General features: G+C 60.4%; 93 protein-coding genes, 2 tRNA genes, 2 pseudogenes and 1 riboswitch (2 of these 98 cut by a window edge). Of the genes and pseudogenes, 35 read left to right on the plus strand and 62 right to left on the minus strand.

Features of this window, described 5'->3' with window-relative positions:
* The 3 genes from QMK52_RS04280 to ureC all read left to right on the plus strand — a co-directional run.
* Positions 1 to 192, plus strand: partial view of a GNAT family N-acetyltransferase gene (locus tag QMK52_RS04280; RefSeq protein WP_005784322.1) — the end only. The gene continues 342 nt to the left of window position 1, outside the view; 192 of the gene's 534 nt are visible here — the last part of the coding sequence; its start codon lies beyond the left edge, outside the window; its stop codon occupies positions 190 to 192.
* Positions 189 to 494: an urease subunit beta gene (locus QMK52_RS04285; protein ID WP_005784320.1), complete on the plus strand. Its 306-nt coding sequence runs from the start codon at positions 189 to 191 to the stop codon at positions 492 to 494. The genes QMK52_RS04280 and QMK52_RS04285 overlap by 4 nt, the downstream gene beginning before the upstream one ends.
* A gap of 118 nt (positions 495 to 612) precedes the next feature.
* A complete protein-coding gene (ureC, locus tag QMK52_RS04290) occupies positions 613 to 2313 on the plus strand; it encodes an urease subunit alpha (protein ID WP_005784318.1) in 1701 nt (566 codons plus the stop codon).
* Here ureC and QMK52_RS04295 read toward each other — a convergent pair.
* Both QMK52_RS04295 and QMK52_RS04300 read right to left on the minus strand, forming a co-directional pair.
* Positions 2310 to 8300, minus strand: a complete 5991-nt coding sequence (locus QMK52_RS04295) for a dermonecrotic toxin domain-containing protein (RefSeq protein WP_320403847.1) — start codon at positions 8298 to 8300, stop codon at positions 2310 to 2312. The genes ureC and QMK52_RS04295 overlap by 4 nt on opposite strands.
* A gap of 83 nt (positions 8301 to 8383) precedes the next feature.
* Positions 8384 to 9322 carry a DnaJ C-terminal domain-containing protein gene (locus QMK52_RS04300; RefSeq protein ID WP_005784315.1) on the minus strand — a complete coding sequence of 313 codons (939 nt, stop codon included), beginning with the start codon at positions 9320 to 9322 and terminating at the stop codon, positions 8384 to 8386.
* Between the two features lie 238 nt (positions 9323 to 9560).
* Between QMK52_RS04300 and QMK52_RS04305 the strand changes: the two genes are divergently transcribed.
* Positions 9561 to 10829: an Hsp70 family protein gene (locus QMK52_RS04305; RefSeq protein WP_005784313.1), complete on the plus strand. Its 1269-nt coding sequence runs from the start codon at positions 9561 to 9563 to the stop codon at positions 10827 to 10829.
* Between the two features lie 83 nt (positions 10830 to 10912).
* Here QMK52_RS04305 and QMK52_RS04310 read toward each other — a convergent pair whose 3' ends face one another.
* From QMK52_RS04310 to QMK52_RS04320, 3 genes are all read right to left on the minus strand, one after another.
* Positions 10913 to 11926 (minus strand): AI-2E family transporter, encoded by a 1014-nt coding sequence (locus tag QMK52_RS04310; protein WP_005784311.1) that lies wholly within the window; start codon positions 11924 to 11926, stop codon positions 10913 to 10915.
* A 209-nt stretch (positions 11927 to 12135) separates the two neighbouring features.
* On the minus strand, positions 12136 to 12435 hold the full coding sequence (locus tag QMK52_RS04315) for a PsiF family protein (protein WP_005784310.1): 300 nt from the start codon (positions 12433 to 12435) through the stop codon (positions 12136 to 12138).
* A 71-nt stretch (positions 12436 to 12506) separates the two neighbouring features.
* Positions 12507 to 13295 carry an AraC family transcriptional regulator gene (locus QMK52_RS04320; RefSeq protein ID WP_005784308.1) on the minus strand — a complete coding sequence of 263 codons (789 nt, stop codon included), beginning with the start codon at positions 13293 to 13295 and terminating at the stop codon, positions 12507 to 12509.
* Between the two features lie 97 nt (positions 13296 to 13392).
* Here QMK52_RS04320 and QMK52_RS04325 point away from each other — a divergent pair, with 97 nt between their 5' ends.
* Together QMK52_RS04325 and QMK52_RS04330 are read left to right on the plus strand one after the other, a co-directional pair.
* Positions 13393 to 14283, plus strand: coding sequence for a DMT family transporter (locus QMK52_RS04325; RefSeq protein ID WP_005784306.1), 891 nt, complete (start codon positions 13393 to 13395; stop codon positions 14281 to 14283).
* Positions 14284 to 14380: 97 nt separating this feature from the next.
* The gene (locus QMK52_RS04330) at positions 14381 to 14911 is read left to right on the plus strand and encodes a ferritin-like domain-containing protein (protein ID WP_005784304.1); all 531 of its coding nucleotides are present in this window, start codon (positions 14381 to 14383) and stop codon (positions 14909 to 14911) included.
* Positions 14912 to 14982: 71 nt separating this feature from the next.
* On the opposite strand, the gene QMK52_RS04335 is transcribed toward QMK52_RS04330, so the two are convergent.
* Positions 14983 to 17049: an AsmA family protein gene (locus QMK52_RS04335; RefSeq protein ID WP_005784303.1), complete on the minus strand. Its 2067-nt coding sequence runs from the start codon at positions 17047 to 17049 to the stop codon at positions 14983 to 14985.
* A gap of 357 nt (positions 17050 to 17406) precedes the next feature.
* Between QMK52_RS04335 and QMK52_RS04340 the strand changes: the two genes are divergently transcribed.
* On the plus strand, positions 17407 to 17727 hold the full coding sequence (locus tag QMK52_RS04340; protein WP_005784302.1) for a hypothetical protein: 321 nt from the start codon (positions 17407 to 17409) through the stop codon (positions 17725 to 17727).
* Between the two features lie 151 nt (positions 17728 to 17878).
* Positions 17879 to 18511, plus strand: coding sequence for a TetR family transcriptional regulator (locus QMK52_RS04345; protein ID WP_005784300.1), 633 nt, complete (start codon positions 17879 to 17881; stop codon positions 18509 to 18511).
* A 4-nt stretch (positions 18512 to 18515) separates the two neighbouring features.
* Here the strand turns inward: QMK52_RS04345 and QMK52_RS04350 are convergent, their stop codons facing one another.
* Positions 18516 to 19013 (minus strand): C40 family peptidase, encoded by a 498-nt coding sequence (locus QMK52_RS04350; RefSeq protein WP_005784298.1) that lies wholly within the window; start codon positions 19011 to 19013, stop codon positions 18516 to 18518.
* A 337-nt stretch (positions 19014 to 19350) separates the two neighbouring features.
* Here QMK52_RS04350 and ureE point away from each other — a divergent pair, with 337 nt between their 5' ends.
* The 5 genes from ureE (at position 19351) to QMK52_RS04375 (ending at position 23039) form a co-directional block, all read left to right on the plus strand.
* Entirely contained in the window at positions 19351 to 19851 is a 501-nt protein-coding gene (ureE, locus tag QMK52_RS04355) for an urease accessory protein UreE (protein ID WP_005784297.1), read from the plus strand.
* Complete coding sequence (locus QMK52_RS04360; RefSeq protein ID WP_320403848.1) at positions 19848 to 20522, plus strand: urease accessory protein UreF; 675 nt, start codon at positions 19848 to 19850, stop codon at positions 20520 to 20522. Before ureE ends, QMK52_RS04360 begins: the two co-directional genes overlap by 4 nt.
* A gap of 24 nt (positions 20523 to 20546) precedes the next feature.
* A complete protein-coding gene (ureG, locus tag QMK52_RS04365; protein WP_005784294.1) occupies positions 20547 to 21161 on the plus strand; it encodes an urease accessory protein UreG in 615 nt (204 codons plus the stop codon).
* 22 nt (positions 21162 to 21183) lie between these two features.
* Positions 21184 to 21756, plus strand: coding sequence for a HupE/UreJ family protein (locus QMK52_RS04370; RefSeq protein ID WP_005784293.1), 573 nt, complete (start codon positions 21184 to 21186; stop codon positions 21754 to 21756).
* Between the two features lie 173 nt (positions 21757 to 21929).
* Positions 21930 to 23039 (plus strand): AGE family epimerase/isomerase, encoded by a 1110-nt coding sequence (locus QMK52_RS04375; protein ID WP_194439960.1) that lies wholly within the window; start codon positions 21930 to 21932, stop codon positions 23037 to 23039.
* Between the two features lie 91 nt (positions 23040 to 23130).
* Here the strand turns inward: QMK52_RS04375 and QMK52_RS04380 are convergent, their stop codons facing one another.
* The 9 genes from QMK52_RS04380 to QMK52_RS04420 form a co-directional block, all read right to left on the minus strand.
* Positions 23131 to 24036 (minus strand): cation diffusion facilitator family transporter, encoded by a 906-nt coding sequence (locus tag QMK52_RS04380; protein ID WP_005784289.1) that lies wholly within the window; start codon positions 24034 to 24036, stop codon positions 23131 to 23133.
* A gap of 156 nt (positions 24037 to 24192) precedes the next feature.
* Complete coding sequence (locus tag QMK52_RS04385; RefSeq protein ID WP_005784288.1) at positions 24193 to 24960, minus strand: SDR family oxidoreductase; 768 nt, start codon at positions 24958 to 24960, stop codon at positions 24193 to 24195.
* Between the two features lie 780 nt (positions 24961 to 25740).
* Positions 25741 to 26457, minus strand: coding sequence for an ABC transporter ATP-binding protein (locus QMK52_RS04390; protein WP_005784287.1), 717 nt, complete (start codon positions 26455 to 26457; stop codon positions 25741 to 25743).
* Positions 26454 to 27329: an ABC transporter ATP-binding protein gene (locus tag QMK52_RS04395; RefSeq protein WP_005784285.1), complete on the minus strand. Its 876-nt coding sequence runs from the start codon at positions 27327 to 27329 to the stop codon at positions 26454 to 26456. The genes QMK52_RS04390 and QMK52_RS04395 overlap by 4 nt, the downstream gene beginning before the upstream one ends.
* Entirely contained in the window at positions 27326 to 28603 is a 1278-nt protein-coding gene (gene livM, locus QMK52_RS04400) for a high-affinity branched-chain amino acid ABC transporter permease LivM (protein WP_005784284.1), read from the minus strand. The genes QMK52_RS04395 and livM overlap by 4 nt, the downstream gene beginning before the upstream one ends.
* A gap of 2 nt (positions 28604 to 28605) precedes the next feature.
* Positions 28606 to 29520 carry an ABC transporter permease subunit gene (locus QMK52_RS04405; RefSeq protein WP_320403849.1) on the minus strand — a complete coding sequence of 305 codons (915 nt, stop codon included), beginning with the start codon at positions 29518 to 29520 and terminating at the stop codon, positions 28606 to 28608.
* Between the two features lie 220 nt (positions 29521 to 29740).
* Positions 29741 to 30877, minus strand: coding sequence for a branched-chain amino acid ABC transporter substrate-binding protein (locus QMK52_RS04410; protein WP_194439959.1), 1137 nt, complete (start codon positions 30875 to 30877; stop codon positions 29741 to 29743).
* 374 nt (positions 30878 to 31251) lie between these two features.
* The gene (locus QMK52_RS04415; protein ID WP_005784280.1) at positions 31252 to 32535 is read right to left on the minus strand and encodes an NAD(P)/FAD-dependent oxidoreductase; all 1284 of its coding nucleotides are present in this window, start codon (positions 32533 to 32535) and stop codon (positions 31252 to 31254) included.
* A gap of 172 nt (positions 32536 to 32707) precedes the next feature.
* Positions 32708 to 34198 carry an aldehyde dehydrogenase family protein gene (locus tag QMK52_RS04420; RefSeq protein ID WP_032878171.1) on the minus strand — a complete coding sequence of 497 codons (1491 nt, stop codon included), beginning with the start codon at positions 34196 to 34198 and terminating at the stop codon, positions 32708 to 32710.
* A 153-nt stretch (positions 34199 to 34351) separates the two neighbouring features.
* Between QMK52_RS04420 and QMK52_RS04425 the strand changes: the two genes are divergently transcribed.
* From QMK52_RS04425 to nadE, 3 genes are all read left to right on the plus strand, one after another.
* A complete protein-coding gene (locus tag QMK52_RS04425; protein ID WP_005784277.1) occupies positions 34352 to 35242 on the plus strand; it encodes a LysR family transcriptional regulator in 891 nt (296 codons plus the stop codon).
* A 207-nt stretch (positions 35243 to 35449) separates the two neighbouring features.
* Complete coding sequence (gene pncB / locus QMK52_RS04430; RefSeq protein WP_005784275.1) at positions 35450 to 36664, plus strand: nicotinate phosphoribosyltransferase; 1215 nt, start codon at positions 35450 to 35452, stop codon at positions 36662 to 36664.
* A gap of 3 nt (positions 36665 to 36667) precedes the next feature.
* On the plus strand, positions 36668 to 37495 hold the full coding sequence (nadE, locus tag QMK52_RS04435; protein ID WP_320403850.1) for an ammonia-dependent NAD(+) synthetase: 828 nt from the start codon (positions 36668 to 36670) through the stop codon (positions 37493 to 37495).
* Between the two features lie 109 nt (positions 37496 to 37604).
* Here nadE and azu read toward each other — a convergent pair whose 3' ends face one another.
* Positions 37605 to 38051 carry an azurin gene (gene azu / locus QMK52_RS04440; RefSeq protein WP_003188091.1) on the minus strand — a complete coding sequence of 149 codons (447 nt, stop codon included), beginning with the start codon at positions 38049 to 38051 and terminating at the stop codon, positions 37605 to 37607.
* Between the two features lie 332 nt (positions 38052 to 38383).
* Here azu and QMK52_RS04445 point away from each other — a divergent pair, with 332 nt between their 5' ends.
* Complete coding sequence (locus QMK52_RS04445; protein WP_005784271.1) at positions 38384 to 38566, plus strand: hypothetical protein; 183 nt, start codon at positions 38384 to 38386, stop codon at positions 38564 to 38566.
* Positions 38567 to 38612: 46 nt separating this feature from the next.
* On the opposite strand, the gene QMK52_RS04450 is transcribed toward QMK52_RS04445, so the two are convergent.
* The 7 genes and pseudogenes from QMK52_RS04450 to QMK52_RS04480 form a co-directional block, all read right to left on the minus strand.
* Positions 38613 to 39503 carry a transglutaminase family protein gene (locus QMK52_RS04450; protein WP_005784269.1) on the minus strand — a complete coding sequence of 297 codons (891 nt, stop codon included), beginning with the start codon at positions 39501 to 39503 and terminating at the stop codon, positions 38613 to 38615.
* Positions 39503 to 41989 (minus strand): circularly permuted type 2 ATP-grasp protein, encoded by a 2487-nt coding sequence (locus tag QMK52_RS04455; RefSeq protein WP_005784267.1) that lies wholly within the window; start codon positions 41987 to 41989, stop codon positions 39503 to 39505. Before QMK52_RS04455 ends, QMK52_RS04450 begins: the two co-directional genes overlap by 1 nt.
* Positions 41990 to 42147: 158 nt before the next feature.
* A complete protein-coding gene (locus tag QMK52_RS04460; RefSeq protein WP_194439957.1) occupies positions 42148 to 45438 on the minus strand; it encodes a DUF2126 domain-containing protein in 3291 nt (1096 codons plus the stop codon).
* 187 nt (positions 45439 to 45625) lie between these two features.
* Positions 45626 to 45884: pseudogene (locus QMK52_RS04465) on the minus strand (hypothetical protein).
* The gene (locus QMK52_RS04470; protein ID WP_005784261.1) at positions 45881 to 46339 is read right to left on the minus strand and encodes a hypothetical protein; all 459 of its coding nucleotides are present in this window, start codon (positions 46337 to 46339) and stop codon (positions 45881 to 45883) included. Before QMK52_RS04470 ends, QMK52_RS04465 begins: the two are co-directional and overlap by 4 nt.
* Positions 46336 to 47256 carry a hypothetical protein gene (locus QMK52_RS04475; RefSeq protein WP_005784259.1) on the minus strand — a complete coding sequence of 307 codons (921 nt, stop codon included), beginning with the start codon at positions 47254 to 47256 and terminating at the stop codon, positions 46336 to 46338. Before QMK52_RS04475 ends, QMK52_RS04470 begins: the two co-directional genes overlap by 4 nt.
* 199 nt (positions 47257 to 47455) lie before the next feature.
* A complete protein-coding gene (locus QMK52_RS04480) occupies positions 47456 to 49759 on the minus strand; it encodes a YgiQ family radical SAM protein (RefSeq protein ID WP_005784258.1) in 2304 nt (767 codons plus the stop codon).
* Between the two features lie 54 nt (positions 49760 to 49813).
* Between QMK52_RS04480 and QMK52_RS04485 the strand changes: the two genes are divergently transcribed.
* Positions 49814 to 56362, plus strand: a complete 6549-nt coding sequence (locus QMK52_RS04485) for a DUF6543 domain-containing protein (protein ID WP_320403851.1) — start codon at positions 49814 to 49816, stop codon at positions 56360 to 56362.
* Between the two features lie 4 nt (positions 56363 to 56366).
* Here the strand turns inward: QMK52_RS04485 and dnaB are convergent, their stop codons facing one another.
* The 7 genes from dnaB to rnr form a co-directional block, all read right to left on the minus strand.
* A complete protein-coding gene (dnaB, locus tag QMK52_RS04490) occupies positions 56367 to 57764 on the minus strand; it encodes a replicative DNA helicase (protein ID WP_003188079.1) in 1398 nt (465 codons plus the stop codon).
* Positions 57765 to 57875: 111 nt separating this feature from the next.
* Positions 57876 to 58322, minus strand: coding sequence for a 50S ribosomal protein L9 (rplI, locus tag QMK52_RS04495; RefSeq protein ID WP_003171376.1), 447 nt, complete (start codon positions 58320 to 58322; stop codon positions 57876 to 57878).
* A gap of 18 nt (positions 58323 to 58340) precedes the next feature.
* Positions 58341 to 59234 carry a hypothetical protein gene (locus QMK52_RS04500; RefSeq protein WP_005784252.1) on the minus strand — a complete coding sequence of 298 codons (894 nt, stop codon included), beginning with the start codon at positions 59232 to 59234 and terminating at the stop codon, positions 58341 to 58343.
* A gap of 36 nt (positions 59235 to 59270) precedes the next feature.
* Complete coding sequence (rpsR, locus tag QMK52_RS04505; protein WP_002551829.1) at positions 59271 to 59501, minus strand: 30S ribosomal protein S18; 231 nt, start codon at positions 59499 to 59501, stop codon at positions 59271 to 59273.
* A 29-nt stretch (positions 59502 to 59530) separates the two neighbouring features.
* Positions 59531 to 59947: a 30S ribosomal protein S6 gene (gene rpsF / locus QMK52_RS04510; RefSeq protein ID WP_005784250.1), complete on the minus strand. Its 417-nt coding sequence runs from the start codon at positions 59945 to 59947 to the stop codon at positions 59531 to 59533.
* 310 nt (positions 59948 to 60257) lie between these two features.
* On the minus strand, positions 60258 to 61013 hold the full coding sequence (gene rlmB, locus QMK52_RS04515) for a 23S rRNA (guanosine(2251)-2'-O)-methyltransferase RlmB (protein WP_153838740.1): 756 nt from the start codon (positions 61011 to 61013) through the stop codon (positions 60258 to 60260).
* Complete coding sequence (gene rnr, locus QMK52_RS04520; RefSeq protein WP_194439955.1) at positions 61010 to 63640, minus strand: ribonuclease R; 2631 nt, start codon at positions 63638 to 63640, stop codon at positions 61010 to 61012. The genes rlmB and rnr overlap by 4 nt, the downstream gene beginning before the upstream one ends.
* A gap of 225 nt (positions 63641 to 63865) precedes the next feature.
* On the opposite strand from rnr, the gene QMK52_RS04525 reads away from it, so the two are divergent.
* From QMK52_RS04525 to QMK52_RS04540, 4 genes are all read left to right on the plus strand, one after another.
* Positions 63866 to 63952 (plus strand) — tRNA-Leu (locus tag QMK52_RS04525).
* A 154-nt stretch (positions 63953 to 64106) separates the two neighbouring features.
* Positions 64107 to 64193, plus strand: a tRNA-Leu gene (locus QMK52_RS04530).
* A gap of 143 nt (positions 64194 to 64336) precedes the next feature.
* Positions 64337 to 65362 (plus strand): iron ABC transporter substrate-binding protein, encoded by a 1026-nt coding sequence (locus QMK52_RS04535; RefSeq protein ID WP_194439954.1) that lies wholly within the window; start codon positions 64337 to 64339, stop codon positions 65360 to 65362.
* The gene (locus tag QMK52_RS04540; protein ID WP_005784242.1) at positions 65362 to 66915 is read left to right on the plus strand and encodes an ABC transporter permease; all 1554 of its coding nucleotides are present in this window, start codon (positions 65362 to 65364) and stop codon (positions 66913 to 66915) included. Before QMK52_RS04535 ends, QMK52_RS04540 begins: the two co-directional genes overlap by 1 nt.
* A 90-nt stretch (positions 66916 to 67005) precedes the next feature.
* Here the strand turns inward: QMK52_RS04540 and QMK52_RS04545 are convergent, their stop codons facing one another.
* The 12 genes from QMK52_RS04545 to QMK52_RS04600 form a co-directional block, all read right to left on the minus strand.
* Positions 67006 to 68940, minus strand: a complete 1935-nt coding sequence (locus QMK52_RS04545) for a methyl-accepting chemotaxis protein (RefSeq protein ID WP_005784240.1) — start codon at positions 68938 to 68940, stop codon at positions 67006 to 67008.
* Between the two features lie 139 nt (positions 68941 to 69079).
* Complete coding sequence (locus tag QMK52_RS04550) at positions 69080 to 70369, minus strand: adenylosuccinate synthase (RefSeq protein ID WP_005784238.1); 1290 nt, start codon at positions 70367 to 70369, stop codon at positions 69080 to 69082.
* Between the two features lie 54 nt (positions 70370 to 70423).
* Positions 70424 to 71611, minus strand: a complete 1188-nt coding sequence (locus QMK52_RS04555; protein ID WP_005784236.1) for an ATP phosphoribosyltransferase regulatory subunit — start codon at positions 71609 to 71611, stop codon at positions 70424 to 70426.
* Between the two features lie 293 nt (positions 71612 to 71904).
* Entirely contained in the window at positions 71905 to 72771 is an 867-nt protein-coding gene (hflC, locus tag QMK52_RS04560; RefSeq protein ID WP_003188064.1) for a protease modulator HflC, read from the minus strand.
* Positions 72771 to 73946: an FtsH protease activity modulator HflK gene (gene hflK / locus QMK52_RS04565; RefSeq protein ID WP_005784234.1), complete on the minus strand. Its 1176-nt coding sequence runs from the start codon at positions 73944 to 73946 to the stop codon at positions 72771 to 72773. The genes hflC and hflK overlap by 1 nt, the downstream gene beginning before the upstream one ends.
* A gap of 96 nt (positions 73947 to 74042) precedes the next feature.
* On the minus strand, positions 74043 to 75344 hold the full coding sequence (gene hflX, locus QMK52_RS04570; RefSeq protein WP_003188061.1) for a ribosome rescue GTPase HflX: 1302 nt from the start codon (positions 75342 to 75344) through the stop codon (positions 74043 to 74045).
* Positions 75345 to 75356: 12 nt separating this feature from the next.
* Positions 75357 to 75617: an RNA chaperone Hfq gene (gene hfq, locus QMK52_RS04575; protein ID WP_003188059.1), complete on the minus strand. Its 261-nt coding sequence runs from the start codon at positions 75615 to 75617 to the stop codon at positions 75357 to 75359.
* Between the two features lie 94 nt (positions 75618 to 75711).
* Positions 75712 to 76683 (minus strand): tRNA (adenosine(37)-N6)-dimethylallyltransferase MiaA, encoded by a 972-nt coding sequence (gene miaA, locus QMK52_RS04580; protein WP_005784231.1) that lies wholly within the window; start codon positions 76681 to 76683, stop codon positions 75712 to 75714.
* Positions 76683 to 78599 (minus strand): DNA mismatch repair endonuclease MutL, encoded by a 1917-nt coding sequence (gene mutL / locus QMK52_RS04585; protein WP_005784229.1) that lies wholly within the window; start codon positions 78597 to 78599, stop codon positions 76683 to 76685. The genes miaA and mutL overlap by 1 nt, the downstream gene beginning before the upstream one ends.
* A complete protein-coding gene (locus QMK52_RS04590) occupies positions 78599 to 80020 on the minus strand; it encodes an N-acetylmuramoyl-L-alanine amidase (RefSeq protein WP_005784227.1) in 1422 nt (473 codons plus the stop codon). Before QMK52_RS04590 ends, mutL begins: the two co-directional genes overlap by 1 nt.
* 17 nt (positions 80021 to 80037) lie before the next feature.
* The gene (gene tsaE, locus QMK52_RS04595; protein WP_032878210.1) at positions 80038 to 80508 is read right to left on the minus strand and encodes a tRNA (adenosine(37)-N6)-threonylcarbamoyltransferase complex ATPase subunit type 1 TsaE; all 471 of its coding nucleotides are present in this window, start codon (positions 80506 to 80508) and stop codon (positions 80038 to 80040) included.
* On the minus strand, positions 80496 to 81356 hold the full coding sequence (locus QMK52_RS04600; protein WP_194439952.1) for an NAD(P)H-hydrate dehydratase: 861 nt from the start codon (positions 81354 to 81356) through the stop codon (positions 80496 to 80498). The genes tsaE and QMK52_RS04600 overlap by 13 nt, the downstream gene beginning before the upstream one ends.
* Positions 81357 to 81419: 63 nt before the next feature.
* On the opposite strand from QMK52_RS04600, the gene queG reads away from it, so the two are divergent.
* Entirely contained in the window at positions 81420 to 82484 is a 1065-nt protein-coding gene (queG, locus tag QMK52_RS04605; RefSeq protein WP_005784221.1) for a tRNA epoxyqueuosine(34) reductase QueG, read from the plus strand.
* Here queG and QMK52_RS04610 read toward each other — a convergent pair.
* A complete protein-coding gene (locus QMK52_RS04610) occupies positions 82481 to 83098 on the minus strand; it encodes a trimeric intracellular cation channel family protein (protein ID WP_172833454.1) in 618 nt (205 codons plus the stop codon). The two genes, queG and QMK52_RS04610, sit on opposite strands and share 4 nt — an antisense overlap.
* Positions 83099 to 83280: 182 nt before the next feature.
* Entirely contained in the window at positions 83281 to 83823 is a 543-nt protein-coding gene (orn, locus tag QMK52_RS04615) for an oligoribonuclease (RefSeq protein WP_005784217.1), read from the minus strand.
* A gap of 108 nt (positions 83824 to 83931) precedes the next feature.
* Between orn and rsgA the strand changes: the two genes are divergently transcribed.
* The gene (gene rsgA, locus QMK52_RS04620) at positions 83932 to 84963 is read left to right on the plus strand and encodes a small ribosomal subunit biogenesis GTPase RsgA (protein WP_005784215.1); all 1032 of its coding nucleotides are present in this window, start codon (positions 83932 to 83934) and stop codon (positions 84961 to 84963) included.
* Between the two features lie 286 nt (positions 84964 to 85249).
* Positions 85250 to 85645 carry a type II toxin-antitoxin system PemK/MazF family toxin gene (locus QMK52_RS04625; RefSeq protein ID WP_320403852.1) on the plus strand — a complete coding sequence of 132 codons (396 nt, stop codon included), beginning with the start codon at positions 85250 to 85252 and terminating at the stop codon, positions 85643 to 85645.
* Between the two features lie 61 nt (positions 85646 to 85706).
* On the opposite strand, the gene motB is transcribed toward QMK52_RS04625, so the two are convergent.
* Positions 85707 to 86726, minus strand: coding sequence for a flagellar motor protein MotB (gene motB / locus QMK52_RS04630; RefSeq protein ID WP_005784211.1), 1020 nt, complete (start codon positions 86724 to 86726; stop codon positions 85707 to 85709).
* A 3-nt stretch (positions 86727 to 86729) separates the two neighbouring features.
* Positions 86730 to 87581 carry a flagellar motor stator protein MotA gene (motA, locus tag QMK52_RS04635; RefSeq protein ID WP_005784209.1) on the minus strand — a complete coding sequence of 284 codons (852 nt, stop codon included), beginning with the start codon at positions 87579 to 87581 and terminating at the stop codon, positions 86730 to 86732.
* 166 nt (positions 87582 to 87747) lie between these two features.
* Here motA and QMK52_RS04640 point away from each other — a divergent pair, with 166 nt between their 5' ends.
* From QMK52_RS04640 to asd, 3 genes are read left to right on the plus strand one after another with little or no spacing between them, the layout of a single operon-like run.
* Complete coding sequence (locus QMK52_RS04640) at positions 87748 to 89283, plus strand: HDOD domain-containing protein (protein ID WP_320403853.1); 1536 nt, start codon at positions 87748 to 87750, stop codon at positions 89281 to 89283.
* Positions 89284 to 89340: 57 nt separating this feature from the next.
* On the plus strand, positions 89341 to 90156 hold the full coding sequence (gene rhdA, locus QMK52_RS04645; protein WP_005784204.1) for a thiosulfate sulfurtransferase: 816 nt from the start codon (positions 89341 to 89343) through the stop codon (positions 90154 to 90156).
* 15 nt (positions 90157 to 90171) lie between these two features.
* A complete protein-coding gene (asd, locus tag QMK52_RS04650) occupies positions 90172 to 91032 on the plus strand; it encodes an archaetidylserine decarboxylase (RefSeq protein ID WP_320403854.1) in 861 nt (286 codons plus the stop codon).
* A gap of 80 nt (positions 91033 to 91112) precedes the next feature.
* On the opposite strand, the gene serB is transcribed toward asd, so the two are convergent.
* Entirely contained in the window at positions 91113 to 92327 is a 1215-nt protein-coding gene (gene serB, locus QMK52_RS04655; RefSeq protein ID WP_057702577.1) for a phosphoserine phosphatase SerB, read from the minus strand.
* 133 nt (positions 92328 to 92460) lie between these two features.
* Between serB and QMK52_RS04660 the strand changes: the two genes are divergently transcribed.
* Complete coding sequence (locus QMK52_RS04660) at positions 92461 to 93996, plus strand: HAMP domain-containing protein (protein ID WP_005784198.1); 1536 nt, start codon at positions 92461 to 92463, stop codon at positions 93994 to 93996.
* 194 nt (positions 93997 to 94190) lie between these two features.
* On the opposite strand, the gene QMK52_RS04665 is transcribed toward QMK52_RS04660, so the two are convergent.
* The 8 genes from QMK52_RS04665 to QMK52_RS04700 form a co-directional block, all read right to left on the minus strand.
* Entirely contained in the window at positions 94191 to 94904 is a 714-nt protein-coding gene (locus tag QMK52_RS04665; protein WP_005784196.1) for a membrane integrity-associated transporter subunit PqiC, read from the minus strand.
* Positions 94905 to 95077: 173 nt separating this feature from the next.
* Entirely contained in the window at positions 95078 to 97342 is a 2265-nt protein-coding gene (parC, locus tag QMK52_RS04670) for a DNA topoisomerase IV subunit A (RefSeq protein WP_320403855.1), read from the minus strand.
* 73 nt (positions 97343 to 97415) lie between these two features.
* Positions 97416 to 98411, minus strand: a complete 996-nt coding sequence (locus QMK52_RS04675; RefSeq protein ID WP_046070630.1) for an esterase-like activity of phytase family protein — start codon at positions 98409 to 98411, stop codon at positions 97416 to 97418.
* Entirely contained in the window at positions 98411 to 100315 is a 1905-nt protein-coding gene (gene parE, locus QMK52_RS04680) for a DNA topoisomerase IV subunit B (protein WP_046070629.1), read from the minus strand. Before parE ends, QMK52_RS04675 begins: the two co-directional genes overlap by 1 nt.
* A 46-nt stretch (positions 100316 to 100361) precedes the next feature.
* Positions 100362 to 100970, minus strand: a complete 609-nt coding sequence (locus tag QMK52_RS04685; protein WP_078820136.1) for a YqiA/YcfP family alpha/beta fold hydrolase — start codon at positions 100968 to 100970, stop codon at positions 100362 to 100364.
* A 114-nt stretch (positions 100971 to 101084) separates the two neighbouring features.
* Positions 101085 to 101900, minus strand: a complete 816-nt coding sequence (gene cpdA / locus QMK52_RS04690; protein WP_194439948.1) for a 3',5'-cyclic-AMP phosphodiesterase — start codon at positions 101898 to 101900, stop codon at positions 101085 to 101087.
* Between the two features lie 98 nt (positions 101901 to 101998).
* The gene (locus tag QMK52_RS04695; RefSeq protein ID WP_003209507.1) at positions 101999 to 102448 is read right to left on the minus strand and encodes a DUF1249 domain-containing protein; all 450 of its coding nucleotides are present in this window, start codon (positions 102446 to 102448) and stop codon (positions 101999 to 102001) included.
* Positions 102439 to 103056, minus strand: coding sequence for an NUDIX domain-containing protein (locus tag QMK52_RS04700; RefSeq protein WP_005784181.1), 618 nt, complete (start codon positions 103054 to 103056; stop codon positions 102439 to 102441). Before QMK52_RS04700 ends, QMK52_RS04695 begins: the two co-directional genes overlap by 10 nt.
* A gap of 206 nt (positions 103057 to 103262) precedes the next feature.
* On the opposite strand from QMK52_RS04700, the gene QMK52_RS04705 reads away from it, so the two are divergent.
* Entirely contained in the window at positions 103263 to 104009 is a 747-nt protein-coding gene (locus QMK52_RS04705) for an RsiV family protein (RefSeq protein WP_005784179.1), read from the plus strand.
* On the opposite strand, the pseudogene QMK52_RS04710 reads toward QMK52_RS04705, so the two are convergent.
* Both QMK52_RS04710 and thiC read right to left on the minus strand, forming a co-directional pair.
* Positions 103978 to 104481 (minus strand): annotated as a pseudogene (locus tag QMK52_RS04710) (hypothetical protein); the annotation flags it as partial. The gene QMK52_RS04705 and the pseudogene QMK52_RS04710 overlap by 32 nt on opposite strands.
* A gap of 226 nt (positions 104482 to 104707) precedes the next feature.
* Complete coding sequence (gene thiC / locus QMK52_RS04715) at positions 104708 to 106612, minus strand: phosphomethylpyrimidine synthase ThiC (protein ID WP_005784175.1); 1905 nt, start codon at positions 106610 to 106612, stop codon at positions 104708 to 104710.
* A 149-nt stretch (positions 106613 to 106761) separates the two neighbouring features.
* Positions 106762 to 106867: riboswitch (TPP riboswitch) on the minus strand.
* A 196-nt stretch (positions 106868 to 107063) separates the two neighbouring features.
* Between thiC and QMK52_RS04720 the strand changes: the two genes are divergently transcribed.
* Complete coding sequence (locus tag QMK52_RS04720; RefSeq protein ID WP_005784173.1) at positions 107064 to 108503, plus strand: TolC family outer membrane protein; 1440 nt, start codon at positions 107064 to 107066, stop codon at positions 108501 to 108503.
* Between the two features lie 123 nt (positions 108504 to 108626).
* Here the strand turns inward: QMK52_RS04720 and waaA are convergent, their stop codons facing one another.
* Complete coding sequence (gene waaA, locus QMK52_RS04725; protein ID WP_320403856.1) at positions 108627 to 109904, minus strand: lipid IV(A) 3-deoxy-D-manno-octulosonic acid transferase; 1278 nt, start codon at positions 109902 to 109904, stop codon at positions 108627 to 108629.
* A gap of 23 nt (positions 109905 to 109927) precedes the next feature.
* Positions 109928 to 110818 (minus strand): LysR family transcriptional regulator, encoded by an 891-nt coding sequence (locus QMK52_RS04730; RefSeq protein WP_032878246.1) that lies wholly within the window; start codon positions 110816 to 110818, stop codon positions 109928 to 109930.
* A gap of 103 nt (positions 110819 to 110921) precedes the next feature.
* Between QMK52_RS04730 and QMK52_RS04735 the strand changes: the two genes are divergently transcribed.
* From QMK52_RS04735 to QMK52_RS04750, 4 genes are read left to right on the plus strand one after another with little or no spacing between them, the layout of a single operon-like run.
* Positions 110922 to 111257: a DMT family transporter gene (locus QMK52_RS04735; protein ID WP_005784167.1), complete on the plus strand. Its 336-nt coding sequence runs from the start codon at positions 110922 to 110924 to the stop codon at positions 111255 to 111257.
* A gap of 55 nt (positions 111258 to 111312) precedes the next feature.
* Positions 111313 to 112488, plus strand: coding sequence for an NAD(P)/FAD-dependent oxidoreductase (locus QMK52_RS04740; protein ID WP_320403857.1), 1176 nt, complete (start codon positions 111313 to 111315; stop codon positions 112486 to 112488).
* Positions 112485 to 113297, plus strand: a complete 813-nt coding sequence (locus QMK52_RS04745; protein WP_194439947.1) for an aldo/keto reductase — start codon at positions 112485 to 112487, stop codon at positions 113295 to 113297. The genes QMK52_RS04740 and QMK52_RS04745 overlap by 4 nt, the downstream gene beginning before the upstream one ends.
* Before the next feature lie 41 nt (positions 113298 to 113338).
* Positions 113339 to 114307 (plus strand): hypothetical protein, encoded by a 969-nt coding sequence (locus tag QMK52_RS04750; protein ID WP_005784162.1) that lies wholly within the window; start codon positions 113339 to 113341, stop codon positions 114305 to 114307.
* Between the two features lie 68 nt (positions 114308 to 114375).
* On the opposite strand, the gene QMK52_RS04755 is transcribed toward QMK52_RS04750, so the two are convergent.
* Positions 114376 to 115311: an NAD-dependent epimerase/dehydratase family protein gene (locus QMK52_RS04755; RefSeq protein ID WP_005784161.1), complete on the minus strand. Its 936-nt coding sequence runs from the start codon at positions 115309 to 115311 to the stop codon at positions 114376 to 114378.
* Positions 115304 to 115343 carry the end of a bifunctional D-glycero-beta-D-manno-heptose-7-phosphate kinase/D-glycero-beta-D-manno-heptose 1-phosphate adenylyltransferase HldE gene (hldE, locus tag QMK52_RS04760; RefSeq protein WP_005784159.1) on the minus strand. Its footprint extends 1385 nt past the window's final position, so only the last 40 of its 1425 coding nucleotides appear in the window; its start codon lies beyond the right edge, outside the window; it ends in the stop codon at positions 115304 to 115306. The genes QMK52_RS04755 and hldE overlap by 8 nt, the downstream gene beginning before the upstream one ends.

Consider the following 115343-nt stretch of genomic DNA (forward strand, 5'->3'; position numbering starts at 1 on the left):
CTGGAGCTCGCCGCACGCCAGCACAAGCGCGGCCTGCTGTATCTGGACACCGAGGCTGGCTCCGGCGCCGAAGCCTTCTATCAGTCGCTGCGCTACATCAAGATCGGTGAGCTGCCCGACTACTGCCAAAGCCCGGACGGGCGCTACAGCCCGACCGCCATCTACTACAAGACCCTGGGGCAACCGGCATGATTCCTGGTGAATATCAGATCCAGCCTGGCGAGATCGAACTGAATGTCGGCCGCCGCACCGTCACCTTGAGCGTGGCCAATAGCGGCGACCGGCCGATTCAGGTGGGCTCGCATTACCATTTTTTCGAGACCAATGACGCGCTGGAATTTGACCGTTCAGCGAGCCGCGGTATGCGCCTGAATATTCCGGCAGGTACGGCGGTGCGGTTTGAGCCGGGGCAGCGTCGGGAGGTGGAGTTAGTCGATTTGAGCGGCGAGCGCCGGGTGTTCGGGTTTGCCGGTCGGATTATGGGCGACCTCTAGGGCCTCATCGCAGGCAAGCCAGCTCCCACCTTTTGACAGTGTTCACAAATCAACATGTGGGGGCGGGCTTGCCCGCGATAGCGATCTCACATTCAACACAATTAATCAGGGCAACCCCATGAAAATCAGCCGCCAAGCCTACGCCGACATGTACGGCCCCACTGTCGGTGACAAGATCCGCCTGGCCGACACCGAGCTGTTTGTCGAAGTCGAACAGGACTTCACCGTCTATGGCGAAGAAGTCAAATTCGGCGGCGGCAAGGTGATCCGTGACGGCCAGGGCCAGAGTCAGTTGCTCGCCCATGAGGTAGTGGACACCCTGATCACCAACGCGCTGATCATTGATCACTGGGGCATCGTCAAGGCTGACGTTGGCTTGAAGAACGGACGCATCCACGCCATCGGCAAGGCCGGCAACCCGGATATCCAGCCCGGCGTGACCATGGCCATCGGCGCCAGCACCGAAGTGATCGCCGGTGAAGGCATGATCCTCACTGCCGGCGGCATCGACAGCCACGTGCATTTCATCTGCCCGCAGCAGATTGAAGAGGCGCTGACCAGCGGCGTCACCACCATGATCGGTGGCGGCACCGGCCCTGCCACTGGTACCAATGCCACTACTTGCACATCCGGCCCGTGGCACCTTGCGCGGATGCTGCAGGCCAGCGACTCGTTCCCGATGAACATAGGTTTTACCGGTAAGGGCAACGCCAGTTTGCCGGAGCCGTTGATCGAGCAGGTCAAGGCCGGCGCCATCGGTTTGAAGCTGCATGAAGACTGGGGCACCACACCCGCCAGCATTGATAACTGCCTGAGCGTGGCCGATCAATACGACGTACAGGTGGCGATCCACAGCGACACCCTTAACGAGTCCGGCTTCGTCGAAACCACCCTCGCCGCCCTCAAGGGCCGCACCATCCACACCTACCACACCGAAGGTGCCGGTGGCGGCCATGCGCCGGACATCATCAAGGCCTGCGGTTTCCCCAACGTGCTGCCCAGCTCCACTAACCCGACGCGGCCGTTCACACGCAATACCATCGACGAACACCTGGACATGCTGATGGTCTGCCATCACCTGGACCCGAGCATTGCCGAAGACGTGGCCTTCGCCGAGAGCCGCATCCGCCGCGAGACCATCGCCGCCGAAGACATCCTGCACGACCTCGGCGCATTCTCGATGATCAGTTCCGACAGCCAGGCCATGGGCCGTGTCGGCGAGGTGATCACACGCACCTGGCAGACCGCCGACAAGATGAAAAAGCAGCGCGGCGCCCTGCCCGGCGACGGTCCCGGCAATGACAACTTCCGCGCCAAGCGTTATATCGCCAAGTACACCATCAACCCGGCAATCACTCACGGTGTCAGCCATATCGTCGGTTCGATTGAAGTGGGCAAGTGGGCCGACCTGGTGCTGTGGCGCCCGGCGTTCTTCGGCATCAAGCCGACCCTGATCCTCAAGGGAGGCGCGATTGCCTCAAGCCTGATGGGCGATGCCAACGCCTCGATCCCCACGCCACAACCAGTGCACTATCGCCCGATGTTCGCCAGCTTCGGCAGCTCGCTGCATGCCACCAGCCTGACCTTTATCAGCCAGGCCGCCCAGGACGCCGGCCTGCCCGAGGCCCTGGGATTGAAGAAGCAGATTGCAGTGGTCAAGGGTTGCCGCGATGTGCAGAAAAGCGACCTGATCCACAACGATTACCTGCCGGATATCGAGGTTGATCCGCAGACCTATCAGGTCAGGGCCGACGGCCAGTTGCTGTGGTGCGAGCCGGCCGACGTACTGCCCATGGCCCAGCGCTACTTTTTGTTTTAGGTAACGACCTCAGCCACGTCCAGCGGATGCTCAAGCAACTCCTGACGGGTCAGTGTCTCGATCAGCACCGCCTCGCTGATTTGCAATTGCGCTTGAAGTTCTCTGGCCCGTTGATCGTAAAGAGCCTCGGTGATCGTTTTGGATTCAAACCTGCTGCGCAAGTCCTCCAACTGATCGTGAAACGGATTGCGCAGTTCGTCAAATTGCGAGGGGTATTTGCCTTTCAGGTAATCCTGCCAAAAGTCCCTGGACAGCAGCGCCTGAAGCTCTTGCGCAGAGTTATCCAGGGCTCTGATCGTGTCATAGGCAGTATCGAGCATTGACGAGGTAACGCCGCCCCAGTTGGTATGCACGACCTTCTGCGGCTGCCCCGGTAGCTGGAGCCGATCCTTGAGGCCGTAACGGTACGCCAGTCGGATCTCAACCTCTTCGTCCAGGCGTTCGGTATGGGGCAACTTGTCGTCCGCCGACACGCTGGGGTCATTGACGATGGCTTCGCTGCGCTGGATATCCGCCGACGCGATCTTGTCCACTTCGTGCAGGCGGAACAAGCCCCTGGATAACCTTGCCAATTGCAGGCCCTGGGTCTGATCGGTGGCCTGCAAACGAGCCTTGTAGGCCAGCGTGCGCACTTCCAGGTTACTGAAGGAGAAAGCCGCAAGGTCACAACACCCTGGCTCGCCGGCCAGGTCGAGGAGTTCCGTGCGCAGGGTTTCCGATTCGACGGTGTCCTGGGTGATGCTTTCGATCACTTCCCAGACGCGGCGCTGCATGTCGGCGTGGTCGGTGACAGTCGGTTCCAGACGCTCAAGGATGTCAAAAAACGGGGCGACCCTCGGTATGCGCTCCAATGCCCCCCATAGGAGTCGTTTGCTACTCGCGTCTTGCGGGGACATGCCTTGGGACCAACGCAGAAATGGATCCTGCGGGCCGTCTGCGGATGCCTCACGGTCAGGGGCAATATCAGCCGTCAACCGTAGCGTGTTCGGAAGATCCTCAGACATCAACCCGGCTTCCTCAAGGCGCCGGCTATATTCGTGGACTTGTCGCCGGGTTTGCTCGGTCAACGGGTTCTCGCTGATATCCGTCACACGAGTCACGCGCGCCGTCTGCGCCAACTGCTCATCCGACGGTGCAATGACTGAGTCCGGGATAGTGGTAATACTGTTCTCGCTCAGATCGACCCGTAGCAGGTTCGTCCGTTCAACCAATCCTGCAGGCCAGGTATCAATCCCCGCATTGCTCATCTGCAAGGTACGCAAATCGGTCATCTGGCTGAAATCCGGCGTCAGGCCGAGGAAGTTATCATCGAGTATCAAGTCACGAAGTGTCGATCGCGAGGACAGGAGAGCAACCGACTCGGCAGTCAAGCGGATGCGGTTGTTTTGCAGAGACAAACGGGTCAATTCGTTCATATTCCCCACGGCTGGCGGCAACTCGAACAAATGGTTATCCGACATGTCCAGCGAGCGCACACCGCGGCACTGCGCCAGGAAACGTTCTGGTGACGTGCGCAGGTTCAGATGGTTCAGTTTGAGTACCGTCGGACGGATGAAACTCTCGCCAAGGTCGGGCAGGCTCGGCAGGCGCAACCCACTAAGGTCCAGTTCGATATCGATGAGCGTACCGTCGCTGGCCGGAACGAGGGGGTTATCCGCTCTCCAGCAGTTCGTGATACGGCGCGTGGCGTGATAACGACCGTTGAATTCCAGCAGACGCTCATTTGGCCCGACGCGCTCATTACTCTGACGCTCGATGGAGAGGTTCCAGGCTATTAACTGACGCTTGAGCGCTTTAAATTCCTGCTCACGCTGGGCCAGCACGGCATCAGCGCGCTCGCCCAGCGCCCAGATCATCTTCCGGGATACGAGCACGCCATTGTCGGGATAAAGTTTCTGCATGACCGCAAGCCTTGGGTTACCACTGTCAAAGGCACCCTCAAGGGCTCCTTGCAGCAGTTCGGGCCGTGTTTGCGTCAGCGTCTGCCAGTAGCGATCGAACTGCTGCCAATAGTCGGTGGGAAACCTATTGCCCTCAAGGAGCAGGACGTTGTTTGTGCGAGCGATCGCTTCAACCTGTTCAGGCAGGGGTGTCAAATGTTCTGGTGGAACCGCCTGCAGGCGGTTTTCGGATAAATCGACACGTCTCAATCCAGTCAGTGCGGTTAATCCCGAGGGCCACTGCTCAATCTGCGCATTCCTCAGGTTCAACTCCGCCAGGTCTGGCATACCACTGACATCGGGGGCTACACCCAGCGGGTTACTGCGCAGATCAAGCGTCACAAGGGTGCTGAGGTTGCTCAGCATACGGCTGGTTGGGGGGGTCGACTTAAGATTATTGCCGGTCAGGTTCAACGAAGTCAGGGAGCGCATTTCACCGATAGCGCCGGGTAACTCGGTAAGCCCGCAACCGATCAGGGCCAAATGCTTGACGTGGGTGAACGATGCAAGGAAAGCATCAGACTTGCCGGTCCAACGGGTACCGTAGATCTCAAGTCCCTCAACGTGGCTGAAGTCGGCGCTGAGTAACGGTAGTTCCAGATCGCCCCTCATCATCAGCTTCAGGGGGCCTTGATTCATACGCCGCCAGTGATTCTTGATCTCTCTGGCTAAATCGGACGCGCCGGGAAAGTCGGCATCGCCAGGCGGCCCACTGGCGTAAACCCAGGTATCCAACTCCCTCGTCAACGTTTTGAGCTCAGTCTTCCAGTGTGTCAACCCACCGTCGACATCGTCGCCCAATGTGAGAACAAACGCATCGACGGCCTCCTCGTCCATCAAAGGGAACAGATCGGTGACCTGCTCGTGCACTAAATCGACATCGCTATCGCTGGACGCCTGTCGGCTGGATCCGCCGCCACCGCCAAGTAGTCTCAGTGTCGAATCAAGCGTCGGTTTGCGCACCGGATGCTCCAGCAACACCGTGCGCAGCGGCTCACGAGGCAACGGCGATTGCTGGATCGCGGCCTTCAACTGCTGTGCATCGGTGACCCCAAGGCTCTGGCGTTCGGAGGTGGACAACAAGTCCCAGATCGCTCCAAAAAAATCCCTGGGCATGGGCGCTTCGAACAACCCATTGTCCTTGAGCACCAGGGTCTTGGTGGTGGTTGAATCCGGGGAACCGATGGCATCCAGCAGCGTGCCTTGGGCCGAGTAGTGACGCAACTCCACCCGCGTTCCGCGCTGCCATCCAGGCAAGATTTCCAGGGTACGCAAGGCCAGACGCTGGCTATCAATACCTGCCAGCGTGTCCAGGTACAGGCCTTCATAGGCACGTGATACGCGAACTTCCTGCTCAAGCCACCTCGCCTGTTCAATGCTTTCCTCGGGCAGAAACCCGCTATCCCGAAAGGTCTGCAACTGCTCAGCCCTCAGCCTTCTAAGCAACTCAGTGGCCATCGACGCCGGCAGCCTGGGGTAAGTCGCCATGACCAGGCGTACATCAGGATCGTTCGTGGCATTCAAGGCCTGGTAGCGCTCTTCGACCAGCGAGCCCTTAAAGGTATCGACGACGTTGGCGATGTGTTCACGCAGCTTGCCGGCCCGCACCGCCAGCGACTCTTCGGCACTGCCGGGGATTTCCCTGAGCGCCGGTTCCACGCCTTGCAAGCTGTATAGCACCTGATTGATCAACTCACCGCCCGCCAACTGGCTTTCACTGACCTCCACTACGCGCCTGGAGGCGTCCCCGAAGGTCTCCTCCCACAACACCCTGCTGTTGCTGCCACTGACCCTGACCCGTAACGGCGCATCAGGCAACATCCCTCGTCGACGCATGATTTGCAGTTGCAGCACGGGGTCGGCTTGAGCATAGACAGCCGGGTCGCTACTTTTCATTTGCTCGACAAACGTCGTCAGTTCCTGATGAGCCTTGAAGTGCTGGATCGTGTCATCCAACAGCAAAGGCACCGGGTCATGCTCAACAAACGTCTGGCGCAAGACGTCTTCCTCGACACCGCTGGCCATACGGGCCTGTTCCAGCGTTTGGGCGTCAAGCCCACGCTGTTCCAGCCCCAGGCGCCTCATCAGGGTCGGTTTGTCCCAGGTCAGCGGCTGCTCGAACTCATGGCTCCAGACGCCAGCATGGTTATGTTCCAGCACCGGCTCATACGCACCAGGGCGGTTGGGGTGCTGGATACGATACTGGCCGGTGACGGAGTTCTGCCCAACCCGGTAGTGGTCACCCTCATGGGGCAAAATCAACTGGCCGTCGTGCGAGTAAAGGCCCAAAGCGTCTGGCTTGGCACCTGCGGCCAGTTCGACAGGCACCTTATAGGGCGCAAGATCAGGCTTGCACAGGCGAGTCTTGCCGCCGGGCAACGTGACGGTTTTGAGCCGTTCAATGAACGGTGACACTGTGAAGTGGAACGCCACCGCCTGCGCCGCCAGTGTCGCCAGGTTTTCCAACACATCGGTGATGTGCGCCCAGCCTGCCTCACGGTCGCCTTCGCTGAGTTCGGTCGCGCCTTCAAAGACCTCATAAAGCAGCTGACCAGCCATCACCCCGGCCATCACCAGGCCCAAGGGTGGGACGGCCATCCCCACCAGGTTCAGGCCGAACATGCCGATACTCAGGAAATGGGCTGCGCGCCTGGAACTGGATGCCTTGTCAGCATCCTCAGTGCTCACGGCCTGGTTTTGGGCATCATTAAACAGTCGCGTGCGCAGACTGGCATGGCGATACACCCACAGGTCCGCAGCCCGCCAGAGGCCGGCGATTTCGATGGCCTGAATGTTGAATTCGGGGGCGGTTATCGGAACGCGCACAGACGGTTGCGGCTCCCCCAGCGACGAGCCGGAGGTAAAAGAGGGGGCCGTCAGTAAACGCCCCCATTCCGACCGCAGCCACTGTGAGCCGAACGGTTGGGGGGGCGCATCCACCGCCAGCTCGGTCAGCCTGCGGTAGTAGTAAGCGCGATCCTTATCGGCGACAAACCGGGCAAAAAACTCCTGGTACTGCGTCGTTTGTACACCCTTCGAACGGTCGGCCCCCTGGCTGGTGCTCGCGGTCAGGCGATCAGTCAATTCGTTGCGAAACTCATTAAACGTTTCATAACGCTTGATGGGGTGGTCGGGGTGGTCAGGGATGTAGGCGATAACCCAGCACGAATAACGCTGCTTGGCGCAGGGGTCGATGATCAGACAGTCATGCAGGTGCAGGTTCATCAGGCTCAAGCAACGGTAACCGACCGCCTGGTTATCGACCATGATGTCCTTTTCACCAGCCGCCACACGCATCAGCAACGCGTAATCGGTGGCACCGATATCCCCCTTGAGCAAGGCCAGATACGCCGCCGCCTTGAAGGCATCTTTCTGGTGGCGGGTGGAGCGATCCCGAAACTCGGCGCGGACCCGTACATCATTAGGCCTCAACTGCGCCCTGAGATAAGCCTGGTATTGACGCCCCAAATCAAGGTCACGGCATAGCTGGGCGAACTCATGAATTTTCAAGGTCGTGGCGTGGCGTTCAAAGTGCCCAAGCGTATCCGGCTGGGTGATAAATCCCGAGACACTGTCGAAAAAATCCTTCTTAGTCTCCCGCGCCTCAAAGTTGCCCAGGGCAGCCTTGAGCAAGGAGAACGTCTTGCCCCTGACCCCCCCGGTTTTTCTGCCAAAGGCATCCTCAACCGGCACATACAGGCGCAACCAGGTTTGATTAACGTCCAGCGCATGGCCGGCAGCCTTCAATGCCGCTTCCAATAATGGCTGGGCGAATGCTTCCAGCGCCTGGACTTTGCTCAGGGATTTCTCCAGCTCATTCAGGGAGTGGCAACGGCTCTCCAACAGTGTGTTGAGCTGATCCTTCTGCGCTTGAGATGTGGCGCTGTACCACTCGGGGATAATCGCAGGTGTCTGCTTGAGGGCCGTGCGCCGCTCGGGTGAACTGCTGACCAGGCAGGACGGGATCGCCTGTTTGATTAACGCGTAGTGTTTTCCCTGCTCACCGGGCGGGAGCGTGGAGGGGGCTATAGCCTGAAGATCGGGCATGGGATGACAACCTTGTTATAAGAAAGATTGTCATCCTATGCAGCGCCGTTTTTGCGCTGGTGCCAACTATGTAGCCAGCCTGCTCAGAAGTGTTCGCGAGGATTGAACGCTGCCTTCTGTGCCAGCTCCTGCCACAGCGCCTTGACCTCCTCATCACTGCTCTTGGGCATCACGGCCTTGAGCTGCACAAACAGATAACCGCGCTGCCCGGCCTTGTTCAGCAGGCCATGGCCCTTGGCGCGCATGCGCTGGCCGTTCTGGCTACCGGCGGGCACCTTGAGGTTGATCTTGCCGGTGAGGGTCGGCACTGCCACTTCCGCGCCCAAGGCCAACTCCCACGGGGCCAGCGGCAGGTTGATGATCAGGTTTTCGCCATCCACTTCGAACTTGGGGTGCGGCGCAAACTTGATGATCAGGTACAGGTCGCCATTCGCTCCGCCACCGATGCCCGGTGCGCCCTGCCCTTTGAGGCGGATGCGCTCGCCGTCAGCCACACCGGCGGGGATCTTCACGTTCAGGCTCTTGGTGGTGTTGCTCACGTGCCGGCCCGAGGCGTCGTATTGCGGCACCTGGAAGTTGATCTGCTTGGACTCGGTAGACAGTGTCTCTTCAAGGTGCACCGTCAGCTGCATCTCGACGTCCTGGCCCTTGCGCCCGGCAGGCCGGCGCTGGCCGCCACCGAAGGCATCACCACGGCCACCGAAGATCGAGCTGAAGAAGTCCGAGAAGTCCTCGGTGCCCGCACCGCCACTGTACCCACTACGACTCTGCCAGCCCGGAGGCCCCTGAAACGGCTGGCCATGCTGGCCGTATTTGCGCAATTCGTCGTACTCGGCTCGCTTGTCGGCGCTTTTAAGCGCTTCATAGGCTTCGGACGCGTCCTTGAATTTCGCTTCGGCGTCTTTTTCCTTGCTCACATCGGGGTGATATTTGCGCGCGAGCTTGCGATAGGCAGCCTTGATTTCCTTGTCATCGGCCGTCGGCTCGACACCCAGAATCTTGTAGTAATCTTTGAAATCCATCGACGGTTCACCATCCTTTATCGAGATCGCACTGCCCGGGGCGCAACGTGCGCTGGTTTGCACCTGGTGAGGGTTGCGGCCTGGGGGTACGTCAAAGTGTTATCGGCATCAGCCGTATGTAACAGATGTGGGGGCAAATCCCGTACTTTCAAGCGCGATTTAACGGATGGTTGGCCTACGCAAGCGCTTGCGACTGGCATACACTGCGCGGCCGTTTTTCAACCGGAACCCGATAGACATGAAAAACCCATCCCCAGCCCGTGCCTGCGGCATTGACTTCGGCACGTCCAACTCCACCGTCGGCTGGATCCGCCCCGGCGAGGAGACGCTTATCGCGCTGGAGGACGACAAGATCACCTTGCCGTCGGTGGTGTTCTTCAACTTCGAGGAGCGCCGCCCGGTGTACGGTCGCCTGGCGCTGCACGAGTACCTGGAAAACTACGAAGGCCGGCTGATGCGCTCGCTCAAGAGCCTGCTGGGTTCCAAACTGATCAAGCACGACACCAGCGTATTGGGCACGGCCATGCCGTTTACCGACCTGCTGGCGCTGTTTATCGGCCAACTCAAGAGCCGCGCCGAGGCCACCGCTGGCCGTGAGTTCGAGGAAGTGGTACTGGGCCGCCCGGTATTCTTCGTCGATGACGACCCGATGGCCGACCAGGAAGCCGAGAACACCCTGGTGGACGTGGCGCGCAAGATCGGCTTCAAGGACATCTCGTTCCAGTACGAACCGATTGCGGCGGCGTTCGACTACGAGTCCACCATTGAAAAAGAGGAGCTGGTGCTGATCGTCGACATCGGCGGTGGTACCTCCGACTTCTCCCTGGTGCGCCTGTCGCCGGACCGCCGTCACAACGACAACCGCCAGAGCGACATCCTCGCCACCGGTGGCGTGCACATCGGCGGTACCGATTTCGATAAGCAACTCTCGCTGGCCGGCATGATGCCGCTGTTCGGCTACGGCAGCCGCATGAAGAGCGGCGCCTACATGCCTACCAGCCACCACATGAACCTGGCGACCTGGCACACCATCAACTCGGTGTACTCGCAAAAGTCCCAGCTGGCCCTGGGCAGCATGCGCTACGACATCGAAGACACCGGCGGCATCGACCGCCTGTTCAAGCTGATCGAACAGCGCGCCGGGCACTGGCTGGCGATGGAAGTGGAAGAGACCAAGATCCAGCTGACCCAGGCAGACAGCCGCCATGTGCCACTGGACCGTATCGAAGCCGGCCTGAGCGTGGACCTGAGCCGGGCGCTGTTCGAGTCCTCCATCGACAACCTGCTCGAACGCGTGCGCGGCAGTGTCACGCAACTGCTCAATGACGCCTCGGTGAGCGTGGCCCAGGTAGACACGGTGTTCTTCACTGGTGGTTCCAGCGGTATTCCGGCACTGCGCCACAGCATCTCGGCGATGCTGCCGAATGCGCGGCATGTGGAAGGCAATATCTTCGGCAGTATCGGCAGCGGGTTGGCGATTGAGGCCAGCAAGCGTTATGGGTCTTAAGCGGTAAGTTTTCAGCTGCAAGCGGCAAGTAAAAGCCAAGCTGCTTCCACTTGCAGCTTGCAGCTTGTAACTCGCATCTGCGCCTAAACCATCCCACCCAACTTCAGCTCACTCTTCAGATACGCATAATAAATCGGCCCCGCCACCACCCCCGGCAAACCGAACGCGGCTTCAAACACCAGCATCGCCAGCAGTAACTCCCACGACTTGGCACTGATCTGCCCGCCGACGATGCGCGCGTTGAGGAAGTACTCGACCTTGTGGATCACGATCAAATACCCCAGCGCCGCCACCGCCACCCAGATCGACAGCGACAGCGCGACGATGGTGATCAGGGTGTTGGACATCAGGTTGCCGATCACCGGCAGCAAGCCGAGCAGGAAGGTCAGCACGATCAGGGTTTTGGTCAGCGGCAGGTGAATGCCGCACAGCGGCAGCACCACGGCGAGGAACACGGCGGTGAAAGCCGTGTTGAGCGCGGCGATTTTGATCTGGGCGAAGACGATGTTCCGAAACGCCTGAACCAGCAGATGCAAACGGTCGAACAGCGCGGCGGCCAGGGGTTTGCGTTTGGTCAGGTCGGGCACCCGTTGCAAGGCGATGATGGCGCCGAGCACCATGCCGATCAGCAAAGTGACGAACATATGGGCGGCGTCTTTGCCGACCAGTTGCAGTTCGCTCAAGTGCTTGCTCATCCAGTCGCCGATGGCCACGCGAAACTCGGCGGCGCTGGCGGGCAGGTAGGCGTCGATGAACGGCGGTAACTGGCCGCGTGCGCGGTCGACCACGCCCATGAATTTATCCAGGGAAGCCCCGGGGTTTTCCGCTTCGTGAAGCAAAAAACTGATGGCCCCGGCGAAGATCAGGGCGAGCACGCTGACGATCAGGGTGCCGAGCAAGGCCACCGCCAACCAGCGCGCACGCCGGCCTTCGATCAGCCGTTGCAGTTGGGGAGTGAGCATGTTGACCAGTTCATAGACCAACAGGCCGGCCAGCAGGCTGGGCAGCAATTTGAGCGGCAGCACCAGCAGCAACCCGCCGAAAATGATGATGTAGCTAGCCAGCAACAACACATGACGCTGAGAAAACGTTGGCATACAGCCTCAAAACGAACGGCGTTAAAGGATGGGCAGTCTGCCAGCGTTGCAGGCATCAAGCGAGGGGAGACGACTGTGAATGCGATCAAGTGTGGGAGGGGGCTTGCTCCCGATTACGGAGGATCAGCCAATGAATCGATTGACTGACACGGCGCTATCGGGAGCACGCCCCCTCCCACATTTGATCTGCAGCGCCTGCGAAATCGTGATTAACCTTTGAGGCAGGTGCTCATGAATGTTTTACGCGCATCGCCGGTCAACGCTTTGGTTTTAGCCGACGCATTGCAATCCTTCATCTTCTGCTGCTGCGGCGTCAGGGTCTTGGCATCGTTGGCGGCAGGCGCCGACAGGCAGGTCTTCATGAAGGCCTTGCGGTCATCGCCCTTGAGGGTCTTGGTGGTGGCTTCGGCATTGCAGGTGGTCATTTTGTTCTGCTGGGCAGTGGCGGCAAAACCTTGGGAACACAACAGCAGGCCCATCATCAACAACGGAATACGCAGCATCTTCATGGAGTTTTCTCCCTGTTACCGTGCCGACGGGCACGGCCTACAGCGCAGTGTAGTCAAAAGCTGTTACAACTTCACCGGCCACGAATATTCGTCCGTCGGTAGTGCTCCGGGGTGCAGCCAGCATGGCGTTGGAACATGGCGATAAATGCCGAGGCGGTGCTGTAGCCCAAGTCAAATGCCACGTGCTGCACGCTGCGGTCACTGTCCAGGGCTTCGATGGCCGCCAGGTAGCGCAGGCGCTGGCGCCATTCACCAAAACTCATACCCAGCTCGCGCACAAACTGACGCGCCAGGGTGCGTTCGCTCACATGTACCTGCTCAGCCCATTGCCCGAGCGGGCGATTGTCGGCGGGCTGCGCCTGCATACCTTCCAGCACCCCAAGCAGCCCGGGGTGGCGGGCGTAGGGCAGGAAGCCATCGTGGATCGGCGCCTGCTTGAGTTGGTCCACCAGCACTTGGGCCAGGCGGATATCCGCGTCCGATTGCGGGATATTCACGTCGCGCTGGGCGAAATCGCTGAGGATGGCCTTGAGAATATCGCTGATCGTCAGCGTGCACGGCGCTTGAGGCAGCTGCTCGCAGAGCGTCGGCGCCAAGCCCACCGAACGATAGACAATCGCCTGGGCGTTGTAGGAGCTGTGTTCGGTGTTGGGCGGGATCCACACCGCGTACTGCGGCGGCGACATAAAACGGCTGCCAGCCACCTCCATGCGCATCACGCCGTTGGCTGAATAGTCCAACGACCCCCAGCTGTGCCGATGCGGGGTGCACTCGGTATCGGGTGCGAAATCGGAATAGCGAAAGTACACAGGGCTCGGCAGGCGGGGGAAATCCGCCAGGCGTACGGTATGTCGGGGCATGTTGTCTGGATTCAGAGGTCGGTTGTCTGGATCGCAGTATAGGCTTCGATCCAGACAGGGGATAATCGCGCCTCGTCAATACACTGGGTTTCTTTCGATGCAATACGCGTATCCGCTGCTGGCCATTTTTATCTGGGCTGGCAACACCGTGGTCAACAAATTGGCCGTGGGCTCTATTTTCCCGGCTGAAATCGGCTTTTACCGCTGGCTGTTCGCAGCACTGCTGTTCACCCCGTTCATGCTCAAGCCGGTCGTTGCCAACTGGGCGCTTATCCGTCCCAACCTGGGCAAGATCTTCATCCTCGGCGTGCTGGGCATGGCGGTGTATCAAAGCCTGGCCTATTACGCCGCCACGCTGACCAGCGCCACCAACATGGGCATCATCCTCTCGCTGATGCCGCTGATGGCGTTGACCGCCGCGATTATCAGCCTGGGGCAACGCCTGACCTTCGGCGCGCTGACCGGCGCGGTACTGTCGTTCGCCGGTGTTGTGGTGGTGGTATCGTCCGGCAGCCTGGGGGCGCTGTTGCAACACGGGGTCAACCTGGGTGACGGCATGATGCTGGTGGCGACGCTGGCTTATGCGGTCTACAGCACCCTGCTGAAAAAATGGCAACTGCGCCTGCCGCCGTTGGTGCTGCTGTATTTGCAGGTGCTGGTCGCGGTGGTGGTGCTGCTGCCGCTGTACCTGTTTTCGGCCAAGGCCGGTTTGGGCTGGACGAATATTCCGCTGGTGCTGTACGCCTGCCTGCTGGCTTCAATGCTGGCGCCGTTGGCGTGGATGCACTCGGTGAAGACCCTGGGGCCAAGCCGTACCACGCTGTTTTTCAACCTGCTGCCGTTGATTACCGCACTGATCGCAGCGGTGGTGCTGAAGGAAGAGTTGGCGCTGTATCACCTGGTGGGTGGCTTGCTGACCCTGGGTGGAGTGATCCTGTCGGAGCGCTGGACCACACCGGTCAGACGTGTTCATGACACATCCTGTTAAATCCGATAAAACTTTTCGCCTGGCCCGGGACTCACAACCTATAGCGATCACGCCGGCAGAGCGTGGCGTACAACCGGATTAGCCCCAGGAGATTGAAATGACTGAAGCACACTTGACTGACATTGCGACCCTGCGCAGCCGCGCCCGCCAGAATGTCGAAAACGGTGCCGTGACCGAAGGCTACGACGCCGACCGTCAGGAAATCATCCGCCTGCTCAACGAGTCGCTGGCCACCGAGCTGGTTTGCGTGTTGCGCTACAAGCGTCACTACTTCATGGCCAACGGCCTGAAAGCCAGCGTCGCCGCCGATGAGTTCCTCGAACATGCCACCCAGGAAGCCGAACACGCCGACAAACTGGCCGAGCGCATCGTGCAACTGGGCGGCGAGCCGGAGTTCAACCCCGACCTGCTGTCGAAGAACTCCCACGCTCAATATGTGGCAGGCAACTCGCTCAAAGAGATGGTCTACGAAGACCTGGTAGCCGAGCGCATCGCGGTGGACAGCTACCGTGAAATCATCCAGTACATCGGTGATAAAGACCCGACTACCCGTCGCATCTTCGAAGACATCCTGGCCCAGGAAGAAGAGCACGCCGATGATATGGCGGATATTCTGCAAGACCTGTAATCAGCGACATAGCAATAACCATGTGGGAGGGGGCAAGCCCCCTCCCACATTTCGTTTGAGCTGTAGGTCAGTTACTTCACAGTCTTAGGCGCCTTGCCTTCCTTCATCTGCTGCAGCAACGGCGCGCATTCATTCGGCTCTCCACCGCTTGGAGCGACCAACGCGAGCAAGCCGGCGGCCGGCCCGGCGATGACGCCCAGGGCAACCATGCCTGCGCCACGTAGCGCCAGCGGAATGGCTTTTACGCCAGCATTGGGCTTGATGAACGGTCCATTGACGTACAGCGGCGAACGCAGCGAGAACAGACGAAAGCCCTTGGACTCCGGCGTAATGGTCAGGTCCAGTTGCTCGGTAGCCATATTGGCCGTGCCGTCGATGTAGATGATGGCGTTCTCGGTATCGAACACAAACAACCGCGTGGTCGCCAGGCCCGTCTTGATGCCGAAGTCCGCCGCTGCGCAGTTGATCTTCACTTCCTCGTCGCCGAACAGGCGCCCCACGACGTAGTTGCCCACGTTGAGCCCTGCGATTTCCATCAGGCTGCGGCTGATGGCGCCATCGTTGATCAGCATCTTCAGGTCGCCGTTGGAGGTTCCCAGCAGTGCCGCCACCGAGTTGCCGCGCCCGGAAATATCGGCATCGCCGTTGAGTTCGCCGAAGCTGGTTTTCATCGGCTCAAAGGTCGGGAACAGTTGTTTGAGCTTGAAGTTGCGTGCCGTCAGCTTGGCGCTGCCTTCCATCGGCGTAATGCGGCCATTCAAGCGAATCTGCGCATCGAGCTTGCCGCCGGCCACGCCGAAACGCAGGGGTTCGAGGCTCAGTTGGCCGTCGTTGAGCACCAGGTGCGTATACAGATCGGTGAAGGGCAAGTCGGCACTGTGCACGATGCGCTTGCCGGTGAATTCCACGTCGGCATCCATCTCGCGCCAGCGTTCGGTGCGGAACTCTTCAACTGGCAGCACTTTGGTCGCCGGTTGTTTGCTTTCACCGCCACGGGCTTTTTGCTCGGCGTTGGAATCTGCGCCAATCAGCGGCGCCAGGTCATCCATCAGCAATTGGTTGGACACCAGTGCGCCGCTGAGTTTGGGCCGTGGCTGGCTGGCGACATAGGCCAGGTCGCCATGGATGTCGCTGTTGCCGATCTTGCCGTTGAAGTTCTCGTAGCGGAATGAGGCGCCGCTGGCTTCATGCAGCTTGGCGATCAAATGGCCGTCGGTGGAATAGGCCGGCGAATCCGGCAACGTTACACCGGTCAACGGGTAGAGGTTGCCCAGGCTGCTGCCCGAGAGTTTGAGGCGCAGGTCAAGGGCACCGAGGTTAAGCGGGTCGGTCAAGGTGCCGGCCAGGGCGATGCTGGTGTCGGCGACTTTCACCTGGGCTTGCAGCGGGAACGGCTTGGCCGCGTCCTGCAAGGCCAGCAGACCGCCGATCTTGCCGGTGCCGGCGAGCTTCTGGCCGTGATATTGGCCTTTGACCTTGAGGCCGAACGCGTAGTCCTGAGGCGCCGAGCCTTTTTCCAGCGCCTTCTTGGCATCGGCGTCCCCGACGATTTCACCAAACGGGATGGGTTTGCCCAAGGGGTCGATGATCACATCCAACTGAGTCTTGAGGGTTTGATCGTCGAGGGTCACATGGCCCTTGTCAAAGCCGATGGCGCCGATATCCACCACCCAGTTGGAGGGCTCGGCGTCGGGGTCCTTGGGATCGAACTTGAACGTCCAGTTGGCGCGGCCGTCGGCCAGGCGCTGCAACTGGGCACTGGGCTCGGTGAGGTCAATGCGCGGGATCACCACGCGCTGCACCAGCAAGGCCAGGGGTGAAATACGCAGCTCGACCTTCTTGAGCGTGACCATCTGCGGTTGTTTCGACCAATCCGGGTTGCCCAGGGTCAGGTCTTCGGCGATCACATGGGGCCACGGCACCCAGGCACGCCAGCCGCCCTCATCGGGCTCGCGCTGCCACACCACCGCGAGGTTGCCGTTGATGGCGAACGGGCGATGCAGTTCTTCGGAGACCTTGGCGTTGAGCGGCGGCTTGATGCGGTTCCAATCGAAGAACACCAGCACAAGTACCGCAATGGCGATTAACAGAACGAAGCTGGCGCAGCTCCAAGCGACGATTTTACGAGTGCGCGTCATTGCACAGGGCTCCTGAATACGACTGGCTGGGCAACAGCCTTTGACACAGCTAATAGAACTACGACTGGCAAAGTGCCGGAGGGTTTAACCCAACGGCGGATTTAGCCGAAAAAAACGATTTTCCTGATCAAGCAGACAGATTTCATCATCGACAGCGCACCATTGTTACCCCGGTTCGTGTCGAAAATACCCACCCCGGTGCAAAACCGCGTGCTTGAGAGGCTCGATCTAGAGCCTTTGCAGGGAACAATCAATTCTGTTGATTATTACCATTGTGTTTATGAACTTTTATATCGACTTATCAAGAGTAGCATTAGCCCTGTACCCACTTTATCGCCCTCCCAAGGAGCAACCATCATGAAACGCCAATTACTCGCTACCGTCCTGTTATCTGTCCTGGCTTCCAGTGCTTTCGCCCTGCCAGCCGCTGAACAGGCCACTCCACAGAACAAAGCTCAAGCCATGCAGACTAGCCAAACCGTGGCGCGCAGCGGTTCGCAAGAAGACGAAAACCGTGACTACGCCAAAGGTGCTGTCGCTGAAAATGGCTACAATCGCCTGCAAGAGAAAGGTCTGGTAGAAGGCGGTGCTGAACAAGCCAACAAACGCGCCTACACCGAAGGCGTTGCTGAAGGTGGTGCCGACCGTCTGCAAGAACTGCATCAAGCACAGAGCTAAGCCCGTGGTGGCCCGGAAAAAAGCCCGATCAGCCGATCGGGCTTTTGCTTTTATATAGACCGCGTCACGCCTCGCCCCCGCCAAGTTCGACGCCGGCAAAGCGCTTTTGCTAGAGTGCGTCGCTGTACTCGCCGACAAAGCCCATCCGCTCATGCTGCCCCGCGCCGAACAGAAGCAACAGACACGCCTTGCCTTGATGGACGCAGCCCGCCATCTGATGGAGTGTGGCCGTGGGTTTGGCAGCCTGAGCCTGCGCGAAGTGGCCAAGACAGCGGGTATAGTGCCAACTGGTTTCTATCGCCATTTTGCCGACATGGACCAGCTTGGGCTGGTATTGGTCAGCGAAGTCGGCCAGACCTTCCGCGCCACGATCCGCCTGGTGCGCCACAACGAATTCGTGATGGGGGGCATTATCGATGCCTCTGTGCGGATCTTTCTCGACGTAGTTTCGGCCAACCGTTCGCAATTCCTGTTTTTGGCCCGCGAACAGTACGGCGGCTGCCTGGCCGTGCGCCAAGCCATCGGCGCCCTGCGCGAGGACATCACCCGCGACCTGGCCGCCGACCTGACGTTGATGCCCAAATTGCAGCATCTGGATGCAGAAGGTTTACATGTGATGGCCGACCTGATCGTCAAAAGCGTGTTTGCCACCCTGCCCGATATCATCGACCCACCGGCCCATGCCCTGCCGGCCCACCTCACGCCCCAGGCGAAAATCACCCAGCAACTGCGCTTTATCTTTATCGGCCTCAAGCACTGGCAAGGGCTGGGCAGTACCGAGTAATCCCTCAGCCAGCCTTGTGAAAACGCTTGGCCGTTGTGTAGTTCTTGCTCCAGTACTTATTGCTCAACGAATCGATACGCACATGCTTGCCGGTACGCGGTGAATGGATGAACTTGCCTTCGCCGATATACAGCCCGACGTGACTCACCTGCCCTCGCCCGTTGCCTTTGAAAAATACGGCATCGCCCGGTTTTAACGCTGTGCGCTTGATGGTTGCAGCGGTTGAACGGTGCATCGCCGCAGTGGTACGCGGCAGCTGAATGTTGGCTTCGGTCTTGAACAGATAAACCAGGAAACTGCTGCAATCAAACCCCTGCTCGGCAGACGTACCGCCCCACTTGTAGGGAGTGCCGAGCAGTTGATGGGCGCGGTCGATCACATCGTCGACCGAAGACGCCGCATGGCTTGAAGCGAAAGTCGGCGGCTGTTGAAGATTGGCCGAGGCTGACGAGATAACACACGACAGGCCGACAATGACTGAACAAATAAATGACTTGAACATGATGAACATCGCGGTGAATTAAACACGGCGCGAATCTTAAAGAACCATCACGTAAGCCCACGAAGGCCGATTCTTGGGTCTTTGTAGGATAAATCCTTAAAAACGCAATGGATAATTGGATGAAAGAAGTTTCATGCAGCACCAGGCTACTTTCAGGAAAAACGCCCTTTTCCAGTGCTATAACCGCTCATGCGCACCAAACTTGAACGTTCTGTGCAACCCGTGGATGCCCCATCCACGCGCAATGACCTGCACTGACAGGAAACTCCTACGCCAATAGCGGGTTGGCAAGCCCCTTGCTCTAGCACTGCTATCGCTCATAGCTGGAAGCCTACCGATGCTGGTGATCCACCGCCGAATCGCCCCCCAAGCCCTCTGGGCCGCTGAGTTGCTGCTGAACTTCGAAGCCCGCAGCAAAAGCCGCCTGCGCTGTTTCAGTGCCGACGGTGAAGACGTCGGCCTGTTTTTGGAGCGTGGGCAGCCGCCCTTGCACGATGGCGAGTTCCTACAAGCTGAAGACGGACGTGTCGTACGCGTTTGCGCCCGCCCTGAACAACTGCTGCACGTCACTTGCCGCAACGCCTTTGAACTGACCCGCGCTGCCTATCACCTGGGTAACCGCCATGTGGCCCTGCAAGTCGGCGACGGCTGGCTGCGCCTGCTCGACGACTACGTGCTCAAGGCAATGCTGGAACAGTTGGGCGCCGACACGCAAACCATCGAGGCGCCGTTCCAGCCGGAACATGGCGCCTACGGCGGCGGCCATCATCATTCGCGCCATGGCGACGAAGACTTCAACTACCCGCCCAAGCTGCACCAGTTCGGCGTACGTCTATGAACCCAGCCTGGGCGCTGTTGCGCCTGGCCAGTCCGCAATTGCCGATTGGCGGCTACAGCTATTCCCAGGGCCTGGAAATGGCTGTGGACAACGGCCGCGTACAGGATGCCGCGAGCGCAGGGCGCTGGATCAGCGATCAGTTGCTGCTCAACCTTGCGCGCTTCGAAGCGCCGCTGTTGCTCGCCCATTGCCGCGCTGGCGCTGAACAGGACTGGCCTGGGCTGGCGCAATTGTGCGAAGAACACCGCGCCAGCCGTGAGACCCGCGAGCTGTATCAGGAGAGCCGGCAAATGGGTTATTCCCTGCAGCAACTGCTCAATGGCTTACCGGAACTGGACAGCGCCGCCCGTGAGTTCCTTGCACAACGCGGCGAACCGCACCTGGCTCTTGGCTGGGCCCTGGCCGCCCGCGCCTGGCACATCAGGCCCGACGATGCCCTCGCCGCGTGGCTGTGGAGCTGGCTGGAGAACCAATTGGCCGTGCTGATGAAAACCCTGCCACTGGGCCAGCAAGCCGCGCAACGCCTGACCAGCGAACTGCTGCCCTTGCTACAGCAAGCACAGCAGGACGCCGAGCGCATTGACCCTGCGCGGTTGGGCAGCGCCGCCTTTGGCCTGTCCCTGGCGTGCATGGCCCACGAACGCCAGTACAGCCGCCTGTTTCGTTCCTGAACGTTTTTTATTGTGGAGAAGCACATGAACACACAACCCCTGCGCGTCGGAATCGGCGGCCCGGTGGGCTCCGGCAAGACCGCCCTGACCCTGGCCCTGTGCCTGGCGCTGCGTGATCGCTATAACCTGGCGGTGGTCACCAACGACATCTATACCCGCGAAGACGCCGACTTTCTGGTACGTAACAAGGCGCTGGCGCCGGAGCGCATCATCGGCGTGGAGACCGGCGGCTGCCCGCACACGGCGATTCGCGAAGATGCTTCGATCAACCTTGAGGCCGTGGACCAGCTCAACCGCCGCTTTCCCGGCCTGGACCTGATCCTGGTGGAGTCCGGCGGCGACAACCTGTCGGCCACCTTCAGCCCGGAACTCTCGGACCTGACCATTTACGTGATCGATGTGTCCGCTGGTGACAAGCTGCCACGCAAAGGCGGGCCCGGTATTTGCAAATCCGACTTGCTGGTGATCAACAAGATCGACCTGGCCCCGCTGGTGGGCGCCTCGCTGGAGTTGATGAACAGCGACACCCAGCGGATGCGCAACGGCAAACCCTTTGTGTTCAGCAACCAGAAAACCGGAGTCGGCCTGGACGACATCGTCGCCTTCATCGAACGCCAGGGCTTGCTGACCGCCGCCTGATCAACCCATAAGGAACCTGTCCATGAGCCTCAACAAACTCTTCGCCGCTGCCGCGCTGCTGCTGGCCCCTGCCCTGGCCTTCGCGCACCCTGGCCACGGCGACAATGGCCTGGTGGCCGGCATCAGCCACCCCTTGGGCGGCCTCGATCACTTGCTGGCCATGGTTGCGGTCGGCCTGTGGGCGGCCCAACAGAAAGGCGCCGCGCGCTGGGCACTGCCATGCACCTTCGTCGGCACCATGCTGATCGGCGGGGTGTTGGGTTTTGAAGGGCTGCAATTGCCGGCGCTGGAAAGCGGGATTGCCGCTTCGGTGCTCGCCCTGGGCCTGGCCGTGGCACTGGCGGTGCGGCCGCCACTGTTCATGGCGGTGGGCGCCACGGCATTGTTTGCGTTGTTTCACGGCGTGGCCCATGGCCTTGAACTGCCGGACATGACCAGCCCTTGGGCGTATGCCATTGGGTTTGTGGGTGCGACCGCGGCGTTGCATGCCGCCGGTTATGCAGTGGTGCGCTTTTTGCCAGCTGCCGCAGCGCCGCTGGTGCGAGTGGCCGGGGCGGCTTCGGCAGCGACTGGGGTGTGGTTGTTGGCGGGCTGATCGTCAGCGACTGCAAGGACCTCATCGCAGGCAAGCCAGCTCCCACATTTGAGAGGGTTCACACTTCAAAAATGTGGGAGCGGGCTTGCCCGCGATAGTGCCAGTACAAACACCACCGATCCCAAGCCTGCTACCATGCGCGGCAAACACCCCTGCCGTGACGACGCCAGCCAATGCCCATCGCTTCCTCCTCTTCCCTGACGCCTGTGCTCACGCACTTCCATGACCTGATCGTGCCCCTCTGGCAAGGCCCGGGCTGGAATGCCGACCTGGCATTACCCTTTGAGGCACTGGACGCCGATCACCAGCCGCTGCCCCCACAACGCTACCGCGCCATGGCTTGCGCCCGGCAGATGTACCTGTTCGCCAGCCTGATCGGCGAACCCGGCGCGGCTTTCGCCGAAGAACGGGCGGCGGCGCTGTTCCGCTCCCTGCAACGGCACTTCCATGATGCCGAGCACGGCGGCTGGTTCTACAGCATCGACCCGGCCGGCCAACCCCTGGACAAGCGCAAGGACCTCTACACCCACGCGTTCATCATCTTTGCCTGTGCCCATTACTGGGCCAAGGTGCGTGAACCCTTGGTGGAGTCAGTGCTCAACGCCGCACTGGAAGTTGTGGCTCAACGCTTTGCCACGGGCGATGGCTTGTATGAGGCGGTACTTGAGCGCAACTGGGCCTCGCTGAAATCCGGCCCGCTGCAAAACCCGCTGATGCACTTGGCCGAGGGCTTCCTCGCCACCCTTGCGGTACGCGAGGACGCGCAGGTACAAGCGGCACTGCTGGCACTGGCGACGGCCATGCAGCAACGCTTCATCGACCGCGAGCACGGCGTGATGCTGGAGAAACCGCTGGGCGCTGTGGATAACTGGTTTGAGCCAGGGCACCAGTTCGAATGGTTCTTTTTGCTGGAATCGTCCAACGTACTGCGCGGCACGCCGCTGCATGCGTCGCTGACACGGGCGTTTGCCTATGCCGAGCAAAAGGGTGTGGATAAGTTAAGCGGTGCGGTCAGTGGCATGTTGGCACTGGATGGCACGGTGCGCGACGGCACTCAGCGCATCTGGGCCCAGGCGGAATACCTGCGAGCACTGACCTTGCGTCCCGGCAGCGAGACGGTGCTGCAACGTCAATTGCTGGCGCTGCAACAGCGTTTCCTGCATGCAAAGGGCTGGAATGAATGCCTGGATGCCGACGGTAAGGTGAGCCGGCGGGATATGCCTTCTACCACCCCTTATCATTTGGCGACTTGCTATCAGGGTCTGGTCCAGCATCTGGGCTGACCTGCAAGGCCCCATCGCAGGCAAGCCAGCTCCCACACTTTAATGTGGGAGCTGGCTTGCCTGCGATAGCCTCACCTCGGTCTAACAGACGTTATGCAATCCACTTGCGATCCCCGGTAAAACTGATCGTCAACCAACGCGCCGCATCCGGCGTGCCCAGCCCTGTGGATATCTCTTCGCGCAACCTGTCGAGGGTCGCGACCTTATCCACTGGGTAATCGGCCGGCAGCACGACATGAATCTCGATAAACCGCGCCCGCCCGTGTTTCTGCACATAGGACACGTAGTCATCGAAACCATGCCTGGCCTGCGCCGCATCCATCACTTCGCGCACTTTGTCGTCCAGGTGATCCGGCGCGATCCCCAGCACTTCGCGCAACGCCGGACGCAGGATCTTGAACGCAGGCGCCAGCATACTCAGGGCCAGCAGGATCAAAATCAGCGGGTCGACATACACCGCCCATTCGCCATAACCCTGGGACTTGAGCAACAGTGCGGCCAGAAAGCTGATCAGCAAGCCCACTGAAAGCATCGCATCTACCAGCCAACTGATGTTGTCGAACTGGATCAGCGACGATTTAAGCGTGCGGTTGCGGTAGCGCACGTAAAAGAAGTAGGCGAACTCCACGACGGTAAACACCGCCGCATAAATGATCACCAACCCCAACTCGATCTCGCGCCCGCCATTAATGATGCCGAACACGCCATTGAGGAACGCATAGATGGCGATCAGCAGCAGGAAACTGCCTTCGATCAGCAGCACCATCGGTTCCAGGTGCCAATAGCCGAACTGAAAGCGCTCGTTGCTTTTCTTGGCGATCAGCTTGGCCGTGATCAGCATCAGCACCTTGATGGCGGTGGCGATCAGCGAGAAAAAGCCGTCGAATAAAATGGATTGGGCGCCGGATATGACACCCGTGACAATCCCGGCGATCGCCACGGCGAACATCAGGATGGTCGATTGTTTGAGCAGTGCCTGCTCACCTCGGTTACTCACATTTCCTCCTGTCAAAACCTTTACACCGCACAGTGCGGAGGGTTTTCAGGAGCGGAGTGTACCTTATGCCGCATTTTGGCCGATTTGCCGCACTTAAAAGCTATCGGAAAACATTGTGGCGAGGGAGCTTGCTCCCTCGCCACAGAAGCGATCGCCTTAGCCCTTGGCCCCCCGCTCAATCGCAAACCCAGCCCAAGTCTGGCTCACCGGCATCAGCTCCAACCGGTTGATATTCACGTGCGCCGGCGTATTCATCACCCAGAAAATCGTATCGGCAATATCCTGCGGCTGAATCGGCTCGGCACCTGCGTAGGTGGCGTCATAACGCGCCTGGTCACCGCCAAAGCGCACCAGCGAGAATTCGCTCTCGCAAAGGCCTGGCTCGATGTTGGTCACACGCACGCCAGTGCCTTGCAGGTCGCAACGCAGGTTCAACGAGAACTGCTTCACGAACGCCTTGGAACCGCCATACACATGGCTGCCGGGGTACGGGTAGTTACCGGCGATGGAACCCAGGTTGATGATCCCCGCACCCCGGCCATGAGCAATCAGGCGCGGCAGCAGCAGGTTGGTAGTGGTCAGCAGGCCCTTGATATTGGTGTCGACCATGGTTTCCCAGTCGTCGAGGTCGCACTTGGGGGCCGGATCAGTGCCCACGGCCAGGCCAGCGTTGTTGATCAGGCCACGCAGTTTGGCGAACGACGGCGGCAAGTTGGCGATGGCCTCCTCCATGCCTTTGCGATCGCGCACATCCACCACCAGGCCATGCACTTCGGTCTGCTTGGAAAGCTCTTCAACCAGCGCATTCAAGCGCTCGGCACGACGACCGGTGAGCACCAGTTTCCAGCCGGCTTCGGCAAAACGACGGGCACAGGCTTCGCCGAAACCTGAAGTAGCGCCAGTAATGAATAGCGTGTCGGACATGGTGTTCTCCTTGAGTGCATCGGGGAAAAAAGTTGCCAGCAGAATGCCCTTCCGCCGCCGTTGCGGCAACCGCTACGCACGTAACTTCACACGCAACTGTGCGTTTTTTAACCACCCCAAGCAAAGCCTTGTAGACCGTGGCCTGCAGCCATATGCGCGCAGGTTATCCACAACTGCGCCCACAGTCTTTGGGGGCAAGTGCAAATCGCTCGAAGCCGCTGTGTACAAGGCTTGCAGGCGGTTTTAGAAAGTTTTTTGCTTGACCTTGGCTGGGGCGTATGTAGCCCCTGAAAAATTCGGAAAGACGCAACGATGGCTTCAGGCCAGTCATTCCGGCCCCTGCGGGCGTCTTTCCAGAGTTTAGTCACAGACTTATCCACAGGCTGGATGGACATATTCCGGTCATATACCTGTGTCTTTAAACAGGTTGACAAAGCCGGTAGAGGGTTGAGAAAAAGCCGCCGATCAAAAAACAACCACAACGCTACAGGCCCCGTATTCAAAGGCTTTCAGCCAAGTACACCCACGTTACCCACAGCCGGTTCCACAGTGGATGGGGACAAGTCAAAACTGTGACAAAACAGGGATTTGCGGCGGCTATATGTCGCGCTTTGGAGGTGGGCTGGATTTGTTTTCCACAATTTGGAGAAAGACCTGATGGACCACGCAATCAGATGTGGGAGGGGGCTTGCTCCCGATAGCGATTTGTCAGTCAGCACTTCTTAAACTGACACACCGCTATCGGGAGCAAGCCCCCTCCCACAGGGTACTGAGTACTCGTTAGTGACCACCGAGATAGGCGTTGCGCACTTCCTCGTTCACCAGCAGCTCTTTACCGGTGCCCGTCAGGCGAATCTCGCCATTGACCATCACATACGCCCGATCCGACAAGCGCAGCGCATGGTTGGCGTTCTGCTCCACCAGGAAGATGGTCATCCCGGTAGACGCCAGCTCGCGCAGGGTAGAAAAGATCTGCTTCACCACAATCGGCGCCAGTCCCAGGCTTGGCTCGTCGAGCAGCAACAGTTTGGGCCGGCTCATCAGCGCACGAGCGATGGCGAGCATTTGCTGCTCGCCGCCGGACATGGTCATGGCCCGCTGGTTACGCCGCTCTTTAAGCCTGGGGAACAGCTCGAACATGCGTTGCATATCCTCGCTGGCAAACTTGTCGCCAATGGGGATGGTGCCCATCAGCAGGTTTTCCTCGACGGTCATGTCGGGGAACACCCGCCGCCCTTCCGGCGACTGCGCAATGCCATTGGAGGCGATGTAGTGGGACGACTTGTGGGTAATGTCGACGCCGTTGTACAGAATCTGCCCCGACTCGGCCCGAGGCTGGCCGAAGATCGACATCAACAGCGTGGACTTTCCCGCGCCGTTGGAGCCGATCAGGCTGACGGTTTCGCCTTCGTTGATGTGCAGCGAGACCTTCTTCAGGGCCTGGATCGGGCCGTAGAACACGTCCAGGTCCTTCATTTCGAGGATAGGTGCGCTCATACCAACTCCTCTTCGTCCGCGCCCAGGTAGGCGGCAATCACTTTCGGGTCGTTGCGGATCGCGTCGGGGCCGCCTTCGGCGATCACGTTGCCGTGGTCCAGCACCACAATGTGGTCGGAAATACTCATCACCATGCCCATGTCGTGTTCGATCAGCACCACCGTGAGGTCGTGTTCGTCGCGCAGCAGGCGAATCATCGCGCTGAGGGCTTCGGTTTCCTGAGGGTTGAGGCCCGCTGCCGGTTCGTCCAGGCAGATGATCTGCGGCCGCGTGCACATGGCGCGGGCGATTTCCAGGCGGCGCTGCTGGCCGTAGGAGAGCTCGCCAGCCAGGCGGTTGGCGCAGTCCACCAGGTCCACAACCTCCAGCCAGTAGAACGCACAGTCCAGGGCATCACTTTCAGCCTTGCGGTAGCCCTTGGTATTGAGGATGCCCGCGAGCATGTTGCGGTTGACCCACATGTGCTGGGCCACCAGCAGGTTTTCCAGCACCGACATTTCCTTGAACAGGCGAATGTTCTGGAAGGTCCGTGCCAGGCCGGCGCGGTTTACCAGGTGGGTGCCACCGAACATCTTGTAGTACACGCGGCTGAGGAAGCTTTTGGGCGACACGAAGTCGGTGGCCTCAAAGCGCTCACCCAACAACTGGATGACGTTGGTTTGCTTGCCGCGCACGTTGAGTTCGATCTTGCCGCCGCTGGCTTTGTAAAAGCCGGTGAGGCAGTTGAACACCGTAGTCTTGCCGGCGCCGTTGGGACCGATCAGGGCGAAGATCGAGTTGCGTTCGACCTTGAGGCTGACATCGCTCAGGGCCTTGATGCCACCGAAGTGCATCATCAGGTGTTCGACAGATAGCACGACTTCCTTGCTCATGGCGCTACCCCCTTGCGTGGTGTCACACCGGTACGGCTGATCCGAATCAAGCCACGCGGTCGCCAGATCATCATCACCACCATCAGCACGCCAAACAGCAGCACGCGGTACTCGGAGAAACTGCGCAGCAGTTCAGGCGCCACGGTCAGCACGAACGCCGCAATCACCACGCCGACCGTCGAGCCCATGCCGCCCAACACCACGATGGCGAGGATCAACGCCGACTCGAAGAAGGTAAACGACGATGGGTTGACGAAGCCCTGGTAGCTGGCAAAGAACACCCCGGCCAAACCTGCGGTTGAAGCGCCGATGGTGAACGCCGAGAGCTTGACCAGCACGTGGTTCAGGCCCATGGAACGGCAGGCGATTTCATCTTCACGCAAGGCTTCCCAAGCGCGACCGACTGGCATACGCGTGAGGCGATGCTTGATGTACAGCACGGCCAGCACCACCAGAAACAGCACGATGTAGATGAACATGAACTTGATGTTGGGGTTGTAATCGATGCCGAAGAACTCGTGGAACGGGATGCCGCCATCTTTGGCACGCTTGCCGAACTCAAGGCCCAGGAACGTCGGCGAAGGCACCGGCATACCGTTGGGGCCGCCGGTGAATGACAGCCAGTTGTTGAGTACCAGGCGAATGATTTCACCAAAGCCCAGGGTCACGATGGCCAGGTAGTCACCGTGCATTCGCAGCACCGGGAAGCCGAGTATGCACCCCGCCAGTGCCGCCGCGATTGCCGCCAGCGGCAGCACCGTCCAGAACCCCAGGCCGAGGTATTGGTAACCCAGCGCCAAGCCGTAGGCACCGATGGCATAGAACGCCACGTAACCCAGGTCGAGCAGACCGGCCAGGCCCACCACGATGTTCAGGCCCAGGCCAAGCAACACGTAGATCAGCCCGAGAATCACCACGGTCAGCAGGTATTTGTTGGCGAAGATCGGAAACACGATGGCGATCACGATCAGCGCCGGGATGATCCAGCGCAGCCGCGACTTGTAGTCCGGTGGCAGCACGTGCACACCCGAGCCGCTGCTTTCGAAGCCCTGCAGGATCTTCACACCCTTGGGGGTTTGCAGGAACAGGCTCAAGGCGAAACGCCCAGCCATGACGATGGCGACCAACGTGGCAACGCGCAGCGGCTCCAGGTTGAAGCTGTAGCCGTCGAGCACTACGCCGACAATGGGCCCGAATACGATCAGCGAAATCAGCCCGGCGAGGACCGTATCGACCACACTTTTCTTGATATCGATAGATTTGGCAGCAGACATGTTTACACCTTCGCCACGAGTGGGCGACCAAGCAGGCCCTGGGGACGGAAAATCAGAATCACCACCAGCAGGGAGAAACTGAACACGTCTTTGTAGTCAGAGTTGATCAACCCCGAGAACAGCGACTCGGAGATACCAAGGATGATCCCGCCCAGCATCGCCCCAGGCAGGGAGCCGATGCCGCCGAGTACCGCCGCGGTAAACGCCTTGATGCCGATGATGAAACCGGCATAGAAGTCGAAGGTGCCGTAGTTGAGGGTGATAAGCACGCCGGCCAGGGCAGCCATGGACGCGCCGATGACGAACACGTAGGAGATCACCCGGTCGGTGTTGATGCCCAGGATCGAGGCCATCTTGCGGTCTTGCTGGGTGGCGCGGCACATGCGACCCAGCTTGGTGTACTTGATGATGTAGGTGAGCAACGCCATGCCGGCGAATGCCGCCACGAGGATGAACACTTTGGTGTAGGTCAGTTGCACGAAGCCAGTGCCGATATCGACGCGCCAGGCCCCGGCCAGCAGGGTCGGGATGCCTTGTTGCTTGGCGCCCTGGGCGATCTGTGCGTAGTTCTGCAGGATCAGCGAGATGCCGATGGCGCTGATCAGCGGTGCCAGTCGGGTGGAGTTGCGCAGCGGTTTATAGGCAACCCGTTCAATGACCCAACCGTACACGCCGGTGACGACCACGGTGAAGATCAAGGTGCCGAGAATGAGCAGCGGGAAGGATTCGATGCCGAAGTAAGCCAGCAGTGCCAGACTGATCGCCGCGAGGTAAGCGGAAATCATATAAACCTCGCCGTGGGCGAAGTTGATCATGCCAATGATGCCATAGACCATTGTGTAGCCGATGGCGATCAGGCCATAGACCGACCCGAGGGTCAGGCCGTTGACCAGTTGCTGCAGGAAAATACCATCCATAACGCAATCTCACGCGGTGAGCACCTGCACACCGGTGGGTGTGCGGCGCTTCTGGAGGAAAAAACAGGTTTGTTGCAATAGAGCAGGCAACCAGGCCCTCTGTGGGAGCTGGCTTGCCTGCGATAGCGGTTTCACATTCAACACAGGTGTTGGTATTGAGGCCGTCATCGCGGGCAAGCCCGGCTCCCACAGAGATCGAGGTGTTCAAGCCGTCGCGTTATTACTTCTGCTTTTCCAACTGATGGTATTTGCCGTCTTTGTCCCACTGGTAAACCACGTAGTCAGAGATTTTCAGGTCGCCCTTGGCATCCCAGGCTTTTTCGCCCATGACGGTTTTAACCGGGTTAGCCTTCAACCACTTGGCCGCGTCTTCGCCCTTGTTGGACTTGGCACCGTTGAAGCCGGCGGCCAGGGCCTGGATCGAGGCGTAGGCATACAGGGTGTAGCCTTCAGGCTCGGTGCCGTTTTTGCGGAACTCTTCCACCACGGTCTTGCTGTCCGGCAACAGGCGCGGATCGGCGCCGAAAGTCATGTAGACGCCATCGACGTACTGCGCACCACCGGCGGTCGCCACCAGTTCGTCGGTCACTACGCCGTCATCGGACATGAACTTGACGTCTTTGAGGCCCGCTTCACGGATCTGGCGCACCAATGGGCCGGCTTCTGGATGCAAGCCGCCGAAGTACACGACGTCGGCGCCCAGGGAGCGGATCTTGGTGACCAGGGCGCTGAAGTCTTTCTCGCCACGGGTCAGGCCCTCTTCCAGCACCGGCTTGACGCCACGCTTGGTCAACTGCGCAGCGGTGGCGTCGGCCAGGCCTTTGCCGTAGGTGTCCTTGTCGTTGATCACCGCGACTTTCTTGCCCTTGAGCACATCGACGATGTAGTCGCCGGCGACGATGCCTTGCTGGTCGTCACGCCCGCACATACGGAACATGGCGCCCAGGCCGCGCTCGGTGACCTGTGGATTGGTGGAGCCTGGGGTGATGGCGATAATGCCGGCTTCGTCGTAGACCTCAGACGCCGGGATGGTGTTGGACGAGCAGAAGTGCCCGACCACACCGATCACCTTGTCCTGGTCCGCCAGGCGGTTAGCCACGGCCACGGCTTGCTTGGGTTCGCAGGCGTCATCGCCAGCCACCAGCTTGATCTGCTCGCCGTTGATGCCGCCGGCCTTGTTGATAACGTCGGCTGCCGCCTGGGCACCCTTCATGTACTGCTCACCGAAAGCGGCGTTGGCACCCGTCATCGGGCCCGCCACACCAATTTTCACATCAGCTTGAACAAACGTAGAAACACCCAGCGCCGCTGCAACGGCGAGGGCCAGAAAACCTTTCTTGTAAAACGTCTGGGACATGAGTGGTGCTCCGATATTTTTGATTTTTGGCACGACAACTTGCATTCAAACTTTTCACTGAAAGCTCAGAGCAAGCCGCGTGCCATTACTTTTTTATTCTTCAAAAAGACACGGTGTCATTGTTATTACAGGCGTTTCGACGCCTTTTGCCAGGACGTGCAACCGTCTAGCCCCGATAGGTGCAACCAACCAACCAAAAAAGTACAACCCCGCCAGGTCGCAGCTGCAACCAGAGGGATAAACGACAGTTCCTACACCTGTAACAACGTGCGTAACGGAACTGCACATTTACAGTGCGTGATTGCTACGCCTTGCACCAATACAGATGGGTAGCCTGCTAAGAAAACGCAGGCTTTTGAGCAGTATTTCGCTGATCAGATCACGATCCTCAGACATTGCCCGGCGTGATACAGCGAGAATCCTGCTTCATACAGGCAACTGCGCAGACCTGCACCCGCCAGTGGCTGCATCGGTGCAAAGGGGATCGGCAAGGCCTGGGGATTCTGGTGACACAGATAGTCGGCAAACGCCTTGCCGACCACACTGCCGGTGGTCACACCACGCCCGTTATAGCCGGTGACTGCGACCAGGCCAGGGGCGGGTTCGAACAGGCGCATCAGATGGTCTGGGGTAAACGCGATGCAGCCGGTCCAGGTGTATTCCCACTGCACCGATTTGAGATACGGGAAGTAGTGCTGCTGCACCCGATCGGCCCACGCCTTGAGGAACCAGGCAGGTTTCTGGTTGCCATTGCCCAGGCTGCCAAGCAACAGACGGCCATCGGCATCGCGACGGATGCTGCTCAGTACCTGGCGCGTATCCCACGAGCCCTGGCCACCGGGGAGGATTTGCCGGGCGGCATCATCGGTCAGCGGCGCTGACGCCACCTGATAGTAATAGCCGGGGAAAAAATTGCGCCGCAACTCGGTCCATTCGCCTTCGGTGTAGGCGTTAGAGGCGATCACCACCTGAGCGGCCTGCACCGCGCCCTCGGCGGTCTGCACCGACCAATCGGCACCTTGGCGCTCAAGCTGGGTGACCGGGGAATGGTCAAACAACTGCCCGCCCAGCGCTGCGGCGGCATTCGCCAAGCCCGTGGTGTAGGCCATGGGGTTCAGGGTGCCGGCCCGTCGATCGAGCAAGGCGGCGGAGATTTTTTGGGTGCCGGTGGCTTGCTCACACGCCTGCCCGGTGAGCAATTCGACCGGCGCGCCACGGCGCTTCCATTGCTCTTCACGACTGCGCAAATCCGCCTCGCCACGGGCGTTGTGGGCCATGTGCAAGGTGCCCTCGCGGCGCAATTGGCAATCGATCTTGTATTTGTCGATCAGGCTGAATACCAGGGCCGGCGCTGCGCCCAACATGCGGTTGAGCTGGCTGCCAACCGCCGTGCCAAATCCGGCTTCGATCTCGTCTGGCGGGATCCACATGCCGGCATTGACCAACCCGACGTTACGCCCCGAACCGCCATGGCCGGTGCGATGGGCCTCCAGCACAGCAACGCTTTTACCCTGCTCCAGCAAATGAATGGCCGCCGACAAACCGGTGATACCGGCGCCGATCACGCAGACATCCACCTTGAGCGCGCCCTTGAGCGCGGCACGATCCGGCCGGCCGGGGGTGAGGTGTTCCCATAAACATGTTTCGCGTAGTGCCATTGCCAGACTCCGATGAGACCTAACAAACAACTTTTCAGAATTGAAAATCTGATCAAATGTGGGAGGGGGCTTGCTCCCGATAGCGGTGGGTCAGCTACAGATTTGCTGACTGAAACACTGCTATCGGGAGCAAGCCCCCTCCCACATTTTGATCTCACTTCGACGCGTGGGCTCAGTCGAAGGTAATGCCTTGGGCCAGAGGCAATTCCAGCGAGTAGTTCACGGTATTGGTCTGGCGGCGCATATACCCGCGCCACGCATCCGACCCCGACTCTCGCCCGCCGCCAGTCTCTTTTTCACCGCCAAAGGCCCCCCCGATCTCCGCGCCGCTCGGGCCGATATTGACGTTGGCAATCCCGCAATCACTGCCCACCGCCGACATGAATTGCTCGGCTTCACGCACATCCGTGGTGAAGATGCATGACGACAGCCCCTGTGGCACCGCGTTGTTCAAGCGCAGGGCTTCGGCGAAGTCGGTGTAGCCGACCACGTAGAGAATCGGCGCGAAGGTTTCCGTACACACCACGTCGCTTTGCTCGGGCATTTCCACAATTGCCGGCGAGACGTAGTAAGCGTTGGGGAATGTGTCTTGCAGTTGGCGCTTGCCGCCGAACACCTTGCCGCCTTCGCTCAAGGCTTGCTCCAGGGCGTCCTGCATGTTGTCAAAACCCTGCTTGTCGATCAGCGGGCCGATCAGGTTGCCTTCCAGCGGGTGGCCGATGCGCACCTTGGAGTAGGCAGCCTTGAGGCGGGTGACGATGTCCTCCTTGACCGATTCATGGGCGATCAGCCGGCGCAAGGTGGTGCAGCGTTGGCCGGCAGTGCCGACGGCGCTGAACAGGATGGCGCGCACGGCCATGTCCAGGTCGGCGCTTGGGCCGAGGATCATCGCGTTGTTGCCACCCAGTTCAAGAATGCTACGGGCGAAGCGCGCCGCGACTTTCGGCGCCACTTCGCGGCCCATGCGCGTGCTGCCGGTGGCACTGATCAGGGCCACACGCGGATCGTCCACCAGCGCGGCGCCGGCGTCGCGGCCGCCGATGATCACCTGGCTCAGGTACTCGGGAGCATCATCAAACTTGCTCAATACACGCTCGAACAGCGCCTGGCACGCCAGGGCGGTGAGCGGGGTCTTTTCAGAGGGTTTCCAGATCACTGCGTTGCCGCACACCAATGCCAGCGCGGTGTTCCAGGCCCATACGGCCACCGGGAAGTTGAAGGCGCTGATCACCCCGACCACGCCCAGCGGGTGCCAGGTTTCACGCATATGGTGGCCTGGGCGCTCGGAGGCGATGGTCAAGCCGTACAACTGTCGGGACAGGCCCACGGCGAAGTCGCAGATGTCGATCATTTCCTGGACTTCACCCAAGCCTTCCTGAGTGATCTTGCCGGCTTCCCAGGAGACCAGCTCGCCGAGGTCGGCCTTGTATTGGCGCAGTACGTCGCCAAACTGGCGCACCAGCTCGCCACGCCGCGGCGCCGGCACTTTGCGCCAAGCCTCAAATGCATGCTCGGCACGACTGACCTGTTGCTCCACCTCGGCGGCGCCTTCCCAGTGCACACTGCCGATACGGCTGCCATCAATCGGCGAATGCACGGGCTGTTTGCCCGCCTGGTACAGCGCCGGGTTTACCCCGAGACGATCAAGCAATGCGGCAACCATGGGTCACTCCTTCAATCTGCATACAAAAATTCGCGCCGCAATACGCACGGCGATCCTGGCCCTATTTGTAGCTGGCCCAAGACTTGCCAACAAACGACGATTAGGCGAGATATCATTCCGTTTATTCATGCAAAGAATAAAAAGAGGCAAGCCGTGCTGAACAAAAGACATTTGCCGTCGATCACCGCCCTGCAGTGCTTCGAAGCCGCCACCCGCCACCTGAGCTTCACCCGCGCCGCCGAAGAGCTGAACCTCACACAAAGCGCCGTGAGCAAACAGGTGGCGCAGTTGGAAGAGTTGTTGCAGCACCTGCTGTTTCGCAGAGTGCGCCGCCGCTTGCAGATGACCCCGGCGGGCGACCTGTACCTGGTGGAAGTGCGCAAGATCCTCACACAGGTGGAGATGTCTACCCATTACCTGCGCTCCTACGGCGGCGAGACCGAGGTGCTGCGCGTGTCCACGCCCTATACCTTCGGCGCGCGCTGGCTGGTGCCGCGCCTCAAGGGTTGGCGCCTGCGTCACCCGCAGATCCACCTGGACCTGTGCAACGAACAGCAGCCGGACGAGCTGCTGCAAGGCAAGGCGGACATGGCGTTCTATTTCGGCCAGGGCGCTCGCCCGGGTACTGAGAGCCTGAAGCTGTTCAGTGAAGAGCTGGTGCCGGTATGCGCGCCGGAGAGCCTGCCGGCGCAGCCTTTCACCGACCCCACGCAACTGAGCGACCTGGTGTTGCTGCAAAACGCCTCGCGGCCCCAGGGCTGGCATGACTGGTTCGCCAGCCAGGGCTTCCACACCGAGCACAGCTACCACGGGCCGCGGTTCGACACCTTCTATATGTGCATTCGCGCCGCGCAGGTGGGTTGTGGCGTGGCGCTGTTGCCGCGCTTTCTGGTGGAAGAGGAATTGGCCGAGGGCAAGCTGGTGATTCCCTGGCAACATGCGATGCCGAGCCAGGATGCGTATTACCTGGCTTATCCTGAGCATTCGGCGGAGGTGCCGAAGGTGCGCGAATTTGTGAAGTGGATGATGGAGCAGGTGCTTTAGCGCCTGGAGAATCGCCATCGCAGGCAAGCCAGCTCCCACCGTTTGGAATGCATTTCAAATGTGGGAGCTGGCTTGCCTGCGATGGCGCCTCTGGCCTTACTGAAAAAATCACTGGCAAAACCCCACAGGTCTATGCGCCACTAGCCCCCTTCCTTAATTGTGCGTAAAGGCCGGCGCCCATCGCCGAGCCGTCTGGAGATTCCCGTTATGAGCGAGAGTGTGTTTGCCGATCGCATCGTGCAGAACCTGCTCGACACCGACTTCTACAAGCTGACCATGATGCAGGCGGTGCTGCACAACTACCCCAATGTGGAAGTTGAATGGGAGTTCCGTTGCCGCAACAGCGAAGACCTGCGCCCGTACCTGGCGGAGATCCGTTACCAGATCGAACGCCTCGCCGAATTGAGCCTGAGCCCCGATCAACTGGGCTTTCTGGAACGCATCAGCTTTATGAAGCCGGATTTTTTGCGCTTCCTCGGGCTGTTCCGTTTCAACCTGCGCTATGTGCAGACCGGTATCGAGAACGGCGAGTTGTTTATCCGCCTGCGCGGACCGTGGCTGCATGTGATCCTGTTTGAAGTGCCGATGCTGGCCATCGTCAGCGAAGTGCGTAACCGCTATCGCTACCAGACCGTGATCCTCGAACAGGCCCGCGAACAGCTGTATCGCAAGTTCGATTGGCTGACGGCCAATGCCGCCAGCGATGAACTCTCGGAACTGCAAGTGGCCGACTTCGGCACGCGCCGCCGCTTCTCGTACCGCGTGCAGGAAGAAGTGGTCAGCGTGCTCAAACACGACTTCCCAGGGCGCTTTGTCGGCACCAGCAACGTGCACCTGGCTCGCGAGTTCGATATGAAGCCGCTGGGCACCATGGCCCACGAATGGATCATGGCCCACCAGCAACTGGGCCCACGCCTGATCGACAGCCAGATCGCCGCCCTGGATTGCTGGGTGCGCGAATACCGTGGCCTGCTGGGCATTGCCCTGACCGATTGCATCACCACTGACGCCTTCCTCGGCGACTTCGACTTGTACTTTGCCAAGCTGTTCGACGGCCTGCGCCACGACTCCGGTGATCCGATTCAGTGGGCGGAAAAAGCCATCGCTCACTACCACAAGCTGGGCATCGAGCCGATGAGCAAGACCCTGGTGTTCTCCGACAGTCTGACGCTGCCCAAGGCGTTGGAAATATTCCGCGCGTTGCGGGGTCGGATCAATGTGAGCTTTGGTATCGGCACCAACCTCACCTGCGACATTCCGGGGGTGGAACCGATGAGCATCGTGCTTAAAATGACCGCCTGCAATGGCCAGCCCGTCGCCAAGATTTCCGATGAAGCGGGCAAGACCCATTGCACCGACCCCAATTTTGTCGCCTATTTGCGTCACGTTTTCAAAGTACCTGCCCTATCCAGCAAGGAGTGAAGCATGCAAGCCGTACAGCGTGAGATTGCGCAGCAGCTCAAGGTGCAAGCGCCGTTCAAAGACCAGGCCGCACTGGAGGCAGAAGTCGCCAGGCGCGTAGCCTTTATCCAGGACTGCCTGCGCAATTCCGGGCTCAAGGCCCTGGTGCTGGGCATCAGCGGCGGCGTCGACTCCCTGACCGCAGGCCTTTTGGCCCAACGTGCCGTGCAGGAACTGCGCGCCAGCACTGGCGATGAGGCTTATCGTTTTATCGCCGTGCGCCTGCCCTATGAAACCCAGTTCGACGAACACGAAGCCCAGGCTTCGGTGGACTTTATCGAACCGGACGAGCGCCACACCGTCAACATTGGTCCGGCGGTCAAAGCCCTGGCCAATGAAGTAGCAGCGTTTGAAGGCAAGGCGGCGGTGTCGCGCGACTTCGTACTGGGCAACACCAAGGCGCGTATGCGCATGGTGGCGCAGTACACCATCGCCGGCGCGGCCGGTGGCCTGGTGATCGGTACCGACCATGCGGCGGAAGCGGTGATGGGCTTTTTCACCAAGTTCGGGGATGGTGCCTGCGATCTGGCGCCATTGAGCGGGCTGGTGAAAAACCAGGTGCGAGCGATTGCGCGGCATTTTGGTGCGCCCGAGTCACTGGTAGAGAAGATCCCGACGGCGGACCTGGAAGACTTGTCGCCGGGCAAGCCGGACGAGGCGTCACATGGCGTGACCTATGCAGAGATTGATGCGTTCCTGCACGGTGAGCCGGTGCGTGAGGAAGCGTTCAGGATTATCTGCGAGACGTATCGCAAGACTGAGCACAAGCGGGTGATGCCGTTTGCGCCTTGAGGTAGACCGCCATCGCAGGCAAGCCAGCTCCCACACTTGACCGAGTTCCAACATGAGAATGTGGTCGAATGTGGGAGCTGGCTTGCCTGCGATGAACGATAACGCGGTGTTACTTCAGGACCACGGCACCTTTCATCATCGAGATGTGGCCAGGGAACGAGCAGAAGAAGCTGTACTTCTCATCGGCTTTGAGCTTGGAGACGTCGAAGGTCACCGAGTCTTTCTCGCCAGCACCAATGATCTTGGTGTGGGCGATGATGCGCTCATCACCGGCTTTCAGATAATCCTTATCGATACCTGCAGCCATACCGTCAGTAGCCACAGGCTGCATGTTGGCTTCAGTGGTCAGCACCCAGTTATGCCCCATCACGTTCTTGGGCAGGTTGCCCGAGTGAGTCAGCTCAACGGTGAACTGCTTGCAGCTCTTGTCGATGGTGATTTCTTTGGTATTGAAAGACATCTGGTCGGTGGAGTCGACAGTGACCTTGCACTCTGCAGCAAGCAACTGGCCGCTAGCCAGAGTCAGCAGGGAAACAGCAACGAGTTTGGCGAACATGTGAATCTCCAGGGCAGGGTTAGAAAACGCGTATTGCGACAAGGGTGCCTCAAGCAGGCTTAGTTTCTTATGATCTGCATCAACAGATTGTATACAACTTTAGGCTATCAGGTTGATCAACACAATCAACCAGCCAAACTGCCGCACCCTGCCTATGATCGCCCCATCACTCACGGGAGTTCATGCCATGCACCTCAACCACCTGTTCAACGGCCTGCTGGCCGCCTACGCCTGCGGTAAGTGAAAGCAAAGGGCACCCTGAAGCTGCTACCATGACGACCCAAGGCAGCTACGCGCCGCCTACCCTCACCTTCGACCCTAGAGGATCGCCCATGGCCAAACCTAATTACTCCTTCGCCAAACGTCAGAGAGACTTGGCAAAGGAACAGAAGAAAGAGGAAAAGCTGCAACGCAAGAAAGCCGCTGCAGACGAAGAAGCCGGCGCGCTGAACCCGGATGCGGAAGGTGAAGCAGCAACTGACGAGACCGAAACCCCGAAAGACCCGGCTGAATAAATTTTGTTGGGGTGAGCAGGCCCTCCCTGTTCCCCCCAACCCACCGCTACTCCAGCGGCATCACCGTCACCCGCACCTCCGGGTCATGGCTCCCTCCCCCCAGAATCACCCCACGCAACGGCGACACATCGGAGAAATCCCGGCCCCAGGCCAGGGTGATGTGCTCCAGTGCCGGCTGCACATTGTTGGTCGGATCGAAATCCACCCAGCCCAACCGCGGGCAGAATACCGAGACCCACGCATGGGACGCATCGGCGCCGATCAGCCGTGGCTGGCCGGGCGGTGGCTGGGTCAGCAGGTAGCCGCTGATGTAGCGCGCCGCCAGGCCCCGTGAGCGCAGGCAGGCGAGCATCAGGTGGGCGAAGTCCTGGCACACGCCGCGACGACGCTCCAGCACCTCCACCAGCGGCGTGGCGACCTGAGTGGCTTCGGCATCAAAGGTGAATTCGCTGAAAATCTTTTGCATCAACGCCTGCACGCCGACCAACAACGGCTCGCCAGGCGGGAAGCAGCTTTCAGAGAACTCGACGAAGGTTTTTTTCAGATGCACGTACGGCGATTCGAAGCGATAGCGGCAGGCTTCAATCACCTCCATCGACAGCGCCTGGCTGCTGTAGGTAAAACTGTCACGGGTGCGGTCCCACGCCGGCGATTGCCCTAGGTCCAGCGCGGGTCGCGCCAGCACTTCCACGGTCAACCCGGCATTGACCAGCAGCTCATCATGAGGCCGCTCGAACGCCAGGCGCGTGATCGGGTTGCCAAACACGTCCAGCTCATCGCGGCGTGAAGAAGGCGGCGGGCTGATGTCCAGGGTTTGCCAGGTGCAACGCTGCCACGTACACGGCCGTGGCCACAGATGCGCCAGCTGCTGGGCCAGGGACACCGGGCTGTCGTAGTGGTAATGGGTATCGTGAAAAATCTGATAGCGCGCACTCATCACACCGACACCGTTTGCTGGCTGACATCATCCACATGGGCAAAATGGCGCAGCGCCAGGCGATCCGACACTTGCCCGCTCTCATCGGCGACCGCTTGCAGCAGGTCGGCCAGGCCATCCAGCGCGGCACGCACGCTGGGCTCGCCAAACAACGGGTTTTCAAGGCACCCCAGGTCAAAGCGCCCCAGGCGCTCCACCAACGGCGCGAGGCCGGTTTCCCTGGGCACCCCAAAATCATCATTGAGCCGACGCACGGTGCGGCTCACCAGTTTGAGCTGGAACAGCACCGCATGGGGGTTCTGCTCATCGAGCAACAACAGGTCGAGCACCGGGATCAGCTGCGGCACCGCCAGGTAGCGCGAGCGATAGGTGATGCTGCTGTTGCCCAGCTCCAGCAACCACTCCAGCCCCGCCTGATCGAACACCGCCACACCGCGCAGAAACGCTGCCAGGCTGGTACTGAGAAATTGCAGACGCTCAATGCGCCGGCCCATCATCAAAAAGCGCCAGCCTTCATCGCGGGTCATATCATCCAGGGCAAACCCGGACAGCGCCGCCAAAGACATCACCAAACGGTTGAGAAAATCCAGCAGCTCGCCGAAGTCCGGGGCTTGGCTTTCCAGCTCCATGGCTTCGCGTTGCAGCTCCACCAGGGCCTGCCAGTTTTCCCGCGACAGCTTGCCGCGCACCTGGGACGCTGCCCACTGCAAGCGCTGCAAATTGGCGCGCAGGCTTGAGGGCCAGTCATCACCGAGCAAGGCCGCGAGCAGACGCTCCGGTAGCTCGCCCTCCTCCGGCAACAGGCGCAGGCTTTCTCCAAGTTCGACCGCCGCCTGCAATGCCAACGGATCGTCGCCGTCGACATAACGCGCCAGCACAATGCGCAGCCAGCGCGCACTGTCATCGCAGCGTTCGCAATAACGGCCAAACCAGAACAGGTTTTCCACCACCCGCGACGGCAGATACGGGTCGCGGCGCACCAGATCATGGACGCCAATGGCGCGCTGGGCACGCCACTGTTCACCAGCGCTGGCGCGCTCGCCGAGCACCCATGTGTCCTTGCTCGCACCGCCGCGTTGCATCGACACCACTTCGGCATCGGCGTCGGCGGCCACACGGGTCAGGCCACCGGGCAGCACGCGATACCCCTCATCGCTGGCTACCGCGTACACACGCATCCCGATGGCGCGGTGTTGCAGATGATCTTCTTCGGTATGCCACACCGGCGCCTGGGACAACTGCGCCAGCTCCTGGGCGACATAGGCGTAAGGCCGCGCGCGCATCCGCTCGGCCAGGGCCTGGCGTTGTTGTTCATTCAAATCACGACCGAACACCGGGGCGAAACTTTGCGAAGGAAACGCCGGCTTGATCAACAGTTCCGGGAGCTTGCCCAGTGCCTCGGCCAGCACCGGTGCCTCACCGCACCACCAGGTGGCAATCGACGGCAGGATCAGCGCTTCACCGAACAGGAACTCGTTGATCTTCGGCAGGAACCCCAACAAGCCCGGCGACTCCAGCACGCCGCTGCCCAAGGCATTGGCCACCAGCACATTGCCTTGGCGCACGGCGTCAAGCAGGCCGGGCACGCCCAGGGCCGAGTCGGTACGCAGCTCCAGAGGGTCGCAGAAATCGTCATCCAGGCGGCGCATGATCGCGTGGACCCGGCGCAGACCGCTGAGGGTTTTCAGGAACACCGTGCTGTCGCGCACGGTAAGGTCGCCGCCTTCTACCAGTGGGTAGCCGAGCTGACGGGCGAGATACAGATGTTCGAAATAGCTTTCGTTGAAACGCCCCGGCGTGAGCAGCACGATCAGTGGCGGCTGGTCATCGCCGGGCGCCTGGCGGGCCAGGGTTTCCTGCAAGGTGCGAAAAAAACCGGTGAGGTGCTGCACCTGCAAATCACGGTACAGATCCGGGAAGGCGCGAGACACGATGGTGCGGTTTTCCAGGGCGTAGCCGGCGCCCGACGGGGCTTGGGTGCGGTCGGCGGTGACCCACCAGCGGCCATCCGGCGTGCGCGCCAGGTCGACCGCGTACAGATGCAGGAACGCACCGTCGGGCGGCTGGATGCCCTGGCACGGCCACAGGAAATTGTTATGCCCGAACACCAGTTCGGCCGGCAGCAAGCCTTCCTTGATCAGGCGCTGCGGGCCATACAGGTCGGCCAGCACCGCATTGAGCAGTCGCGCACGCTGGGCGATGCCGGCCGACAGTTGCTGCCACTCATCGGCGGCCAGCACATGGGGCAGCAGGTCCAGCTCCCACGGGCGATCAGCGCCCTTGGGGTCGGCGTAGACGTTATAGGTCACGCCGTTTTCCTGGATCTGCCGCGTCAGCAACGCCTGGCGCTGGGCCAGTTGTGCGGGCGTACTGCGTTGCAGATGGTCGAGCAAGCGCTGCCAATGGGCACGCACCGCGCCGCCGGCGTCCAGCAGTTCGTGATAGGTGCCCGCGGTCAGCGGGTAACGGTCGAGCAAGTCGGACATGGAACGCTCGGCAGAGGCAAGGGAAGTCAGGTTAACTCAAATTCACTACGATCCAATGTGGGAGCTGACTTGCCTGCGATAGCGGTGTGTCAGTCACCAGAACTATCGACTGAACCACCGCTATCGCAGGCAAGCCAGCTCCCACACTTGGATCATGTTCATTCCTTATTTTTTGTAAAACGCCGCAAATCCAGGGTCATTGGCAATTCACCGTTCACCACTACAGTCGGCACCACAAGCTTGCCAGGGCTATGCCCCAAGCGGAAAAACCGCGCCATGCGCCGGCTTTCCGCCTCATTGGCATTCACCGGCAAGCTGTCGTAATTGCGCCCGCCCGGATGCGCCACATGGTATTGGCAGCCACCCAGCGAGCGCTGCATCCAGGTGTCGAGCAGGTCGAACACCAACGGCGCATGGACTGCAATGGTCGGTTGCAGGCAGTTGGCCGGTTGCCAGGCGCGGTAACGCACACCGGCAACAAACTCTCCCACCCGACCGGTCGGTTGCAGCGGCACGGGTATGCCGTTGCAGGTCAGCAGATAGCGCTGCGCCGGCAGGCCAGTCAACTTGACTTGCAGGCGCTCCAGAGACGAATCCACATAACGTACCGTGCCGCCTACCGCGCCCTCCTCGCCCAACACATGCCAAGGCTCCAGGGCCTGGCGCAGTTCCAGTTCGATACCGCTGACGGCGTAGTCGCCCACCTTGGGGAAGCGGAATTCCAAGTGCGGCGCGAACCATTCGGCACGCAGCGGGTAGCCGGCCGCGTTCAGCTCGACGATCACGTCGGCAAAGTCCTGCTCGATAAAGTGCGGCAACAGGAAGCGGTCGTGCAACTCAGTGCCCCAACGCGCCAGCTTCGGCGGCGCATAAGGTTCGCGCCAGAACCGTGCGACCAGCGCGCGCAGCAGCAATTGCTGAGTCAGGCTCATGCGCGCATGGGGTGGCATTTCGAAAGCGCGCAACTCCAGCAGGCCCAGGCGGCCCGTGGCGCCGTCCGGTGAGTAGAGTTTGTCGATACAGAATTCGGCGCGATGGGTATTACCCGTCACGTCGATCAGCAGGTTGCGCAACAGGCGATCCACTAACCACGGCGGGCACTCCTCGCCCGGTGCCGGCATCTGCGCGAAGGCGATTTCCAGTTCATACAGCGCATCGTTGCGCGCCTCATCCACCCTGGGCGCCTGGGAGGTGGGGCCGATAAACAGGCCGGAGAACAAATAGGACAACGACGGGTGGTTGTGCCAGTAGCTGATCAGGCTGCGCAGCAGGTCCGGCCGGCGTAGGAAGGGCGAGTCCTTGGGCGTCGCGCCGCCCAGCACGAAGTGGTTACCGCCACCGGTGCCGGTATGGCGCCCATCGATCATGAACTTCTCGGTGGTCAGGCGGGTTTGCCGGGCCTCTTCGTAGAGGAATTCGGTGCGTTCCACCAACTCGTCCCAGGTGGCGGACGGCTGTACGTTGACCTCGATGACACCAGGATCTGGCGTGACCCGGAAATTGCTCAGGCGCGTATCCGCTGGCGGCTCGTAGCCCTCCAGCAGTACCGGGCAATGCAGCTCTTGGGCGGTGGCCTCAATGGCAGTCACCAGCTCCAGGTAATCCTCGACGCGCTCCAGCGGCGGCATAAACAGGTACAGGCGCCCTTCCCGTGCTTCGGCGCACAGCGCGGTACGGGTCAGCCAGTCGGCGGACTCATCCACCTGCGGCACACGCTCGTCACTCCGGGCCGGCTCGCCAGGGCTGCGCAGTTGCTCCGCCGTGGGAAGCTCGGGCTGGTCCTGGTTCGGGTCGGTCGGGTGCACGAACGGATACTCTGCCGCCGTCACCCAGGGCTGGGAAGCCAACGGCAGCCGGTAACCCAGCGGCGAATCACCCGGCACCAGGCGGCAGTGGTTATCGCGCAGGTACCAACGCCCACTCTGCCAGCGGTCATTGGCCGCAGTCCGTGCCAGCGGCAGCACTTGGCCGATGACTTTATCCAGGCCCTGGCTGAACACTTTGCGCAGGCGCTCACGCTCCAGGTCGTCGCTCAGGCGCGGGTCTTGGGCGGTGACGTTCTGGGGCAGCGCCCCTTCGCGCCACAGGTAGTAGAAATTGTCCTCGAACGCAGGGAACACAAAGCGCGCCGGCAGTTTCAGGCGCTCGGCGACGCTGGCCAGGAAACGCCCGGCCATCACCCCATCGGCGCCGTAGTCTTCTTGCTCATCGGCGACCAGTGCACTGTTGTGCCAGATCGGCACGCCGTCGCGGCGCCAGTAGCAATTGAGCGACCAGCGCGGCAGTTGCTCGCCGGGGTACCACTTGCCTTGGCCGAAATGCACCAGGCCCTTGGGCGCATAGTGCTGGCGCAGGCGCTGGAACAGCTCGGCCGACAGGCGACGCTTGTCCGGCCCCAGGGCTGCGGTGTTCCACTCGGCGCCGTCGGGGTCGTCGATAGAAACGAAGGTCGGCTCGCCGCCCATGGTCAGGCGTACGTCGTCCTTGAGCAGATCGCCATCGATCTGCCGGCCCAGGGCCTGGATCGCCAGCCATTGTTCTTCGGTGTAGGGCTTGGTCACCCGTGGCGCTTCCCAGATGCGCTCCACCGACATCTCGTGGGTGAATTCGCATTCGCACGGTTCCACCAACCCACTGATCGGTGCAGCGGAGGATGGGTCGGGACTACAGGCCAAGGGGATATGCCCTTCACCGGCGAACAACCCGGACGTGGCATCCAGGCCAATCCAGCCAGCGCCGGGCAAATACACTTCGCACCAGGCGTGCAGGTCGGTGAAGTCCACCTCGGTACCGGAGGGGCCGTCGAGGGCTTTGACGTCAGCGGTGAGCTGAATCAGATAACCAGAGACAAATCGCGCCGCCAAGCCGAGGTTGCGCAGCAATTGCACCAACAGCCAGGCCGAGTCGCGGCAGGAGCCGGACGCGTTTTCCAGGGTGAACTCCGGGGTTTGCACGCCCGGTTCCATGCGGATCAGGTAGCCGATATCGGCGGCCAGGCGTTGGTTCAGCCCAACCAGGAAATCCACCGCGGGCAAGGGTGTGCGGTCAATACCGGCCAGGTAGGCGGCAAACCTTGGCGTCAGCGGCAAGGTTTCCAGGTACGGCGCCAGCTCGCGCTGCTCATCGGCGGCGTAGCTGAACGGGATTTTTTCGGCGTAGGGCTCCAGGAAAAAATCGAACGGATTGAACACCGCCATCTCGGCGACTAAGTCGACTTCGACGCGCAACTCGTCAGTCTTTTCCGGGAATACCAGGCGCGCCAGGTAATTACCCTGAGGGTCTTGCTGCCAGTTGATGAAATGCTGCTCCGGCAGCACTTTCAGCGCGTAGGACAAAATCCGCGTACGGCTATGGGCCGCCGGGCGTAGCCGAACGATCTGTGGGCCGAGTTCAACAGCACGGTCGTAGCGGTAATGCGTAACGTGGTGCAACGCGACATGAATCGACACGGCGGCCTCCTGCGAGCCAGGGCATGAACACAAAGCGCGCAAGACTTATGCCAGAGCGGCCGTCATTGCGCTTTATCGTATGACCCGGTGCAGTACAGCACCAAAACGGCGCCAACGTACGTGCCACGGTGCAAGGGCTGCACACATTTGTGGCGCCAGTGTGAGGATGGGTGGTGAATCTACTCAATCAACGGGCTTTGCGCTTTGCGATTGCGGCTTGGCGCAGATGGCGTATCTCGGACAGTTTTTTGCGCATTTCGCGGTGGCGTTTGCTGTTGAGCAGCAGTAACCCCAACAGCGGAAAGAGTACAATCAACACCGCGCAAACAGGTCACGCCAGCCATGGAAACCACAGCTGAGCCGGAGAAGATCGCCATGAAAATCGTCCCCATGAATACGGGGAAATGACGCGCCAGGAATCTGTTTATCGAAGGCGGCTCCTTCACATGCGACTACTCGATCTGACGGTTGATTTGACAGACTGCCGAATGCGACGGATTTCCACGAGTTTCGTGCGCATCTCTCGTTGAACCTTGCTATTGAGTGTCAATAATCCGAGCAATGGGAATAACAGCGCCAACCCATAAAGAACTTTGTGAGGCCGGAATTGAACCATCGGAACGACAAACAGTAGACAGGCGACGTAGATACCGACCATTACCCACACCCAGGAGGGTCGGCCCCGCAACATCATAAAGTTGCTATGGACCGTCAACAGAATGAGCAGCGCCCCGACCAACATGATCTTGAGCCCCACTTGAGCCAGCGGCACATCACGAAAATAGGTGACGAACGTCAGCGCCACAGCCAATGCCAAAGAAAAACACGCAGCAAATACGCCGCCCATAAACGTCAGAAAGTATTGCCTGAAAAAGTCGCGTAGCGTCATTAACTCGTTCATTCGTTTATTTCCTCGTACAACCCTATCGCTATGGTATTGACGTTTCCGGAGTACGCACTCCCGCCAAACCCTATGCTTGCGCCCAGGACGTCTTTGATCTGGGTAGTGGTGCTGTGCTTGAGCTGCGTAGGGGTGAAACGCTTGGTGAGCTCACCCGACGCCTGCTTCAATTTGAGCATCTTCGCAGTCAAGCTGGGATGGTTGATGCTGAGTAGCTCTTTCGTCAGCTTGGCTCTTTCCTGGCGATTCAAACCGCGAAGCACTTCACGCAGGCTCTTGCCCGTCGATGCAGTGGCGGCCCTAACCAGCTTGACCGTCGTCAGGGCCGAGGCGCCCACGCCTGCCAGGGATACTGCGTCCAGCACAATGGAAGCATTCTGGTACCAGCCCTCACTGTCGAGCCAATCCTTTACCTCAGGCTTGGCGACCTCCAGCGCTGTCCGGGCAATGCCGTTGAAACACTGAAGCGAACTTGCGCCGGCAGCCGCATACCCCACCACAACGATGACGGAACTGGCGCCGGCACTGAAAGGCACCAGAATTGTTCCACTGGCGATCGCAGCCCAACTGATGACAGCCCCAAAGCAGGAGACTCCGGTATTCACGGCTTCGCCAATCAGTCGCGATTCTCGAGGATTGCTCACGACATGTTGAGCAAACTGCGTTGGCGCAATGTACTTCTGCGCTTCACGCAAAATGATGCGCTTGGGCTTGATGCTGCAGATGGGCTTGAATTCGCGCAGGGTAATGACGTTGAAGTCGGCGTCGATGTATACGACGCCTGCGCCAACGATACCAGGATCGGCGTCGATGGCCGCAAACAGGCGCGGCAGGTTGATCTGGCTCTCAATGCGCTGGCGCGCCATGAACTGGGAGCGGTTGGAGTCCATGCCAATGTTGAGCAAGGGGTTGCCCATAAGTGTTCTTCCTTGAAATTGATAGTGCCCAGACCGGCCTCATAGCAGGCAAGCTCCCACTGGGGAATGCATTCCAAGTGTGGGAGCTGGCTTGCCTGCGATAGCAATCTAATGGACGCCACCTTACCAAACAGGCTCCCCCTCGACCAGAAAGCAAAACGCCAGCACGAGGCTGGCGTTCTGCATATTCAAGCGATGATCAACGCGGCACTACCGGCTTGCGCGCAGGCTTGCCGCCCTTGCCCTTGGCCGCATCGGCACGCTCTTTGGCGGCCTGCTTGTTACGCGCCTGAGCAGCCGCCTTGGCTTGCTCACGCTTGTCCCACGGGTTGCTGCCGTCGCTGCCACGGGGCGGCAGGCCGGTGTGCTGGGTGAGGATCCTGGTGGTGGTTTCCTTGGCGACCTTGTGGCTGCCGGCCGGCGTCGAGTTCTTGCGACGGGCGCTCTGGTAGCTGTCGGTGGCCGGCTGGTGCAGCGGGATCAACTGGTCTTTACCCGGTCCGATCAGGTCGGCGCGGCCCATGCGCGTCAGTGCTTCACGCAACATTGGCCAGCCTTTGGGGTCGTGATAGCGCAGGAACGCCTTGTGCAGACGGCGCTGTTCTTCGCTCTTGACGATGGTCACCGCGTCGCTCTTGTAGGTGACCTTGCGCAGCGGGTTCTTGCCCGAGTGGTACATCGCGGTGGCGGTGGCCATCGGCGACGGGTAGAACGCCTGCACCTGATCGGCACGGAAGCCGTTGCCCTTGAGCCACAGGGCCAGGTTCATCATGTCTTCATCGGTGGTGCCCGGGTGGGCGGCGATGAAGTACGGGATCAGGTACTGCTCCTTGCCCGCTTCCTTGGTGTACTTCTCGAACATGCGCTTGAACTTGTCATAGCTGCCGATGCCCGGTTTCATCATCTGGTTGAGCGGACCTTCCTCGGTGTGTTCCGGGGCGATCTTCAGGTAGCCACCCACGTGATGGGTCACCAGCTCTTTCACGTACTCAGGCGACTCGACGGCCAGGTCGTAGCGCAGGCCGGAAGCAATCAAAATCTTCTTCACCCCCGGCAATGCACGGGCGCTGCGGTACAGCTGGATCAAGGAGGAGTGGTCGGTATTCAGGTTCGGGCAGATGCCAGGGAACACGCACGACGGCTTGCGGCACGCGGATTCGATTTCCGGGCTCTTGCAGGCAATGCGGTACATGTTCGCGGTCGGCCCGCCGAGGTCGGAGATCACCCCGGTAAAGCCCGGCACCTTGTCGCGGATCTCTTCGATTTCGCGAATGATCGACTCTTCGGAACGGTTCTGGATGATGCGGCCTTCGTGCTCGGTGATCGAGCAGAAGGTGCAGCCGCCGAAGCAGCCACGCATGATGTTTACCGAGAAGCGGATCATGTCGTAGGCCGGGATTTTCTCGTTGCCATACGCAGGGTGCGGTACGCGGGCATAAGGCATACCGAACACGTAGTCCATTTCTTCGGTGGTCATGGGGATGGGCGGCGGGTTGAACCAAACGTCCACGTCACCATGTTTCTGCACCAGGGCGCGGGCGTTGCCCGGGTTGGTTTCCAGGTGCAGCACGCGGTTGGCGTGGGCGTAGAGCACCGCGTCACCGCGGACTTTTTCCACCGACGGCAGGCGGATCACAGTCTTGTCGCGGGTCATGCGCGGGCTGGCCAGGATCTGCACGACCTTGGCTTCTTCCGGGTCATCCACCGGCCCTTTCTCTTGCTCGATGGCGCAGGCCTGGGTGTCCTGGGTGTTGACGTACGGGTTGATGATCTTGTCGACCTTGCCCGGGCGGTCGATACGCGTGGAGTCCACTTCGTACCAGCCCGCGGGTGTGTCACGGCGAATGAACGCGGTGCCGCGCACGTCGGTGATGTCTTCGATCTTGTGGCCCCACGACAGGCGCTGGGCGACTTCGACAATGGCGCGCTCGGCGTTGCCGTACAGCAGGATATCGGCGGTGGCGTCGATCAGGATCGAGTTGCGCACCCGGTCCTGCCAGTAGTCGTAGTGGGCGATACGGCGCAGGGAGGCTTCGATGCCGCCAAGCACGATCGGCACGTTCTTGTAGGCTTCCTTGCAGCGCTGGCTGTACACCAGGCTGGCGCGGTCCGGGCGTTTGCCGGCCATGCCGCCTGGGGTGTAGGCGTCGTCGGAGCGGATTTTCTTGTCGGCGGTGTAGCGGTTGATCATCGAGTCCATGTTGCCGGCCGCGACGCCGAAGAACAGGTTCGGTTCGCCGAGCTTCATGAAGTCGTCTTTGGACTGCCAGTTCGGCTGGGCAATGATCCCGACGCGAAAGCCCTGGGACTCCAGCAGCCGGCCGATGATCGCCATGCCGAACGATGGGTGATCCACATACGCATCTCCGGTGACGATGATGATGTCGCAGGAATCCCAGCCAAGCTGATCCATCTCCTCCCTGCTCATCGGCAGGAATGGCGCAGGACCGAAACATTCGGCCCAGTACTTGGGATAGTCAAATAACGGCTTGGCTGTTTGCATGACGGTGACCGGTGTTGAGATGAAAAATCGCGGGCGCGGAATATAGCACAAATTTTGACCAATTCCGACGGCAATGGTCGGCTTTTAGCCACGCCGCGCCCGACGGCGCTTATAGCCCGGTTTTGCTGGGGGCGAGGCCCACATAGGCGCGCTGATCACGCGTCGTCACTGGGGGTGCACTACGCAGGCGTTTTCAGCGCACAGCTTTATGCACCTCTTCTTCTGGTACTGCCCGCCCTAAGGTCGCTCAATCTTTTCAACAGAGCGCCTGCCACGCTGCTGTGCCAAGCGCTCTCTTCCCGAGCACACACCATGACCAACTCAGTCACCTTTGACGCAGAGCAACCTGCATTACTCACCAACGAAAGCTGGGCCGAACAACAGATCTTTCAACTGATACAGGAAAACGTAAATGCCTTCATGGGCAAAATGGGCGTGGACGAGCAAAAAGAATACCTGCGCCTGAGCAAGGATCTGGTGGAGCGCGAGCAAACCCTCGGCAACGCCCTCACAGATCTTTACAACGACTTGAGCCAGCAAATGGTCGACGCTCTGGAGCGAGAGCTGAAGAGCAAAACCGGCACGGCCATCAATTCGCGCACCACCTACCTGAAGACGCGGATCCGGCAGTTGCCGGTCTCCCAGGATGACCTCCCCGCCAACGATCGCCTGGGCAACAACGTGCGTATCTACAAAGAGGACCTGGGCGTACGTGAGTACGAACGCTCGATCACCTTGCTGGAGGCCGCGTATCGCAACTTCGGGTTTACTGCGTATTTCTCCACCGAAGAACAACGCGCCAGCTCTATCAGCGGCAACGTCATCAGCGTCAAAGCCTTCGTGGCCGTCGCAAGGAGCGTGGACATCGGCACGCGCATCAGCGACTACATCGAAAAAGAGTTCAAGAAGCGTCTGTCCAATCCGCTATTCGGCCTGCAAAGCACCAAGCTGCTGGTCGCATTGAGGGACGCCTATCGTACCAATGAGTCTTGGAGTATCAGCGAATGGGAATTCAATGAACTTAAAGACTGGCTGTTCGACACCAGCGTGTATTGGGACCTCTACCAACTGGACGCCGGCGGCGAAAAGATTGCCCTGCCGTTCTTTACTCGTCGCTTTGACACGCCCGACGGCTCTTGCGTCTACAGCTACTTCCCGGACCGCCCCAATGGCGCGTTACGCCGACATGCCTCCAGGCAAGAAGCCGTGGACTCGCTGCAGGACCAGATCCGCAACGACGTGGGGCTGGCACACTTCAGCTGGTTCATGAAGGCCATCTCCCTGAACAATCAGGAAAAGCTGCGAGCCTTTATCAAACCGCTGAAGGTCAACCGGGACGAGCTCGCCTGGCATGCCAGAATCCTGTATGACCTGTTCGCCAGCAAGACCCCAAACAGGCAAAAACTGGCGGTGGAAAAAATCGGCACGGACATCCGCTGCCTCGCCCACACCTTGCCGATCCACCAGGCGTGGCCGATACAATCGGACCTTATCCGACTGGCCCGCACCAATAAATTGGCGGACCAGGAGGCCGCCATTGCGTTGGCCACCTATCTGGTCAGCGAAACCTTGTCGATGCTGCTGATCCCCCTTCCCGGTGGCGTGACAGGTTTGGGCAAAATCATGTTGGTCGCAATGCTGGGCACCCTCGTCTATCAGACCTGGTCTGCCATTGCGGCGCTGCGCCGAGGCCAGCAGGCCGAGCTGGTGCAAGCCGTCGGTGACATTCTTGACCTGCTGGTGGGGCTGCGCTTGCAGGGTGCAGCGGCAAAGTTATCTGCACGCCGCACCCGCCAGTTGATGAACGCGCTGGGCAACCCCAACTACGCTACTGCCAAAGACGGCAAGCCAGGGTTGTGGTTCATCAACGACTACACAAAAATCGACCCGAACTACCTGACAGGGCTTGAACAAAACCCTCAAGGGCTGTTTGAAAAGGACAACCGAAGCTACATCAAACTGCAGGTCGACAACCAAACCAAATTCGCCCAGGTCACTCTCGAAAAAAGCTCCGGGCGCTATCAACTGGACATGCCGGGCTCTTCAAGCATTCACCCCTATGTCACTTACTCAGCCAAACATGACCGCTGGACACTCGACCCCATCGATACCCGTGCGCTGAACGAAGCCCAACTGCTGCAGCACATGATCTCGCCCAGCGAGTTGCCGCTGAGCCCGACAGCTTGCAAGCGCGCCCTGGATGTCGCGGCCGTCGATCGCCAGGAGCTGCTGGATATCTGGTTCGATCGCCGGCCCACCCCTGTCGCATTGACGCAGGCTATCGAGAATCAGCAACTGCGCGATGGGCTCACCCAGTTGCAAACGGCGCTCGGGCAGAACGATGGTCCGCTGCCGCCCATCGCCGATCAGGTCATGCCTGCACTACTGGCCGATCTGGGCACCTGCACGATCAAGCTGTACACCCCTGACGGCAAGACCTTGCTGTCCAGCCACGCACCCGTGCTCGGGGCCAACACACAGCCCTTGGCCACAATCGAGCTACGCAAGGACGGGCGCGATCGCTACCTGGCCCTGGCATTTGGCTCGTCGATTGCCTCACTCATGCAACAGGTCCTGCAGGAACATGAACGGCTCGTCCCGGATAGCACATTGGGTAAGACAGGTCACGGCAGTGAAGAGCAACCCCTGGCAAGCCGACTGCTTGGGCTGAGGAAAAAACTCGCAGCACACCTTCAGACACATCAAGCAGCAGTGTATGCGGCGTTACGCGATGGCCGACTGCGCGACCACCTGAATGCAAAACATCCAGCCACTCGGTTTGCACCCACGGCGCAGTTCGAGCAGACGCCCGGTGGTGAACTCGCAATCGGCCTGTTGCGGCGTCGCTTTCCGGACCTTTCACGGGCAATGGCCGCGGACTTGCTACAGCATCATCCCTCGTTGCGTGACATCGGCCTGTATTCGCGCCTGGAGGCTCCGGTGCGCGAAGCCATTCACAAAAGTATTCAACAAAGCACCATCATTGAGGCGCTCAACGCACTGTCGGACCCGAGCGGCCTCGGTCTCAACGCGCAAAGCCAAGCCCTGTTCTGCAACCTGCTGACGCTCTTGCCGGGCTGGCCGAGCGACGTCGGAGTGCAGGTTTATCAAGGCTCCACCGATCAGACCGGGCGGATCACCCAGCGAGGTTCACTGCTGGACACCTATGGGAGCGAAGACGCAGACAGCTTCGTCATGTTGGTCAAGTCCGGCACTGAATATGCCGGTTACCTACAGGACAGTGGCGACCTGAAAACGGCAGTCGCCGGGGAGAACAGCCTACTCGGCGCCACCTTGCACGCCCTCACCGAAACCCAACGCAATGAGCTGGGCCTTGAACCCCACGACATCGCCGTGCTGGCTCAGGACGTGCTTGAACAGGCGCGCGTACAGCAGGCGCACCTGCCGGAATTTCTCACACCTTCGCGGGAGGCGCCGCTGTCGAACCAAAGCATCAGTGCTTTCCGGATACCCCACAAGCAGGTGCCAGACAATGCCGACGCAGACGGCGTTCATGCCCTGGGCGGGCGTCAATACGCGAACATCGACGACGGCCCCTATCAGGTCATGCTCGACCGCGACGCCTCCTCGGCGACAGGCAAAGTCTGGCGCATCGTAAAACCGGGCGATCCGGTGGCGATGGACGCAGATAACATCTACAACGGCAGCCGCTTCGGCGAAAGCCATGCCATCCGGCGCAATGCCGCCAATGTGTGGGTCAGCGCCATCGTCGGCGCACCGGGGGGTGTACGCGGCGAGGGACATGACTGGTCGTTCTTTCGGCAATTGGCCGACCGTGCCAGCGCACTCTTGAATCAACTGCGCAGCCCGCAGCGGAGGGTGCACACACTGTTCCCGTCTTTTGACCAGGGACAGATCAACGCCTTTATCCAGTCTCTGGGCAGCGACATTGCTGGCGGGCTGGAGCGACGGGAAGCCGAGTACAGAACCCTCAGCACGGAGTTGAAGGCATGGCGGCATGCGAACGCATCCGAATCTGCAAGCTGGGCCAAGCTCGCTACCGATGAGGTCAAACAGTGCTGGCGTCGGGAGACAGGCGCACAACTGAAGTTACCCGCGAACCTCGCATCGCTGCCCGCCTTAAAAGCAGATTTCAGCCATGTGCGCGAGCTTTTCATGGAGTCCGTTGCCTGGTCAGAGAACGCCGATGTATTCCTGAGCAATTTCACGGCCCTTGAACGCCTGGACATCACCCGCTCCAAACTCGCCGCGCTGCCCCCCGCGATTGGTGACATGACTAAACTGACCACTTTGAACCTGAGGTCTAATCACATCCGCCTGGACACACAAAGCGCTCAAAAAATCAGCGCCCTCACAACGCTCAAACAAGTTGACCTGTCGGGAAACCCGCTGGGGGCAGCCCTGGACTTCAGTCAGATGCCGGGGCTTAAAACCTTGGACTTGAGCGATACTCAAATAGATCAGTGGCCAACCGGCCTGCACAACGCGAGCGCGCTAAAACTTGTCGATCTGCGCAACAACCAATTGCGCCAAGTGCCTGAGGCCAACCTGAACCCGGCGCCTGAACAACTCAACGCCATGGTCCACGTCAACGGCGTTACGCTTCTTGAGGGCAACCCATTCCCCGCTGGCTACTGGAAGACCCTTGAAGCGTATTGGCAACGCTTGGCTACCAATCACCCCGAACTGAGCACACCGGCTCAAACCGGTGCCTTCAGGATCGAGGCGGACGCGCATGAGATCCAGGTAGTACAGCGGATGTATCCCGAGAAAAACGCCCAGGCCGCCAAGGAGTATCTGATTGGCCTGGGTGACAACACAGAAACAGAAATGGCGCGTATCCAGGCCTTCGATCAGTTGGACAAGCAACTGGTACGCTATATCGCCGAGCATGACCCCAACGCCCCTCGCCCTCCGGGCACCCAAAAACCGGACTCGGCCTACGCCTCCAAATTAATCAGGGAGTGCTGGGTCAAGTCAGCGGACTCATTACGCCTGCCTTCCTTGAGGGCCCCCCTTCCGGCACTGACCGCCGATTTCAGCCACGTCAAAATACTCAGTATCGACTCGGTAACCTCGTCGGCCGGTGCAGATACGTTCCTGGCAAACTTCCCCAACCTGACCGTGCTGAGCATTGCCTACTCCAACATTGAGACGTTGCCTGCCAGCATTGGCCAGATGAAAAAACTGGTTAACCTGAGCCTGTGCCGAAACAACATGAAGCTGGATGAAACGAGTGCTTCGATCCTGAGTAAGCTGGACCAACTAGGAGTTCTCGATCTTTCGGAAAACCCACTGCAGATAACACCTGACTTCAGCACCATGACCAGCTTGAACACTGTGGTCTTATCTAACACCGGGATAAGTCAGTGGCCCACCGGGTTACTGAACCTGCCGTCTTTGGCTCACTTGGACTTGCGCTTCAACAACTTGCGTGAAGTGCCGCAGGCCAACCTCAATCCTGCCGCCGAAAACCTGCAAACAGTGGCGCGGATCAATGCCGGCACGCGGCTGGAGGGCAACCGGTTCCCCGCCCAATATTGGAAAAAGTTCGATGAATATTGGCAACGCCTGTACGACACTCATCCGGAACTGGCGGACCCCGCTGATCCTAAAGTTTTCGACGTAAAGAACTCTCCGGCACAGCGCTACCGTCAACAGCATCCGACCATGCGCATCAAGGAGTGCAGGGAGCGGCTCTGGCGCATGGGGCAAGGCGTTTCATCCGGCACACTAGGCAGACAATTTGAACGATTAACAGCGCAACTCGATTATTGGGTACGCGTAGAAGGTGGCGATGTGCAGGACGCCTCGTCTTCCACACAACAAGGTGACCGCCTGCGCGCGGACTTGGAAAAGGCCAGGGAGCGAATCCTCAGTTGCTGGCAGTTAAACGCCCCCCAACAATTTGCCGCCAATGGCACTCCGATTGGCCAGGAGCTGAATCTGAGCGGACTGAAACTGCCCAACCTGCCACCCATCAACGCCGACTTCAAACATGTCGGGTCGCTTAATTTGAGCAAGATGAACCTGAAGGCTCTCCCAAAGGGCTTCCTGGGTCAATTTCGTAATATACGCTGGCTGAATCTGGCGAGAAACCATCTAACGGAGCTGCCCGAGGGCGTGGCTGAAATGAATGGCCTGACGCGTCTATTCCTACAGAATAACCAGCTGAAACTGACTGTCGAGGCTGCGCAAGTGCTTTCCGGGCGAACCACACTCAAGGCATTGTGGCTGCATAACAACCCGGGATTGGAGACACCCCCCGATTTCAGCCTGATGACCGAAATGTGCGACGTCAATCTGTCGAATACAGGTATCGACACCTGGCCGACCGGCCTGTTTACCCAGCCTGGCCTGGAGAGGATCAAGCTGAACCACAACCAAATAACCGAAATTCCGGACTACGTGGTTGAGCCAACGGCTAATTGGCTGGCGCACTCCGTCCAAGTCAACAGCATCACTGAGGTGTCACACAACCCGCTGTCCAGCGTCACTCGCGTGCAAATACAACGCTATGAGCAGCGCTTGCTGGCCGCTGGCATGATGCTCAACGCAGAACCCAACCTGATCACGACGGCGGCGGTCACAAAAGACCGCGAATCAACCCGCGAAATGTGAGTGTTTACTCATCGTCGTCGAAGTTGTAACTGCCCGGTGCCAGGTTCTCGAAGCGTGTGTACTTACCGATGAACGCCAGGCGGATAAAGCCGATCGGGCCGTTACGCTGCTTGCCGATGATGATCTCGGCGATGCCCTTGTGTTCCGTTTCGGGGTGGTACACCTCGTCGCGGTACACGAACATGATCACGTCGGCGTCCTGCTCGATTGCTCCGGATTCACGCAAGTCGGAGTTCACCGGGCGCTTGTTGGGGCGTTGCTCCAGGGAGCGGTTGAGCTGGGACAGCGCCACCACCGGGCAGTTGAATTCCTTGGCCAGGGCTTTGAGGGACCGGGAGATTTCGGAAATCTCGTTGGTACGGTTGTCGCCGCTGGAACCCGGGATCTGCATCAGCTGCAGGTAGTCGATCATGATCAGCGCGATATCACCGTGCTCGCGCACCAGGCGGCGGGTACGCGCACGCATCTCGGACGGGCTGATACCGGCCGTGTCGTCGATGAACAGCTTGCGGTCATTGAGCAGGTTGACCGCCGAGGTCAGGCGCGGCCAATCGTCGTCTTCCAACTGGCCGGAACGCACTTTGGTCTGGTCGATACGACCCAGGGACGAAAGCATACGCATGATCAGCGATTCGCCTGGCATTTCGAGGGAGTACACCAATACCGCCTTGTCGCTGCGCAGTACGGCGTTTTCCACCAGGTTCATCGCAAAGGTGGTCTTACCCATGGACGGACGGCCGGCGACGATGATCAGGTCGGACGGTTGCAGGCCGCTGGTCTTTTCGTCGAGGTCGGTGTAGCCGGTGGAAATACCGGTAATGGCCGCGTCGGTGTTGAACAAGGTATCGATACGGTCGATAGCCTTGGTCAGCAGGTCGTTGACGCTGACCGGGCCGCCGGTTTTGGGCCGTGCTTCGGCGATCTGGAAGATCTGGCGTTCGGCTTCATCAAGGATCTCGGCGGCGGTACGGCCTTCCGGGTTGAAGGCGCTGTCGGCGATTTCGGTGCTGATGCCGATCAACTGGCGCAGGGTGGCGCGCTCGCGGACGATCTGCGCATAGGCCTTGATGTTGGCGACGGACGGCGTGTTTTTCGCCAGCTCACCGAGATAGCCCAGGCCGCCGACCTGGGAGGTCTGGCCTTCCTTGTCCAGTTGTTCGGCCAGCGTCACCACGTCGATCGGTGAGTTCTGGTCGGCCAGCTTGGCGATGGCGCGGAAGATCAGGCGGTGGTCATGGCGATAGAAGTCACCGTCCGAGACTTGATCCAGCACGCGTTCCCAGGCGTTGTTGTCCAGCATCAAGCCACCGAGCACGGCCTGTTCGGCCTCGATGGAATGCGGCGGCACCTTCAGGGCAGCGGTTTGCAGATCGTATTGCTCAGGAGCGGAGATTTCGTTCATGGCCACTTGGAATTTAAGGGTGTGTAGAAAAACAAAAGGCACGACCTGTAAACAGGATCGTGCCCGATGTTAACCGGCTGACACGCGAGGTGCCAGTCAGTTAGGTGCGACTTAAGCTGCTACCACGACAACGCGTACGGTGGCTTCAACTTCGGCGTGCAGGTGCACGGCTACGTCGAATTCGCCTACGTTGCGGATGGTGCCGTTCGGCAGACGAACTTCGCTCTTCTGCACTTCAACGCCGGAGGCGGTCAGTGCATCAGCGATGTCGTGGGTGCCGATCGAACCGAACAGCTTGCCTTCGTCACCGGCGGTGGCAGTGATAGTCACTTCCAGCTCAGCCAGTTGGGCAGCGCGAGTTTCGGCCGAAGCTTTTTTGTCTGCTGCGGCTTTTTCCAGCTCAGCACGACGCTCTTCAAACGCAGCCAGGTTGGCAGCGGTTGCAGCGGTGGCTTTGCCGTATGGCAGCAGGTAGTTACGACCGTAGCCGGCCTTAACGTTCACTTTGTCGCCCAGGTTGCCCAGGTTGGCGACTTTTTCCAGAAGGATCAGTTGCATGTGAAAATCCTCTAACTTTTAACCTTCACCGTTCGCGCTATCGGCATCTTTCGACGCCAGACGTCCGCGAAAATCAATCAGGCCGTCGACAATGGCCAGAACCACGAGTAACGGATAGATCAGCTGCATGAACAGCAACAGCGTGACGTACAACCCCACCAGCCAGAACCTGGCCAGGCGCTTTCGCGCAACCAGCCCGTGAATCAGGGCCAGCCCGGCAAACACCAGCGGTACGCTGCAAATCGGCGCCAGCAAGGCCATCTGTGGACCGAAGTTCGGCCCGACAACCATGCACGCCAGCAGCAACATCGCCGGCCCCGCAGGGATTCTGATACTGCGAAACTCGCGACCAAAACCACCCGGGTTGTACAACAACGCCTGCCAATAACGCCCAAGAATCAGGCTCAGCACGCTGACGACCTGCAACAGTGCCGCAATCAGGCCGGTCAGGACCGGAGCAATCAGTGACGCAAACCGCGCTCGCTCATCTACCGACAATTGCTGGTAGAGATCCCCGAGAGCCAGTGGCAGGATCTTGACGATCTCCTGCGACAGCGCCTCGATTTGCGGGCGGAAAGCCGCGCCAAGCATCACTGAGTACACCAACCCCAATGCCACGCTGACCAGCAGCGTACGGACCCAGGACTCACTTGCGCGTAAAACCAACGCAAGGCTCGATGACCCCAGCAGTACCAGAAGTACCCGTGGATCACCCATTTGCAACCACCAGATCAAGGCCGGCAACAAACCCAGGGCAAGAACGCCAAGAGCGTCCTTCAAACCGCGCCGCAGCAGCACAAGGCAACCTGCGGCAGCACCCAACCAATAAAGCAACGGCAATGCCGCACAGCCAGCCACTACCAGAGTGGCCTGCACGCGACCGCGCATGATGAACTCAGCTAAGGCGCGCATGCATTCAATCCCTTACTACTTGTCGACTGCCCGGTCTCAGCGGCCGTGGCTGTCGGTGTAGGCCAGCAGGGCCAGGAAGCGGGCGCGCTTGATAGCGGTGGCCAGCTGACGCTGATAACGTGCTTTGGTACCGGTGATACGGCTTGGAACGATTTTGCCGGTCTCGGATACGTAAGCTTTCAGAGTGTTGAGATCTTTGTAATCGATCTCTTTCACGTCTTCAGCGGTGAAGCGGCAGAATTTACGACGACGGAAGAAACGTGCCATTTGATAGGCTCCTTAATAAGGTCCGTGGATTACTCGTCAGCGTTATCGCTGTTGTCACTGTCATCAGCGCTATCATCAGCGCCTTCTTCAGGACGGTCGCGACGCTCACGGCGCTCACTGCGGTTTTCTTCAGCCTTGAGCATCTCGGATTGGCCGGTAACGGCTTCTTCGCGACGGATGACCAGGTTACGGATCACTGCATCGTTGTAGCGGAAGTTGTCTTCCAGCTCGGCCAGGGCCTTGCCAGTGCACTCAACGTTCAGCATCACGTAGTGAGCCTTGTGAACATTGTTGATTGCGTAGGCCAGTTGACGACGGCCCCAATCTTCCAGACGGTGGATTTTGCCGCCGTCTTCTTCGATCAGCTTGGTGTAACGCTCAACCATGCCGCCGACTTGCTCGCTTTGATCCGGGTGGACCAAAAAGATGATTTCGTAATGACGCATGAATGCTCCTTACGGGTTGTAGCCTGCCGCTCAAAAACGGTCAGACAAGGAGTGAATGACACTTATGGATCTTGCCGCAGGGGAGGCACATCGGTGCCTGCCAGGAAGGCAAGGGGCGCAATTGTAGAGAAGGGGGAGAAGCGGCGCAAGGTAATTGGTGATTATTTGAACAATGCTTACTGACACCAGAAACCAATGTGGGAGGGGGCTTGCTCCCGATTGCGGGAGTTCAGTCACATCATCTGTAACTGACCCACCGCTATCGGGAGCAAGCCCCCTCCCACATTTTGGTTCTGTGCCAGGCTCGGGATTACTTCTTGGCTTTGACCTTGGCACCACGCTGACGCTGGGCTTCAAACAGGCACACGCCCGTCGCCACCGACACGTTCAGGCTGCTGACGCTACCGGCCATCGGCAAGTGCACCAGGTAATCGCAATGCTCACGGGTCAAACGACGCATGCCTTTGCCTTCGGCGCCCATGATCAGGATGGTCGGGCCGGTCAAGTCCTGGTCATAAATGCTGACCTCGGCCTCGCCTGCCGTACCCACGACCCACAGGCCACGCTGCTGGAGTTTCTCCAGGGTGCGCGCCAGGTTGGTCACGGCCACCAGCGGAATCACTTCCGCCGCACCACACGCCACTTTACGCACCACCGGGGTCAGGGTTGCCGACTTGTCTTTAGGCACGATCACCGCCAGCGCGCCGGCAGCATCTGCCGAACGCAGGCACGCGCCGAGGTTGTGCGGATCGGTCACACCGTCCAGCACCAGCAGGAGCGGCGCACCTTCGGTACGGTCGAGCAGCTCGTCGAGCATGGCTTCGCCCCATACCTGGCTTGGGCTGACGTCTGCAACCACGCCCTGGTGAACACCTTCAACCCACACGTCCATTTCTCGACGCTCGGCCTGGCCGATGGCAACCTTGTTTTGGCTGGCCAGTTCAACCAGCGCCTGTACGCGCGGCTCGCTGCGACCTTCTGCCAGCCAAACCTGCTTGACGCGTTTGGGGTGGTGACGCAGCAGTGCTTCTACGGCATGCACACCGTAGATTTTTTCCAGACTCATGACTTGGCCTTAGGTTTGCGCGACCCGCCGCTTTTCGCGGGGGCAGAGCCCGCTTTTGGCGGGCCTTTACGATGTTTACTTGGCTTGCTCGACGGTTTTTCCGCCCCTTGGGACTTTCCCCCAGACGCCGCTTTACCACCACTTTTGGCTTCGTTGAGCAGCTGCTGCTTCAACTCGCGGCTCTTGCGCAGCTCGGCGTTTTTCGCCGCAGCATCGCTTGGGCGGTAGGCTTCAGGAGCCTTGTCCTTGGCGGAAGAGCGACGCCCCGACTTGGCAGGTGCAGGCTCGGCAGCCGTCTTCGCGCCAGTGGCCTTGCCTTTGGAAGCCGGCGCTGCAGTTTCGCTGCCACGCTTTTTGCGGCCAGCCGGCTCAGCAGGCTTGTCAGGCATACCGAAGTCGATCTTGCGTTCGTCCAGGTCGACACGCATGACCTGCACTTCGACGGTATCGCCCAAGCGGAAGCTGCGACCGGTGCGCTCGCCCGCCAGACGGTGGTGCACAGGATCGAAGTGGTAGTAGTCACCCGGCAAGGCGGTGACATGCACCAGGCCCTCGACGTAGATGTCGGTCAGTTCCACAAACAGACCAAAGCCGGTCACGGCGGTGATCACACCCGGGAACGACTCGCCTACACGATCCTTCATGAACTCGCACTTGAGCCAGTTCACTACGTCGCGGGTGGCTTCGTCGGCGCGGCGCTCGCTCATGGAGCACTGCTCGCCCAACTGTTCCAGGGCCGCCTCGTCGTACGGATAGATCCGCGCCTTCGGAATAGTCATGGCACCGGCGCGCTTGACGTGCGGGGTGTTCTGCTTGGAGTGGATCACGCTGCGGATTGCGCGGTGCGTGAGCAAATCCGGGTAACGACGGATCGGCGACGTGAAGTGGGTGTACGCCTCGTAGTTGAGGCCAAAGTGGCCCTGGTTATCGGCGCTGTACACCGCCTGGCTCAGGGATCGCAGCATCACGGTCTGGATCACGTGGTAATCCGGACGGTCCTTGATGCTGGCCAGCAGAGCCTGGTAATCCTTGGGCGTCGGGCCATCCTTGCCTTTATGCAGGGACAGGCCAAGCTCACCAAGGAAGGCGCGCAGTTTTTCCAGGCGCTCCGGCGGCGGACCGTCGTGCACGCGGTACAACGCAGGAATTTCGTGCTTCTTCAGGAACTCGGCAGTGGCCACGTTGGCCGCCAGCATGCATTCCTCAATCAACTTGTGCGCGTCGTTACGGGTGGTCGGGGTGATCGCGGCGATCTTGCGCTCGGAACCGAAAACAATCCGGGTTTCCTGGGTTTCAAAATCGATCGCGCCACGGGTATGACGGGCGCCCAGCAGCACCTTGTACAGCGAGTACAACTGCTTGAGGTGCGGGACCACGCCAGCGTATTCGGTACGCAGGGCCTTGGCTTCGCTGGTCTTCGGCGTCTCCAGGATGGTGCTGACCTTGTTGTAGGTCAGACGCGCCTGGGAGTGGATCACCGCTTCGTAGAACTGGTAGTCGGTCATTTCGCCGGTTTTGGAGATGGTCATCTCGCACACCATGGCCAAACGGTCGACTTTCGGGTTCAGGGAGCACAGGCCGTTGGACAGCTGCTCAGGCAGCATCGGGATCACGCGCTCAGGGAAGTACACGGAGTTACCGCGCACCTGGGCTTCGTTATCCAGGGCCGAACCGATCTTCACGTAGCTGGACACGTCGGCAATCGCGACGTACAGCTTCCAGCCGCCGGAGAACAGGCGCAGCTTGCCAGGCTTGGCTTCGCAGTAGACCGCATCGTCGAAGTCGCGAGCATCTTCGCCGTCAATGGTGACGAACGGCAGATGACGCAGGTCGATGCGTTTTTCTTTGTCTTTCTCTTCGACTTCCGGCTTGAGCTTGGCGGCTTCCTTGAGCACGGCATCAGGCCAGACGTGAGGAATATCGTAGGTGCGCAGCGCAACGTCGATTTCCATGCCGGGCGCCATGTAGTTGCCGACCACTTCAACGATATCGCCCTGGGGCTGGAAGCGCGCCGTTGGCCAATGGGTGATTTTCACCTCGACGAACTGGCCGACCTTGGCGGCACCGTTGCGGCCGGGGGTGATCAGCACTTCCTGCTGGACCTTCGGGTTATCCGGCACGACAAAGCCGATGCCGCCTTCTTCGAAGTAACGGCCGACGATGGACTCGTGGGCACGGGACACCACTTCGACGATCACGCCTTCGCGACGACCGCGACGGTCCAGGCCGGAAACCCGCGCCAGGGCGCGGTCGCCATCGAACACCAGGCGCATTTGCGCCGGGCTCATGAACAGATCGTCACTGCCGTCATCCGGGATCAGGAAGCCGAAACCGTCACGATGGCCGGCAATGCGGCCCAGGATCAGGTCGAGCTTGTCTACCGGCGCGTAAGTGCCACGACGGGTGTAGATCAATTGAGCATCGCGCTCCATCGCACGCAGACGGCGGCGCAGGGCTTCGAGCTGGTCTTCGGTGGTCAGACCGAATTCTTCGACCAACTGCTCGCGGCTAGCAGGCGAACCACGATCGGCGAGGTGCGCCAGGATCAGTTCGCGGCTAGGAATAGGGTTTTCATATTTTTCCGCTTCACGAGCGGCCTCGGGATCGAGGGACTGCCAATCGGCCATTAGAGAGTTTTCACCTTGTCTATATGTGGGTTAGTTTGGCATACGCGTATTGAAACGGGAAATTTCAGGTATCAACAAGCGTTTAAAAGACCTTTACGCCCCCCGCCGCGCACCTTGCACGACCACTGGCGAAATTTTCCAGGGTTTTTTCATGGCAGGGGTTTACAGCTCAAATATCGCTCCGTATAGTGCGCGCCATCGACGACGGCAACGTTGTCGGATAATGCCCAGGTGGTGAAATTGGTAGACACGCCAGCTTCAGGTGCTGGTGATCGCAAGGTCGTGGAAGTTCGAGTCTTCTCCTGGGCACCAAATTCAGATCAAACCCGCGAAAGCGGGTTTTTTCGTTTCAGGCCTTTGATTTTTAACGGAAAAATTGATTTATATTTTTCGAATCAGGGGTTTACAGATCAAAAAGCCCGCCGTATAGTTCGCCCCATCAACAGCGGCAACGTTGTTAGATAATGCCCAGGTGGTGAAATTGGTAGACACGCCAGCTTCAGGTGCTGGTGATCGCAAGGTCGTGGAAGTTCGAGTCTTCTCCTGGGCACCAAATTCAGATCAAACCCGCGAAAGCGGGTTTTTTCGTTTCTGACGCTCGAAAAACTCCCCAGCGATTTCCCCCTCGTCCGCACTTGAGAAGTTTTATCGTTTATCCTTGCAATGATTTGTTGCATATAGCGAGGAACACTTCGGATGATGATCCGCGATAACCGTCTCAAAACATCCCTTCTGCGCGGCCTGAGCCTCACCCTGCTCAGCCTGACCCTGCTCTCGCCCGCCGCCTATTCTGCCGACAAGATCGCCCTGACCTTGTACAACGGCCAACACAAGGAAGTCGGCGATGAACTCGCCAAAGCCTTTGAAGCCAAGACCGGCATTCACGTCAACGTGCGCAAAGGCAGCAGCAATCAGTTGGCCAGCCAGGTCGTCGAAGAAGGTGACCGCTCCCCCGCCGACGTGATCTATACCGAAGAATCGCCGCCGCTGAACAAACTCGGCGAGCAAGGTTTGCTGGCGAAGATCGATGCCAGCACCCTCGACGTGCTACCCAAGGATTACGTCGGTCGTAATGGTGATTGGATGGGCGTGACTGCACGCACCCGCGTGGTGGCGTTCAATCCAAAACTGATTGCTGAAAAGGACCTGCCCAAATCCGTCCTGGATTTCGCCGGCCCCGAGTGGCAAGGCAAGGTTGGCTTCGTGCCCACCAGCGGTGCCTTCCAGGAACAAGCCGTGGCGATCATCAAACTGCACGGTCGCGAAGCCGCCGAAGAGTGGCTGACCGGCCTGCGCGCCTTCGGCAAGGTGTACAGCAACAATATGGTCGCCCTCAAGGCCGTTGAAAATGGCGAAGTGGCCACCGTGCTGGTGAACAACTATTACTGGTTTGCCCTGAAAAAGGAAAAAACCAACCTGGACTCCCAACTGCACTACTTCACCGATGGCGATGCTGGCGGCCTGATCACCGTATCATCCGCTGCCGCACTGAAATCCAGCAAACACCCCAAAGAAGCTCAGCAACTGCTGGCATTCATGGCCAGTGAAGAAGGCCAGCGCGTGATCACCAACACCTCGGCCGAATACCCGCTGCGCAAAGGCATGGAGTCCAACCGTGGCCTCAAGCCCTTTAGCGAGCTGCAGCCGCCGAAAGTCACCCCAGCCGACCTTGGCAACGCCGAAGAAGCCTTGGAACTGGAACGTGATGTTGGCTTGAACTGATGACCGCGTCGCTAACGGCCGGGGCATTCAGCCCACGGCGCAAACGTCCGTCGATCTGGCTGTTGCTGCCAGTACTGCTGCTCGTCGGCCTGAGCCTGCTGCCACTGGCGTATGTCGGACTCAAGGCCTGGCAGGCCGGCTGGGCAGAGGCGGTGCATCTGCTGTGGAGGCCGTATGTGTTCGGCCTGCTGCGCAACACCCTCGCACTGATGGTCGGCGTGACCGTGACCTGTGGCGTGATCGGCCTGTCCCTGGCCTGGCTGCTGGAACGCAGCAACCTGCCGGGAAGAAGGATCTGGGGCGTAATCCTGTGCCTGCCGTTTGCGGTGCCTGCGTTTGTCAGCAGCTTTACCTGGGTGTCCCTGAGCGCGAGCTTCGAAGGGCTCGGTGGCGCGATTCTGGTGATGAGTCTGTCCAAGTACCCGCTGGTGTTTCTACCGGTGGCCGCAACCTTGCGTAACCTTGACCCATCCCTGGAAGAGTCCGCGCGCACCCTGGGACTGAATCGCTGGGGCGTGTTCTTTCGCATCACCTTGCCGCTGCTGTGGCCGTCGCTATTGGCCGGGGCACTCCTGATCGCCCTGCACATGCTGGTGGAGTTCGGGGCCTTGTCGATCATCGGACTGCAGACCTTTACCACCGCGATCTACCAGCAATTCGAATTGGAATTCAGCAACGCCAATGCCGCGATGCTCTCGGCGGTGTTGCTGGTGATGTGCCTGACCTTGCTGTGGCTGGAGCTGCGCGTGCGCGGTAAAGGCCGACACGTGCGCATTGGCCAGGGCGCGGCGCGACATGCCGAGCAGGTCCGGCTGGGCAAGTGGGCACCATTGGGGCAGGTGTATTGCCTGGCGCTGGCGATCATTGGCAGCGGCATTCCGCTGGGGATGCTCGGTTATTGGTTGGCCGTCGGATCTTCCGCCGCGTTTCCACTGGCTGAAATTGGCGAGGCGTTGCTCTCCTCACTTGCCTTGTCGCTGGGAGGCGCGGCGTTGTGCCTGGTACTGGCGGTGCCCGTAGGTTTGCTGGTGGTGCGCTACAAAGGCCAGTTGGCACTGTGGGCCGAACGGCTGCCCTACCTGCTGCACGCCCTGCCCGGCCTGGTGATTGCACTGACACTGGTGTATTTCGCGCTGCATTACGTGCCCGCGCTGTACCAGACCTCGGCGTTGCTGTTGATCGCTTATGCGCTGCTGTTCTTGCCATTGGCCCAGGCGCCGATTCGTACGGCCTTGAACAAAGCAGCACCGCAGCTGGAAGAAGCGGCGCGCACGCTGGGGGCTTCGTCGTTCAGTGCGTTTTGTCGGGTGACGCTGCCGATTATCTTTCCAGCGCTGGGGGCTGCGTTTGCGTTGGTGTTCCTGGATGCGATGAAGGAATTGACGGCGACGTTGCTGCTCAGCCCTACGGGGTTGAATACCTTGGCGACGGCCGTGTGGGCGCATACTTCGAATGTGGAGTTTGCGGCGGCGGCACCTTATGCAGCGTTGTTGATATTGGTGTCGGGATTGCCGGTGTATTTGCTTACGACTCGGATGTATCTGAGTCGCTGAGACCGCTATCGGGGGCAAGCCCCCTCCCACATTGGAACGCATTCCAAATGTGGGAGGGGCTTGCCCCCGATGAGGCCGGCACAGGCAACACTAAGCCCGGAACTGCCCCAGACTCGCCTTCAACTGCGCCGCCAACCCATCCAGCACCTTGCCACTGGCTGTCGTCTCCACCACTGCCTGCGCCGCACGCTCGGCCTGGGCATGGATCACTTCGACCCGCCCACGCACCGCATGGGCGCCCTGAGCCTGGTGCTCAGCCGCACGCGTCGCCAGACCAATCGCGGCGTGCACCTGCTCGACCGACGCCTGCACTGTCTGCTGCAAACGCACACTGTCGCGCAACACCAGCAAGCCCTCATTGGCCTGGCGACCAGCCTTGCCGATGGTTTCCACCGCCTCACGCGCGCCCTGTTGTAACGCCACGATATGCGCCTGGATATCGCCTGTGGAGCTTTGGGTCTTGCTGGCCAGCGCACGCACTTCGTCCGCCACCACGGCAAAGCCACGTCCAGTCTCACCCGCCCGCGCCGCTTCGATAGCCGCATTCAGGGCGAGCAAATTGGTTTGCTCGGCAATGCCATGAATCACGGTAAGTACGACTTCGATCTGCTCGCTTTGCTGCGCCAGCCGCTCGATCACCTGGGAGCCAGCCTGCACCTGCCCCGCCAACGCCTCGATCAAGCTGCCGACCTCAGCCGAGGTGCGCGAGTTCTCATCCGTGGCCTGGCGAATATCCACCACCTGCTGCAAGGCCGCTTGCATGGCGTGGCTTTCGGCCTGGGCCTCGTCAGCCATCTGCGAAAGTGCGCGCAAGCTCTCTGCAACCTCGTCGCGCTGCAAGCCCGCTGCCGCGTCGGCGCCCGCGTTACGCAATGTCATGGCGCCGATTTCCACACCGGTACGCTGGGCCACATCGCCCGCCTCGCGCACGATGGGCTGCAACTTATCCACAAAGCGATTGACCGCCGAAGCCATATCACCGATTTCGTCCTTGCTGTTGATCTGCACACGCTTGGTGAGGTCGCCCTCCCCTGCCGCGAGGTCATCCATGGCGGCAATAAGCAGCTTGAGACGATTGACCACGCGCCGGCCCAACACAACAGCGAGTAACAGCAATACGCCAAGCCCCACCAATGCCAGGCCCATGCCAATACGCCAACGCAGGGTGCCCGCCGCTTCTTGTACGGCACTGGAGGTGTTTGCAGTCATTTGGGTGGCAGTTGCCTGTGCCGACTGCAGCCTGGCGCCCATGGCGCTGGCACTATCAGCCGCCGCTCCCTGCAGGCTGTCGCCCACCAGTTGATCACCGCTGGCGATCAGCGCGGCAAAGCGCTTATCCAATGCTTGCAGATCGGCCTCAACCGCAGCGGTCGACACGCCCATGCGCACCTTGCCAATTTCCACACCATTTGGGCTGATGGAGGCTTCGACGTAGTACACCGACGGGTCTGTCTTGGCCGCGTTCAACACCTTATCGAGGGCACGCTCACCCGCGCCCTTTGCCAGCAACGCCTGGTTGATCGGGTTATCACGGTTCAGATAACGCGTCAGGTGCTCACCCGCGGCGTCGTCATACACGACAAACAACACATTGGGATTGCGTTGGGCACGCCGGGCAAATTCCGAGAGTGTTGGCACATCGCTGTCCCACATGGCGCGGGGTGCGACGGAGGCCAGCAACTGCGCCATGTCATTGGCGGAGTCTTTCAGGTCTTTTTCCAGGGTCGCACGCAGTTGCTTCTGCTCTTCCTGCAGACGCGTGGAAAGCCCGGCTGTCAGGCGCTGGCGCGTGCTGGAGGACAAGCTGTCCAGGCTGGACATGACCTCCTTGCCGGCCTGGGCCAATTCGCCAGACAGTTTCTGACTATCGATGCCCAGACGATTACCCAAATCAGCTTCCAGCGCGGTCACGGTGCTCCGCGTCAGCGCGACGGCAACCAGCACTTGCACCAAAAGGGCGATACCAAGGGTAACGAACACCGGCCGCAACAGACGGCTTTGTAACAACGAGAGAACGGCAGACACTGGAAACCCCTCCACCACGGGTGCCACTAATTTGATAGCACCTCGAAAGAGGGAAACACAGCAAGGGTCGTGCCGTTTGCCAGACAGAAACGACAAAGGGCTCCCGAAGGAGCCCTTTGCTTTTTACATCAACAGTTTATTAAGCGAACGGGTGACGCAGAACGATGGTCTCGTTGCGGTCCGGGCCGGTCGAAATAATGTCGATCGGTGCACCGATCAGCTCTTCCACACGCTTGATGTAAGCGCGGGCGTTGGCTGGCAGTTCTTCCAGGGTCTTGGCGCCCACGGTCGATTCGGTCCAACCTGGCACTTCTTCGTACACAGGCTGCAGGCCCACGTAGCTGTCAGCGTCGGTCGGGGCAACGTCGTTGCCTTGTGCGTCTTTGTAGCCGACGCAGATGTTGATGGCTTCCAGGCCGTCGAGTACGTCCAGCTTGGTCAGGCAAATGCCCGAAATGCTGTTCACATCGATAGCGCGACGCAGGATAACGGCGTCGAACCAACCGCAACGACGAGCACGGCCAGTGGTGGCGCCGAATTCGTGACCTTGCTTGGCCAGGTGCGCGCCAACGTCGTCGAACAGTTCAGTCGGGAACGGACCCGAGCCTACACGGGTGGTGTAAGCCTTGGTGATGCCCAGGATGTAGTCCAGGAACATCGGACCAACGCCTGAACCTGTGGCAACGCCGCCAGCAGTGGTGTTGGAGCTGGTCACGTACGGGTAGGTACCGTGGTCGATGTCCAGCAACGAGCCCTGGGCGCCTTCGAACATGATGTCTTTGCCGGCGCGACGCAGGTCGTGCAGCTCGGCGGTCACGTCCAGCATCAGCGGCTTGAGCAGCTCTGCATATTCCTTGCACTCGGCCAGGGTCTTGTCGAACTCGATGGCAGGCTCTTTGTAGTAACCGACCAGCATGAAGTTGTGGTAATCCACCAGTTCACGCAGCTTGTCTTCAAAACGCGGCATGTTGAGCAGGTCGCCCACACGCAGGCCACGACGCGCTACCTTGTCTTCATAGGCCGGGCCGATGCCGCGACCGGTAGTGCCGATCTTCAGCTCGCCCCGCGCCTTTTCACGGGCCTGGTCCAGCGCAACGTGGAACGACAGGATCAGCGGGCAGGACGGGCTGATGCGCAGGCGCTCGCGCACCGGTACGCCTTTCTCTTCCAGCTTGGTGATCTCGCGCAGCAGGGCGTCAGGTGCAACTACCACGCCGTTGCCGATCAGGCACTGCACGCCTTCGCGCAGTACGCCCGACGGGATCAGGTGCAAGACGGTTTTTTCGCCATCGATGACCAGGGTGTGGCCAGCGTTGTGGCCACCCTGGTAGCGCACTACGGCGGCAGCATGTTCGGTCAGCAGATCAACGATCTTGCCTTTGCCCTCATCACCCCATTGGGTGCCCAGGACTACGACATTCTTACCCATAACACTTGTCCTCATTCGCGCAAACTTGGTGCCGGCGATGGCCGACAGGAAAACTCAAGAAGCCAGTGGCGATACTTGCCAAAGCCCGTTCTGCTGAATCAATTGCCGGTCGCAGTCCGCTTCACGGGCGGCGGCCAATGGCTGCCCAGGCAAGGCCTGGACCACACGCAGACCCTCACTGCGTAACTGGCAAACCTGCTGCCAGAGCGCCGCGTCCGTACTGTCGGGCATCCAGATGCCACCAGACGGCAGCTCGACCTCAGCACGCCCCAGGGTCACCAGGGTTTTCAAATCGGTGGAAAAACCAGTGGCCGGACGCGCGCGACCGAAGTCGGCGCCGATATCGTCGTAACGACCACCTTGGGCGATGGCCTGGCCAACACCCGGGACAAATACCGCGAACACCACACCGGTGTGGTAGTGGTAGCCGCGCAACTCGCCCAGATCAAAATACAGCGGCAACTGCGGGAACCGCGCCGACAAGCGTTCGGCAATCGCCAGCACGTCATCCAGTGCCGCCAATACCGGCGCCGGCGCATTGGCCAGGCGCTCACGCGCAGCCACCAGCACTTCACGACCACCGCACAGGTCCACCAGCGCACGTAGCATACCGGCCAGTTCAGCCGGCACACCCTCGGTCAGGGCGATTACTTCGTCGATTGCCTTGCGCTGCAGGGCATCGAACAACTGTTGCTCCACTTCACCGGACAAGCCGGCCGCACGGGCCAGGCCACGATAGATACCGACGTGGCCCAGGTCCATGTGGACATCCGGCACGTCAGCCAGTTGCAGCATGGCCAGCATCAGGCTGATCACTTCAACGTCGCTGCTCGGGCTGGCATCGCCGTACAACTCGGCACCCAACTGGATCGGGCTGCGCGAAGACGACAAGGCTCGCGGCTGGGCATGCAACACGCTGCCGGCGTAGCACAGGCGGCTCGGACCTTCGCGGCGCAGGGTGTGCGCGTCGATGCGCGCCACTTGCGGCGTGATGTCGGCACGGAACCCCATTTGCCGGCCCGATTGCGGGTCGATCACCTTGAAGGTGCGCAGATCCAGGTCCTGGCCCGCGCCAGTCAGCAGGGATTCCAGGTACTCGATATGGGGAGTCACGACAAACTCGTAACCCCAGCTCTGGAACAGATCCAACACCTGGCGACGCGCTACTTCAATGCGCGCAGCTTCTGGTGGCAGTACTTCTTCGATGCCATCTGGCAGCAGCCAGCGGTCTACCGTTGCCATTACGCCATTCCCCTTTGATCCGGGCGGCCAGCCCTCGGCCGAGCCTTGAGTGAAGCAGAAAATACCCGCCTCCTGCATAAACCACGCGCAAGAGCGACGTGACGAACGGCCTGCAAACGGCCTCGTCGGGCACTTTCCTCGAAAAACCTGTCACGCCTGCCGAATCAAACATGCAGACGCAAAAAAGCCGGGAATTTCCCGGCTGCCGCATCATACACCCGTTTTCTGAAAGGATCACCCCGCCAGGCATTTTAGCCGCCCGACGGAGTGGGCCCTACAGAATCACAGGCCTGTTACTTGGACTTTTCCAGGTAGCGGAAGAAGTCGCTGCTTGGGTCCAGCACCAGAACGTCGGTTTTGTTCGCGAAGCTTTCACGGTAGGCACGCAGGCTACGGTAGAACGCGTAGAACTCCTGGTCCTGGCCGTAAGCCTTGGCGTAGATCGCCGCCGCTTGAGCATCACCATCACCGCGGGCCTCTTCAGACTCACGATAGGCTTCTGCCAGCAGGACTCGGCGCTGACGGTCAGCATCGGCGCGGATACCTTCAGCCAGCTCGTTACCCTTGGCACGGTGCTCACGAGCTTCACGCTCACGCTCAGTGCTCATACGTTCGAACACGCTGCGGTTCACTTCCTTGGGCAGGTCAATGGCCTTGACCCGGACATCGACGACTTCGATACCCAGCTCTTTTTCCGCCATGGTGTTCAGCGAACGGGTGATATCCGCCATCAGCGCATCACGTTCACCAGAAACCACCTCATGCAGGGTGCGCTTACCAAACTGGTCACGCAGGCCCGATTCCAGACGACGGGACAAACGCTCGTCGGCAATCTGCTTGAGGCCGGAGGTCGCGGTGTAGAAGCGCTCGGCATCCTTGACGCGCCACTTGGCGTAGGCGTCAACCATCACGGCTTTCTTTTCCAGGGTCAGGAAGCGCTGTGTCGGTGCATCCAGGGTCATCAGGCGGGCGTCGAACTTGCGCACCTGGTTGACGTAGGGGACTTTCACATGCAGGCCCGGCTGGACATCCGCCTGGACCACGCGACCGAATTGCAGCAGCACCGCACGCTCGGTCTGAGCCACGATGTAGAAGCAGTTCCAGGCAGCGATGACCACGACGACGCCCACAATCAGGGCGGTCAGCGATTTATTGCTCATCAACGACTCTCCCTGGTACGTGTTTGCTGTTGCAGCAAGTCAGCGGCCGCACGGGCGCTCGCTTCGTTGGCAGCGGCATTCGAACCGGTGGACGGTGCGCTGGTGCCGCTACGACCACTTTCGATCATCTTGTCCAGCGGCAGGTACAGCAGGTTGTTCTGCCCACCCTTGTTGCCGGTCACGAGAACCTTGCTGGTGTTGCTGAAAACTTCCTGCATGGTGTCCAGGTACAGACGCTCACGCGTAACTTCCGGCGCCTTGCGGTACTCGGCAACCAGCTTGGTAAAGCGATCTGCCTCACCCTTGGCGCGCGAGACCACTTCGTCGCGATAACCGTTGGCATCTTCAAGGATGCGCTGGGCCTGACCACGGGCTTCCGGCACAACGCCGTTGGCATAGGTTTCAGCCTGGTTGCGCGAACGCTGCTCGTCTTCACGGGCGCGGATCACATCGTCAAACGCTTCCTGCACTTCACGCGGTGCCGCGGCGCTCTGTACGTTCACCTGAGTGACAGTGATACCGGTGCGATAGGTATCGAGGAACCGTTGCAGGCGCTCCTTGATTTCACTGGCCATCAATTCACGACCTTCGGTCAGCACCTGGTCCATGGCGGTGGAACCGACCACGTGGCGCAGGGCGCTTTCGGTTGCGTGTTGCAGGCTGATCTCCGGCTGATCAACGTTCAGCACGAAGTCCTGCAGGTTGCTGATCTTGTACTGCACGGTCAGCGGCACTTCGACGATGTTCTCGTCTTCGGTCAGCATCTGGCCCTGCTTGGTGTACGCACGCTCACGCGTGACGTTTTCCATGTACTTCTTGTCGATCGGCGGGAAATAGATGTTCAGGCCCGGCCCGACAGTCTCGTAGTACTTGCCGAAGCGCAGCACCACGGCTTGCTCCTGCTCGTCCACCACGTAGACCGCGCTGTACAGCCATACGGCCGCGAGCACGACAAGGCCCAGGCCCAGCAGGCCGTAGCCGCCGCCCTTGCTGGTGCGACCGCCGTCGTCACCACCACGTTTTTTTCCACCACCGAACAACCCATTCAGGCTTTCCTGCAGCTTTCGGAAGGCCTCGTCGAGATCCGGTGGCCCCTTGCGGTCGCCATTATTGCGGCGCTTACCACCCCAAGGATCCTGATTATTCGAGTTGCCACCCGGCTCATTCCAAGCCATAGCGCTCTCCATCTGATAAAGCAAAGACGCACCCACGGCGCGCCGACCAATGCTACAGAATGCCTGCTACTGCGGCACAACCGCTTTCTCAGGCTTTTATTGCAAAGTGTGTTGTTCGATGAACTCCGCCGGCACAACACCCTCGCGACTGACCAGTCGATTGAGCTCCGAGCGTGGCAATCGAACGGCCAGCAAGCTGACACCTTCTTCATCGTGTTCTTCTTTCTGTACCGCACCCAGTTCGAAAAACTGTGCCCGCAGTCGAGCAAAACGCTGCGGCAAGCGCAAGGTGCCGACAAACAAATCGCTGCCCAGCAGTTCGGCAATTGCTTGCTCAAGCAGCTCCAAACCACTGCCATCACGCGCCGACAGCCAGACCCGCTGGGGCTTGCCGTTTTCGTCACGCTGGATTTGTGGCTCAACACCTTCAAGCAAATCGAGTTTGTTATAGACCTCGAGGATCGGCAAGTCCTGGGCACCAATCTCGCCCAGCACCACCATGACCTGTTCAATCTGCAACATGCGATCCGGTTCGGCCGCATCGATCACGTGCAGCAGCAGGTCGGAATTGCTCGACTCTTCGAGCGTAGACCGAAATGCCTCGACCAGCTTGTGCGGCAAGTGACGAATGAAACCCACGGTATCGGCCAGGACAATCGGCCCCAGGTCGTCTATGTCCAGACGGCGCAAGGTCGGGTCGAGGGTGGCGAACAGTTGGTCGGCCGCGTACACGTCCGATTTCGTCACGTTGTTGAACAGCGTGGACTTGCCGGCGTTGGTATAGCCCACCAGGGACACGGTAGGGATATCCGCACGGGAACGGCCACGGCGCGATTGTTCGCGCTGGCTGCGGACTTTTTCCAGGCGGCCCTTGATCTGGCGCAGGCGAACCCGCAGCAGACGCCGGTCGGTTTCCAGCTGGGTTTCACCCGGACCGCGCATACCGATACCGCCACCTTGACGCTCAAGGTGAGTCCAGCCGCGAACCAGGCGGGTGCTCATGTGATCAAGCTGGGCCAGTTCGACCTGGAGCTTGCCTTCATGGGTACGGGCGCGCTGGGCGAAAATATCGAGAATCAGGCCGGTACGGTCGATCACGCGACACTCGAAAACACGTTCGAGGTTACGCTCCTGACTGGGCGTGAGGGTGTGATTGAAGATCACCAGATCGGCTTCTTCAGCATGAACCAGGTCGCGCAGTTCCTCGACCTTGCCGCTGCCGATCAGGTATTTGGCGGTTGGCCGATGACGCGGCACGTTAAAAAACGCAACGGTCTCGGCGCCGGCCGAATTTGCCAACTCCTGAAACTCCTGCGGATCTTCGCGCGCCTCAGGGTCCTGTCCATCCAAGTGAACGAGGATTACTCGCTCACCACCACCGTGGCGCTCAAAGAACAAAGGAGACTCCTATCAGGCGTTACCTGGCTCAGCGTCACCCTGTTCATCACCTGCTGCGCTAGGCAGACGGATAGGACGAACTGGAACGACTGTCGAGATAGCGTGCTTGTAAACCATCTGGCTGACGGTGTTTTTCAGCAGGATCACGAACTGGTCGAACGACTCGATCGTGCCTTGCAACTTGATACCGTTGACCAGATAGATGGAAACCCCAACTTTCTCTTTACGTAAAGTATTCAAGTAAGGGTCTTGTAGCGAATGCCCTTTTGACATGTGCCGCACTCCTTTAAGGATCAATAATAAAAAATCGGAAAATAGATAGCTTATGGCCGTCACACCCCCAAGGATAGACGGCAATTGCAAGGACTCAGCTCAATATGGAGACCGTTCCCAAGTATTTCAAGGCGCGTGACAGATTGTCGCTGTCCAGGCTGTCCAACCAGTGCAAATCGCTCCAGCTGCGCAGCCAGGTGAACTGGCGCTTCGCCAATTGGCGCGTGGCGATGATGCCGCGCTCCTGCATTTCGGCTGACGTCAGCTTGCCATCCAGATGATCCCAGACTTGGCGGTAGCCTACAGCACGTATCGAAGGCAGCCCGGCATGCAGGTCACCTCTTGAACGCAGTGCTACGACCTCGTCCACAAACCCCTGTTCCAACATAATTGTGAATCTTTGTGCAATTCGTTCATGCAGCACCTGGCGATTTGCCGGAGCGATGGCCAGATTCGCCACAGTATAGGGCAATTGTGACTGTCCAGATGCGCCTGCATCAGCACTTTGCGCACTTTGTTTCAGCCTGTGTTCAGTCATGGTCCGGCCACTCACACGCCAGACTTCCAGGGCACGGGTGAGGCGCTGGGGGTCATTGGGGTGAATGCGCGCCGCGGACACCGGGTCCACCGCCGCCAATTGGTCGTGCAGGGCTTGCCAGCCGAGGCGTGCGGCCTCTTCTTCGAGTTCGCCGCGCACCTGGGCATCGGCAGGCGGCATATCGGCCAGCCCTTCCTGCAATGCCTTGTAGTAGAGCATGGTGCCACCCACCAGCAGCGGGATATTGCCGCGCGCGGTGATCTCGGCCATGGCCGCCAGGGCGTCGGTGCGAAAATCCGCAGCCGAATAGCTCTGCGCCGGGTCGATGATGTCGATCAACTTGTGCGGATATTGGGCCAATAGCGCTTTGGACGGCTTGGCCGTGCCGATATCCATGTCCCGGTAAACCAGGGCAGAGTCGACACTGATCAACTCGCAGGGCAGCACCTTGGTCAGCTCGATGGCCAGGTCGGTCTTGCCGGCGGCCGTGGGGCCCATCAGGAAGATCGCGGGGGGCAAGGCGCTCATCAACGGCCGCGCAAGAACAGTTTGTCCAGATCGTCCAGGCCCATTTGGGTCCAGGTCGGTCGGCCATGGTTGCATTGGCCGCTGCGCTCGGTGTTTTCCATGTCACGCAGCAGGCCGTTCATTTCCGGCAGGGCCAGGCGGCGATTGGCGCGGATGGCGCCGTGGCAGGCCATGGTGCCGAGCAATTCGTTGATATGCGCCTGGATACGGTCGCTGGTGCCGTATTCCATCAGGTCTGCCAGCACGTCGGCCACCAGGCGGTTGGCTTCGGCCTGCTTTAGCAGCGCGGGAATCTGACGGATCGCCAGGGTTTCCGGGCCCAGACGTTGTAGCTCAAAACCCAGCTTCTGGAACACGCTGTGGTGCTCTTCGGCGCAATCGGCCTCTCGCTGGCTGACTGCCAGGGATTCGGGCACCAGCAATGGCTGACCGCTGAGGCCTTCGCTGGCCATGGCGATCTTCAGGCGCTCGTACATGATCCGTTCGTGGGCGGCATGCATGTCCACCAGCACCAGGCCATGGGCGTTTTCCGCGAGGATGTAGATGCCCTTGAGCTGCGCCAGGGCATAGCCCAGCGGCGGGATATCACCGCCACCTTCGGGCAACGCGACAGCAGCACCCGCCTCGGCACCCGGCAGCGGCGCAAAAAACTCCCGGTACGCCGCCTGGGCCTCGGCCACCGGCACGGTCGACTGCGGACGCGGCGTGTATTGATACTGGTAGCCCGCACCGGCGCCTGCGTTCGGCGCCGTGTAGGTCGGTTGCGACTGCGGCGATTGCAGCAGGTTGGCCGCCAGGCTCATTTCACCCTGGGGGCCGAACTCTCCGGCTTCCGGACCGCTCGGGCGCACCACCGCCGTGACAATCGGCGCTGACAGTTGATCATCCGGGCGCACATCGCCCAAGGCGCGATGCAGCGTGCCATACAGGAAGTCATGCACCATGCGCCCGTCCCGGAAGCGTACTTCGTGCTTGGTCGGGTGCACGTTGACGTCGACCACCGACGGGTCGACCTCGAAGAACAGCACAAACGTGGGGTGCCGGCCGTTGAACAGTACGTCGCGATAAGCCTGGCGCACCGCATGGGCTACCAGCTTGTCGCGAACCGCACGGCCATTCACAAAGAAGTACTGCAAGTCGGCCTGGCTACGGGAGAACGTCGGCAACCCCACCCAACCCCACAACCTCAGGCCATTGCGCTCGATTTCAATCGGCAGCGCCTGCTCCAGGAAACCGCTGCCGCACACGGCTGCCACACGTCGTGCGCGGGCGGCGTCGTCGTTGGCTTCGTGCAGGCTGAGGATGGTCTTGCCGTTGTGGCGCAGGTGAAACGCCACATCGAAACGGGCCAGGGCCAAGCGCTTGATGACTTCTTGCAGGTGATCGAATTCGGTTTTCTCGGCCTTGAGGAATTTGCGCCGCGCCGGGGTGTTGAAGAACAGGTCGCGCACTTCTACCGAAGTGCCCACTGGGTGTGCAGCCGGCTGGACCCGAGGCGCCATGTCGCGGCCTTCGGTTTCCACTTGCCAGGCTTGCTCGGCGTCGCGGGTGCGGGAGGTCAGGGTCAGGCGCGCCACGGAACTGATGGAGGCCAGGGCCTCACCGCGAAAGCCCAGGCTCATGACCCGCTCAAGGTCTTCCAGGTCGCGGATCTTGCTGGTGGCGTGACGCGCCAGGGCCAGCGGCAGATCATCGGAGGAGATGCCGCTGCCGTCATCACGTACCCGCAGCAACTTGACGCCGCCCTGCTCCACGTCGACATCGATGCGCTTGGCACCGGAGTCAATGCTGTTTTCCAGCAGTTCCTTGATCACCGACGCCGGGCGCTCGACGACCTCACCCGCAGCAATCTGGTTAGCCAGGCGCGGGCTGAGCAATTCGATGCGCGAGCCGCTGTTCAACAAGGATTCGCTCATTACTGTGCCGCCAATTCAGTGCCGGGAATGGTCAATACCTGGCCAATCTTCAACTCATCGGTTTTCAGGTTATTGGCGCTGCGCAAAGCCGCAGGCGTGACCTGGAAACGTACCGCCAGCATGGCAACGGTGTCGCCGGGTTGCACACGATGGTCGCGCGGGCCCTGGGCGATTTTGCCGGAGTCGCGCAGCCAGGCGATGTAAGTGCCGGGCGGCGGGTTCTGCTGGAAGAACTGGCGCACGCCTGCGCTGATGGAGCGCGCCAGCGCTTGCTGGTGGCTGGAGCTGGCCAGCTTGGAGGCCTCGTTGGCGTTGGAGATAAACCCGGTTTCCACCAGGATCGACGGGATATCCGGCGACTTCAGCACCATGAACCCGGCCTGCTCCACACGCTGTTTGTGCAGCGATGTCACGCGGCCGATGTTACTCAGGACTTTCTGGCCAACGTTCAGGCTGGAGGTCAGCGAGGCAGTCATCGACAGGTCGAGCAGCACGCCGGCGAGCATCTTGTCCTTGTCATCGAGGGACACGTTGCCGGCCCCGCCGATCAAGTCGGAGCGGTTTTCACTGTCGGCCAGCCAGCGGGCGGTCTCGGACGTGGCACCGCGATCCGACAGGGCAAATACCGAGGCACCAAATGCAGCAGTTGAAGGCGCGGCGTCGGCGTGAATGGACACGAACAGGTCAGCGCCCTTCTTGCGCGCAATTTCGGTACGGCCACGCAACGGAATGAAGTAGTCACCGGTGCGGGTCAGCTCGGCGCGGTAGCCTTTCATGCCGTTGACCTGGCGTTGCAGCTCGCGAGCAATGGCCAGTACCACGTCTTTCTCATGCTGGCCGCGTGAGCCGGAAGCCCCCGGATCTTCGCCACCGTGGCCGGCGTCGATCACCACGATAATGTCGCGCTTGCCGGCCGGCGCGGGCGGCGGTGGTGGCAACTTGACCTGGGGTTGCGACGGGTTGACCGGCACCGCAGGCACGGTAGCCACGCTTGGCGTCGGCGCAGGCGGTGGTGCCGCGTCGGCGGGGTTGTCGAACAGGTCGACCACCAGGCGGTTACCGTATTGGGCGTTGGGCGCCAGGGAGAAGCTCTTTGGCGTAACGGCCTTTTTCAGGTCGATGACCACGCGCAGGTCAGTCGGCGTACGCTGGGCCGAGCGCATGGCGGTAATGGGTGTGTTGGCGGTAGAGACCTTCAGCGGCGCGGCCAGGCTCGCACCGTTGATGTCGATCACCAGGCGATCAGGCGCCGTCAGGGTGAAGACGCTGTGCTGGACCGGGCCAGACAGGTCGAACACCAGTCGCGTGTTATCCGGCGCTCGCCACAGGCGAACACTTTTTACCTGTGAAGCAGCCAGAGCATTGACAGTCATTGCCGCAAGCAACACCCCCACGACAGCAACCAACGCGCGAAAGCGCATACCTAACCCCACCAATTTTATTTGAATTCCAATGCCAGAGCGGTGCACCACGCTTCAGCGCGCACGCTCTGGGGCAACAACTTCAGCTGACGTCCGTGCTCATGCGGCGTAATGGTAATGGTCATGTCTGGCTTTGGCAAAAAGCCTGTGCCTTTATCTGGCCATTCGATCAGGCACAACGCATCTTCATCGAAGTAATCACGGATGCCCATGTACTCCAGTTCCTCTGGATCTACCAGGCGATAAAGATCGAAGTGGAAAGCACGCACGTCGCCGATCTCGTAGGGCTCGACCAACGTAAAGGTCGGGCTTTTTACCGCGCCGGTATGGCCCAGGCCGCGAATAATCCCCCGGGACAATGTGGTTTTGCCTGCGCCGAGATCGCCTTCGAGAAAGATCAACCCTGCCCCTTGCGTGACCTGCGAAAGACGCTGCCCCAACGCGACCATGGCCTCTTCATCTGCCAGGAAAAGAATTACTTCAGGCACGGCGACTGCTCCTCCAGCAATTGACGAATGGCAGGGATCAGGTCGCTGGCAGCCAGCCCCCGACCAAAACTGCCCTGGCGGTCTCCAGCGGTAGCGTGCAACCACACGGCCAGGCAGCTTGCCTCGTACGCGGGCATACCCTGAGCCAATAGCGCGCCGACCAGACCAGCCAAGACATCACCGAGCCCCGCCGTCGCCATCGCCGGGTGGCCTTGATCACAACGGGCAAGCCGTCCATCCGGACTGGCAATCAAACTGCCAGCACCCTTTAGGATAGCCACTGCATTGAATTTTTGGCTCAACACGCGCGCCACATTAAGGCGATCGGCCTGAACCTCGGCTGTCGATAGCCCCAACAAACGCGCAGCTTCGCCCGGATGAGGAGTAATCACACAGTTGGCCGGCAGCTCGACGCTGCCAGTGGCCAGTTGATTGAGCGCGTCGGCGTCCCACACCTGCGGCTGGCGGGCATTGGCCGCGACCGACAACAGGCTTTTGCCCCAAGCGGCATCGCCCAGGCCCGGGCCAATGACGATCACCGAGATTTTTTCCAGCAGGCCCATCAACTGGTTGGCCGAGCTCACGCCGACAGCCATGACTTCCGGCAGCCGGGCCAGAGCGGCTGGCACATGTTCCGGTCGAGTTGCCAGCGAGACCATGCCGGCGCCGCTGCGCAGGGCACTTTCGCTGCTCAGCAGCGCCGCACCGCCAAAGCCACGGTCACCACCGATGACCAGCAGGTGGCCGAATTGGCCCTTATGGGCGTCCGGAGAACGCGCAGCCAGTTGCGGCAAATGGCCGGGCAACAACAGCTGAACGTCGGTAATTGGGTGTTTTGTCTGAGGCATGCGTCTTCAAGCTCCGATGTCTGGCAGAATTATACGCATCTAACCTGTGGTTTCCCGTGTCTCATGCCTGCTATTACCTCCGATCTGCCCGCCCTCGCCCAATCGATCAAAGACTGGGGCCGCGAGCTGGGCTTTCAACAAGTCGGCATCAGTGGCCTGGACCTGGCTGAGCATGAACAGCACCTGCAACGCTGGCTCGACGCGGGCTACCACGGCGAGATGGACTACATGGGCGCCCACGGCAGCAAACGCTCCCATCCCGATGAACTGGTACCCGGCACCTTGCGCGTGGTGTCACTGCGCATGGACTACCTGCCCGGCGACACCCAGATGGCGCAACTGCTGGGCCAGCCGGAAAAAGCCTATATCTCGCGCTACGCCCTGGGCCGCGACTATCACAAGCTGATCCGCAAGCGCGTGCAGCAGCTGGCCGACCGCATCCAGGCGCAGATCGGGCCGTTCGGCTTTCGCGCCTTTGTCGACAGCGCGCCGGTCCTGGAAAAAGCCATCGCCGAACAAGCCGGATTGGGCTGGATCGGTAAAAACACCCTTGTGCTCAACCGCAAGGCCGGCAGTTATTTCTTCTTGAGCGAACTGTTTGTCGATTTACCGTTGCCGGTGGACCCACCCCACACTACCGAACACTGCGGCCGTTGCACGGCGTGCCTGGACATCTGCCCCACCAACGCCTTCGTCGGTCCTTACGTGCTGGACGCCCGGCGCTGCATTTCCTATCTGACCATCGAGCTAAAGAGCGCCATTCCCGAGGACCTGCGCCCACTGATCGGCAACCGCGTCTTTGGCTGCGATGACTGTCAGATCGTTTGCCCATGGAATCGTTTCGCTCGACCCACTGCCGAAAGCGATTTCAAGCCCAGGCACAACCTGGATAACGCCGAGTTAGCCGAACTGTTTATGTGGGACGAGGATAAATTCCTCAGCAGCACCGAAGGCTCCCCCCTGCGCCGCGCCGGTTACGAGCGCTGGTTACGCAATCTGGCCGTGGGCCTGGGCAATGCGCCGTCAAGCATTCCGGTATTGGAAGCCTTGAAGGCGCGGCGGGACTACCCCTCAGAGCTGGTTCGCGAGCATGTGGAATGGGCGCTGAACCAGCACGCGGCCCGCTAGTGTACGTCGTCGTTGTAGACGAACTTGGGCATTTCCCAGTGAAAACGGATCGCCAGCAGGCGCAATAGAAAGCCGCTGAACAGCGTCAGCAGAATCGCCTGTTCGCTGGGCAGTTCCAGATACAGGCACAGCAAGTAGAACCAGGCAGCCAGGAACGACACGCTGGCGTACAACTCGCGGCGGAAGATCAGCGGAATGTCGTTACAGAAGATATCCCGCAGGATGCCGCCGAATACGCCGGTGATGACCCCGCTGACCGACGCCACCAACATGCCGTGGCCCATTTCCAGGGCGGTCATGCAGCCGATCAGGGTGAATGCCACCAACCCCAAGGCGTCCAGCGCCAAAAACAGCGAGCGCAGGCGGCGCATCAGCGGCGCGATAAAGATCGTCACCAGCGCCGCCACGGAGGTCAGCACCAGGTACTCCGGGTGCTTGACCCAGGTCAGCGGGTAGTGGCCGAGTAGCACATCGCGCACCGAACCACCGCCCAGGGCCGTCACGCAGGCGATCAGCACCACGCCAAACCAGTCCATGCCGCGCCGACCGGCGGACAAGGCGCCGGTCATGGCTTCGGCGGTGATGGCGATGAGGTAGAGCATCAACAGCATGATGGCGATCCTTGCAGGGAGGCCGGCAGTCTAATCATTTGCTGATGGCACCAAAAGGGGGCGTTTGGCGATAAACCGCGTCGCCTGTATCGCAGGCAAGCCAGCTCCCACACTTTGAATTTGCGAATCCATTCTAATGTGGGAGCTGGCTTGCCTGCGATGGGGCACTCACTGGCGCCGTAGAATCAAGCCTTGATGAAATGCTTGCGGTAATGCTGCAACTCGGCGATCGACTCACGAATATCATCCAGCGCCAGGTGCGTGCTGCCTTTATGGAAGCTGTCCTTGACCTCCGGGGCCCAACGCGCAGCCAGTTCCTTAAGTGTCGATACGTCCAGGTTGCGATAGTGGAAGTAGCTCTCCAGCGCCTTCATATGCGTATAAAGGAAGCGACGGTCCTGGCAGATGCTGTTGCCGCAGATCGGCGACTTGCCCTTGGGCACCCATTTTTCCAGGAATGCGATGGTTTCGGCTTCGGCTTCGGCCATGCTGATGCGGCTGTCGCGCACACGCTGGGTCAGCCCGGAGTTACCGTGGGTGCGGGTGTTCCACTCATCCATGGTGGCGAGCACGGCGTCGCTGTGGTGGATGGCGATCACCGGACCTTCGGCCAAGGTGTTGAGGTTGCTGTCGGTGACAATCGTCGCCATCTCGATGATGACGTCGCTGTCGGGGTTCAGACCGGTCATTTCCAGATCGATCCAAATCAGGTTCTGTGGGTTTTGCATGGCTTGATTCTCTTGGCACCTTGGCGTAGCTGCGCAGTTTAGCAGGCGGGGCCGTGCTAGACTCGCGACCGTTTTACCCAACTTTTGCATTATCGACACGGAACACCAATGGCCAAACGCCAGCTCAACCGTCGCCAAAACTGGCGCATCGAAAAGATTCAAGGTGAACGCGCAGCGCGTGCCGCCAAACGTGAATCCTCCGCCGTGGAAGCGCTCGAGGGCGGCGACCTGGGCCCCGAACAAACAGGCCTGGTAATCGCGCACTTTGGTGTGCAAGTCGAAGTCGAGGCGCTGGAAGGCGAACTCGCAGGCTCGGTGTCCCGTTGCCACCTGCGCGCCAACCTGCCTGCGCTGGTGACCGGCGACAAAGTCGTGTGGCGCGCCGGCAACCAGGGCATCGGCGTGATCGTCGCCCAGTTGCCGCGCAGCACCGAGCTGCGTCGCCCCGACAGCCGTGGCCAGCTCAAGCCGGTGGCAGCCAACGTCGACATGATTGTGATCGTGTTCGCACCACTGCCCGAGCCCCATGCCAACCTGATCGACCGCTACCTGGTCGCGGCCGAACACGCCGGCATCCGCCCGCTGTTGCTGTTGAACAAATTCGACCTGATCGACGAGCAGAACGCCCCGGCGCTCAATGCGTTGCTGGCGGTCTATCGCACCCTGGGCTACCCGGTGCTGGAAGTGTCGGCCCATCACGGCAACGGCATGGAACAGCTGCAACAGCAGCTGGACGGGCGGATCAGCGTGTTTGTCGGCCAGTCTGGCGTGGGCAAGTCATCGCTGGTCAACAGCCTGTTGCCGGAAGTCGATACCCGCGTGGGGCCGCTGTCGGAGCTTTCCGGGCAAGGCACCCACACCACCACCACCGCGAGGCTGTTCCACTTCCCCGGCGGCGGCGAGTTGATCGACTCCCCGGGTATTCGTGAATTCGGCTTGGGCCACGTCAGCCGCAGCGATGTGGAAGCGGGCTTTATCGAGTTCAACGACCTGATCGGCACCTGCCGCTTCCGCGACTGCAAACACGACCGCGAGCCGGGCTGTGCATTGCTCAAGGCGCTGGAGGATGGACGCGTGCAACAGCAGCGGATGAACAGCTATCGGTCGATTATTGCGAGCTTGCCTGAGAGCAGTTATTGACGGTCAATTTCTTGATACACATAAACCACGGCGCTGAACGCCCTAGCCCATTGATTTAACAGGAGCGGGCATCAAGAATCCGGATCAACTGGGTGGCTCATACACACAAGCCAGCTTGTATTCAGATTTCCTGATGCCCATAATTGCTCCGTCACCAGCGAAAGCTGGCAGGAGTCTGGATCCTTTTCGGGGTTGATCCAGCGGCGCAGAAGGGGCGAAGCAAGCTCCGCTGCGTGTCGAATGAAGCCGCCTTCGGGCGGCTTTGCTTTTTGTGGGGAATTAACATTTGGCTCTCTACTATCACCCCAAACAAGGCGACGTGCTGCTGTATGACTTCACACGAGGTTTTGTTGCACCGGAAATGCTGAAGATCCGCAAGGTTGTCGTGATATCGCCTACCGCGCCCCACAATCGCAAGCTCTGCACCGTGGTGCCAATCTCCTCTACTGCGCCAGAAACCCAGCACGACTGGCACCACTTGCTACGCACCAATCCACTTCAGTCCGATGGCTATAAAGAGCTTTGGGTGAAGTGCGACATGATTTATACCTTCAGCTTCGAGCGCCTCGACAAACTGCATAGAAAGACTCGCACAAAAGGCCGAGAGTACTTTGTCCCACGCCTGTGCGCCGACGACATGCGAGGCGTAGTTAATGGTGTCAAAGCCTACCTGCCACTCTGACCGCCAATGAAAACGCCCCGAATGATTCGGGGCGTTTTGGTTTCTGCTGTAGAGAGATAAGTTACGAGGCCGGCGCAGGCACCGTAGGATCCTTCACCCCGCCATCATCAAACAGGTTCAGCTTCTGCCGCAACTCATGGGCCGGCAGTGGTTCCTGCTCAGGCGGCAGTGCGTTGGGGTCGGCCGGCACTTCGCCTGGCGCACCATCGCCCTGAGTCGGTACCGGTGGCGGTGGCTGGTCGCCTTCAATCGCACGCTGGGCTTTTTTGGTCAGCACCACGATATCGATACGTCGGTTGACCGGGTTGAACGGGTCTTTGGGATCAAATAACTGCGATGAGGCAAAGCCCACCACCCGTGCCACTTGCGGGTCCGGATAGCTGCCGGCCACCAGCGCACGGCGGGCGGCGTTGGCGCGGTTGGCCGAGAGTTCCCAGTTGCCGAAATCGCCCTGGCCCGCGTAGGGCTTGGCGTCGGTATGGCCGCTGATGCTGATCTTGTTCGGTACCGCCTTGATGGTGTCGGCCATGGCCAGCAGGATGTCTTCAAAGTACGGCTTCAAGCGCGCACTGCCGGAATCGAACATCGGCCGGTTGGCGGCGTCCGTGATCTGGATGCGCAGCCCTTCGGGCGTGATCTCGAACGAAATCTGATCCTTGAATTTCAGCAGTTGCGGGTTTTCCTCAACCTTGGTCTGCAACTCCTGCAGCAACAGTTCCAGGCGTTCCTGCTCGACCTGCTCGGCCATGGTTTCGACGGTATCGCGCTCAATCGGGATTTTTTCCTGGGGCGACTCAGTTTGCACTTCCGGGTTGATGGTGCGCTCTGGCGCCAGTTGCGGTGAACCGCCCAGATCGATGACAAATGGCGTACCGCTTTCCGAAAAGCCAATCGGGTCTTTGAAGTAACCGGCGATGGCGATCTTCTGTTCTGGCGTGGCGGTGGACATCAGCCACAGCACCAGGAAGAACGCCATCATCGCCGTGGCAAAGTCGGCGAATGCGATTTTCCAGGCACCACCATGGTGCCCCGCAGCGAAGCGCTTGACGCGCTTGATGATGATCGGCTGGTTGTTTTCCATGGCTTAGCGACCGCGAACCGCTTGTTCCAGCTCGGAGAAACTTGGGCGATGCTTGGGGTACAGCACCTTGCGCCCGAACTCCACGGCCAGCGATGGCGGCATCCCCGATGCCGAAGCCACCAGGCACGCCTTGATCGCTTCGTAGAGGTTGACCTCTTCCTTGGCATCGTGGGCCAGGGAAGTAGCGAGCGGGCCGAAGAAGCCATAGGCCGCGAGAATACCGAAGAAGGTACCCACCAGCGCCGCACCCACGTGCATGCCGATGGCCGCTTGATCGCCCTCGCCCAAGGACGCCATGGTCACCACGATACCCAGCACCGCCGCGACAATACCGAAACCGGGCATGCCATCGGCGATGCCGGTCACGGCATGGGAAGGATGCTCCAGCTCTTCCTTGAGGCTGAACAACTCCATGTCGAACAGGCCTTCCAGCTCATGGGGAGCCATGTTGCCGGAGGACATGATGCGCAGGTAGTCACAGATATACGCGGTCATGCGCTCATCTTTGAGCACGGCCGGGTACTTGGCGAAAATCGGGCTGGCGGCGGCGTCTTCGATGTCGCCTTCGATCGCCATCATGCCTTCGCGGCGGCTCTTGTTGAGGATCTCGTAGATCAGCCCCAGCACTTCCAGATAGAAGGTGTGGGAAAAACGCGAACTGAACATGCCCAGCGATTTCTTGATCACGTGCATGGTCATGTAGCCGGGGTTGGCCTGCAAGAATGCGCCAAACGCGGCGCCGCCGATGATCAGCACTTCGAAAGGTTGGATCAGTGCGGCGATTTTACCGTGGGAGAGGACGTACCCTCCGAGCACACTTGCGATGACGACAATGATGCCGATAATTTTAGCCATAGGAGATGGGTACTTGCGCCGTCGGGTTCATGGACATAGTGGGTGCAGCAGAAAACTCTTGTTCTACTTATCGGCAAAACTGCGCCAGACTATAGCCCGTTAAGGCGAAAAGCCAATTCGGCCCGTTCCGGGTGTGTTGAACACAAGTGATGATCGCGCCCCAATCATGGCAATCGAAACGACAGTCCCAACGAACCGCCCCACCACCCTCGCCGCTTGGATCAAGCGCCTTGACGACGTGCTGCTGCCCGTTCCCCAGGCCAACCATGAGCGCGTGTGCAAAGCCATCCGCGACAGCCGCAGTTCATTGCGAGACATTGCCGAGCTGATGCAAAACAGCCCGGCCCTGGTGCTGAGCGTGATGCGCGAGGCCAACAGCCAAGCCCATGGGAGCCTGGCCGAGCCCGCCGAAAACCTCGAAGTAGCGCTTAACCGCCTAGGCCTCAAACGTGCCGAGGAGTTGCTGGCACGCCTACCTTCGGTGCCGGCCGGAGACATTCCAGTCGCATTGCGCCAACTGCTGCTGGTCAGCCAGCACGCGTCCCAGCAAGCCAACGGCTTGTTCGGCAGTCGCCTGGCGCGGCTATGGCAGGACATCCACTGGGGCAGCCTGCTGTTTCTGTCGCCACTGTGGCCGATGGCCGTCGCCTACCCCAAGCTTTTGGAGGAATGGGAGCTGCGGGTGATTCACAAGGGCCAGTCGGCGCGCCAGGTCGAGCAGGAACTGTTCGGTGTGCGCTTACTGGACCTGTGCCGGGGCCTGACCGAAGCCTGGCACCTGCCGATCTGGGTTTCGCAGGGCTACAAGCTGCTGCTGACCGAGCAACGCCTGCTGGTCAAGGCGCTGCATATTGCCCGCGAAGACGACGCCTTGCGCCACCAGCAATTGCTCGACGCCGAACCCAACCTGCGCCGCTGGCTGAACCAACCAGCCAATACCGTGTTGCTGGCCAACGGCCTGGCGATGTCCGCCCAGGAATCCTGGACCTGCCCGCACACCGAACGCTGGCAATACCTCACCGCGCTATACCTGCAAGTGCCCTTGAGTGATGTGCAACAACAGGCGCACCAGCAGGCAGTCACGAGCGCCCGCACCACCTTGATGCCCGACCTCTGGCACCCGGCGCTGTCGCTGATCTGGCCGTGGCATGTGCAAAAAGTCCATCGCGGCTTGTTGCCCGCGCCGCCGCCCACGGCTGAAGCCCTGGCCGTATGGCGCACGCGTTGCACCGATTTGCTGGTGGAGCCGAGCCGCTTTGCCAACGCCATGCACCTGACCACCTGTGCCAAGGAAGCCCTGGTGGCCAGTGGCATGCAGCGGGTACTGATATTCATGGCAGATCGCGCCTTGAGCACCTTGCGCGTGCATCAGGCCGACGGCTTGCCCAGGGACGCCGCGCACCTGAGCCTGGATGTGGTCAACAGCACATTGCTGCAACGCCTGCTGGAAAAGTCCGCTCAGGTGCGTCTGACCCCCGACAACCATGCGCAGTTTTCCGCCCTGCTGCCGCCTATCCTGCGTCGCCTGTTTACGGGCGAGCACTTGCTGCTGCGTTCGCTGAGCTGCAATGGCCGCGTGGTGATGCTGGTAGTGGCGGACCAAGGCGGCGGGCCGTTCTCGGAAACCACCGTGCAGGCGTTCGGCAAAACCGCCCAATGCATCGAAAAAGCCCTGCACAGCTTTACCAACCGCAGCGCCTGATGCTTGCGCTACAATCGCCGTCTTTAATCGCCAACATTTGTGCCCAGGAGACCTCACATGCCTGACTTCTCTGGCTTGCCGCTGGTGATCGAATCCAGTGACCTGCTCGCTCAACTGGATGCCGAGCACTTGATTCTGGTGGACCTCACCAGTGCCGCCCGCTACGCCGAAGGGCATATCCCCGGCGCGCATTTTGTTGACCCCAAGCGCACCCAACTTGGCCAGCCGCCGGCACCCGGCTTGCTGCCGAGCAAGGCCGACCTGGAAAAACTGTTCGGCGAACTGGGCCACACCCCGGACGCGACCTACGTGGTCTATGACGACGAAGGCGGCGGCTGGGCCGGACGTTTTATCTGGATGCTCGACGTGATCGGTCACCAGAAATATCACTACCTCGACGGCGGCCTGCTGGCATGGCTGGAGGAAAAGTACCCACTCTCCACCGAAGTGCCTGCGCCGGCAGGCGGCCCCGTCAGCCTCACGTTGCACGATGGGCCCACGGCTACCCGTGAGTATCTGCAAAGCCGTCTCGGCGCGGCCGACCTGGGCGTCTGGGATGCCCGCGGCCCGCTGGAATATTCCGGCGAAAAAGTGCTCGCCGCCAAGGGGGGCCATATTCCCGGCGCGGTGAATTTCGAATGGACCGCCGGCATGGACAAGGCGCGCAACCTGCGCATCCGCCGCGACATGCCACAGGTTCTCGAAGAGCTCGGGCTGACCCGCGATAAAGAAATCATTACCCACTGCCAGACTCACCACCGCTCTGGCTTCACCTATCTGGTGGCCAAGGCGCTCGGTTATCCACGAGTCAAAGGCTATGCCGGTTCCTGGGGCGAATGGGGCAACCACCCCGACACCCCCGTTGAGATTTAAGGTTTAAGGACAGTTATGAAAAAGCAGTTGTTTATCCTCAGCCAGTACTTGCTGCCACACCACTTGCTCTCGCGCCTGGCCGGCTGCATTGCCGAGTGCCGCGTGCGCTGGTTCAAGAACGCCTTCACCGCCTGGTTCGCCAAGCGCTACCAGGTGGACATGTCCCAGGCCCTGGTTGAAGACCTGACCGCGTACGAGCACTTCAACGCGTTCTTTACTCGAGCCCTGAAAGACGGCGCCCGCCCGCTCGACCAGACTCCCGGTGCCGTGCTGAGCCCGGCCGATGGCGCAGTCAGCCAGCTAGGCCCGATCGAACATGGCCGTGTGTTCCAGGCCAAGGGCCACAGCTTCAGCGTGCTGGAATTGCTCGGTGGCGACGCGGCGCTGGCTGCACCGTTCATGGGCGGCGATTTTGCGACTATTTACCTGTCACCCAAAGACTACCACCGGGTGCACATGCCACTGGCCGGCACCTTGCGTGAGATGGTCTACGTGCCAGGTCGAATTTTCTCGGTCAACCAGACCACCGCCGAAAACGTGCCGGAGCTGTTTGCGCGCAACGAGCGGGTTGTATGCCTGTTTGACACCGAGCGCGGCCCGATGGCCGTGGTGTTGGTGGGTGCGATGATCGTCGCGTCGATTGAGACGGTGTGGGCCGGGTTGGTAACGCCGCCCAAGCGCGAGCTGAAAACCTTGCGCTACGACGAAGCCGCACGTGCGCCGATTCATTTGGAAAAAGGTGCGGAGCTGGGCCGTTTCAAGCTGGGCTCGACCGCCATCGTGCTGTTCGGGCCGGATCAGGTGAAGTGGGCTGAAGAACTGGCAGCGGGTACGCCAGTGCAAATGGGCCAGGGTATTGCCGCAGCTAAAGCCTGATATTGCTGGTGACATCCAATGTGGGAGCCGGGCTTGCCCGGCTCCCACATTTTTGACTGTATTTCTACAGTGAGATCGGCTTATAACTGACCGTCGCGGTCGCGCAAGCCCAGCAGATACAACACGCCATCGAGCCCCAGCGTTGAAATCGCCTGTTTGGCCGACTGTTTGACCAACGGCTTGGCGCGAAACGCCACACCCAATCCTGCAATCGCCAGCATCGGCAAGTCATTGGCGCCGTCGCCGACCGCAATGGTCTGCTCCAGACGCAAGCCTTCCTTGTGCGCCAACTCCTTGAGCAGGTCGGCCTTGCGCTGCGCATCCACAATCGGCTCGACCGCCACGCCGGTCACTTTGCCATCCACCACTTCCAGCTCGTTGGCGAACACGTAGTCAATGCCCAACTTGGCCTGCAACTGCTTGGCAAAGTAGGTGAAGCCGCCGGACAGAATGGCGGTCTTGTAGCCCAGGCGCTTGAGTTCGGCGAACAGGGTTTCGGCGCCTTCCGTCAGGCGCAGCGATGCGCCGATGGAGTCCAGCACGCTCACGTCCAGGCCCTTGAGCAACGCCAGGCGCTCCTTGAAGCTGGCACGGAAATCCAGCTCACCGGCCATCGCCCGCTCGGTAATCTCGCTGACTTGCTCGCCGACTCCCGCTGCCTTGGCCAGTTCGTCGATGACTTCGGCTTCGATCAGGGTGGAGTCCATGTCGAACACCGCCAAACGACGGTTGCGACGGAACAGCGAATCTTCCTGGAAGGCGATGTCGACATTCAACTCCTGGGCCACGCTCAGGAATTCGGCCCGCAGCGCTTGCGCGTCAGCCGGTTCACCGCGTACAGAAAACTCGATGCAGCCCTTGCCTTTGTCGGCCGGGGTGTCCAAGGGCATACGACCCGACAGACGGTCGATATGGTCGATATTCAACCCGTAGTGGGCCGTGATCGAGCTGACACGCTGCAATTGTTCAGCCGTTACCTTGCGAGTAAGCAACGTCACGATATGACGTTTTTTGCCCTGGCCTTCCACCCAGTGCTGGTAATCGGCTTCGGACACGGGGGTGAAACGCACCTGTTGATCCAGCTTATAGGCCGTAAACAGGATGTCCTTGAGTACCGACGAAGCCTGTTCGGTGCTGGGGATCTCCACCAGGATGCCGAACGACAAGGTGTCGTGGATCACCGCCTGACCGATGTCGAGGATGTTCACACCACCCTGGGCCAGGACGCCGGTAATGGCTGCGGTGAGACCCGGTCGGTCTTCACCCGTGATGTTGATCAGGACAATTTCGCGCAAAGCGCACCCCCAGGCTGGAAAAAAACCGCATTCTACCCACTTTCAGTGACCATCGGGCACAGCCAGTGCTTTGCCGGTCATGGGCCTGTCGCTATACTGCGCGTCAACTTCACGGACCAAGAGCCGAGCGCAAGTGAACCGGCCCACGCCAGTAAAAACCGATAACTTCTTCCTGCTGATCTTCCGGGCACTGCGCCACCGCCGTGTACCGATCGCATTACGCATCGCCAGCCATAACGTGATCCTGGTCGCCTTGGCCCTGGTGATCTACGCCTGCGTGATGGGTTTGCAGTTCAAGCAGGCCATGCATGAGCAAGCCGACGCCCTGGGTGCGAGCCTGACGACCCAGACAGCCACCTCGGCGACTGAGTTGCTGGTGTCCAACGACATCCTCAGCCTCAACGTGCTGCTCAACAACCTGACCAAGAACCCGCTGGTGGCTCACGCCGCCATTTATAGCGTGGACAACCGGATCATGGCCGAAGCCGGGCAGCGCCCGAAGAACGGCTTGCTGGGTGAAGCCGAGGGCCTCTACCAGAGCAACATCACCTTTCAGGATGTGAAAGCCGGCCAACTGCGTATCAGCCTCGACATGCAGCAGTTCCAGCAGCCGATGACCATCAGCCTGCAAAGCATGGGTATCTTGAGCGCGATCCTGCTGGCTCTGGCCCTGGCCTTGAGCCTGCGTCTGGGGCGGCATATCTCCACACCGCTGATGCAACTGCGTATCTGGCTGCGGGATATCGACGAACACACCCCGGCCACTGATCGCCAGGATGAAATCGGCGACCTCGCGCGCCAGCTCCATACCAGCTTCGCTCCGGAGCCGAAAGCGCCTGAAATCGAACCGGAACCCGAATACGACGATACCGACGACTACAGCGATGAGCCTGAGTTTGAAGTACGCGACCTGCGCGACCCGGGCTTTGACGAAAGCGCTCCGGTGGCCGGCCTCAAGCCTGCACCGCGCCATGTGGTCAAGGCCGAGGAAGACGAACTCGACGAGGAAGACCCCTTCGCCGACCTGCGCGATACCTCGGCCGTGGCCCCGGCCGCTGCGACAAAACCCGTTGCGGTGGTCAGGAACACCGAGCCGCAGCACAGTGCAGTACTCGCCGTGCAACTGGGCTCCCAGGAGCAGCTGCGCCGCCTGCCTCGTGCCCGGCTGACCGAACTGCTCGAACGCTACCGCGACTGTCTCGACCAGGCCGCCTCGCTGTACCAGAGCGAGCTGCACACGTTGAACGATGGCAGCACCCTGATGCTGTTCCACAGCGAAGACAGCGGCGAAGACTACCTGACCAATGCAATCTGCTGCGGCGAATTGCTGCGCGCTCTGGGCCATGCCCTGCAGATCGAAGTGGCCGACAGCGGCATTACCCTGCAATTGCAGCTTGGCTTGACCGTGGGTGATGACCTGTTTGGCATGAGCCAGATCGACCTGCTGCTCACCGAAATCGCCCAGGATGCCCTGGCCCTGTCCCAACACAGCCGCAACCTGCTGCTGGTGGAACGCAAGATCAGTGAAGACACGCTGATCCGCCAACGCGCACGTATCCGTCCGATTGCCAGCCCTGAAGGGGCCAGTTGCGTAGAGCGGTTGATGGAACCGTACCCGTCGATGCTCGAGCGCCAGCTGGCGCGGATGCATGAGACCCGCAAGCCCTGAGGCACATACACTGTACGACCCATGTGGGAGCGGGCTTGCCCGCGATTGCGGAATATCAGTCGATCCACCGATAGCTGAACCACCGCTATCGCGGGCAAGCCCGCTCCCACATTTGGATTGTGGTGCAGCTTAAATCGCAACCCAACAAAAAGGCCCGCTTACTCAGCGGGCCTTTTGTTTGTGCGCCATTCAGATCAGAACCTGAACACTTCCAAGTCCGTACGAATCGGCGTAGCCATCGGCATCTTCGGCTTTTCCGGGGCTGCCGGTTTGGCCTGGGCCGGGGCCTGTTTACGCGGCTGCACCTCGGCAATCGGCGGCTGGTTCGCCAATGGCTTGAGCGCCACCGACAACTGCTGCGCCAAGTGCTGCAACAGCACACCCTGGGCCTGGACCTGAGAAGCGGTGGTGCCGGTATGTTCTTCCTGCAGGTGCACGATGCGGTTATCCCGTACTTGCCCGCGACGGTCGATCAGGCGCCACTGTGCATCCAGAATCGCCGGTTGCGATTTGCCGGAGTCGAGCCGCGTAATCGTCAGCAGCACCTGCACATCCGGAGTGAATCCCGATGGCCCTGGTGCCAGGACCACACGCTGGCTATCCAACTGCCCTGCAACCTGACGCAACATCAGTTGATTGATATCGGACGACAAGCTGCCCGCCCAACGACCATCAGTGGAACCTTGCAGGCTGCCGTCGTTCTGACGTTGCAGCAGGGTTTCGCGTTGCAGGTAATCGGCAACGACTACCGGACCGAGCAATACCGCCATGCCAGCCGTTTGGGCTGGCTGAGCCGGGCTACCGCTGTCCAGCTGGTACAGCGACACCGGTTGGTGCGTGCTGCAACCCGCCAGCCCCAAAAGGCCAGCGAGCATCAAAAATAGAGGAAGGCGTGGAGCAGTCATCATCCCATCCAAGTGGCTGCCACAAGGCGAACCACAATGTAATACTAAAAATAACCTGAACACGCTCGGCCACGCCGGCGCTGGAAAGGCCATATCATCCGTGAATATGCGCCATGACTCCAGCGCGAAAGCGTCGATCTACGCGTTAAATCGTAGATCGAGGCCTCTAGTACAGCTTAAATCGGCGTTTCCACCAGCAAGGCGTCCACTCGCTGGAAGCCGCGAGGCAGTTTATTACCACGCCGCCCGCGTTCGCCCTTGTAGTGTTCAAGGTCGTCTGGGCGCAATGACAACGTGCGCTTGCCGGCCTGGAGCACCAGGGTAGAGCCTTCCGGGACCACGGCGATGTCGGTCACGTACTCTTCGCGACTGGCCACCCGGTCACCGGGAATCCCGATAATCTTGTTGCCCTTGCCTTTGCCCAGTTGCGGCAAATCACTGATTTTGAACACCAGCAAACGCCCTTCGGTGGTCACCGAAGCCAACCAGTTGCTTTCACGATCATCCACCGGCCTTGGCAGGATCACCTTGGCGTTGTTCGGCAGGCTCAGCAGCGCCTTGCCCGCCTTGTTCTTGGCCTGCAGGTCTTCGCCCTTGACCACGAAACCGTAACCGGCGTCGGAGGCGATGACGTACAGCGAATCATCGTCCGGCAGCAGCACGCACTCGAAATTCGCCCCAGGTGGCGGCGTGAGGCGTCCGGTCAACGGCTCGCCCTGCCCCCGTGCAGACGGCAGGGTGTGGGCCGGCACCGAATAACTGCGCCCGGTCGAGTCGATAAACACCGCGAACTGATTGGAGCGCCCGGCGGCGGCGGTCTTGAAGCCATCACCGGCTTTGTACGAAAGGCCGGTGGCGTCAATATCATGCCCTTTGGCGGAACGAACCCAACCCTTTTCCGACAAAACGACGGTAATTTTCTCGTTAGGCAACAACTCGGTTTCTGTCAGAGCCTTGGCTTCAGCACGCTCGACGATCGGCGAACGACGGTCGTCGCCATAGGTTTCGGCGTCTTTGATCAGCTCGCTGCGTACCAACTTCTTGAGCTTGGCTTCGCTGCCCAGCAGCGCTTGCAGCTTGGCTTGTTCCTTGAGCAACGCGTCTTGCTCGTCACGCAGCTTCATTTCTTCCAGGCGTGCCAATTGGCGCAAGCGCGTGTCGAGGATGTAGTCAGCCTGGATTTCGCTCAGTTCGAAACGCGCGATCAACTCGGCTTTCGGGTGCTCGGCGGTACGGATGATATGGATCACTTCATCCAGGTTGAGGTAGGCAATCAGCAAGCCGTCCAACAGGTGCAGGCGGCGCTCGACCTTGTCGAGGCGAAACTGCAGGCGGCGGCGCACGGTCTGTACGCGAAATTCCAGCCACTCCACCAGCAGGTTGCGCAGGTTCTTCAACTGCGGCTTGCCATCCAGGCCGATGATGTTGACGTTGACCCGGTAGCTCGACTCCAGGTCAGTGCTGGCGAACAGATGCTGCATCAGCACTTCATGATCGACCCGGCTGTTGGTCGGGATGATCACGATACGGCACGGGTTCTCGTGGTCGGACTCGTCACGCAGGTCGGCAACCTGGGGCAGTTTCGACGGCTTGGCCTGCATCAACGCGGCAATCTGCTCCAGCACCTTGGCACCGGACACCTGGTGCGGCAGCGCGGTGACAATAATGTCGCCGTCTTCGATATGGTACACGGCGCGCATACGCACCGAGCCCTTGCCGGTTTCGTACATCTTCAGCAAGTCGGCGCGCGGCGTGATGATTTCCGCTTCGGTCGGGTAATCCGGGCCTTGAATATGTTCACACAACTGCTCGACCGTGGCCTTGGGCTCGTCCAGCAGGCGCACGCAGGCAGTGGCGACTTCGCGCAGGTTATGCGGCGGCACGTCGGTGGCCATGCCAACGGCGATACCGGTGGTGCCATTGAGCAGGATATTCGGCAAACGTGCTGGCAATACCAGGGGCTCGTCGAGGGTGCCGTCAAAGTTCGGCCCCCAGTTCGCCGTGCCCTGGCCCAGCTCGCTGAGCAGCACTTCGGAATAGCGCGACAGCCGCGCTTCGGTGTATCGCATGGCGGCGAAGGACTTGGGATCATCCGGCGCACCCCAGTTGCCCTGCCCGTCCACCAGCGTATAGCGATAGCTGAATGGCTGGGCCATCAGCACCATGGCTTCATAACACGCCGAGTCGCCGTGGGGGTGGAACTTACCGAGTACGTCACCGACGGTACGCGCCGACTTCTTGTGCTTGGAATCAGCGTCCAGGCCCAGCTCACTCATGGCGTAGATGATGCGCCGTTGCACGGGCTTGAGGCCGTCGCCGATATGCGGCAGGGCACGGTCCATGATCACGTACATGGAGTAGTTGAGGTAGGCATTTTCGGTGAAGTCAGCCAGCGACCGGCGTTCTACGCCATCTAAGCTGTCTGCGAGGATGTCACTCATGCGGGCCTCATCATTGTTGGGTAACGCGCAGCGGAACTGCCGCTGCGTCGGGTCATTTGAAAAAACTGCGGGCTCATGGCTGGGCGCTCCAGCCACCGTCGGGGGCGGCGAAACGATAGACCATGGGGCGTTTTTCACCATCGGCGCGGGGGCCAAAATTATTGTCGATACCGATCCACGCGCCGTCGGCATCCACCACCAGGGCTTCGGCCAGTCCATAAGCCTGTGCATAACGTCGCGGCGGCGTGAGCATCTGGTCGGCAAACGACCAGCACAGCTCGACCTTGGCCGTGAGCGTATCGCGCCGGCAAATCTGGAACGCATTGCGCTCCAGGGTAAACAGCTTGCCGTTGAACAGCGCCAGGTCGGCAAAGTCCTTGGATACCGCCTTGGCGTTGGTGAACTGCGCCGGCTGCACTTCCTGGCCGGCCTCACTCAACAACACACAGGCGCCGTCGCAATCCCATACGCTCTGGCCACGCTTGATCGAGATCAAGCCACGGCGTTCACGCTCGGCGGCCAGCCAGATCTGATTGCCTTCGGGGTTTACCGCCAGGCCTTCGAACAAGGCATTGAAGTGCAGCAACATGCCACTGGCCCGGGCTTCGCGCACCATGCCGGGGGCAATTTTCAACCATTCGGGTGCGCCAGTCGCCGGGACCTGCAACACCGCCGCATGGGCTTCGCTGACAATGTAGCGATTACCCACGGCATCACAGCTGATGCCTTCAAAATCCAGGTCACCGCCGCGAATGAACGAAGCAGCCTTGGTGCGCGAACGCAACCCCCAAGGCAGACCGGACTCGGGCACGGGCGGCACATCGATCTGCACCGCTTCGGCGTTCCAGGTAGGCGCGCCGGTATCCAGCCGGTAGATCTGATCGTCATCCCGATCAGAAACCGTCCACAGTTCCTTGCCACACAACGCCAAGCCCGAAAGGTTACCGCCGCGCATGCCGTCCACAGGGTGCTCGGACACCAGCTTGAGCTCCGCCACGGGCGCGGCAACCACCTGGGTGGCCGCCAGCCCGCTCAACATCAGGATTGCCAGGGCGAAGCCTGTGCGCATCAGCCCAGAACCTCGGCCAGGTTGCCTTTGGATTCCAGCCAGGCCTTGCGATCCGGCGCACGCTTCTTCGCCAGCAGCATGTCCATCATTTCCGACGTGCCGGCGAAGTCTTCCAGGGTCAACTGCACCAGGCGCCGGGTGTTCGGGTCCATGGTGGTTTCGCGCAGTTGGGGCGGGTTCATCTCACCCAGGCCCTTGAATCGCGTGACCTGAGGCTTACCGCGTTTCTTCTCGGCCACCAGGCGATCAAGGATGCCATCGCGCTCAGCTTCGTCCAGAGCGTAGAAAATCTCCTTGCCCAGGTCGATGCGATACAGCGGCGGCATGGCGACGTAGACGTGACCGGCATCCACCAACGGGCGGAAATGCTGCACGAACAACGCGCACAGCAAGGTGGCGATGTGCAGGCCGTCGGAGTCGGCGTCGGCGAGGATACAGATCTTGCCGTAGCGCAGTTGGCTCATGTCCGCCGCACCCGGGTCGACCCCGATAGCCACGGCGATGTTATGCACTTCCTGACTGGCCAGCACTTCGCTGCCGTCGACTTCCCAGGTGTTGAGGATCTTGCCGCGCAGCGGCAGGATCGCCTGGAACTCCTTGTCCCGCGCTTGCTTGGCGGAACCGCCGGCGGAATCACCTTCGACCAGGAACAGCTCGGAGCGCATCGGGTCCTGCCCGGCGCAATCGGCCAGCTTGCCCGGCAATGCCGGGCCTTGGGTGATGCGCTTGCGCTCAACCTTTTTGCTGGCCTTCAAGCGCCGACCGGCGTTGTTGATCGCCAATTCGGCCAGGGCCAGGCCCAGCTCCGGGTGCTCGTTGAGCCACAGGCTGAAAGCGTCCTTGACCACACCGGAGACAAACGCTGCCGCTTCACGGGACGACAGGCGCTCCTTGGTCTGGCCGGAAAATTGCGGCTCCTGCATCTTCATCGACAGCACGAACGCGATGCGCTCCCATACGTCCTCCGGCGCCAGCTTCACACCACGCGGCAACAGGCTGCGGTATTCGCAGAATTCGCGCATGGCGTCCAGCAAGCCCTGGCGCAAACCGTTGACATGGGTGCCGCCCTGGGCGGTGGGGATCAGGTTGACGTAGCTTTCCTGTACGCTGTCGCCACCTTCGGGCAACCACAGCAGCGCCCAGTCGACGGCTTCCTTATTACCCGCCAGGCTGCCGCAGAACGGCTCGTTGGGCAGGCGTTCGAAGTCGCTGACAGAGTCTTCGAGATACGAGCGCAGGCCGTCTTCGTAGTGCCACTCGACCTTCTCGCCGGTGCCCTTGTCTTCAAAGCTGACCAATAGACCCGGGCACAACACAGCCTTGGCCTTGAGCACATGCTTGAGGCGGCTGATGGAGAATTTCGGCGAATCGAAGTATTTCGGGTCCGGGGCGAAGTACACGCTGGTACCGGTGTTGCGCTTACCAACAGTGCCGACCACTTCCAACTCGGTGGCTTTATAGCCATCGGCGAAGGTCATCTGGTACTCGTTGCCGTCGCGCTTGACCTTGACCCGCACTTGCGTCGACAGGGCGTTGACCACCGAAATACCCACGCCGTGCAAACCACCGGAGAACTGGTAGTTCTTGTTGGAGAACTTGCCGCCGGCGTGCAGTTTGGTGAGGATCAGCTCGACGCCCGACACGCCCTCTTCCGGGTGAATGTCCACCGGCATGCCGCGACCATCGTCGGACACTTCAAGGGAGTGATCGGCATGGAGGATGACTTGTACCGACTTCGCGTGCCCGGCCAAGGCTTCGTCGACGCTGTTGTCGATGACTTCCTGGGCAAGGTGGTTCGGCCGGCTGGTGTCGGTGTACATGCCGGGGCGTTTGCGCACCGGGTCGAGGCCCGAGAGGACTTCGATGGCGTCGGCGTTATAAGAGCTAGCGCTGGGAGTGGCCATGGGGTCTCGTCGTGATTCGTTCGATTAAAAAGTGACCTGCGATTTTTTACAGTGACGAAAAATCGAAGGATTGATACTGATCTGCGCCAATGCCGGCAAAACTCAACAAGGCCGGCAATTGCTCGGCGAACCCTTGGTAACCATGGTCGCCACCGGCCTGGATGCGCAAGGCACAGGCTCGGTAATACGCTTGGGCGAGGCGATAATCCAGGGTTTCGTCCCCGGTCTGCAACCACACCTGATACCGCCCTGCATCCTGCGGCGCCGGTACTTCCAGCTCGGCCAGCGCTGCGACGTGATCATGGGTCAACTCCCAGGTCTCATCGGTGTAGAGGTTCTTCTGGGTACCCAGGTAACCGTCGAACATCCGATGGGGGCTGACCGCCGGATTGACCAGCAGCGCCTTCAGGCCATGGCGTTCGGCAAGATGGGTTGCATAGTAGCCGCCGAGTGAGCTGCCGACCAGCAGCGGCCGCCCCAGTTGGTCAATGGCCTGCTCCAATTGCAGAATCGCCTGACGCGGGTGGTGATGCAGGGCCGGCACACGCAAACGGTCGGACAGGCCAAGCTTGCCCATTACGGTGATCAACTGGCTGGCCTTGTTGGAGGCTGGCGCACTGTTGAAGCCGTGGATATACAGGATCGAAGCGGACATGCCGGGCTCTCCGTGCTTGGGCCAAAGAGGCGCAGTTTACAGGGATCGGAGTGAGGTGTGAGCACCCGATCTTCCAGACACCGCAGAACCCATGTGGGAGGGGGCTTGCAGCTCTTAATAGCCGTTGCTGCCGTAGTCGACGGTAAACGCGAAGTCCCGAAGCCGCTCTACCCCCGTCTCCAACCGCCCGTCGGCATGCAAGCGCAGCCAGCGATACCCCGGCGCTTGCTCGCTGACCTGGAAGTCCTCACTGCCCGGTGCAAACTGGATGCAGGTGGACGGTGAGGCCAGCAGCCGCACGCCGTTGCGCTCGCGGTCAATTTCCTGATGCACGTGCCCCCAAAGCAGCGCCTTGACCTGCGGGAAGCGCTCCAGCACGGCAAACAGCGCTTCGGGATTACGCAGGCCGATAGGCTCCATCCACGCACAACCGATGGACACTGGATGATGGTGCAGGCACACCAGATGATGACGGTTCGGCGCTTCGCTCAAGGCCTGGGCGAGCAGCTGCAGTTGCTGGTCCTGCAAGTAGCCCGGCACTGAGCCGGGTACGGCGGAGTCCAATAGGGTAATGCGCCAGTTACCGATATCCACCACCGGCTCGAGCAAATCACTGTGCACGGCCGCCTGAGCCATGACCTGCGGCTCGTCGTGATTGCCCGGGATCCAGCGCGCCGGGGCGCCAATCGGCCGGGTCATGTCGCGAAACTGCTGGTATGACTCAAGCGTGCCGTCCTGGGACAGGTCACCGGTGGCCAGCACCAGATCGATCCGCGGCTGTTGCTCGCGCACCAGTTCGATCACCCGCTGCAAGCTGGCACGGGTATTCATGCCCAGCAGGGCAGTGTCTGCCTCGGCGAACAAATGGCTGTCGGACAGCTGCACCAACAACGCGCTGGCGTCGGGGTTCACGTTGGATACGCTCGGCAAGGCGCTCTCCCAAGGCAATCACTGGAATGGATAGGTGGCGCGATTATGCTAGGGCAGGACACAAAGAGGAAAGCTGGGTAAGCAGACGCAGTTCACATCTATCGCACCACTTCAAACTCATGACCCAAGGCCAGGCAATGGCTCAACCACTCCCCGAGGAACACATTGAGCTGTGCTTTCTCATCGGGTTGGTGCATGAACACATTCGGGTAAGGATAGATGCTGCGAAAGCGTCGCGCATGTTCGGCGCTGATCACTTCGGCCATACGCGCGTCGTGGTACACCTGCACTTCAAGTTGCGGCACCGGCAGCCAGGGCAGGCTGTGTTCCTGGCGTACGCGCAGGGTGGTGGTGTACGGGCAATTGACGATGACTTCCAGGGTCAGCACACCAAGCATCTGGTCGCCATGGGTCACGGCGATACGCCGCGCCTCGGGAGTGTGGCGCATGTCGGGAAGCAGGCGCATCAGCCGCGCATAATTGGCCTCGCAGGCGGCTTGCAGCCCGATCAGGTCAACTCGATAACGTTCCCGTGCCTTTACTGCCATAGCCCCCTCACTTCCGCGCGGTTAAGCGCAAGCCATTGCAGGGCGATGATGCTGGCTGCATTGGAAATTTTGCCGTCGCGCACCGCTTGCAGAGCGTCTTCGAATGCCCAGACGGTGACGCGGATATCTTCTGCCTCTTCTTCCAATCCATGGATGCCGCCAGCGCCCGCGCTGTCGCAACGGCCCAGGTACAAGTGGACAAATTCGGTACTGCCGCCGGGCGACGGGAAGTACTTGGTGATCGGCCACAGCGCGGAGAACGTCAACCCAGCTTCCTCCTCGGCCTCGCGGTGTGCAACCTCCTCCGGTTGCTCATCCTTGTCAATCAGGCCGGCGACCATCTCCACCAACCACGGGTTGTCGGCGCGGCCCATGGCGCCGACGCGAAACTGTTCGATCAGCACCACCTCGTCACGTTGCGGGTCGTAGGGCAGCACGCACACGGCGTCATGGCGAACGAAGACTTCGCGGCTGATCACGCGGCTCATGCCACCGTCGAATTTCTCGTGGCGCAGTTGCACGCGATCGAGCTTGTAGAAGCCCTGGTAGCTATTGTCGCGCTGAACGATCTCGATCTTGTTCGGCGTGGACTTCGCGGTGTCCGTCATGTGTTTCCTCTCTTTGACACGGAGTGTGCTTGTGCAATTGGCGCCATCCTAACGCGCCGTTGCCCGGTGATGCAGCCCCTTTCCGGTTGCCGGGACCGACGGCGGACGTCAAACTCTCCCCCCATCAGTCTAGTGGCGAACTGACTGCCTTGTTGGCAGTCCAAGCGCTACTCTTTTCGCTTTCCATCGATTTACGAAGGACACACATGTCGCTTTTAAAAATCGCCTCCATGGCCTGTATTGCCTTGACCCTGGGTGCTTGCCAGAGCCTGTTCCAACCCGGCCAGCTCAAGCCGCTGGACGTCACGACCGACAAGTCGGAACAGATCAAGCCTGGCTGTGATAGCCCGGACTGCCCACTGGTGAACATCGATACCGTGCACTTCCCCGCTGACCCGCAACTCGACAGCCTGGTGGAACAGCGCCTGCTGCAGATGACCCGCACTACGCCCGGCGCCAGTGTGCCTGCGACGCTCAATGCCTATCGAGACAAGTTCCTGCGCGAATCCGCGGACCGCCACAGCATGTATCTGCAAGCCAAGGTACGTGAGCAACATGACGCCCTGGTGATCGTTGAAGTGTCCAGCTACCTCGACACCGGCGTCGCTCATGGTGAGCCGGGCCGTGGTTTCATCAACTATTCGCGCCTGCTGCACAAGGAGTTGAGCCTGGCTGACATGTTGCTGCCGGGCCAGGAGCAGGCATTCTGGAACACTGCGAAAGTTGCGCATAACAGTTGGTTGATCAACACCAAGATGGACCGCGATCCGGAGTTCCTGAAGAACTGGCCGTTCCAGAAAACCCCGAACGTGGCCTTGACCAGTGGTGGCGTAGTACTCAAGTACAACGTTGCCACCATCGCCCCTTACGCACAGGGGCTGATCGAAATTACCATCCCCTATACGCGCCTCACGGGTGTGATCAAGCCTGAACTGATGCCTGCTCGCCACTAACGGCCCGGCCCAGAATCGCCTGCAACAGCCCTGCCAGCAGCAATGCCGGCAGGGTCGCACCGACCACGCCGAACAGCGGCGCAAACACTGAGCCGATCAGCAGCAGGAAGTTCTGGTACTGCGCCAAGGGTGCAAAACAGGCAATCAAGGTACAGACCAGGCCAATGGCCAACGCCAGGTGCTCGACCTTCATACGCAACAGCATCCCACTGGACACCGCCGCCGAGTGAATATCGGCAAAGGCGTTTTCCGACTCATCGAGCAGAATCAACAGCAGCGGAATGCCGAGCCCGGCGCCCGCCAGTGCCAGCAGCCAAATCCCCCATTTGCGCAGGATTTGCCGTACAAACGTCAGCGGGCCACTGACCGCCAGCAAGGTCGCCAGACCACCGAAGAACAGCGTCCACAGCACGGGACTCGCCAGCAGGCTGCCCTCGCTGAACGCTCGTGTGCCGAGCAGGCTGGCGGCATCAGACGCGTTTGTCAGTAGGCTCCGCGATGTCCGGGGAATAGGTGCTGGGTTGATTGCTCAAGGGTGTGATCTCTAAGGGGCACTTGTTGTTTGGGAGATCGCTATCGCGGGCAAGCCCGCTCCCACAGGGGACCGGCTGTGGACACAAAAACTGTGTACAACTCGATCAACTGTGGGAGCCGGGCTTGCCCGCGATGACGGCCGTGCAGGCACCGCCGACTCGGGATCAGACCTTCTGGTACAGCTGACTGCCTTCGCGCTTGAACCGCTCCGCCTGCTCGGCCAACCCCTTGGCCACGTCCACATCCACCGCTTCAATACGCTGGTTGGCCGCATACTCACGCACTTCGTGAGTCACCTTCATCGAACAGAATTTCGGCCCGCACATGGAGCAGAAATGCGCCACCTTGGCCGACTCCTTCGGCAGCGTTTCGTCGTGAAACGCCCGTGCGGTGTCCGGGTCCAGGCCGAGATTGAACTGGTCTTCCCAACGGAATTCGAAGCGCGCCTTGCTCAAGGCGTTATCGCGAATCTGCGCACCCGGATGGCCCTTGGCAAGGTCTGCGGCGTGTGCGGCGATCTTGTAGGTGATGATCCCGGTCTTCACATCATCCTTGTTCGGCAAACCCAGGTGTTCCTTGGGCGTGACGTAGCAGAGCATGGCGCATCCGAACCAGCCGATCATCGCCGCGCCAATACCTGAAGTGATGTGATCGTAGCCCGGCGCGATGTCGGTGGTCAGCGGGCCGAGGGTGTAGAACGGCGCCTCGTCGCAGCACTCCAGTTGCTTGTCCATGTTCTCCTTGATCAACTGCATCGGCACATGGCCGGGGCCTTCGATCATGGTTTGCACGTCGTGCTTCCAGGCGATCTTGGTCAACTCGCCCAGGGTTTCCAGCTCGCCGAATTGCGCAGCGTCGTTGGCATCGGCCACCGAACCCGGGCGCAGGCCGTCCCCCAGGGAGAAGCTGACGTCATAGGCCTTCATGATTTCGCAGATTTCTTCGAAATGCGTGTAGGCGAAGTTTTCCTTGTGGTGGGCCAGGCACCACTTGGCCATGATCGCGCCGCCACGGCTGACAATGCCGGTCACGCGGTTGGCAGTCAGCGGTACGTAACGCAGCAACACGCCGGCGTGGATGGTGAAATAGTCCACACCCTGCTCGGCTTGCTCGATCAGGGTGTCGCGGAACAACTCCCAGGTCAGGTCTTCGGCCACGCCGTCGACTTTTTCCAGGGCCTGGTAGATCGGCACGGTGCCAATTGGTACGGGCGAGTTACGGATGATCCATTCGCGGGTTTCGTGAATATGTTTGCCGGTGGACAAGTCCATGATGTTGTCCGAACCCCAGCGGATACCCCAGGTCATTTTCGCCACTTCTTCTTCAATGGACGAACCCAAGGCGCTGTTGCCGATATTGCCGTTGATCTTCACCAGGAAGTTACGGCCGATGATCATCGGTTCCAGCTCGGTATGGTTGATGTTGGCCGGGATAATTGCGCGGCCGCGGGCGATTTCTTCGCGCACGAATTCAGGCGTGATGATTTTCGGAATGCTGGCACCAAAGCTGTGCCCGGCATGTTGTTGCTTGAGCAGGCCGGCTGCACGGGCTTCTTCGAGCTTCATGTTTTCGCGGATGGCCACGTATTCCATCTCGGGCGTAATGATGCCTTTTCGTGCGTAGTGCATCTGGCTGACGTTGGCCCCGGCCTTTGCCCGACGCGGGTTTTGCAGGTGGGCAAAGCGCAGGTAGGCCAGGTCCGGGTTATCCAGGCGTTCCTGGCCGTATTTGGAACTCAGGCAGGACAACCGCTCGGTATCGCCACGCTCTTCGATCCACGGCGAGCGCACATCAGCCAGGCCTTTGCGCACATCGATGATGACGTTGGGGTCGGTATAGGGGCCGGAGGTGTCGTAGACCACCACAGGGGCGTTGATTTCGCCGCCAAACTCGGTGGGGGTCACATCCAGGCTGATTTCCCGCATCGGTACGCGGATGTCGGGGCGCGAGCCCTGCACGTAGATTTTCTGCGAGCGGGTAAACGGCTGCACGGAGCCGGAGTCGACCTTGGCCGATTCACTCAGGTGCACAGTATTTTTTGGTTTTGTACTTTTTATCTCAGTGCTCATCACGGGCTCTCCAACTGATCCAGGCGGTGGATTTTTGTCGGAGCGAACCTGTGACGGATGGACGCACTGGAACCAGTGCTGTGCTTGGCGCACGAGGGCTGTTCGATTGTCGAACAACATCCCGGACGAAGCACAAGAGGACTCGCCGGGTGACGAGAAATCTTGTTCCCTACGCAGGCGCTAACCTGATCAGGTTCAACGGGATCCGGTATTTACCGATCTCAGCCTTCCAACAAGGCACCCCGACAAGAACGCGGCCAGTCTAGACCATGGCGTGGGCAAATTGCCAATAGCGGTGCATTCAGCGTGATGAATGGCGTGATCGTGGGATTGTTGTGCGCAGGTCCGGCAACTACACTCGGGCACTGCTTCAAGGCTTGACGCCAGGAATGGCCAGCCTTAGCCTTGAGCGCTAAATTATTGCCGTAATATTTAAATTAGGGATCGCCTCATGCTGCGCAAACTTTCACTGGCTCTTGCCGTGTCTTGTGCGACCAACGGACTGGTCTGGGCAGCTGAAGCGCCCTTGTCCACCAACACCGATCTGGTCAGCGTCTATCAGGAAGCGGCGAGCAACAACGCCGACCTGGCCGCTGCCCGCGCTCAATATGGCGCGCAAAAAGAGGTGGTGCCCCAGGCGCGCGCAGGCCTGCTGCCGAACCTGTCGGCCGGGGCCGACAGTAACAATGTGCGCACCCAGATCGACCAGCCCGCCGCCACGGCCAACCGTGACGCCCACTCCTGGCGCGCTACCCTGAGCCAGCCGCTGTTCCGCGCCGATCGCTGGTTCCAGCTGCAAGCTGCCGAAGCCGTCAACGAGCAAGCCTCGCTGCAACTGTCGGCCAGTGAGCAGAACCTGATTTTGCAGAGTGCCGAGAGCTACTTCGCCGTGCTGCGCGCCCAGGACAACCTGGCGTCGACCAAGGCCGAAGAAAATGCCTTCAAGCGTCAGCTCGACCAGTCCAATGAGCGCTTCGATGTGGGCCTGTCGGACAAGACCGACGTGCTGCAATCCCAGGCCAGCTACGACACCGCCCGAGCCAACCGCATCGTGGCCCAGCGCCAGGTAGACGACGCTTTCGAAGCGCTGATTACCCTGACCAACCGCCAATACAACTCGATCCAGGGCATCGTCCATACCCTGCCGGTGCTGCCGCCGGCGCCGAACGACGCCAAGGCCTGGGTCGAAACCGCCGGGCGTCAGAACCTCAATCTGCTAGCCAGCAATTACGCCGTGACCGCCGCCGAAGAAACCCTCAGGCAGCGCAAGGCCGGCCACCTGCCGACACTCGATGCGGTCGCGCAATACGAAAAAGGCGACAACGACGCCCTGGGGTTCAGCAACCCGAATCAGTTGCCTATCCCGTACGGCGGCGATGTGTCGCAACGCACCATCGGCCTGCGTTTGAACATCCCGATCTACAGCGGCGGCCTCACCAGTTCGCAAGTGCGCGAATCCTATTCACGCCTCGACCAATCCGAGCAACAGCGCGAGGGCCTGCGCCGCCAGGTGGTGGAAAACACCCGCAACCTGCACCGTGCAGTGAACACCGACGTGGAGCAGGTGCAGGCACGCCGCCAGTCGATCATTTCCAACCAGAGCGCGGTAGAAGCCACGGAAATCGGTTATCAGGTGGGCACGCGCAACATCGTCGATGTGCTGGACTCACAGCGCCAGTTGTATGCGTCGGTGCGTAACTACAACAACAGCCGCTACGACTACATCCTCGACAACCTGCGCTTGAAACAGGCGGCGGGCACTCTGAACCCAGGGGACCTGCAAGACCTGGCGCGCTATCTCAAGGCCGACTACAACCCGGACAAGGACTTCCTGCCGCCGGACCTGGCCAAGGCCGCTGCCGAACAGCTCAAGGCCCGCCCGGGCTATTAAGCTCACCGCATAACCAATGTGGGAGGGGGCTTGCTCCCGATAGCGCTGTGTCAGTCGCCCAATAGGTTGGCTGACCCACTGCCATCGGGAGCAAGCCCCCTCCCACATTTGATGGGCGCTGGGTCAGTGAGCGATCAATCTTTCCAAACCGTCCAAAAGGCGTTTTAACGCACCCTGGTTGGCCTGCATCACTTTCAACCCCGCCTGCGCCATCCTGTGTGCATCCTGCGGCAGCTCGAAAAGCTGCCGCACCGCTTCGGCCAAACCGTCTGCATCATCCACCTCTCGCAACGCCCCGGCGTCGCGCATCATCGTGCTGATTTCGAGGAAGTTGAACAAGTGCGGCCCCATGATCACAGGCTTACCCAAAGCCGCCGGCTCCAGCGGGTTGTGCCCGCCGGTCGGCACCAGGCTGCCACCCACAAAGGCACTGTCGGCCAGGGCGTAGAGAAACAGCAGCTCACCCATGGTATCGCCGAGCAGCACCGAGGTTTGCTCGGTGACCGGTTCACCGCTGGAGCGACGCACCGTGGCAAACCCTTGTTCCACACTCAGCTCGAACATCGGGCCGAAGCGCTCCTGGTGACGCGGCACCAGAATCAGCAACGCGTTGGGATAGCTCGCCAGCAATTGGCGATGGGCAGCCAACACCACTTCGTCTTCACCTTCATGGGTACTGGCGGCGATCCACACTGGCCGGTCGCTGGCGCCCCACTGTTCACGCAGGTCAGCGGCGCGGGCCGTCAATTGGGGGTCGATGGTCAGGTCGAATTTGATCGAGCCAGTCACCTCCACCGTTTCAGGCCGTGCGCCCAGACTGCGAAAGCGCTCCGCCTCGGTTTGCGTCTGCACGGCGAACAGGCTCATTTGCGCCAGCATCGGCGCCGTCAGCCTGGCGAACCGGGCGTAGCCCTTGGCCGAACGCGCCGACAACCTTGCATTGGCCAGCGCGACCGGGATACCGCGTTGAGCGCAGGCATGGATATGGTTGGGCCATAGCTCGGTTTCCATGATCACCGCCAGCTTGGGCTGCACTCGGTCGAGAAAACGCTTGGCGGCGCAGGGCAAGTCGTAGGGCAAGTAGCAATGCTGGATGCGCGGCTCATTGGCGAACAACGCCTGGATACGCTCGGAACCGGTAGGCGTCATGCAGGTGACAGTGATCGGCAGTTGCGGATACCGCGCCAGCAAAGCGCGAATCATCGGCGCGGCGGCAATGCTTTCGCCCACCGAAACGGCGTGCACCCAGATACCGCCGGGGCGCATCACCGGCAAGCCATAGGAAAACCGTTCGCCCACACGTTTGGCATAGGCCGGTGCCTTGCGCGCGCGCAGCCATAAACGTAAGGCCACCAACGGCAGCGCCAGGTAAAACAGACAGCTGTAGAGAGTTCTATTCATGGCGGCGGAGTTTATCGGCTTTTTCAGTCGATCGCCTGCAAGCACTCGGCAAATCGTTTAGCCAGGAAGCGAGCGGCGGGCCCCAGGTGCTCATCGCGCCGCCATACCAGTTCCACGACCAGCGCCGGCGGTGTCCATTCGCTGGCTAACTCGACCATCTGTTGTTGGTAGGTCGGGTATTGCACGATGTGCCGAGGCAGCCAGGCCCAGCCCAGGCCGCTCATCAGCCATTCGGCCAATACGTAGAAGCTGTCGGCGCGCCACACCAGAGGGCTGGCCGCTTCGCTGCCAGGGTAGACGCTGGTCTGGGTCGACATCAGCAACTGCCGATGCTGGGCCAAATGCTGGCAAGTCACGTAAGTTTCCTTGGCCAACGCATGATTCACCCCGCATACCGTGACCATTTCCACACTGCCCACTACCCGCCGCTCAAGGGCCTCCGGGATTTGGTCGTGATAGAACAACAACCCAAGGTCCGCCTGGCGCTCCACCAGCTTGCGCGCCACATCGCCCTGGGCGGCGCTGGACAACTGCACTTCCAGCAGCGGGTACTGCACCGCCAGCGCCTCCAGGCTGTCGAGCACCGGCTGAAACAACATCGCCTCATCCTGGGCCAGCCGCAGGCAGGCTTCCTCGCCACGGGTGAGGGACAGCGCCCGGCCGTTAAGCCGCTCGCATTGGCGCAGCACTTCGCGTGCTTCTTCCAGCAACACGCTGCCGGCTTCGGTCAGGCGTGGCTGGCGGCCGCTACTACGTTCAAACAGGCTGACGCCCAGGTCCGCCTCCAGCAGGGCGATGCCATTGCTGACCGCCGATTGCGCCTTGCGTTGCCCGCGCGCTACGGCAGAGAACGAACGCTGCTCGGCAACGCTGACAAACAGACGCATCTGTTCCAGATCCCACTGCACGCTCATGGTTGAACCTATCTTGAATTCGGATAGGTAATGACTTTACCGCATCTGTTGAACCTCTAGAATGCCGACCTTATCAAACCAGCTTCACCTTGAGGATTGCCCCATGAACGCCGCCTACTGCTACCTGGCCATTGCCATTTGCTCGGAAGTGATCGCCACCGTCTCCATGAAAGCGGTCAAAGGCTTGAGCACACCGATCCCGCTGCTGCTGATGATCGCGGGTTATGGCGTAGCGTTCTGGATGCTCACCCTGGTGGTGCGCACCGTGCCCGTGGGCGTGGCTTACGCGGTCTGGGCAGGGCTGGGGATTGTGATGGTCAGTGTCGCGGCGCTGTTCATCTACGGGCAGAAGCTGGATGTGCCGGCGATGCTGGGCATGGGCCTGATCGTGCTGGGCGTGGTGGTGATTCAGCTGTTCTCGAAAACCGCCGGGCACTGACCGTCACTCAACAGCCTGTATACTGCGCCTCTTGTCTTGAACACTGAGGTCGCCGATGCCATCCGTTATTTCCACCGACGTTCTGATTGTCGGCGCCGGGGTTGCCGGCCTCTGGCTCAATGCGCGCCTGCGCCGCCAGGGGTTTTCCACGGTACTGGTGGAAAGCGCCAGCCTGGGCGGCGGGCAAAGCGTGAAGTCCCAGGGGATCATTCACGGCGGGGCGAAATACGCCCTGCACGGCGCCCTCACCGGCGCCTCCGAAGCCATTGCCGACATGCCGCGGCGCTGGCGTGAAGCCCTTGCGGGTGACGGTGAGCTGGATCTGTCCGGCGTGCGCGTGTTGTCCCAAGCGCATTATTTGTGGTCCCCGGGCACCCTCGCCGGCAACCTCACCAGCTTTTTTGCCAGCAAGGCCGTGCGCGGCCGCGTTGATCAGGTCAAGGGCGAAGAACTGCCTGCTGCCCTGCAAGACCGCCGCTTCAAGGGCAAGGTCTATCGTCTGGCGGAGTTGGTGGTGGACGTACCGAGCCTGATCGAACGCCTGGCGCAACTGGCGGGTGACGGCTTGCTCGCAGGCCAGCACATCGAGCCGTTGCTGGACGGTAATACGCTGGTGGGCTTGAAGGTCGATGGCCGCGAGATCCGTGCCCAGCGCATCGTGCTGAGCGCTGGCGCCGGCACCGCTGATCTGCTCGCAGCCCTGGGCCTGAGCCAGCCGGCCATGCAAAAACGCCCGTTGCATATGATCATCGCCAAAGGCCCGGGCCTGAAGCCGCTGTATGCCCATTGCCTGGGCGGCGGCACCAAGCCACGCATCACCGTAACCACTCACCCGGCTGCCGATGGCAACTGGGTGTGGTACCTGGGCGGGGATATCGCCGAGGCCGATGGCGTGGCGCGTACGCCTGACGAACAAATTGCCACCGCCCAGAAAGAGCTGGCGCACCTGCTGCCCTGGATCGACATGAGCCAGACCCGGTGGGCAACCCTGCGGGTGGAGCGCGCCGAGCCGCTGCAATCGGGGCTGAGCCGGCCCGACAACGCCTTTCTGGCCGAAGACGGCCGCCTGCTGGTCGGTTGGCCGACCAAACTGGCCCTGGCACCGGACTTCGCCGACCGCGTCCTCCACACTCTGGAGCGCGACGGCATTCGCCCCGGCGCCAGCACCCCACTGCCCGAACTGCCAAAACCGGCTATCGGCCAACCCGCCTGGGAGCAACTGTTGCCATGAGCCTGCCAACCCTGCACGACCTGCATCGCCCGTTGGGCAGCACCGGCCTGCTGGTGTCGCCATTGGGCCTGGGCACCGTCAAACTGGGCCGCGACCAGGGGGTCAAATACCCCAGCGGCTTTCAGATTCCCGGCGACGACGAGGCGCGAATGCTGCTGCGCCAGGCTCGCGAGCTGGGCATCAACCTGATCGACACCGCCCCCGCCTACGGCATGAGTGAGGAACGCCTGGGCCCGTTGCTGCGTGGCCAGCGCAACGACTGGGTGATTGTCAGCAAGGTCGGCGAAGAGTTTGCCGATGGCGTGTCCCGTCACGACTTCAGCGCGGCCCATACGCGAATGTCGATCGAACGCAGCCTGAAACGCCTTGAAACGGATTTTATCGATTTGGTGCTGGTGCACTCCGACGGTAACGACTTGCACATCCTCAACGACTGCGAGGTTTACCAGACCCTGGCCCAACTGAAGAAGGACGGCAAGATCGGCGGTTTCGGTTTCTCCGGAAAAACCGTCGAAGGCGGCATAAAGGCCCTGGAACAGGGCGATTGCGCGATGGTCACCTACAACCTCAATGAACAGGCCGAGAAAACCGTGATCGATTACGCGAGCACCCATGGCAAGGGCATCCTGGTAAAAAAAGCCCTGGCCAGCGGTCACGTGTGCCTGGAGCCAGGAATGGATCCAATTCATGCCAGTTTCCAGCTGTTGTTTGCGCAAACGGGCGTCGCCAGTGCTATTGTCGGGACCATTAATCCGCTGCACCTGGCCCATAACGTGGCAACCGCTGCCCGAGTCATCCGTCAACTCTGATGCCGCCCACGCGGCCGACCCCGTCGCACAAAGGAGCCGACATGCCGCGTACGCTCATAAGAAAGAACCCCAGTAACTTCAAGACACTGCCGCTGCACGTAGAGGCTACCCCCGAAGGCCTGAGCTACCAGAGCGTCGGCATGCCGCTCAACTTCGCCCAGACCCTGCAACGGCGCAAGCCGGTAGAGGTGCCGGATGCCGAACGCTTCGCCCTGGAACTGGCGAACCTCGGCGTCTCGGTGCGCCTGACACTGCACTGGCAAAACAAGGATTACTGGGTGCTGGTGCGCCAGCGTCGTCAGGACCGCGGCGATGTGGTGCTCAAGCTGATCTCCGGCTACGTCCCGGCCCATGAACTGAACCTGCCGCTGCACACCGCGATCCAGGAAATTGCCGAAGAGTGCCTGCTGGAGACGCCTGAAGGCTGGCTCGGCGGGCGCTTCAATGACACCTGGCTACCGGCGCCCTACTCCGCCGCCCTGCATTACCGCGAAGCTCTGCCGTTTCGCCTGAGCCCCTTGTCCGGCGCCGCACGCCCGGTACGCTGCGCCACCACGCAACTGATCGAGCGCCCACGAGCCTATGTGCACCTGCCAACGGCATCGCTGCAATTGATTTATGACCTGCGCCTGGAAGTGCCAAAGGAAGCCAAGTCCCTGAGCTTGTTCCATGTGGATGAACGCCTGGAAGGTGACCAACTGGTGGCGCGCCTGGACCGTCAGCGTCCGGATCTGTACCTGATGCCATTGAAAGACGGCGAGCCGTTGGCCGAACTGTATACCGTCAAGAAAGATCAGCTGTACCCGGCCAGCACACGCGGTTTGTACCTGGCGGAAAGCTTTGCCCAGCAAGAGGGCTGGCTGGTGCGCGATGAGCGGATTCGCTGGAAGGATTGGCTGCGCCAGCAAGGCCTGGCAGAGCCGGAAAAGGACTCGAAACTCAAGCGCCTGACCGGCAAGGCGCGGCAGATGCTGCGCAAGATCGTACCGAAGAAAAACATCAGGAGCTGATGCGCTAACCTTTCATTGAGGCGCGAGGAGGACGGTTCTGTCCACCTCGGCTCATGCAGGTAAAACCGTCAGCTGTTCAACAGGCGCTCCAGCCCCACTTTCAACGGGGTAGGCTCGGGCGGCGTGAAACTGGCCAACAACCGTTGGTTATTCGCCCTTGAATGCCGAATATCGCCCGAGCGCGCCGCTTCATATGTCACAGCAGGCAACGAGCCCAAGGCCTCTTCCAGCGCCTGCAGAACCTGCCTGAGGGTGGTGGTGCGGCTCCAGCCGACGTTAATGGCCCCCAAGGGAGCGTCTGGCACTTCAACGGCCTGCACCAGCACATTGACTAAATCTTCCACATACATGAAATCGCGGGTCTGCTCACCATCGCCGTACACGGTGATAGGCAAGCCACGCTGGGCACGCTCGCTAAAGATGCTGATCACGCCGGAGTACGGCGATGACGGATCCTGGCGGGGTCCGAAAATATTGAAGAAACGAAAAATCACCGGCTCCAGCCCATGCTGGCGGCGGTAAAAATCAAAATAGTACTCGCCAGCCAACTTGTCCGAAGCATAGGGCGTCAATGGGGCTTTAGCTGTCTGCTCGTCAATCGAAGCACCTTCACCATTGTTGCCATACACAGCTGCGCTGGAGGCAAATACCACACGCTTCACACCGGCCTTGCGCATTCCTTCGCAGACATTCAAGGTGCCGACGAAATTGCTCTGATGGGTGCTGACGGGATCATCCACCGATGCTTGTACCGAAGCTACAGCCGCCAAGTGCACCACCGCCGTCACACCAACAAGGGCCCGCGCCACCTCTTCGGCATTGGCGACGTCACCTTCAAGCAGTTCGACTCGCTCGTTATCGAGCGGCAAATTGCTTCGCTTGCCAGTGGACAGGTTATCCAGCACGCGGACCCAATAGCCTCCAGCAAGCAGCGCATCAACCAAATGTGAGCCGATGAAGCCAGCGCCGCCAGTGATCAGAACCCACTTTTTAGTATCAATCATTATTACGGATCTTCTCGACGATAGCGGTGGTT

The sequence above is a fragment of the Pseudomonas sp. P9_2 genome (assembly GCF_034008255.1).
Taxonomy (GTDB): domain Bacteria; phylum Pseudomonadota; class Gammaproteobacteria; order Pseudomonadales; family Pseudomonadaceae; genus Aquipseudomonas; species Aquipseudomonas synxantha_A.

Coding starts and splice junctions, on each gene's coding strand:
- rnr (WP_194439955.1), bottom strand. CDS start 63,640: ATGGCCGATTGGCAGTCCCTCGATCCCGAGGCCGCTCGTGAAGCGGAA.
- motA (WP_005784209.1), bottom strand. CDS start 87,581: ATGGCTAAAATTATCGGCATCATTGTCGTCATCGCAAGTGTGCTCGGA.
- QMK52_RS04540 (WP_005784242.1), top strand. CDS start 65,362: ATGACCGCGTCGCTAACGGCCGGGGCATTCAGCCCACGGCGCAAACGT.
- QMK52_RS04745 (WP_194439947.1), top strand. CDS start 112,485: ATGAGCCTGCCAACCCTGCACGACCTGCATCGCCCGTTGGGCAGCACC.
- QMK52_RS04420 (WP_032878171.1), bottom strand. CDS start 34,198: ATGGTTGCCGCATTGCTTGATCGTCTCGGGGTAAACCCGGCGCTGTAC.
- QMK52_RS04340 (WP_005784302.1), top strand. CDS start 17,407: ATGAAACGCCAATTACTCGCTACCGTCCTGTTATCTGTCCTGGCTTCC.
- QMK52_RS04535 (WP_194439954.1), top strand. CDS start 64,337: ATGATGATCCGCGATAACCGTCTCAAAACATCCCTTCTGCGCGGCCTG.
- queG (WP_005784221.1), top strand. CDS start 81,420: ATGCCTGCTATTACCTCCGATCTGCCCGCCCTCGCCCAATCGATCAAA.
- QMK52_RS04310 (WP_005784311.1), bottom strand. CDS start 11,926: ATGCCAACGTTTTCTCAGCGTCATGTGTTGTTGCTGGCTAGCTACATC.
- waaA (WP_320403856.1), bottom strand. CDS start 109,904: ATGAATAGAACTCTCTACAGCTGTCTGTTTTACCTGGCGCTGCCGTTG.
- livM (WP_005784284.1), bottom strand. CDS start 28,603: ATGTCTGCTGCCAAATCTATCGATATCAAGAAAAGTGTGGTCGATACG.
- QMK52_RS04550 (WP_005784238.1), bottom strand. CDS start 70,369: ATGGGTAAGAATGTCGTAGTCCTGGGCACCCAATGGGGTGATGAGGGC.
- QMK52_RS04345 (WP_005784300.1), top strand. CDS start 17,879: ATGCTGCCCCGCGCCGAACAGAAGCAACAGACACGCCTTGCCTTGATG.
- QMK52_RS04735 (WP_005784167.1), top strand. CDS start 110,922: ATGAACGCCGCCTACTGCTACCTGGCCATTGCCATTTGCTCGGAAGTG.
- QMK52_RS04685 (WP_078820136.1), bottom strand. CDS start 100,970: ATGTCCGCTTCGATCCTGTATATCCACGGCTTCAACAGTGCGCCAGCC.
- QMK52_RS04315 (WP_005784310.1), bottom strand. CDS start 12,435: ATGAAGATGCTGCGTATTCCGTTGTTGATGATGGGCCTGCTGTTGTGT.
- rpsF (WP_005784250.1), bottom strand. CDS start 59,947: ATGCGTCATTACGAAATCATCTTTTTGGTCCACCCGGATCAAAGCGAG.
- rlmB (WP_153838740.1), bottom strand. CDS start 61,013: ATGAGTCTGGAAAAAATCTACGGTGTGCATGCCGTAGAAGCACTGCTG.
- QMK52_RS04410 (WP_194439959.1), bottom strand. CDS start 30,877: ATGTCCCAGACGTTTTACAAGAAAGGTTTTCTGGCCCTCGCCGTTGCA.
- QMK52_RS04450 (WP_005784269.1), bottom strand. CDS start 39,503: ATGAGTGCGCGCTATCAGATTTTTCACGATACCCATTACCACTACGAC.
- QMK52_RS04470 (WP_005784261.1), bottom strand. CDS start 46,339: ATGAACGAGTTAATGACGCTACGCGACTTTTTCAGGCAATACTTTCTG.
- QMK52_RS04590 (WP_005784227.1), bottom strand. CDS start 80,020: ATGCGCTTTCGCGCGTTGGTTGCTGTCGTGGGGGTGTTGCTTGCGGCA.
- pncB (WP_005784275.1), top strand. CDS start 35,450: ATGAGCGAGAGTGTGTTTGCCGATCGCATCGTGCAGAACCTGCTCGAC.
- QMK52_RS04350 (WP_005784298.1), bottom strand. CDS start 19,013: ATGTTCAAGTCATTTATTTGTTCAGTCATTGTCGGCCTGTCGTGTGTT.
- QMK52_RS04475 (WP_005784259.1), bottom strand. CDS start 47,256: ATGGGCAACCCCTTGCTCAACATTGGCATGGACTCCAACCGCTCCCAG.
- thiC (WP_005784175.1), bottom strand. CDS start 106,612: ATGAGCACTGAGATAAAAAGTACAAAACCAAAAAATACTGTGCACCTG.
- QMK52_RS04370 (WP_005784293.1), top strand. CDS start 21,184: ATGAGCCTCAACAAACTCTTCGCCGCTGCCGCGCTGCTGCTGGCCCCT.
- QMK52_RS04755 (WP_005784161.1), bottom strand. CDS start 115,311: ATGATTGATACTAAAAAGTGGGTTCTGATCACTGGCGGCGCTGGCTTC.
- QMK52_RS04305 (WP_005784313.1), top strand. CDS start 9,561: ATGAAAAACCCATCCCCAGCCCGTGCCTGCGGCATTGACTTCGGCACG.
- QMK52_RS04730 (WP_032878246.1), bottom strand. CDS start 110,818: ATGAGCGTGCAGTGGGATCTGGAACAGATGCGTCTGTTTGTCAGCGTT.
- parE (WP_046070629.1), bottom strand. CDS start 100,315: ATGGCCACTCCCAGCGCTAGCTCTTATAACGCCGACGCCATCGAAGTC.
- hflC (WP_003188064.1), bottom strand. CDS start 72,771: ATGAGCAATAAATCGCTGACCGCCCTGATTGTGGGCGTCGTCGTGGTC.
- QMK52_RS04675 (WP_046070630.1), bottom strand. CDS start 98,411: ATGCGCACAGGCTTCGCCCTGGCAATCCTGATGTTGAGCGGGCTGGCG.
- QMK52_RS04720 (WP_005784173.1), top strand. CDS start 107,064: ATGCTGCGCAAACTTTCACTGGCTCTTGCCGTGTCTTGTGCGACCAAC.
- azu (WP_003188091.1), bottom strand. CDS start 38,051: ATGTTCGCCAAACTCGTTGCTGTTTCCCTGCTGACTCTGGCTAGCGGC.
- QMK52_RS04600 (WP_194439952.1), bottom strand. CDS start 81,356: ATGCCTCAGACAAAACACCCAATTACCGACGTTCAGCTGTTGTTGCCC.
- mutL (WP_005784229.1), bottom strand. CDS start 78,599: ATGAGCGAATCCTTGTTGAACAGCGGCTCGCGCATCGAATTGCTCAGC.
- QMK52_RS04405 (WP_320403849.1), bottom strand. CDS start 29,520: ATGGATGGTATTTTCCTGCAGCAACTGGTCAACGGCCTGACCCTCGGG.
- hflK (WP_005784234.1), bottom strand. CDS start 73,946: ATGGCTTGGAATGAGCCGGGTGGCAACTCGAATAATCAGGATCCTTGG.
- QMK52_RS04285 (WP_005784320.1), top strand. CDS start 189: ATGATTCCTGGTGAATATCAGATCCAGCCTGGCGAGATCGAACTGAAT.
- QMK52_RS04335 (WP_005784303.1), bottom strand. CDS start 17,049: ATGACGCGCACTCGTAAAATCGTCGCTTGGAGCTGCGCCAGCTTCGTT.
- QMK52_RS04325 (WP_005784306.1), top strand. CDS start 13,393: ATGCAATACGCGTATCCGCTGCTGGCCATTTTTATCTGGGCTGGCAAC.
- orn (WP_005784217.1), bottom strand. CDS start 83,823: ATGCAAAACCCACAGAACCTGATTTGGATCGATCTGGAAATGACCGGT.
- QMK52_RS04555 (WP_005784236.1), bottom strand. CDS start 71,611: ATGGCAACGGTAGACCGCTGGCTGCTGCCAGATGGCATCGAAGAAGTA.
- QMK52_RS04500 (WP_005784252.1), bottom strand. CDS start 59,234: ATGCGCGCCTTAGCTGAGTTCATCATGCGCGGTCGCGTGCAGGCCACT.
- motB (WP_005784211.1), bottom strand. CDS start 86,726: ATGGAAAACAACCAGCCGATCATCATCAAGCGCGTCAAGCGCTTCGCT.
- asd (WP_320403854.1), top strand. CDS start 90,172: ATGAAAAAGCAGTTGTTTATCCTCAGCCAGTACTTGCTGCCACACCAC.
- QMK52_RS04740 (WP_320403857.1), top strand. CDS start 111,313: ATGCCATCCGTTATTTCCACCGACGTTCTGATTGTCGGCGCCGGGGTT.
- QMK52_RS04395 (WP_005784285.1), bottom strand. CDS start 27,329: ATGAGCAAGGAAGTCGTGCTATCTGTCGAACACCTGATGATGCACTTC.
- QMK52_RS04455 (WP_005784267.1), bottom strand. CDS start 41,989: ATGTCCGACTTGCTCGACCGTTACCCGCTGACCGCGGGCACCTATCAC.
- ureC (WP_005784318.1), top strand. CDS start 613: ATGAAAATCAGCCGCCAAGCCTACGCCGACATGTACGGCCCCACTGTC.
- rplI (WP_003171376.1), bottom strand. CDS start 58,322: ATGCAACTGATCCTTCTGGAAAAAGTCGCCAACCTGGGCAACCTGGGC.
- QMK52_RS04300 (WP_005784315.1), bottom strand. CDS start 9,322: ATGGATTTCAAAGATTACTACAAGATTCTGGGTGTCGAGCCGACGGCC.
- QMK52_RS04640 (WP_320403853.1), top strand. CDS start 87,748: ATGGCAATCGAAACGACAGTCCCAACGAACCGCCCCACCACCCTCGCC.
- QMK52_RS04295 (WP_320403847.1), bottom strand. CDS start 8,300: ATGCCCGATCTTCAGGCTATAGCCCCCTCCACGCTCCCGCCCGGTGAG.
- QMK52_RS04390 (WP_005784287.1), bottom strand. CDS start 26,457: ATGAGCGCACCTATCCTCGAAATGAAGGACCTGGACGTGTTCTACGGC.
- QMK52_RS04480 (WP_005784258.1), bottom strand. CDS start 49,759: ATGCAAACAGCCAAGCCGTTATTTGACTATCCCAAGTACTGGGCCGAA.
- rhdA (WP_005784204.1), top strand. CDS start 89,341: ATGCCTGACTTCTCTGGCTTGCCGCTGGTGATCGAATCCAGTGACCTG.
- nadE (WP_320403850.1), top strand. CDS start 36,668: ATGCAAGCCGTACAGCGTGAGATTGCGCAGCAGCTCAAGGTGCAAGCG.
- QMK52_RS04375 (WP_194439960.1), top strand. CDS start 21,930: ATGCCCATCGCTTCCTCCTCTTCCCTGACGCCTGTGCTCACGCACTTC.
- QMK52_RS04320 (WP_005784308.1), bottom strand. CDS start 13,295: ATGCCCCGACATACCGTACGCCTGGCGGATTTCCCCCGCCTGCCGAGC.
- rpsR (WP_002551829.1), bottom strand. CDS start 59,501: ATGGCACGTTTCTTCCGTCGTCGTAAATTCTGCCGCTTCACCGCTGAA.
- QMK52_RS04360 (WP_320403848.1), top strand. CDS start 19,848: ATGAACCCAGCCTGGGCGCTGTTGCGCCTGGCCAGTCCGCAATTGCCG.
- rsgA (WP_005784215.1), top strand. CDS start 83,932: ATGGCCAAACGCCAGCTCAACCGTCGCCAAAACTGGCGCATCGAAAAG.
- QMK52_RS04695 (WP_003209507.1), bottom strand. CDS start 102,448: ATGGCAGTAAAGGCACGGGAACGTTATCGAGTTGACCTGATCGGGCTG.
- ureE (WP_005784297.1), top strand. CDS start 19,351: ATGCTGGTGATCCACCGCCGAATCGCCCCCCAAGCCCTCTGGGCCGCT.
- hfq (WP_003188059.1), bottom strand. CDS start 75,617: ATGTCAAAAGGGCATTCGCTACAAGACCCTTACTTGAATACTTTACGT.
- ureG (WP_005784294.1), top strand. CDS start 20,547: ATGAACACACAACCCCTGCGCGTCGGAATCGGCGGCCCGGTGGGCTCC.
- miaA (WP_005784231.1), bottom strand. CDS start 76,683: ATGAGCGCCTTGCCCCCCGCGATCTTCCTGATGGGCCCCACGGCCGCC.
- QMK52_RS04385 (WP_005784288.1), bottom strand. CDS start 24,960: ATGTCCGACACGCTATTCATTACTGGCGCTACTTCAGGTTTCGGCGAA.
- QMK52_RS04665 (WP_005784196.1), bottom strand. CDS start 94,904: ATGATGACTGCTCCACGCCTTCCTCTATTTTTGATGCTCGCTGGCCTT.
- QMK52_RS04415 (WP_005784280.1), bottom strand. CDS start 32,535: ATGGCACTACGCGAAACATGTTTATGGGAACACCTCACCCCCGGCCGG.
- QMK52_RS04750 (WP_005784162.1), top strand. CDS start 113,339: ATGCCGCGTACGCTCATAAGAAAGAACCCCAGTAACTTCAAGACACTG.
- QMK52_RS04705 (WP_005784179.1), top strand. CDS start 103,263: ATGTCGCTTTTAAAAATCGCCTCCATGGCCTGTATTGCCTTGACCCTG.
- QMK52_RS04445 (WP_005784271.1), top strand. CDS start 38,384: ATGGCCAAACCTAATTACTCCTTCGCCAAACGTCAGAGAGACTTGGCA.
- parC (WP_320403855.1), bottom strand. CDS start 97,342: ATGAGTGACATCCTCGCAGACAGCTTAGATGGCGTAGAACGCCGGTCG.
- QMK52_RS04330 (WP_005784304.1), top strand. CDS start 14,381: ATGACTGAAGCACACTTGACTGACATTGCGACCCTGCGCAGCCGCGCC.
- QMK52_RS04700 (WP_005784181.1), bottom strand. CDS start 103,056: ATGACGGACACCGCGAAGTCCACGCCGAACAAGATCGAGATCGTTCAG.
- dnaB (WP_003188079.1), bottom strand. CDS start 57,764: ATGAACGAAATCTCCGCTCCTGAGCAATACGATCTGCAAACCGCTGCC.